Annotated in this window: 102 protein-coding genes (1 of these 102 running past the window's edge); 45 read left to right on the forward strand and 57 right to left on the reverse strand. The window is 73.6% G+C overall.

Going from position 1 to position 111,380, the window contains the following annotated elements; genetic code table 11:
• Positions 1 to 212: 212 nt before the first annotated feature.
• Positions 213 to 1,664: an aldehyde dehydrogenase gene (locus ACZ7MY_RS10465; protein ID WP_499600944.1), complete on the reverse strand. Its 1,452-nt coding sequence runs from the start codon at positions 1,662 to 1,664 to the stop codon at positions 213 to 215.
• Between the two features lie 74 nt (positions 1,665 to 1,738).
• Positions 1,739 to 2,590, reverse strand: coding sequence for an oxidoreductase (locus ACZ7MY_RS10470; RefSeq protein ID WP_499600945.1), 852 nt, complete (start codon positions 2,588 to 2,590; stop codon positions 1,739 to 1,741).
• Between the two features lie 173 nt (positions 2,591 to 2,763).
• Here ACZ7MY_RS10470 and ACZ7MY_RS10475 point away from each other — a divergent pair, with 173 nt between their 5' ends.
• Positions 2,764 to 3,309, forward strand: a complete 546-nt coding sequence (locus ACZ7MY_RS10475) for a TetR/AcrR family transcriptional regulator (RefSeq protein ID WP_499600946.1) — start codon at positions 2,764 to 2,766, stop codon at positions 3,307 to 3,309.
• A 37-nt stretch (positions 3,310 to 3,346) separates the two neighbouring features.
• Here the strand turns inward: ACZ7MY_RS10475 and ACZ7MY_RS10480 are convergent, their stop codons facing one another.
• The 5 genes from ACZ7MY_RS10480 to ACZ7MY_RS10500 form a co-directional block, all read right to left on the reverse strand.
• Complete coding sequence (locus ACZ7MY_RS10480; protein ID WP_499600947.1) at positions 3,347 to 6,229, reverse strand: SpoIIE family protein phosphatase; 2,883 nt, start codon at positions 6,227 to 6,229, stop codon at positions 3,347 to 3,349.
• Between the two features lie 47 nt (positions 6,230 to 6,276).
• Positions 6,277 to 6,564, reverse strand: a complete 288-nt coding sequence (locus tag ACZ7MY_RS10485) for a hypothetical protein (RefSeq protein WP_499600948.1) — start codon at positions 6,562 to 6,564, stop codon at positions 6,277 to 6,279.
• 180 nt (positions 6,565 to 6,744) lie between these two features.
• The gene (locus ACZ7MY_RS10490) at positions 6,745 to 7,398 is read right to left on the reverse strand and encodes an FMN-dependent NADH-azoreductase (protein WP_499600949.1); all 654 of its coding nucleotides are present in this window, start codon (positions 7,396 to 7,398) and stop codon (positions 6,745 to 6,747) included.
• A gap of 527 nt (positions 7,399 to 7,925) precedes the next feature.
• Entirely contained in the window at positions 7,926 to 8,144 is a 219-nt protein-coding gene (locus tag ACZ7MY_RS10495; protein ID WP_499600950.1) for a hypothetical protein, read from the reverse strand.
• 164 nt (positions 8,145 to 8,308) lie between these two features.
• The gene (locus ACZ7MY_RS10500) at positions 8,309 to 8,671 is read right to left on the reverse strand and encodes a hypothetical protein (protein WP_499600951.1); all 363 of its coding nucleotides are present in this window, start codon (positions 8,669 to 8,671) and stop codon (positions 8,309 to 8,311) included.
• A 383-nt stretch (positions 8,672 to 9,054) separates the two neighbouring features.
• On the opposite strand from ACZ7MY_RS10500, the gene ACZ7MY_RS10505 reads away from it, so the two are divergent.
• Positions 9,055 to 9,534 carry a MarR family winged helix-turn-helix transcriptional regulator gene (locus tag ACZ7MY_RS10505; protein WP_499600952.1) on the forward strand — a complete coding sequence of 160 codons (480 nt, stop codon included), beginning with the start codon at positions 9,055 to 9,057 and terminating at the stop codon, positions 9,532 to 9,534.
• 237 nt (positions 9,535 to 9,771) lie between these two features.
• Here the strand turns inward: ACZ7MY_RS10505 and ACZ7MY_RS10510 are convergent, their stop codons facing one another.
• Together ACZ7MY_RS10510 and ACZ7MY_RS10515 are read right to left on the reverse strand one after the other, a co-directional pair.
• Entirely contained in the window at positions 9,772 to 10,407 is a 636-nt protein-coding gene (locus ACZ7MY_RS10510) for a DUF1345 domain-containing protein (protein WP_499600953.1), read from the reverse strand.
• Positions 10,408 to 10,563: 156 nt separating this feature from the next.
• Positions 10,564 to 11,037, reverse strand: a complete 474-nt coding sequence (locus ACZ7MY_RS10515; protein ID WP_499600954.1) for a carboxymuconolactone decarboxylase family protein — start codon at positions 11,035 to 11,037, stop codon at positions 10,564 to 10,566.
• Between the two features lie 111 nt (positions 11,038 to 11,148).
• On the opposite strand from ACZ7MY_RS10515, the gene ACZ7MY_RS10520 reads away from it, so the two are divergent.
• On the forward strand, positions 11,149 to 11,883 hold the full coding sequence (locus ACZ7MY_RS10520; RefSeq protein WP_499600955.1) for a class I SAM-dependent methyltransferase: 735 nt from the start codon (positions 11,149 to 11,151) through the stop codon (positions 11,881 to 11,883).
• A 113-nt stretch (positions 11,884 to 11,996) separates the two neighbouring features.
• On the opposite strand, the gene ACZ7MY_RS10525 is transcribed toward ACZ7MY_RS10520, so the two are convergent.
• Positions 11,997 to 14,297 (reverse strand): esterase-like activity of phytase family protein, encoded by a 2,301-nt coding sequence (locus tag ACZ7MY_RS10525; protein WP_499600956.1) that lies wholly within the window; start codon positions 14,295 to 14,297, stop codon positions 11,997 to 11,999.
• A 520-nt stretch (positions 14,298 to 14,817) separates the two neighbouring features.
• Here ACZ7MY_RS10525 and ACZ7MY_RS10530 point away from each other — a divergent pair.
• From ACZ7MY_RS10530 to fxsT, 4 genes are all read left to right on the forward strand, one after another.
• On the forward strand, positions 14,818 to 14,988 hold the full coding sequence (locus ACZ7MY_RS10530; RefSeq protein ID WP_499600957.1) for a hypothetical protein: 171 nt from the start codon (positions 14,818 to 14,820) through the stop codon (positions 14,986 to 14,988).
• 35 nt (positions 14,989 to 15,023) lie between these two features.
• Positions 15,024 to 16,172 carry an FxsB family cyclophane-forming radical SAM/SPASM peptide maturase gene (locus ACZ7MY_RS10535; protein ID WP_499600958.1) on the forward strand — a complete coding sequence of 383 codons (1,149 nt, stop codon included), beginning with the start codon at positions 15,024 to 15,026 and terminating at the stop codon, positions 16,170 to 16,172.
• 370 nt (positions 16,173 to 16,542) lie between these two features.
• Positions 16,543 to 17,724: an FxsC protein gene (gene fsxC, locus ACZ7MY_RS10540; RefSeq protein WP_499600959.1), complete on the forward strand. Its 1,182-nt coding sequence runs from the start codon at positions 16,543 to 16,545 to the stop codon at positions 17,722 to 17,724.
• Complete coding sequence (fxsT, locus tag ACZ7MY_RS10545; RefSeq protein WP_499600960.1) at positions 17,721 to 21,680, forward strand: FxSxx-COOH system tetratricopeptide repeat protein; 3,960 nt, start codon at positions 17,721 to 17,723, stop codon at positions 21,678 to 21,680. The genes fsxC and fxsT overlap by 4 nt, the downstream gene beginning before the upstream one ends.
• 72 nt (positions 21,681 to 21,752) lie before the next feature.
• On the opposite strand, the gene ACZ7MY_RS10550 is transcribed toward fxsT, so the two are convergent.
• The 5 genes from ACZ7MY_RS10550 to ACZ7MY_RS10570 form a co-directional block, all read right to left on the reverse strand.
• On the reverse strand, positions 21,753 to 22,979 hold the full coding sequence (locus tag ACZ7MY_RS10550; protein WP_499600961.1) for a toll/interleukin-1 receptor domain-containing protein: 1,227 nt from the start codon (positions 22,977 to 22,979) through the stop codon (positions 21,753 to 21,755).
• On the reverse strand, positions 22,976 to 25,816 hold the full coding sequence (locus ACZ7MY_RS10555) for a hypothetical protein (protein WP_499600962.1): 2,841 nt from the start codon (positions 25,814 to 25,816) through the stop codon (positions 22,976 to 22,978). Before ACZ7MY_RS10555 ends, ACZ7MY_RS10550 begins: the two co-directional genes overlap by 4 nt.
• Positions 25,810 to 26,829, reverse strand: a complete 1,020-nt coding sequence (locus ACZ7MY_RS10560) for a hypothetical protein (protein WP_499600963.1) — start codon at positions 26,827 to 26,829, stop codon at positions 25,810 to 25,812. The genes ACZ7MY_RS10555 and ACZ7MY_RS10560 overlap by 7 nt, the downstream gene beginning before the upstream one ends.
• Complete coding sequence (locus ACZ7MY_RS10565) at positions 26,826 to 27,731, reverse strand: AAA family ATPase (RefSeq protein WP_499600964.1); 906 nt, start codon at positions 27,729 to 27,731, stop codon at positions 26,826 to 26,828. The genes ACZ7MY_RS10560 and ACZ7MY_RS10565 overlap by 4 nt, the downstream gene beginning before the upstream one ends.
• Positions 27,732 to 27,799: 68 nt before the next feature.
• Positions 27,800 to 30,067 carry a large ATP-binding protein gene (locus ACZ7MY_RS10570; protein ID WP_499600965.1) on the reverse strand — a complete coding sequence of 756 codons (2,268 nt, stop codon included), beginning with the start codon at positions 30,065 to 30,067 and terminating at the stop codon, positions 27,800 to 27,802.
• Positions 30,068 to 30,235: 168 nt separating this feature from the next.
• Here ACZ7MY_RS10570 and ACZ7MY_RS10575 point away from each other — a divergent pair, with 168 nt between their 5' ends.
• Positions 30,236 to 31,366: a hypothetical protein gene (locus ACZ7MY_RS10575; RefSeq protein WP_499600966.1), complete on the forward strand. Its 1,131-nt coding sequence runs from the start codon at positions 30,236 to 30,238 to the stop codon at positions 31,364 to 31,366.
• Here ACZ7MY_RS10575 and ACZ7MY_RS10580 read toward each other — a convergent pair.
• The 4 genes from ACZ7MY_RS10580 to ACZ7MY_RS10595 all read right to left on the reverse strand — a co-directional run bounded on the left by ACZ7MY_RS10580 (position 31,359) and on the right by ACZ7MY_RS10595 (position 34,990).
• Positions 31,359 to 32,240: an AAC(3) family N-acetyltransferase gene (locus tag ACZ7MY_RS10580; RefSeq protein ID WP_499600967.1), complete on the reverse strand. Its 882-nt coding sequence runs from the start codon at positions 32,238 to 32,240 to the stop codon at positions 31,359 to 31,361. The genes ACZ7MY_RS10575 and ACZ7MY_RS10580 overlap by 8 nt on opposite strands.
• Before the next feature lie 162 nt (positions 32,241 to 32,402).
• Positions 32,403 to 33,020 carry a superoxide dismutase gene (locus tag ACZ7MY_RS10585; RefSeq protein ID WP_499600968.1) on the reverse strand — a complete coding sequence of 206 codons (618 nt, stop codon included), beginning with the start codon at positions 33,018 to 33,020 and terminating at the stop codon, positions 32,403 to 32,405.
• Positions 33,021 to 33,248: 228 nt separating this feature from the next.
• Positions 33,249 to 34,193 (reverse strand): nickel/cobalt transporter, encoded by a 945-nt coding sequence (locus ACZ7MY_RS10590; RefSeq protein WP_499600970.1) that lies wholly within the window; start codon positions 34,191 to 34,193, stop codon positions 33,249 to 33,251.
• Positions 34,190 to 34,990, reverse strand: a complete 801-nt coding sequence (locus ACZ7MY_RS10595) for a hypothetical protein (protein ID WP_499600971.1) — start codon at positions 34,988 to 34,990, stop codon at positions 34,190 to 34,192. The genes ACZ7MY_RS10590 and ACZ7MY_RS10595 overlap by 4 nt, the downstream gene beginning before the upstream one ends.
• Positions 34,991 to 35,689: 699 nt before the next feature.
• On the opposite strand from ACZ7MY_RS10595, the gene ACZ7MY_RS10600 reads away from it, so the two are divergent.
• On the forward strand, positions 35,690 to 36,700 hold the full coding sequence (locus ACZ7MY_RS10600) for a hypothetical protein (RefSeq protein WP_499600972.1): 1,011 nt from the start codon (positions 35,690 to 35,692) through the stop codon (positions 36,698 to 36,700).
• Positions 36,687 to 36,893, forward strand: coding sequence for a hypothetical protein (locus ACZ7MY_RS10605; protein ID WP_499600973.1), 207 nt, complete (start codon positions 36,687 to 36,689; stop codon positions 36,891 to 36,893). Before ACZ7MY_RS10600 ends, ACZ7MY_RS10605 begins: the two co-directional genes overlap by 14 nt.
• Before the next feature lie 61 nt (positions 36,894 to 36,954).
• Here the strand turns inward: ACZ7MY_RS10605 and ACZ7MY_RS10610 are convergent, their stop codons facing one another.
• From ACZ7MY_RS10610 to ACZ7MY_RS10620, 3 genes are all read right to left on the reverse strand, one after another.
• Complete coding sequence (locus tag ACZ7MY_RS10610) at positions 36,955 to 37,860, reverse strand: metal ABC transporter permease (RefSeq protein WP_499600974.1); 906 nt, start codon at positions 37,858 to 37,860, stop codon at positions 36,955 to 36,957.
• A complete protein-coding gene (locus ACZ7MY_RS10615; RefSeq protein ID WP_499601312.1) occupies positions 37,857 to 38,687 on the reverse strand; it encodes a metal ABC transporter ATP-binding protein in 831 nt (276 codons plus the stop codon). Before ACZ7MY_RS10615 ends, ACZ7MY_RS10610 begins: the two co-directional genes overlap by 4 nt.
• 71 nt (positions 38,688 to 38,758) lie before the next feature.
• Positions 38,759 to 39,688, reverse strand: coding sequence for a metal ABC transporter solute-binding protein, Zn/Mn family (locus tag ACZ7MY_RS10620; RefSeq protein WP_499600975.1), 930 nt, complete (start codon positions 39,686 to 39,688; stop codon positions 38,759 to 38,761).
• Positions 39,689 to 39,926: 238 nt separating this feature from the next.
• Between ACZ7MY_RS10620 and rpmF (ACZ7MY_RS10625) the strand changes: the two genes are divergently transcribed.
• On the forward strand, positions 39,927 to 40,097 hold the full coding sequence (rpmF, locus tag ACZ7MY_RS10625) for a 50S ribosomal protein L32 (protein ID WP_499600976.1): 171 nt from the start codon (positions 39,927 to 39,929) through the stop codon (positions 40,095 to 40,097).
• A 5-nt stretch (positions 40,098 to 40,102) separates the two neighbouring features.
• On the forward strand, positions 40,103 to 41,290 hold the full coding sequence (locus ACZ7MY_RS10630) for a GTP-binding protein (protein WP_499600977.1): 1,188 nt from the start codon (positions 40,103 to 40,105) through the stop codon (positions 41,288 to 41,290).
• A 122-nt stretch (positions 41,291 to 41,412) separates the two neighbouring features.
• On the opposite strand, the gene ACZ7MY_RS10635 is transcribed toward ACZ7MY_RS10630, so the two are convergent.
• The gene (locus tag ACZ7MY_RS10635; RefSeq protein WP_499600978.1) at positions 41,413 to 41,841 is read right to left on the reverse strand and encodes a Fur family transcriptional regulator; all 429 of its coding nucleotides are present in this window, start codon (positions 41,839 to 41,841) and stop codon (positions 41,413 to 41,415) included.
• Between the two features lie 388 nt (positions 41,842 to 42,229).
• On the opposite strand from ACZ7MY_RS10635, the gene ACZ7MY_RS10640 reads away from it, so the two are divergent.
• Both ACZ7MY_RS10640 and ACZ7MY_RS10645 read left to right on the forward strand, forming a co-directional pair.
• On the forward strand, positions 42,230 to 42,532 hold the full coding sequence (locus ACZ7MY_RS10640; RefSeq protein ID WP_499600979.1) for a hypothetical protein: 303 nt from the start codon (positions 42,230 to 42,232) through the stop codon (positions 42,530 to 42,532).
• Positions 42,533 to 42,622: 90 nt separating this feature from the next.
• On the forward strand, positions 42,623 to 42,958 hold the full coding sequence (locus ACZ7MY_RS10645; protein WP_499601313.1) for an SCO5389 family protein: 336 nt from the start codon (positions 42,623 to 42,625) through the stop codon (positions 42,956 to 42,958).
• Positions 42,959 to 43,070: 112 nt separating this feature from the next.
• On the opposite strand, the gene ACZ7MY_RS10650 is transcribed toward ACZ7MY_RS10645, so the two are convergent.
• On the reverse strand, positions 43,071 to 43,313 hold the full coding sequence (locus ACZ7MY_RS10650; RefSeq protein WP_499600980.1) for a hypothetical protein: 243 nt from the start codon (positions 43,311 to 43,313) through the stop codon (positions 43,071 to 43,073).
• Between the two features lie 97 nt (positions 43,314 to 43,410).
• Entirely contained in the window at positions 43,411 to 43,950 is a 540-nt protein-coding gene (locus tag ACZ7MY_RS10655; RefSeq protein ID WP_499600981.1) for a universal stress protein, read from the reverse strand.
• Positions 43,951 to 44,105: 155 nt separating this feature from the next.
• On the opposite strand from ACZ7MY_RS10655, the gene ACZ7MY_RS10660 reads away from it, so the two are divergent.
• Positions 44,106 to 44,984, forward strand: coding sequence for a LysR family transcriptional regulator (locus ACZ7MY_RS10660; RefSeq protein ID WP_499600982.1), 879 nt, complete (start codon positions 44,106 to 44,108; stop codon positions 44,982 to 44,984).
• 30 nt (positions 44,985 to 45,014) lie between these two features.
• Here the strand turns inward: ACZ7MY_RS10660 and ssuE are convergent, their stop codons facing one another.
• Positions 45,015 to 45,572, reverse strand: coding sequence for an NADPH-dependent FMN reductase (ssuE, locus tag ACZ7MY_RS10665; protein ID WP_499600983.1), 558 nt, complete (start codon positions 45,570 to 45,572; stop codon positions 45,015 to 45,017).
• Positions 45,573 to 45,628: 56 nt separating this feature from the next.
• Positions 45,629 to 45,763 (reverse strand): hypothetical protein, encoded by a 135-nt coding sequence (locus ACZ7MY_RS10670; protein ID WP_499600984.1) that lies wholly within the window; start codon positions 45,761 to 45,763, stop codon positions 45,629 to 45,631.
• Positions 45,764 to 46,416: 653 nt separating this feature from the next.
• On the opposite strand from ACZ7MY_RS10670, the gene ACZ7MY_RS10675 reads away from it, so the two are divergent.
• Complete coding sequence (locus ACZ7MY_RS10675) at positions 46,417 to 46,923, forward strand: cupin domain-containing protein (protein ID WP_499600985.1); 507 nt, start codon at positions 46,417 to 46,419, stop codon at positions 46,921 to 46,923.
• 74 nt (positions 46,924 to 46,997) lie between these two features.
• Here ACZ7MY_RS10675 and rpmF (ACZ7MY_RS10680) read toward each other — a convergent pair whose 3' ends face one another.
• The 4 genes from rpmF (ACZ7MY_RS10680) to rpmG form a co-directional block, all read right to left on the reverse strand.
• Positions 46,998 to 47,168 carry a 50S ribosomal protein L32 gene (gene rpmF / locus ACZ7MY_RS10680; RefSeq protein ID WP_499600986.1) on the reverse strand — a complete coding sequence of 57 codons (171 nt, stop codon included), beginning with the start codon at positions 47,166 to 47,168 and terminating at the stop codon, positions 46,998 to 47,000.
• A gap of 43 nt (positions 47,169 to 47,211) precedes the next feature.
• On the reverse strand, positions 47,212 to 47,466 hold the full coding sequence (gene rpsR, locus ACZ7MY_RS10685; protein WP_499600987.1) for a 30S ribosomal protein S18: 255 nt from the start codon (positions 47,464 to 47,466) through the stop codon (positions 47,212 to 47,214).
• Positions 47,467 to 47,501: 35 nt separating this feature from the next.
• The gene (locus tag ACZ7MY_RS10690; protein WP_499600988.1) at positions 47,502 to 48,677 is read right to left on the reverse strand and encodes a CobW family GTP-binding protein; all 1,176 of its coding nucleotides are present in this window, start codon (positions 48,675 to 48,677) and stop codon (positions 47,502 to 47,504) included.
• Positions 48,678 to 48,750: 73 nt separating this feature from the next.
• Positions 48,751 to 48,915 (reverse strand): 50S ribosomal protein L33, encoded by a 165-nt coding sequence (gene rpmG / locus ACZ7MY_RS10695; RefSeq protein WP_499600989.1) that lies wholly within the window; start codon positions 48,913 to 48,915, stop codon positions 48,751 to 48,753.
• Positions 48,916 to 48,999: 84 nt separating this feature from the next.
• On the opposite strand from rpmG, the gene rpmB reads away from it, so the two are divergent.
• From rpmB to ACZ7MY_RS10710, 3 genes are all read left to right on the forward strand, one after another.
• Complete coding sequence (rpmB, locus tag ACZ7MY_RS10700; RefSeq protein ID WP_499600991.1) at positions 49,000 to 49,236, forward strand: 50S ribosomal protein L28; 237 nt, start codon at positions 49,000 to 49,002, stop codon at positions 49,234 to 49,236.
• Positions 49,236 to 49,541: a 30S ribosomal protein S14 gene (gene rpsN, locus ACZ7MY_RS10705; protein WP_499600992.1), complete on the forward strand. Its 306-nt coding sequence runs from the start codon at positions 49,236 to 49,238 to the stop codon at positions 49,539 to 49,541. Before rpmB ends, rpsN begins: the two co-directional genes overlap by 1 nt.
• 64 nt (positions 49,542 to 49,605) lie before the next feature.
• Complete coding sequence (locus tag ACZ7MY_RS10710) at positions 49,606 to 49,872, forward strand: type B 50S ribosomal protein L31 (protein WP_499600993.1); 267 nt, start codon at positions 49,606 to 49,608, stop codon at positions 49,870 to 49,872.
• A 200-nt stretch (positions 49,873 to 50,072) separates the two neighbouring features.
• Here the strand turns inward: ACZ7MY_RS10710 and ACZ7MY_RS10715 are convergent, their stop codons facing one another.
• Both ACZ7MY_RS10715 and ACZ7MY_RS10720 read right to left on the reverse strand, forming a co-directional pair.
• Positions 50,073 to 50,753 (reverse strand): NADPH-dependent F420 reductase, encoded by a 681-nt coding sequence (locus ACZ7MY_RS10715; RefSeq protein ID WP_499600994.1) that lies wholly within the window; start codon positions 50,751 to 50,753, stop codon positions 50,073 to 50,075.
• Between the two features lie 70 nt (positions 50,754 to 50,823).
• Positions 50,824 to 50,955: a hypothetical protein gene (locus tag ACZ7MY_RS10720; RefSeq protein WP_499600995.1), complete on the reverse strand. Its 132-nt coding sequence runs from the start codon at positions 50,953 to 50,955 to the stop codon at positions 50,824 to 50,826.
• Positions 50,956 to 51,389: 434 nt separating this feature from the next.
• Between ACZ7MY_RS10720 and ACZ7MY_RS10725 the strand changes: the two genes are divergently transcribed.
• From ACZ7MY_RS10725 to ACZ7MY_RS10745, 5 genes are all read left to right on the forward strand, one after another.
• Entirely contained in the window at positions 51,390 to 52,817 is a 1,428-nt protein-coding gene (locus ACZ7MY_RS10725; RefSeq protein ID WP_499600996.1) for a hypothetical protein, read from the forward strand.
• Between the two features lie 85 nt (positions 52,818 to 52,902).
• The gene (locus tag ACZ7MY_RS10730) at positions 52,903 to 54,156 is read left to right on the forward strand and encodes an AAA family ATPase (protein WP_499601314.1); all 1,254 of its coding nucleotides are present in this window, start codon (positions 52,903 to 52,905) and stop codon (positions 54,154 to 54,156) included.
• Positions 54,153 to 55,412 (forward strand): vWA domain-containing protein, encoded by a 1,260-nt coding sequence (locus ACZ7MY_RS10735; RefSeq protein ID WP_499600997.1) that lies wholly within the window; start codon positions 54,153 to 54,155, stop codon positions 55,410 to 55,412. The genes ACZ7MY_RS10730 and ACZ7MY_RS10735 overlap by 4 nt, the downstream gene beginning before the upstream one ends.
• Positions 55,413 to 55,532: 120 nt before the next feature.
• On the forward strand, positions 55,533 to 56,945 hold the full coding sequence (locus ACZ7MY_RS10740) for an APC family permease (protein WP_499600998.1): 1,413 nt from the start codon (positions 55,533 to 55,535) through the stop codon (positions 56,943 to 56,945).
• Entirely contained in the window at positions 56,942 to 57,964 is a 1,023-nt protein-coding gene (locus ACZ7MY_RS10745) for an acetamidase/formamidase family protein (RefSeq protein ID WP_499601000.1), read from the forward strand. The genes ACZ7MY_RS10740 and ACZ7MY_RS10745 overlap by 4 nt, the downstream gene beginning before the upstream one ends.
• Positions 57,965 to 58,084: 120 nt before the next feature.
• Here the strand turns inward: ACZ7MY_RS10745 and ACZ7MY_RS10750 are convergent, their stop codons facing one another.
• Complete coding sequence (locus ACZ7MY_RS10750; protein WP_499601001.1) at positions 58,085 to 58,558, reverse strand: carboxymuconolactone decarboxylase family protein; 474 nt, start codon at positions 58,556 to 58,558, stop codon at positions 58,085 to 58,087.
• Positions 58,559 to 58,785: 227 nt separating this feature from the next.
• Here ACZ7MY_RS10750 and ACZ7MY_RS10755 point away from each other — a divergent pair, with 227 nt between their 5' ends.
• A complete protein-coding gene (locus ACZ7MY_RS10755) occupies positions 58,786 to 59,394 on the forward strand; it encodes a flavin reductase family protein (protein ID WP_499601002.1) in 609 nt (202 codons plus the stop codon).
• A 40-nt stretch (positions 59,395 to 59,434) separates the two neighbouring features.
• Positions 59,435 to 60,622, forward strand: a complete 1,188-nt coding sequence (locus ACZ7MY_RS10760; protein ID WP_499601003.1) for a barstar family protein — start codon at positions 59,435 to 59,437, stop codon at positions 60,620 to 60,622.
• On the opposite strand, the gene ACZ7MY_RS10765 is transcribed toward ACZ7MY_RS10760, so the two are convergent.
• Positions 60,623 to 61,651, reverse strand: coding sequence for a LacI family DNA-binding transcriptional regulator (locus ACZ7MY_RS10765; RefSeq protein ID WP_499601004.1), 1,029 nt, complete (start codon positions 61,649 to 61,651; stop codon positions 60,623 to 60,625).
• A 211-nt stretch (positions 61,652 to 61,862) separates the two neighbouring features.
• Between ACZ7MY_RS10765 and ACZ7MY_RS10770 the strand changes: the two genes are divergently transcribed.
• The 4 genes from ACZ7MY_RS10770 to ACZ7MY_RS10785 are packed head-to-tail and all read left to right on the forward strand — an operon-like array spanning position 61,863 to position 66,970.
• Positions 61,863 to 63,167, forward strand: coding sequence for an ABC transporter substrate-binding protein (locus ACZ7MY_RS10770; RefSeq protein WP_499601005.1), 1,305 nt, complete (start codon positions 61,863 to 61,865; stop codon positions 63,165 to 63,167).
• Positions 63,168 to 63,172: 5 nt separating this feature from the next.
• A complete protein-coding gene (locus ACZ7MY_RS10775) occupies positions 63,173 to 64,153 on the forward strand; it encodes a carbohydrate ABC transporter permease (RefSeq protein ID WP_499601006.1) in 981 nt (326 codons plus the stop codon).
• 16 nt (positions 64,154 to 64,169) lie between these two features.
• The gene (locus ACZ7MY_RS10780) at positions 64,170 to 64,991 is read left to right on the forward strand and encodes a carbohydrate ABC transporter permease (RefSeq protein WP_499601007.1); all 822 of its coding nucleotides are present in this window, start codon (positions 64,170 to 64,172) and stop codon (positions 64,989 to 64,991) included.
• A gap of 38 nt (positions 64,992 to 65,029) precedes the next feature.
• Positions 65,030 to 66,970 (forward strand): glycoside hydrolase family 127 protein, encoded by a 1,941-nt coding sequence (locus ACZ7MY_RS10785; RefSeq protein ID WP_499601008.1) that lies wholly within the window; start codon positions 65,030 to 65,032, stop codon positions 66,968 to 66,970.
• 78 nt (positions 66,971 to 67,048) lie between these two features.
• Here ACZ7MY_RS10785 and ACZ7MY_RS10790 read toward each other — a convergent pair whose 3' ends face one another.
• Positions 67,049 to 68,269, reverse strand: coding sequence for a threonine synthase (locus ACZ7MY_RS10790; protein WP_499601009.1), 1,221 nt, complete (start codon positions 68,267 to 68,269; stop codon positions 67,049 to 67,051).
• A gap of 66 nt (positions 68,270 to 68,335) precedes the next feature.
• Between ACZ7MY_RS10790 and ACZ7MY_RS10795 the strand changes: the two genes are divergently transcribed.
• Positions 68,336 to 69,259, forward strand: a complete 924-nt coding sequence (locus tag ACZ7MY_RS10795; RefSeq protein ID WP_499601010.1) for an alpha/beta fold hydrolase — start codon at positions 68,336 to 68,338, stop codon at positions 69,257 to 69,259.
• 42 nt (positions 69,260 to 69,301) lie between these two features.
• Complete coding sequence (locus ACZ7MY_RS10800; RefSeq protein ID WP_499601011.1) at positions 69,302 to 69,823, forward strand: GNAT family N-acetyltransferase; 522 nt, start codon at positions 69,302 to 69,304, stop codon at positions 69,821 to 69,823.
• Between the two features lie 3 nt (positions 69,824 to 69,826).
• On the opposite strand, the gene ACZ7MY_RS10805 is transcribed toward ACZ7MY_RS10800, so the two are convergent.
• A complete protein-coding gene (locus ACZ7MY_RS10805) occupies positions 69,827 to 70,441 on the reverse strand; it encodes a TetR/AcrR family transcriptional regulator (protein ID WP_499601012.1) in 615 nt (204 codons plus the stop codon).
• A 113-nt stretch (positions 70,442 to 70,554) separates the two neighbouring features.
• Between ACZ7MY_RS10805 and ACZ7MY_RS10810 the strand changes: the two genes are divergently transcribed.
• The gene (locus ACZ7MY_RS10810; protein WP_499601013.1) at positions 70,555 to 71,580 is read left to right on the forward strand and encodes a hypothetical protein; all 1,026 of its coding nucleotides are present in this window, start codon (positions 70,555 to 70,557) and stop codon (positions 71,578 to 71,580) included.
• 15 nt (positions 71,581 to 71,595) lie between these two features.
• Here the strand turns inward: ACZ7MY_RS10810 and ACZ7MY_RS10815 are convergent, their stop codons facing one another.
• Complete coding sequence (locus tag ACZ7MY_RS10815) at positions 71,596 to 71,805, reverse strand: hypothetical protein (protein WP_499601014.1); 210 nt, start codon at positions 71,803 to 71,805, stop codon at positions 71,596 to 71,598.
• 278 nt (positions 71,806 to 72,083) lie between these two features.
• Positions 72,084 to 72,965 carry a LysR family transcriptional regulator gene (locus ACZ7MY_RS10820; RefSeq protein WP_499601015.1) on the reverse strand — a complete coding sequence of 294 codons (882 nt, stop codon included), beginning with the start codon at positions 72,963 to 72,965 and terminating at the stop codon, positions 72,084 to 72,086.
• 70 nt (positions 72,966 to 73,035) lie between these two features.
• Here ACZ7MY_RS10820 and ACZ7MY_RS10825 point away from each other — a divergent pair, with 70 nt between their 5' ends.
• On the forward strand, positions 73,036 to 73,986 hold the full coding sequence (locus tag ACZ7MY_RS10825; protein ID WP_499601016.1) for an EamA family transporter: 951 nt from the start codon (positions 73,036 to 73,038) through the stop codon (positions 73,984 to 73,986).
• Positions 73,987 to 74,417: 431 nt separating this feature from the next.
• Positions 74,418 to 76,316 carry an FHA domain-containing protein gene (locus ACZ7MY_RS10830; RefSeq protein ID WP_499601017.1) on the forward strand — a complete coding sequence of 633 codons (1,899 nt, stop codon included), beginning with the start codon at positions 74,418 to 74,420 and terminating at the stop codon, positions 76,314 to 76,316.
• A 10-nt stretch (positions 76,317 to 76,326) separates the two neighbouring features.
• Here the strand turns inward: ACZ7MY_RS10830 and ACZ7MY_RS10835 are convergent, their stop codons facing one another.
• Positions 76,327 to 76,674 (reverse strand): ArsR/SmtB family transcription factor, encoded by a 348-nt coding sequence (locus ACZ7MY_RS10835; protein WP_499601018.1) that lies wholly within the window; start codon positions 76,672 to 76,674, stop codon positions 76,327 to 76,329.
• An 83-nt stretch (positions 76,675 to 76,757) separates the two neighbouring features.
• On the opposite strand from ACZ7MY_RS10835, the gene ACZ7MY_RS10840 reads away from it, so the two are divergent.
• Entirely contained in the window at positions 76,758 to 78,074 is a 1,317-nt protein-coding gene (locus ACZ7MY_RS10840) for an MFS transporter (RefSeq protein ID WP_499601019.1), read from the forward strand.
• 95 nt (positions 78,075 to 78,169) lie between these two features.
• Here the strand turns inward: ACZ7MY_RS10840 and ACZ7MY_RS10845 are convergent, their stop codons facing one another.
• The 4 genes from ACZ7MY_RS10845 to ACZ7MY_RS10860 form a co-directional block, all read right to left on the reverse strand.
• The gene (locus tag ACZ7MY_RS10845; protein ID WP_499601020.1) at positions 78,170 to 78,592 is read right to left on the reverse strand and encodes an ester cyclase; all 423 of its coding nucleotides are present in this window, start codon (positions 78,590 to 78,592) and stop codon (positions 78,170 to 78,172) included.
• 49 nt (positions 78,593 to 78,641) lie between these two features.
• Positions 78,642 to 79,844: a cytochrome P450 gene (locus ACZ7MY_RS10850; RefSeq protein ID WP_499601021.1), complete on the reverse strand. Its 1,203-nt coding sequence runs from the start codon at positions 79,842 to 79,844 to the stop codon at positions 78,642 to 78,644.
• A gap of 298 nt (positions 79,845 to 80,142) precedes the next feature.
• Entirely contained in the window at positions 80,143 to 81,321 is a 1,179-nt protein-coding gene (locus tag ACZ7MY_RS10855; protein WP_499601022.1) for a GDSL-type esterase/lipase family protein, read from the reverse strand.
• 47 nt (positions 81,322 to 81,368) lie between these two features.
• Positions 81,369 to 81,941: a TetR/AcrR family transcriptional regulator gene (locus ACZ7MY_RS10860; RefSeq protein WP_499601023.1), complete on the reverse strand. Its 573-nt coding sequence runs from the start codon at positions 81,939 to 81,941 to the stop codon at positions 81,369 to 81,371.
• A gap of 395 nt (positions 81,942 to 82,336) precedes the next feature.
• Here ACZ7MY_RS10860 and ACZ7MY_RS10865 point away from each other — a divergent pair, with 395 nt between their 5' ends.
• The 3 genes from ACZ7MY_RS10865 to ACZ7MY_RS10875 all read left to right on the forward strand — a co-directional run bounded on the left by ACZ7MY_RS10865 (position 82,337) and on the right by ACZ7MY_RS10875 (position 83,834).
• Positions 82,337 to 83,104 carry a hypothetical protein gene (locus ACZ7MY_RS10865; RefSeq protein WP_499601315.1) on the forward strand — a complete coding sequence of 256 codons (768 nt, stop codon included), beginning with the start codon at positions 82,337 to 82,339 and terminating at the stop codon, positions 83,102 to 83,104.
• Between the two features lie 164 nt (positions 83,105 to 83,268).
• Complete coding sequence (locus ACZ7MY_RS10870; protein ID WP_499601024.1) at positions 83,269 to 83,448, forward strand: hypothetical protein; 180 nt, start codon at positions 83,269 to 83,271, stop codon at positions 83,446 to 83,448.
• 44 nt (positions 83,449 to 83,492) lie between these two features.
• Positions 83,493 to 83,834, forward strand: coding sequence for a hypothetical protein (locus ACZ7MY_RS10875; RefSeq protein WP_499601025.1), 342 nt, complete (start codon positions 83,493 to 83,495; stop codon positions 83,832 to 83,834).
• Here the strand turns inward: ACZ7MY_RS10875 and ACZ7MY_RS10880 are convergent.
• The 6 genes from ACZ7MY_RS10880 to ACZ7MY_RS10905 form a co-directional block, all read right to left on the reverse strand.
• The gene (locus tag ACZ7MY_RS10880) at positions 83,828 to 84,844 is read right to left on the reverse strand and encodes a LacI family DNA-binding transcriptional regulator (RefSeq protein WP_499601026.1); all 1,017 of its coding nucleotides are present in this window, start codon (positions 84,842 to 84,844) and stop codon (positions 83,828 to 83,830) included. The two genes, ACZ7MY_RS10875 and ACZ7MY_RS10880, sit on opposite strands and share 7 nt — an antisense overlap.
• Before the next feature lie 64 nt (positions 84,845 to 84,908).
• Positions 84,909 to 85,937, reverse strand: a complete 1,029-nt coding sequence (locus ACZ7MY_RS10885) for an ABC transporter permease (RefSeq protein ID WP_499601027.1) — start codon at positions 85,935 to 85,937, stop codon at positions 84,909 to 84,911.
• Complete coding sequence (locus tag ACZ7MY_RS10890) at positions 85,934 to 86,902, reverse strand: ABC transporter permease (protein WP_499601028.1); 969 nt, start codon at positions 86,900 to 86,902, stop codon at positions 85,934 to 85,936. The genes ACZ7MY_RS10885 and ACZ7MY_RS10890 overlap by 4 nt, the downstream gene beginning before the upstream one ends.
• Positions 86,895 to 88,511, reverse strand: coding sequence for a sugar ABC transporter ATP-binding protein (locus ACZ7MY_RS10895; RefSeq protein WP_499601029.1), 1,617 nt, complete (start codon positions 88,509 to 88,511; stop codon positions 86,895 to 86,897). Before ACZ7MY_RS10895 ends, ACZ7MY_RS10890 begins: the two co-directional genes overlap by 8 nt.
• Before the next feature lie 131 nt (positions 88,512 to 88,642).
• Positions 88,643 to 89,734 carry an ABC transporter substrate-binding protein gene (locus ACZ7MY_RS10900; RefSeq protein WP_499601030.1) on the reverse strand — a complete coding sequence of 364 codons (1,092 nt, stop codon included), beginning with the start codon at positions 89,732 to 89,734 and terminating at the stop codon, positions 88,643 to 88,645.
• Between the two features lie 138 nt (positions 89,735 to 89,872).
• Positions 89,873 to 93,187: a LamG-like jellyroll fold domain-containing protein gene (locus ACZ7MY_RS10905; RefSeq protein ID WP_499601031.1), complete on the reverse strand. Its 3,315-nt coding sequence runs from the start codon at positions 93,185 to 93,187 to the stop codon at positions 89,873 to 89,875.
• A gap of 752 nt (positions 93,188 to 93,939) precedes the next feature.
• On the opposite strand from ACZ7MY_RS10905, the gene ACZ7MY_RS10910 reads away from it, so the two are divergent.
• Entirely contained in the window at positions 93,940 to 95,370 is a 1,431-nt protein-coding gene (locus tag ACZ7MY_RS10910) for a cytochrome ubiquinol oxidase subunit I (RefSeq protein WP_499601032.1), read from the forward strand.
• Positions 95,370 to 96,392, forward strand: a complete 1,023-nt coding sequence (locus ACZ7MY_RS10915) for a cytochrome d ubiquinol oxidase subunit II (protein WP_499601033.1) — start codon at positions 95,370 to 95,372, stop codon at positions 96,390 to 96,392. The genes ACZ7MY_RS10910 and ACZ7MY_RS10915 overlap by 1 nt, the downstream gene beginning before the upstream one ends.
• Before the next feature lie 109 nt (positions 96,393 to 96,501).
• Here ACZ7MY_RS10915 and ACZ7MY_RS10920 read toward each other — a convergent pair whose 3' ends face one another.
• From ACZ7MY_RS10920 to ACZ7MY_RS10930, 3 genes are all read right to left on the reverse strand, one after another.
• Positions 96,502 to 101,046 (reverse strand): S8 family serine peptidase, encoded by a 4,545-nt coding sequence (locus ACZ7MY_RS10920; protein ID WP_499601034.1) that lies wholly within the window; start codon positions 101,044 to 101,046, stop codon positions 96,502 to 96,504.
• A gap of 329 nt (positions 101,047 to 101,375) precedes the next feature.
• Positions 101,376 to 101,840 carry a hypothetical protein gene (locus ACZ7MY_RS10925; protein WP_499601035.1) on the reverse strand — a complete coding sequence of 155 codons (465 nt, stop codon included), beginning with the start codon at positions 101,838 to 101,840 and terminating at the stop codon, positions 101,376 to 101,378.
• 99 nt (positions 101,841 to 101,939) lie between these two features.
• Positions 101,940 to 102,962 (reverse strand): LuxR C-terminal-related transcriptional regulator, encoded by a 1,023-nt coding sequence (locus tag ACZ7MY_RS10930; RefSeq protein ID WP_499601037.1) that lies wholly within the window; start codon positions 102,960 to 102,962, stop codon positions 101,940 to 101,942.
• A gap of 293 nt (positions 102,963 to 103,255) precedes the next feature.
• Between ACZ7MY_RS10930 and ACZ7MY_RS10935 the strand changes: the two genes are divergently transcribed.
• Positions 103,256 to 104,062: a LysR family transcriptional regulator gene (locus ACZ7MY_RS10935; RefSeq protein ID WP_499601038.1), complete on the forward strand. Its 807-nt coding sequence runs from the start codon at positions 103,256 to 103,258 to the stop codon at positions 104,060 to 104,062.
• Positions 104,063 to 104,210: 148 nt separating this feature from the next.
• The gene (wrbA, locus tag ACZ7MY_RS10940; RefSeq protein ID WP_354794843.1) at positions 104,211 to 104,822 is read left to right on the forward strand and encodes an NAD(P)H:quinone oxidoreductase; all 612 of its coding nucleotides are present in this window, start codon (positions 104,211 to 104,213) and stop codon (positions 104,820 to 104,822) included.
• A gap of 116 nt (positions 104,823 to 104,938) precedes the next feature.
• Here wrbA and ACZ7MY_RS10945 read toward each other — a convergent pair whose 3' ends face one another.
• From ACZ7MY_RS10945 to ACZ7MY_RS10960, 4 genes are all read right to left on the reverse strand, one after another.
• Positions 104,939 to 105,244: a hypothetical protein gene (locus ACZ7MY_RS10945; protein WP_499601039.1), complete on the reverse strand. Its 306-nt coding sequence runs from the start codon at positions 105,242 to 105,244 to the stop codon at positions 104,939 to 104,941.
• A gap of 237 nt (positions 105,245 to 105,481) precedes the next feature.
• A complete protein-coding gene (locus tag ACZ7MY_RS10950) occupies positions 105,482 to 108,964 on the reverse strand; it encodes a phosphodiester glycosidase family protein (protein ID WP_499601040.1) in 3,483 nt (1,160 codons plus the stop codon).
• 560 nt (positions 108,965 to 109,524) lie between these two features.
• A complete protein-coding gene (locus tag ACZ7MY_RS10955) occupies positions 109,525 to 109,857 on the reverse strand; it encodes a GNAT family N-acetyltransferase (protein ID WP_499601041.1) in 333 nt (110 codons plus the stop codon).
• Between the two features lie 173 nt (positions 109,858 to 110,030).
• A complete protein-coding gene (locus tag ACZ7MY_RS10960; RefSeq protein ID WP_499601042.1) occupies positions 110,031 to 110,297 on the reverse strand; it encodes a hypothetical protein in 267 nt (88 codons plus the stop codon).
• Between the two features lie 269 nt (positions 110,298 to 110,566).
• On the opposite strand from ACZ7MY_RS10960, the gene ACZ7MY_RS10965 reads away from it, so the two are divergent.
• Both ACZ7MY_RS10965 and ACZ7MY_RS10970 read left to right on the forward strand, forming a co-directional pair.
• Positions 110,567 to 111,061, forward strand: coding sequence for a VOC family protein (locus ACZ7MY_RS10965; protein ID WP_499601043.1), 495 nt, complete (start codon positions 110,567 to 110,569; stop codon positions 111,059 to 111,061).
• Between the two features lie 119 nt (positions 111,062 to 111,180).
• Positions 111,181 to 111,380, forward strand: partial view of a dihydrolipoyl dehydrogenase family protein gene (locus ACZ7MY_RS10970; protein WP_499601044.1) — the 5' portion only. Its footprint extends 1,285 nt past the window's final position; 200 of the gene's 1,485 nt are visible here — the first part of the coding sequence; the start codon lies at positions 111,181 to 111,183; its stop codon lies off the right edge, out of view.

Genomic DNA, 111,380 nt, shown 5'->3' on the forward strand with positions numbered 1-111,380 from the left:
GGGTGGTGGCGAAGCGGTTGACCAGTACGTATCTGCCCGGTCGCCGCAGCCGTGACTGGATCAAGGTCAAGAACCTGCACGCCGACGGCTCCTGACGCAGACGGCCCTGACACCGACCGGACCCGGACCGCACCCGTCGAGCGGACCCCGCCCCAACACGTGGCCGCCGGGCCCGGGGCGCCACGCACCGTCCGGGCCCGGCGGCCGCACGGTCACCGCCTGCGGGTGACCGTCTTGTGCTCGACGTAGCCGGTCAGGCCGACCGCGCCGTACTCGCGGCCGACGCCGCTCGCCTTGTAGCCGCCGAACGGGCCGTCGAAGCTCATCGGGGAGCCGTTGAGGGTGACGGTCCCGGTGCGCAGCCGGCGTGCGACGGCCAGCGCGCGCTCGGGGTTCGCGCTCCATACGCCCCCGGACAGGCCGTAGTCGGAGTCGTTGGCGATCCGCACCGCCTCGTCCTCGTCGTCGTAGGCGATCACGACCAGCACGGGGCCGAAGATCTCCTCCTGGGCGATGCGCATGCCGTTGTCGACGTCCGCGAACACGGTGGGCGTGACGTAGTGGCCCTTCTCCAGACCGGCCGGCACCTTGGGACCGCCGGTGACCAGGCGGGCGCCCTCCTCGATGCCCAGCTTGATGTAGTCGATCACGCGCTGCTGCTGGTCGCGGCGGATCATGGGCCCGATGAAGGTGTCCGGCTCCGAGGGGTCGCCGACCTTCAGCGACTCCACCATCTCCTTGAGGGCCGTGACGACCTCCTCGTAGCGGCTGCGCGGAGCCAGGATCCGGGTCTGCAGGATGCAGGCCTCGCCGTTGTTCGCCAGCGAACCGAAGCGCAGCCCCTGCATCACGGCGGGCAGGTCGGCGTCCTCCAGGACGACGGCCGCCGACTTGCCGCCCAGTTCGAGGCTGACCCGCTTGAGCTGCTCGCCGGCGATCGAGGCGATGCGCCGCCCGGCGCGGGTCGACCCCGTGAAGGCGATCTTGTCGACGTCCGGGTGGGAGACGAGGTGCTCGCTGGTCTCCCGGTCCGCGGGGAGCACGCTGAGCACGCCGTCCGGGAGCCCCGCCTCGTGGAAGAGGTCCGCCAGCAGCATCATGCTCAGCGAGTTCTCCGGGGAGACCTTCAGCACCACGGTGTTGCCCGCCAGCAGGGCCGGGGTCAGCTTGGCCGTGGCCGCGGAGAAGGGCGAGTTCCAGGGGATGACCGCGGCGACCACGCCGACGGGCTCGCGCCTGACGACGGTGTCGAAGTCCACCGAGGGGTCGGAGGGGGCGAGGACCTCCTCCCAGCCGAGCTCCGCGGCGGCCTTGAGGTAGGCCTCGACCTGACGGGTCAGGAACGGCTGGCCGGCCTTGGTGAACCAGCCCGCCGAACCGTTCTCGGTGGAGATGGCCGCCGCGATCTCGTCGGCACGGGCCTCGCGCAGCGCGTTGACCCGGCGGATCACCTCCTGCCGCTCCTTGGGGTCGGTGCGCGGCCACGGTCCGTGGTCGAAGGCCTCGCGCGCCGCGGCGACGGCCGCGTCCACGTCCGCGTCGGCCGCCTGGGCCACCCGGCCGAGGAGCGACTGGTCGTGCGGGGAACGGATGTCGAGGAGGAGGTCCGGGTCACTGGGGGTCACCCAGGAGCCGCCGATGTAGAGCATGTCGCGAACGTTCATCAGTCACGTCTTCCGGTACGAGGGGCGAGGGGCGAGGGGGCGGGACGGAGGGGAGGGCGGGCAGGGTCGCGGGGTCACGCGGACAGGGGTGCGGCGGGGTGGTCCGTGGAGCGGCTGACGTGCGCCCACGTCCTGGCCTCCGTGAGCCGCGCCTCCTCCGCGCCCAGCGCGATCTCCAGGGCGTCGCTGCCGAGCAGCAGGCGGCGCGGGGGCTCCTCGGCGCCGACGACGTCGACGATCGCCCGGGCCATGTGGGCCGGGTCGCCCGGCTCGTGGCCGCTGTAGGCCGTGAAGCGCTCCTGCCACCGGCCGACGGTCTGCTCGTAGTCGGCGCCGATCGGGCCCGAGGTCAGCGCGGCGCCCGCGGCCCAGCCGGTGCGGATGCCGCCCGGCTCCACGATGGTCACCTTGATGCCGAGCGGGGCCACCTCGTTCGCCAGCACCTCGGAGAAGCCCGCGACCGCGAACTTGGCGGTCTGGTAGGCGCTGAGGCCCGGCGTGCCGCCGACGCGGCCGCCGATGGAGGAGATCTGCACGAAGTGTCCCGAACGCCGGCCGCGCAGTACGGGCAGTGCCGCCCGCGTCACGTTGACGACGCCGAAGAGGTTCGCCTCGACCTGCGCCCGGAACTCGTCCTCCGGGAAGTCCTCCACCGTGCCGTTGGTGGCGTAGCCCGCGTTGTTGACCACGACGTCGAGGCCGCCGAAGCGCTCGACCGCCGCCGCGACCACGTCCCGTGCCTGCGAGGGCGAGGTGATGTCCAGGGCGAGGCTCTGGAGCCGCCCGGGGTGTGCCTCCGCCAGGTCCGCCAGCGCCTCCGGCCTGCGCGAGGTCACCGCGACCCGGTCGCCCGCCTCCAGGGCCGCGACGGCGAGGGCCCTGCCGAGGCCCTGCGAACCACCGGTGATCAGCCAGGTACGTGCCATGGAAGGTTCCTCCTGTCCTGTGACGAGCGCTCCCGGGCCGATGGGTGGCGCCGGGATCACTGTGGAAGCTCGTCGACTAACTGCAACATCAATGTAGCACTACCAATTCCGGATGCAGCGGTCGTGAGGGTGATGTACGTCTAACTGCGACTCGCTGTTACGATGGCGCCATCATGAGAGCCGATGCCGCACGAAACCTCGCCGTGGTCCTGCGCACCGGGGCCCGGCTGCTGGCCGAGGACCCGGGCACCTCGATGTCCGCCATCGCCACCGCGGCGGGGGTGGACCGGACGACCGTCCACCGCCGCTTCGCCACGCGCGAGGCCCTGCTCAATGCCGTCTTCCACGCGAAGCTCGACTCCGCGGAGCGCGTCCTCGACGAGGCGCGGCTCACCGAGGCGCCCGTGCCCGTCGCCCTGCACCGCTACGTGGAGGGGATCGTCCCCGTCAGCCGCGAGTGGCCCGTCGACACACGCCGCATGATGCGGCAGGACCCCGACGCCGACCGCCGGCGCGCGGAGCAGAGTGCGCGACTGGACGACTTCCTGCGGCGCGCCGCGGACGAGGGCCATCTGCGGACCGAGGCCTCCCCGGAGTGGGTGAGGGCGGTCCTCGACCAGCTGGTCGACTCCGTCGCCCACCGCTTCCCCGAGGTGGAACCCCCACGGGCGGCTGACCTCGTGGTGGACGCCTTCCTCAACGGCTTCGGGCGGTCCTGACCCCGTCGCCCCTCGGGGGAGCCGGCCGTCCGGCCGGTCACCGCAGGGGCGGTACCGCGTCGATGTCGAACGGTTCCGGCGACGGCGCGGTGGCCTCGGGGTCCGGGAGCTGCTGCGCCGTCCAGATGCACTTGCCGTTCGGGGTGTAGCGGGTGCCCCACCGCTGGGACAGCGACGCGACGAGCTGCAGCCCCCGCCCGCCCTCGTCCGTCTCGGACGCGTGGCGGATGCGGGGCATCGTCAGGCTGTCGTCGGAGACCTCGCAGACCAGGTCGATGTCCCGCAGCAGCCGCAGTGTCATCGGGCCCCTGCCGTGGCGCACGACGTTCCCCACCAGCTCGCTGGCGAGCAGCTCCGTCGTCGGCGTCAGCTCCTCCAGGCCCCAGGTGGCCAGTTGCTCCCGTACGAGCCGGCGGGCCGTCCCCGCCGCCCGCGGGTCCTCGGGGAGCGGCCAGCAGGCGATCCGCTCGGTGGCGAGCGCGTGGACGCGGGCCACCAGGAGCGCGATGTCGTCGCTGGTGGTCCGCCCGATGGGGAGCAGTCCCGAGATGAGGGTGTCGCAGAGCGCGCCCAGGTCGGTGGCGTCGGCGGCGGTCAGCAGCCGCGCGAGGTCGCCCAGGCCCTCGTCGATCTCGCGCTCGGAGGACTCGACCAGCCCGTCGGTGAAGAGCACGAGCAGGCTCTCCTCCGGGACCTGCAGCTCGACGCTCTCGAACGGCTGCTCCGCGGCGCCCAGGGGCGGGTTCGGCGCGGCCTTGGGGAAGCGCACGGTCCCGTCGGGATGGACGACCGCGGGCGGGGGGTGCCCGGCGCGGGTGACGGAACACGTGCCGGTGGTCGAGTCGTAGAGGACGTACAGGCAGGTGGCGTAGGAGTCCGCGCCGAGCCCGCCGACGATGTCGTTGAGGTGTCCCATGATCTCGTCGGGGGGCAGTTCGAGCCCCGCCAGCGTGTGGACCGCCGTGCGCAGGCGTCCCATGGTGACCGCCTCGGACAGGCCGTGGCCCATCACGTCGCCGATGACGAAGGCGACCCGGCCCGCGGACAGCGGGATCACGTCGTACCAGTCGCCCCCGACGTCCGCGCCCTGCTCGGTCGGCAGGTAGCGGGCGGCGAGGGTGCACGACGGCAGCCCGGGCAGTTGCTGGGGGAGCAGGGCGCTCTGCAGTTCCCGGGACCGGGTGTGCTCGGCGTCGTACAGCCGCGCGCGTTCCAGGGCGTGGGCGACCAGGGCGCTGATGGCGCTCAGCAGGGTGCGCTCCTCGTCCGTCAGGCGCCGCGGCCGGTCGAAGGCGAGCACGCAGACGCCGAAGGTGAGCCCGGAGGCGGACAGCGGCAGGAAGGCCCACGACCCCTTCCCGGTCAGGTGCGGACGGTCCGCCATCGCCGGGTACCGCGCCGCGTACTCCTCCGCCGAGGAGACGAACACCGGGCCGCTGGTCGAGATGGCGTCCCACACCGGGTCCTTGGCGCCCCGGGGGCGGCCGTGCAGGTTGTCGAGGAAGGACTGCGGGTAGCCGACCGACCCGACGTTGTAGGCCCTGCCGTCCTCCAGGGCCTGCACCAGCAGCCCGGTGGCGCCGAACGGCGGCAGGACGCGCTGCGCGACGGCGTCCACCACGTCGCGCGAGGTCGTCGCCTTGGCGAGGGCCGCGGTGAGCTCCGCGATCCTGGTCGCGCGTTCACCGGCGGCGCGCTCGGCGGCGGCGCGTTCGGCCTCGTGCCTGCGCCGCTCGGTGACGTCGGTGAAGTAGAGCGTCACCCCGTCCGGCAGCGGCACCAGCCGGACCTGGTAGCAGGAGCCCGTGTCCGGCATCCGGACGTCGAAGCTGGTGGGCACCGCCTTGGCCGCTGCCTCGCGGCAGCGGGACTCCAGCCCGGAGATCTGCCGGAGCGACGGCAGCGTCCAGAGCACCCGGCCGAACAACTCCTCCTCGGAGGAGCCGAGCACGTCCTCCGCCTCCAGGTTGACGAAGGTGATGCGCCAGTCCTCGTCCGCGGAGAGGAAGCCGTCGCTCATGTACCGCAGGGCGCGGCTCAGCGCGTCGCGCGCGGACCGCGACTCGTTGCTCTCCCACGCCGTGCCGATCATCCGGTACGGCTCGCCGCGGTCGTCCAGGACGACCTTGGCGCGGGTCTCCGTCCAGCCGTAGCTGCCGTCGGGGCGGCGCACCCGGTACTCGGCCTCGAACACCCCGCGGTCCCGGATCGCCTTCTCCGCGGCGGCGAGCGTCCACCGCAGGTCGTCGGGGTGGACGACCTTCATCCAGCTCTCGACCCGGGGCACGAAGTCGGCGGGAGCGGTGCCGTAGACGGCCATCGCCGCGTCGTCCCAGGCGAGTTCGCCGGTGCGGATGTTCCAGTCCCACGTGCCCACCTCGACGGCCTTCAGGGCCTGCCGCAGCCGGCTGCCGCTGGGCTCCTCGTGCGTGGGGCGGGTCGGGGGCGGGGCCTGGTCCACCCGCTCCTGCGCCCAGGCGGTCACCGCCTCGAGGAACCGCCACTGCTCCTCCGTGGGCTGCCCGCCCGTACCGGTCACGACGGTCAGCGACCCCACGGAACTCACGCCGTCCGACAGTGCCACGGACGCCAGCCCCGTGCCGGGCCAGCCCTTCCCCGCCGCCGCCCCGGGGCGGACGGCGCCGGCCGACCCGTCGGCGGCCCACACGCGGCCGCGCCGGCGCACCGCGCGAGCGGGGACCGCCGGGCTCTCCTGGTCGATGATCTCCCAGGGACGCACGGCCCCCGGTGACAGGCCGACCGTGGACACCAGACGCAGCGCCGACATCGGCCCGCACAGGTGGACCGTGCCGCCCAGCCCGTCCAGCTCGGCGACCGCGTGCTGCAGCGCCAGCCGGAGCACCTCGCCCTCGGCGATGCCCTTCTCCACAGCGGCGAGCAGCGCCAATCGGTCGTTCACCATGTAAATGTACATTTCGGGAGGAAAGTAAGCAGGCGAGGGGGGCCTTACCCGACGCCCGGGGCCCGCCCGGGTTCCGGGGCGCCGCCGGACCTGGGGCCGACGCCCGGTTCCTCCTGGCGGTGCAGGAGGAAGAGCGCGTTCAGCACGTCGTCCGACATGCCGGCCAGGACGGCCTCCGGCGTGGTGGCCATCGCGTGGGCGAGGTCGTCCACCAGGTGGGCCAGACCGTCGATGCCGGACTCCTGCCCGCGCGGGGCGGGGGCCGGGCCGGGGTCCGCGGGGCGGTGGCGGTCACCGGCGTCGCGATGGGTGGTGGTCGTCTGGTTGCTCATGCGCATCTTCCGAACGGGCGGGGGCCGCCGCGGCGGGAGGCCGTGCGAGGGGTGCCTGACATGGCCAAGGCTGCGTCAACGCGGCCGGGCCGGCCACGGAACGCTGTTCCTGTGTCCACCGGTACCAGGCCGGGCGAGGGGTCGTGTCCCGCCCGTCCCCGGGCGGGACACGGCCGGGCGTCAGGCGGCCCCGACGCGCCGCGCGACCTCCTTGCCCTTGGTGGCCGCGTCCTCCAGCGCCCGGGCCCACGAGGCCTCGGCCAGCGGGACGAGCTCGGCCATGGCCGGGTTCGAGGCCGCCGCGGTCAGTTCGGGGACGATGAAGTCCAGCTCGAAGCCCATGTACTCGCCGAGGATGGCCCGCAGGTAGTTCTGGACGTACTCGGAGGACTCCCGCGGGGTCCCCGGCGCGTAGGAGCCGCCGCGGCTCGCGACGACGGTGACCGGCAGGCCCTTCACGCTGGAGGTGTCACCGGTCGTGCGGCCGACCAGGAGCACGTGGTCGATCCAGCTCTTGAGGGTCGAGGGGATCGTGAAGTTGTACATCGGGGCGCCGAGGAGCACGGCGTCCGCCCGCTCCAGTTCCTCGATCAGGGTCAGCCGTCCCGCGAAGGCGGCCTCCTGCTCGGCGGTGCGGGACGCGGCGTCGACGAAAGCCGCGGAGAAGCCGTGCACGTCGAGGTGGGGGAGCGGGTCCGCGGCGAGGTCGCGGTGGAGCACGGTGCCGTCCGGGTGCTGCTCCCGCCATGCGTCGCGGAAGTTCAGCGCGACGGTGCGGGAGCGGGAGTCGGAGCCCGGGTGGAGGGAGGAGTCGAGGTGCAGCAGGGTGGCCATGTGAAGTTCCAGTCGCGTCAGGCGTGTTCGGGTCCCGTGGGGTGGCTCCCCGGCGTCGTGTCGCCGGGGAGCCCCGTGGCCCGCGTCGCCGGGGGGTGGCGAGGTGCGGGTCCCACGGATCCACCGTGGGGCACCGGGGTGCCGCCCGACAAAGAGAGGATTAGTCACTAACTTTTAGTAAGTCGGTGGCGCGTGCGATGGCGAACTTCGCTGCTGGCGGCGGGAGTCGGGCGATCCGGTGCAGCGCCGGGGCATGCGGAAAGCCCCCGGTCCGCAGGGGCCGGGGGCGGCGCGGGCGCGGGGTTCGAAGCCGGGGCGCCTGCCCGGGAGTACGTGGGTCGTGCGGTGCGTGGGACCTGCCGGGGTCGTCCGGGGAGCCCGCCGGCGGTCCGTCAGGGAGCGCCGGACGTACGGCCGACTCCGCTCCGTGGCGGGGGAGTTCGTCGTCCCGTCCTGCGTCGGCCCGGTGCGGTCACGGGCCGGTGGTTCGTCGCGCCGGGGCCGGACGGAACGGCGCCGGCGGTGCGTCAGCCGCGGAGGGCCGTGGTGCCGGGCCCGGATGCGCCGAGCGGGCGGCGGTGGGCGCCCGTGCCCGGGGTGCCGACGGCGGTGAGGCGTTCGCCGGCGGGCCGGCCGCGGTGCCGTCCGGTGCCGGACGCGGCGGCCGGGGCCGGCAGGCGCCGCATCGCCACGAAGGCGTTGGTGAGCAGGCCGCCGGACCTCGTCGTCGGGGTGGTCTCGAGCATGGTGTTCTCCGGGTCTTGTCGAAGGGGGCGGGGGCCGGCCGGTGCCGGGCCGTGCGAGGACGGGCGGCTCGGCACCGGCGTGGCTCCCTGCCCTGGCGGCCGGGGCGTCGTCCGGTCGCGGGGGTGTGCGCGCTCCGGCGGGGCGTGCCGGATCCGGTCGGGCCTCAGCGGACGGGTCCGTGACCGTAGGACAGCCACACGGTCACCCAGTGGCCGTGGCTCCAGCGGGCCAGACGGTGGCCGTCGAAGCGGTAGAGCTTGCCGTCGTACCCGTGCCAGTACTGCACGGCGTGGTGGCCGTAGTCGTAGTGGTGACGGGTGATCTCGTCGTTCCAGCGCCGGTCGGCGGTGCCGCTGCGGTCGCCGTACCCGCCGCCCCACGCCGCGCCGGTGATGGTCGCGGTCTGCCGCTCCTGACCCGTGGGCCGGGGGGCGGCGGAGGCGGAGCCCGTGGCGCCGAGCAGGGCGGTGCCGGCGAGCGCCACCGAGGCGGTGGAGGTGGCGATGATGCGCGTCCACTTGTTCATGACTGTTCTCTCCTTGCTGTGCCCCGGTGTGCGGGGCGTCGGACGACGGTCCGGCCGGTGGGCCGGTCCCCGTCGTGCGGGGGCGATTCCGCGGGGCCGCCGGGGCGGGGCTCCTGGTTCGCAGGCGCTGGATCCGTGGGACCGGCGTCGCTCTGAATCGCTGATGGATGGAACCTAACAGATGATTGATGGGCGTCAATCGTTTGTATGGTGTGACCATCACCTCGCGCAAGGAATCGGGAGAAGTGGAATAACCCGGCACCAAGATCCCTCGCCCGGATCGGTGCATCCCTTCCAAAAGTGGTGCGAACGGCCGCCGTAATCGTTGACGGTCATGGATTACCGGCCGATCACGATGGTTGGTGGCGCGCTATGATGGAGACATGGCAGTGGACGAGATCGCGGTTGAGGGTGCTGCCGGCGGCGACCCGCTGGAGCAGCTCGGTTTCCTGCTGGCCCGGCACGGCGCCATCGCCGACAGCCGCGTCCGGCGCGCTTTCGGCTCCTGCGGCCTCGCGCCGCGCGCGGGAGCCACGCTGATGCTGCTCGGCGGGTGCGGATCCATGGGGCAGCAGGGTCTTGTCGCGGCGCTCGAGGTGGATCCGAGCATCATGGTCGCGATCCTCAACGACCTCGAGTCCGCACAGCTCGTCGAGCGTCGTCGTGACCCGGCCGACCGGCGCCGGCACATCGTCGCCATCACGGACCGGGGGCGCGGCGTCCTGGCGGAGGCCAGGGCCGCGGTGGACGAGGTCGAGCGGGGCCTGTTCGGTGACCTGTCCCCGGAGGAGATCGTGGTGCTCCGCGGACTCCTCGCCCGGGTGCGCACCTCGCCGGCCGACGACTTCTGCTCCGAGAACTGACTGCGGGCCCGCCGTCCGGCTCCCACCCGGCGCCCGCGCGCAGGGGAACGTTGGTGCCGGTCATGGTGGTGGTCCTTCGGGAGCGAGTGCGGAGGGTTTCCGGTGGTGTCCGGTGGGCCGCCCCGGGTGGAGTGACCCGATGCCTCCGGTAGGCCGGGCGCGGCGCCCGGCGTCATGTCGCTGCAATTCGGGACGTGACAGGAATGCGGGGCTCGGGACAGGGGCGTTCGGCTGTGGTCAGCCGGTGACCATCCCGGCGACCAGGTTGATGGTGGTGGCCAGGATGCCGGTGCCGAAGACGTACGACAGCAGCGAGTGCCGCAGCACCGTCGCACGGATCGCCGGGCTGGAGACATCCGTGTCGGAGACCTGGTAGGTCATGCCCAGGTTGTAGCTGAAGTAGAGGAAGTCCCGGTACGTCGGCGGATGCGGGGAGTTGAAGTCGATCCCGCCCGCCGCGGCCGTGTAGTAGAGGTATCCGTAGCGCGCGGCGTACATCAGGTGGAGCGCCGCCCACGCCATGAACACCCCGGCCAGCGCTGTCGCCGCCGCGGCGTGGCCGCGGTCCGTGCCGCCGCGCAGGAGCAGGACGACGATGGCGAGCAGCCCGCACAGGGCCACGCCGACGACCACGAGTTCCTCGACGACGGGCCGGAAGTCCTCCCGGCGGGCGTTGCGGTGGGTGGCGGTGGCGTCCATCGGCCACAGGACGAGCCAGCCCGTCACGACGAAGAGCGCCTCCGTCGCGGCGATCCCGGCGAGGACGCCCAGCGCCCCGTCCTCCAGGACGCCGACGGCCGCCCCGACGGCCGCCCCGACGACGACCGCGCCGGCCAGCCGGGGGACCGCGGAGAGCGGCGAACTGGTCCTCATGACGCATCACGCTACAACCCGGCGTCCCCGGCCCGGGGCAGCGGCACTTGGGGTGTCCGGAGGGCCGGCGGCGGCCCGGCGCGCGCCGGCCCCGCGCCGCGGACGGCGTGGGGCCGGTGTTCCCCGCCCGCGGAACGGGGTGCTCCGGGTGCTCCCTCAGCCGAACTGGCCGGGCTGGTAGTCGCCGGCGGGCTGACGGTTGATGACGTTGACGCGGTTGTAGGCGTTGATGACGGCGATGAGGCCGATCAGGGCGACGAGCTGGTCCTCGTCGTAGTGCTTGGCGGCGTTCGCCCACACCTCGTCCGTGACACCGCCGGCGGCGTCGGCGATGCGGGTCCCCTGCTCGGTGAGTTCCAGGGCGGCGCGCTCGGCCTCGCTGAAGACGGTGGCCTCGCGCCAGGCCGCGACCAGGTTCAGGCGCACCGCGGTCTCGCCCGCGGCGGCGGCCTCCTTGGTGTGCATGTCGGCGCAGAACGCGCAGCCGTTGATCTGGCTGGCGCGGATCTTCACCAGCTCCCGGGTCGCGGCGGGCAGCCCCGCTTCCGCCGACACCCTGCCGGCCGCGTTGATGTGCTTGAAGAACCTGAGCGCGAGGGCGTTGCCGAACAGGTTCACACGGGCTTCCATGGTGGGCTCCTCCTGCGTGGTGACGGTTACGCAGCCATGACGGACGAGCCGGGGGAAACGTGACGCGCACCCTGATGTGACGTGGGTCTCCTCTGGGGTAGCGTCCCCCGCATGCCCGACGAGGAGTTCCGGCACCCGCGGCTCGCGGCGTTGTACGACGCCCTCGACGACCCCGGCCGGGGCGACCTCGACGCGTACCTCGCACTGGCGCGGGAGCGCGACGTGCGCCGGGTGCTGGACATCGGTTGCGGCACGGGGGTGTTCGCACTGCGACTGGCCGGTCTGGGCATCGAGGTCGTCGCCGTCGACCCGGCCGGGGCGGCCCTCGACGTCGCCCGGGCCAAGCCGGGGAGCGCGCGGGTCCGGTGGATCCACGGCGACGCCACGGCGCTTCCGCCGCTGCGGGTGGACCTGGCGACGATGACGGCCAACGTCGCCCAGGCGATCGCCTGCCCCCTTGCCTGGCGGCGGACCCTGCGGGGGGCGTACGAGGCGCTGCGGCCGGGCGGGCGCCTGGTGTTCGAGACGCGGGACCCGGCGGCCCGCGCGTGGGAGGAGTGGAACCGCGCCGCGTCGCACCGGGTCGTGGACGTGCCGGGCACGGGGCCGGTGGAGCACTGGGTCGAGCTGCTCGACGTCAGCGGGCCGCTGGTGACGTTCCGGTGGACGTACGTCCTGGGCGCCGGCCGTGAGGTGCTGACCTCGACATCGACCCTGCGCTTCCGCGGGCGGGAGGAGGTCGAGGCGGCGCTCGCCGCGCAGGGGTACGTCCTCGACGGCGTACGGGACGCCCCGGACCGGCCGGGCCGGGAGTTCGTCTTCCTCGCGCGCCGTCCGGAAGCCTGACCGCGGGCCGGCCCGCGCGCCGCCGGACCGTACGCCGCGGACCCGCATGCCGCTGACGCGTTCGGCCGCCGGTGGACCGGCGGCCGAACGCGTCAGGTCGGGCGGGATGGCGATCAGCGCTTGCCGAAGACCTTCTTGCCGGAGCCGAGGTCCAGGAAGACCGTCTCGCCGGTGGCGTCGGCCAGGGCGTCGTTGTCGGTCACGGCGTAGACGTGGCCGTCACCGCCCACCGTGAGGCCCTCGAGCTTCTCCTGGGTCCAGCCGTTGGTCGCCCGCAGTTCGGGCAGCACGTCGACGGCCAGCTTCTTGGGCAGCACCTGGAGCGGGCCCGAGGCGGCGGCGGACTTCGGCATGTCGACGGTGTACACGCGCTTGATCTTCGCGGCGGGGCCGTTCAGCTTGTCCCGCTCGATCAGGGCGAGCTTGTCGCCGACCGCGGTGATCTCGGACAGGCCGATCCAGTCGCCGGGGGTGTCCGTGGTGCCGATCCGGTAGCCGAACCAGCTCCAGGTGCCCGACGCGACGTCGTAGCGGCCGATCCGGACGATCCCGGCCGGGTCGCCCTTGACCTCACGCTGCAGGGTGGCCCAGACCACCTCGCGGCCGCCCCGGTCGGTGGTGGCGGTGACGCCCTCGAAGCCCTGCTTCGCCAGGCCCGCGGCGACGTCCGCCGGGAGCGTGACGACCTGCCGGGTCACGCCGTCGCGGTCGAGGCGGACCAGCTTGTTGCCGTCGCCGGTCGCACCCTCGACGGCGAGCCAGAAGCCGCCCTGCGGACGGGCGAAGACGCCCTCGGCGTCGTAGCCGACCGGCTTGCCGTCGGCGTCCTTGACCGTGAGGGTCCGGGTGATGACCGCCGGCTTCCGCGAGGTGTCGATGGTCATGATCTTGGTGACGGAGTACGCCGCGTCGGTGACCGTGTACAGCTCGTGCGGCCGGCCGGGCACGGCGGACAGCGCGCCGAGCGCGCCCCAGCCGATCGGCGCGCCGGTGGAGTCGGAGGCCGAGACCACGCCCGGGAACGAGGGGGTGCCCTTGCCCAGCTGGAACAGGCTCACCGAGGCCCGCACGTTGACCGAGGCGTCGTCCTCCTCGCTGGAGACCGCGAGCATGTCGCGCGACGGGATCGGCAGCAGCCCCTCGGGGCCGTTGGTGGTGGCCAGCATCTGGCGGAAGACCGGTGCGGTCGGGCGGCTGACGTCGTAGACGGCGACGAAGTTGCTGCGCTCGCTGCCGACGAAGGCGTACCGCACGCCGTGGAAGGTGGCGACGACCACGCCCTCCGGCTCGGTGCCCTTCTTGCCCGCGCGGTCCTCGTTGTGCAGGCCGTAGCGGACGGCGAGGCGCTCGAAGCTGTTGCCCGCGTCCCAGGCGACCTTGCCGGTGCGGCTGTCGAAGACGGTCCAGCCGCGCGTGCCGCCCTTCCAGTCGCCCTCGTTGGCCGTCGCGAAGTAGCGGTCGTCGATCCAGTTGACGGCGTCGGGCTCGCGCCGGACGTCGGTGATCGAGCCGGTCTGGTCGATGACACCGTCCTTGACGGTGTCGATGCCGCGGACGGTGGCCGTGCCGGCGCTGAAGGCCTTGGTGATGCGGCCCGTCGGCAGGTCCATCAGGACGATGCCGTTGTTCTCCTGCAGCGTCAGGACCAGCTGGTTGCGGTCGTTGACGGCGACGTACTCCGGCTCCGGGTCGGTGGGCTCCACGATCCCGGCGGCGGTCAGCACGGGCAGCGCGCTGCCGTCGGGGCGGGTCAGCGGCACCGCCCGGGTGCTCCAGTGCTGCGGCGAGGTGCCCTTGAGGTCGACGATCTGCACGAAGCCGGCCGGGGCCTGGGGCAGGTCGCCCTCCTCGCCGCCGGGCGGGGTCGCCTCCTCGTCGCGCTCGTTCTCGATCGCGATCGCGGCGTACCGCTTGTCCTTGGTGACGGTGATGGAGTCCGGCTGGCCGCCCAGGTCGAAGCTGGTGACCCGCTTGCGGTCGCGCAGCGATATGACGTCCAGACGCCCCGAGGGCGTGGTGTAGCCGCTGCTGGTGTTCACCACGACCAGCACGTACTGGCCGACCACGGCCACGGAGGTCGGCTCGTCCTCGGCGTCGCCGAGCGAGGCCAGCGACAGCGTGCCCAGCCCGCGGGGGCTGTTCGGCCTGGTGATGTCGAGGAAGCCGATCCGCCGTGCCAGGGCGTCGGTGTAGACCAGGGTGCGGCCGTCCTCGCTGACCGCCGAGATCTCGGCGACGGTCGCGGTGGCCGGGTCCTCGCCCGCGGGGCGGTTCTGGAAGACCGGGTAGGTCGCGGTGCGCTGGAAGGTCGGCGTCACGTGCGGGTGGTGGGCACTCGCCGGGCTCGCGGCCACCAGCGTGCCGGCAGCGACAGCCGCGGTCGTGAGCGCGGCGTAGGTTCTCTTGGGGAGCATCGTCTCTCCGTTGCGCTAATGGTCGGAAAGGCGATCATCTCGCCACCGGACCAGCACAATCGGGCGTCCAGGTGAACAACCGGCGAAGATCGTCCGCACGGGGTGACCGGAACGCCCCGGTCCGTACGGGTGCGGGTCGTGGGCCCGGACCGCCGGCGGATCAGGCGCTCGTGACGGCCCGTCAACCGCGTCCTCGGGGCGCCCCGCGGTGGGAACGGCGACGGGTGCGGCCGCGGTGGCACGCGGTGACAGGCGGCCGGTGAACGGGAACGGCCGGAAATCCGCCGTGCGGCGGCGCTCCGCTGCGGGCGCGCCGCCCGATGCCGAGGGGGATCGTGTGAAGGTGTCCGGGAGGCGGTCTGGCCTGGTCCGTGGCGCTGTGCTTCCCTGGAAGGAACACTTCAGCAGGAGCACGGGGGAGCCGGCGGTGACACCCGAGGGCTCCAGCCACGTCCGATTCCGCACGCGTCGGCAGGATCGAGCCACCGTGGGCGGCAAGGGGTACCGGGGGCATTGGTCGATGGAAACGGCACCACGTGACGCGCACGGCGATGTCATGAACCTGCGCATCGAGGCGGAGCGGCTGCGCGCGCTCCCACCGTGCGCACTGGTGAAGTCGCTGCTCCGCGTCATGGAGGACCGGTCGGAGCAGGCTCCCGACCCGCACACCGGATTCGATTCCTCGTTGTGACCCCGGAGGGGTGAGGGCCCGGCGGGAGGTCGGTGATGGAGGCGACGCGGCCCATCCACGAGTTCGTGGTGAAGGTGCACGGCCGGTGCAACCTGGCTTGTTCGTACTGCTACGTCTACGAACTCCGCGACAGCAGTTGGCAGCACAAACCCGCCGTGCTGTCGCATGCCCTCGCCGAGCGCCTGGCGACCCGGATCGCCGAGCACGCGGAGCGGCACCGGCTGCCGTCCGTCAGGGTCGTCCTGCACGGTGGCGAGCCCCTGCTGGCGGGGCGGCGCAGGGTCGAGCACCTGCTGCAGTCGGTGCAGGGGGCGGCGCACGGAATCACGTCCGTGGAATTTGCCGCACAGACCAACGGGACGCTGCTGAACCCTGGTTGGATGGACCTGTTCCGCCGCCACGGTGTGCGCGTGGGGGTGAGCCTCGACGGAGGCAGGGACGCCAGTGACCGCCACCGCCGCACACATGGTGGCCGCAGCAGCCACGCTGCTGCCGAGAGGGGGATCGGGCTCTTGCGGCGCGCGGAGAACGCCGGCTTATACGGCGGCCTGCTGTGCACGGTCGACCTCGCCAACGATCCCCTCGTCGTCTACGAAGCCCTGCTGAGCCACCGGCCCCCGCTCATCGACCTGCTCCTCCCGCACGCGACCTGGGAGTTCCCGCCCCCGGGCCACGACCCCGCGACGGCCCCCTACGGCCGCTGGCTGCGCGCGGTGTTCGACCGCTGGTACGCGGCACCGGTCCGCGAGACCCGGATCCGGATGTTCGAGACGATCATGGACCTGGTGCTCGGCGGGAGGGCCACCGCCGAGGCCGTGGGACTCGACCGCCCGCCGTTCGTGGTCGTGGACACCGACGGCTCGATCGAGCAGCCGGACTCGCTGAAGGCGGCGTACGAGGGCGCCACCGCCCTCGGCCTGGACATCGGCGCGGACGACTTCGACACCGCCGCGGCCCACCCCCTGCTGCGCGACCAGGGCCGAGGGCCGGCCTCCCTGTCCGCCGAGTGCCGGGCCTGCGACGTCGTGCGGCTGTGCGGGGGAGGGTTACGGGCGCACCGCTACCGCCCGTCCGGCGGATTCGCCAATCCGAGCGTCTACTGCGCCGATCTCAAACTGCTGACCGAACACATCAGGGACCGGGTCACCGCCGACGTCCGCGCTCTGATCGGAGGGGCGTCATGACGGCCCGCACGCCGTCCGCCCGCACGGCCGGACGGTCCACGGCGGGTACCCGTCCGGCGGAACCTCCGGCGCGCCTCGACGGTGCTCGCGTACCCCGCCGTCCCCGCGGCCGGCCGGGCCGCCCACCGGGTCCGCTCCCCTTGTCCCCGCAACGTACGGGCGCGCCGAGCAGGCACCCGTACGGGCGGTGCGGAAAGCCTGATACGGAAGGGGTGACGGTCCGGATGCGCGCCCGTCTGTGGTGCTCGGATGTGGTATTTATCCGCTATTGCTCGCATAGTGATGCCTACGGTGAGCCGTCGGCGCCTATCGAGTCGTCCCCGCTGCCGCGCTCTTTGCGGGGCGTCCCGACCTGCACGACGGAGTCACCATGAGCCGGTTCTACCTGAGCCACATCCGCGGGGTCGACGAGGAGTGGACGGCGACCCTGTTCCGGGACCTCGCGGGCGCGGTCGCCGCGCGTACGGGCGGCTCGCCCGAGTCCGTCGGGGTGTCCGGCACGCCCCGCTCGCCCGAGGCCACCGTGGAGCGCATGCGCGGCGCGACCACCATGGTGGCCCTCTACGCACCGGGGTATTTCGGCCACTCCTACTGCGCCACCGAGTGGTCCTACTTCGAACACCGCGCCGAAGTGCTGTGGTCCCGGACGGGACGCAGCGCCGACGCCATCATCCCGGTCGTCTGGGCGCCGGCCACGGAGCCGCTGCCCGCCGTCGTACGCCGTAAGGGGCCGCTGACCGCCGACTCGCCCGCGTACGCCCGTGACGGGCTGCTCCACCTGCTGCGGCTCAAGGCCCGCTACGCCGAGGACTACCGGCTCGTTGTGGCCGCCCTCGCGGACCGGGTGGCGGCGGCCCTCGGGCAGCACCTCCCGGACGCCGCCGGGTTCGACGCGAGCGGCAGGCGTCAGGCCACGCCCTCCCTCCCGCCGCCCTCGGGACAGCAGACGGTGAGCTTCGTCGTGGCCGCCGCCGCGGCCGACGACCTGCCGGGGGAGCGGACCGCCCGCGAGTACTACGGCAGCACGCCGGTCGACTGGTCCCCGTACGCTCCCGGACGGCCCGGGGAACTGGCCTCCCTGCTCTGCGACACGGCGGCGGAACTCGACCTCGCCCCCGACGTCCTGGCGCTCGAGGAGAGCACCGTGGAGCAGGTCGGCTCCGGCCCGCGCCCGGAGGAACTGGTCGTCCTCCTGGTCGACGCGTGGGCGGCCAAGGCCGACCGTCAGCAGCGCCTGCTGACCGACCTCGACGCGGCCGTGCCCGAGGGCACCGCGGTGCTGGAACCGCGCAACCAGGACGACACCCAGTCGTGGCAGTACGCGGAGGACCTGGACGCCGCCCTCGACGAGGTGCTGCCCACGCTGCGCGGCCACGCCTCGGAACTGGAGCGCTGGGGCCTGCGCGACGAGGAGAAGTTCACCGCCGCGCTCCGCAAGGCCCTGGTCCGCGCCCAGAACGACGCCATGAAGTCCGCACAGGTCGCTCAGCGCCTGCCCACACCCACCGGTGGCCTCGACTCGTTCCCCCTGCTTGGAAGGTCTTCCTCATGACGCACGACTCGGGCGGTCCCGGCGCCCAGGGGCCCGGCACCGTAGTGACGTTCTACTCGTTCAAGGGCGGCACGGGCCGCACGATGGCCATGGCGAACGTCGCCTGGATCCTCGCCACGAACGGCAAACGGGTCCTGGTCATGGACTGGGACCTGGAGGCGCCCGGTCTGCACCGCTACTTCGCGCCCTTCCTGCGGGACCCCGAACTGAGCTCCACACCCGGTGTGATCGACCTCGTGCGCGAGTTCGAGCGGATGAGCCCGCACCTGACGGACGGCCTGCGCACGTACGCCCGCGTCGACCGCCACGCGCACTCCCTGGAGTGCTCCTTCCCCGGCGGCGGCTTCATCGAGTTCGTCTCCTCGGGCCGCCGCACCCCCGAGTACTCGGAGAACGTCAACACCTACGACTGGCGCGGCTTCTACGAGAACCGCAACGGCAAGGCGTTCCTGCACGCCCTGCGCGAGGACATGCAGGCGGGCTACGACTACGCGCTGATCGACAGCCGCACGGGCTTCAGCGACACCTCGGGCATCACCACGCTCCTGCTGCCCGACGTGCTGGTGAACTGCTTCACCTTCAACGTCCAGTCGGTGGACGGCGGCGCCAACGTCGCCCGCGACGTCCGCAGGTTCGCCCCCCACGTGACGATCCTGCCGGTCCCGATGCGCGTCGACCCCGCCGAGCAGGACCGGCTCGACACCGCCCGGCAGCACGCGCGCAGCCGTTTCCAGGAGTTCCTGGACGAGTCCGCGCACCCGGACCCGGACCGCTACTGGGGCGACATCGAGATCCCCTACCGCCCCTACTACGCCTACGAAGAGGTCCTGGCGACCCTGAAGGACCCGATCCGCAACCAGGGCACGCTGCTCGCCGCCTACGAACGCCTCACCGCGGTGATCACCCGCGGCGAGGTCACGGCGATCGGGCACATGGCGGAGGAGCAGCGGGCGTCGCTGGTCAAGCGGTTCGACCGGGTCCCCGTGGCCGGCGCCGTCACGCCGCGGGTACGCATCGACCACGCCCTGCGCGACCGGCTGTGGGCCGAGTGGATCGCGGACCAGCTCAAGGCGGCGGGCGTCACCGTGACGCTGCGCCCCAGCAGTGCCACGGCGATGGCGCCGGTCCCGGCGACCGCCGCGGACACCGTGCTGGCGCTGCTGTCACCGGACTTCGTGAACACCAACGTCGCCGAGGAACTGGTCACCGTGGTCGAGGCCGCCGACCGCCGCGGGGACGGCCCGCGGATCCTCGGCCTGCGGACCCGCGAGTTCCAGACCCCCACGGCGCTGGCGAGCCTCCCCGGGTTCTCCCTGGTGGGGATGACGGCTGCGACGGCGCTGGAGCGGGTGACGGCGCTCATCGGGGTGCCGGCCCTCAACGAGCCGGTGACCGGCCGCACCCGGTACCCGGGCGAGGCCCCCTCCTCCTTCGAGGCCCCGCCCCGCAACAACCTGTTCACCGGTCGCGACCAGGAACTCGACAGGTTCTGGGACGACCTCGGCCAGGACTCGCTGGACGACGTCCACACCCCCGCGGACCGCCTCTTCCTCTACGGGCTCGGCGGCATGGGCAAGACGCAGATCGCCCTGGAGTACGTCCACCGCTTCGGCGCCCAGTACGACCTGGTGCACTGGGTCCCGGCGGAACAGACGGACCTGGTACCGCAGAGCCTGGCGAACCTCGGCGTACGGCTGGGCGTCCAGGGCGAGACCGCGGAGGACCTGGCGCTGGCGACCCTCGTCGAGCTGCAGAGCGGCCGGCGGGGCAAGTGGCTGCTGGTCTACGACAACGCGGCGAACGACGAGGTGGGCCGCCAGGGCGGCCGCCGGCTGGAGGACTACCTGCCCTCGACCGGGCCGGGCCACATCATCATCACCGCACGGGAGTCCGACAGCGGCCCCGCCACCGTCGAGGTCGGCGTCTTCCGGCGGGCGGAGAGCGTCGCGCTGCTGCGGCGCCGGGTGGAGAACCTGTCCCGTCAGGACGCGGACCGGATCGCCGAGGAACTCGGCGACCTGCCGATGGCCGTGGAACTCGCCGCGGCGTGGCTCCGGGAGACCGGCATGCCGGTGGACACCTACCTGGACCTGGTGCGCAGCCGGGTCGGCGAGGTGCTGAGTGCCGGTCCCGCCGGGGAGTTCGAGCAGCAGACCCAACTGCCCGCCGTCTGGCGGCTGTCGGTCGAACGACTGCGGGCCGAGCGGCCCGCGGCGGTCCGCCTGCTGGAACTGTGCTCGTTCTTCTCGCCCGAGCCGATCGCCGACTCCCTGCTCTACAGCGACGGCATGCGCAACGAACTGGCGCGCTCCGACGCCGCGTTGCGCGACCCGATGATCATGGGCTACCTCATCCGCGACCTGAGCCGGTACGCCCTCGCCCGGCTGGAGGGGCGCTCCCTGCAGGTGCACCGGCTCCTTCAGGCCCTGGTGCGCGAATGGATGGCGGTGGACCCCGAGGCCCTGGTGCGCACCCGCAGCCAGGCCCACCTCGTGCTGGCCAGTGCCCTCCCCTCGCCCTCCCAGGGCGAGGACAGCCCCGCCTCGCGCCAGCGCTTCGCGGAACTGCGCCCGCACCTCGAACCCTCCGGGGCCGTCGAGAGCACCGACCCGCAGGTCGGCGAGTGGGTCGTCAGCCAGGTCCGCAACCTGTGGCTGGTCAAGGACCACCTGGCGGCGATCGGCCTGGGGCGCCGCGCCCTGGACGCGTGGACCGAGAACCGCGGTCCCGACCACCCGCTCACCCTCCGTCTGGCGGCGCAGCTGGCCAACCCGCTGCGCTCGATGGGCCGTTACGCCGAGGCGTACGAACTGGACTCGGACACCCTGCGCCGGCAGCGCGAGCACCCCGAGCTGGGCCTCGCCCACCCCCACACCCTGATCACCGCGCGCAACGTCGGCGCCGACCTCAACGGCCTCGGCCGCTACGCCGAGGCCTGCGAGTCCGACGCGGACACCCTGGACCGCTACCGCCGCTCGGTGGGGAACGACCACCCGGACACCCTCCGCGCCATCAACAACTACGGTGTGTCGCTCAACCTCATCGGACGCCCCCGCGAGGCACTGGTGCTCGCCGAGGAAGCGTACGTGACGGCGCGTCAGGCCCTCGGGGTCAGGAGCCCCGCCTGCTCGCGCTACGCGCTCGGTGCCGCCCTGGACCGCCGCGAGATGGGCGACTACCAGGGCTCCCTCGAACTGCTGCTGGAGACGCGGCAGCACTACGTCGTCCTGTCCGGCGAGCACTCGCCCGACGTGATGCGCACGGACGCCTCGCTCTCCGTCACCCGCCGCAGGCTCGGTGAGTTCCGGGCGGCGGAGGCGCTGTCCCGTACGACGTACGACCAGTACCGGCGCCGGTACGGCGACCGGCACCCCGAGACGCTGGCCTGCGCCGCGAACCTCAGCTGCGACCTGCTCGCGCTGGCCGGCACGCAGAGCGACCCCTCCTTCGACGAGGGCCGGGAGATCGCCGAGCGGAACCACGCGAACTACCAGTCGACGCTGGGCGCCGAGCACCCGTTCACGCTCGCCTCGGCGACCAACCTGATCATCGCCCGCCGGCTGGACGGCGAACCGCTGGCCGCCCTCGACCTGGGCCGCCCGACGCTTGCCGCGCTCGAACGCCGGGTGGGCGCCGGGCATCCGGCGGCGGTCGCCTGCCGGGCGGACGTGGCGGGCGTCCTCGCCCAGTTGGAGCGGTACGACGAGGCGCTGGCGGAGGACGAGCACGCGCACCGGGAGTTCCTCGCCCTCTTCGGCGAACGGCATCCCCGGGTCCTCTGCGGCGAGTACAACATCGCGCTCGACCGGCTGCGCATCGGCGAGGCCGGGGCGGAGGACCGGCTGCGGGACATCACGCGCCGTTCCGCCGCGCGGTTCGGGGACACGCATCCGACGACCGTCGCCATGAAGGAACGGCGGCGGATCGACTTCGAACTGGAGATGCCGCCCATCTGACCCCGCCGGACCGCCGGACCGCCGGACCGCCGGCACGCCGGGCCGCCCCCGATCGCCGGGGGCGGCCCGGCGTCAGTTGCGGCCCGCGTACCGGCGCACGAAGGTGCGGATCGTGCGGTTCATCTCGTCCTCGTGCGGGCGGGGCAGCCCCTGCAGCCGGGGCAGCGGATCGGGCACGGTGCCGACGAGGTCGCCTTCGACCACGAAGAGGAACAGGACACCCGCCGGGAACTCCTCGCCGAGCCGCGCCATCAGGTCGGGGTCCGGCGGATGCGGCACGATCACCACCACCGGGCCGAAGTCGTGCTCGTGCTGGAGCAGGGTCTCCAGGTCGTGGACGTCCACCTCGGCCAGGTGGTCGCGGACACCGTCGACGAGGCTCTCCGCGACGCCGGACCCCGCGTCGATGGGCACCACGAAGTGGTCCCAGGCCACGGGCTGCCCGCTGGCGCGGTGGACGAAGCGCCGCGCGGTCTCGGTGGAGTGCGCGGGCAGCACCGCGGCGCGCGGCGCGGCCGGGGCCGTGAGCACCTCGTTGATGCGCCGGGAGTCGGAGGCCGGGACCCGGGCGTGGGTGACGCTGAGTTCGATCACCTCGCGCGATCCGGAACTCGCCTGCAGCGGCAGGAGTTCGGTGAGGGCCGCGCGCAGCGGGTCGTCCTGGGGTTCGCTGCGGCGCTCGGTGAGCAGTCCCTCCGCCACGCGGTGGTGCATCAGGGGCAGCAGGATCTCCCGCGACACGCCGAGCCTGTCCCCGGCACGACTGAGCACCGGCCCGTCGACCTCGCGCAGGTGCTGCACGACCCGCTGGTGCACCCGGTCCTCGTTCACCTGGGCCTTCATCAGCTCCAGTTGCGGTGTGATGTCCCGGACGACCTCGACCAGGTCGCCGTCGGCGGGCCAGTCGATGTTCTGCCGCCGGGTGGGGCTCAGCGAACCCAGCCGGCTGGCCTCCAGGCTCTCCCGGTCGATCTCCGGGAGCAGCACGAGGATGATGGGGAAGCCGTCGTGGCGGTTGCGCAGTTCGGCCATCGCCAGTTCGTTCTGGACGTGGGGTGACTCGACGGCGTGCGGGGACGCGAGCAGCACCATGCCGTGGGCGTTGCCCATGCCGTCGGATATCGCCTCCATCCAGTCCTGGCCCGGCACCAGCGTCTCCCGGTCGATCACGATCGGCTCGCAGCCGGCGGCCTCGAGCAGGCCGATCACGGATCTCCTGGCGGGCCAGCACGTGCAGGCGCAGCCGGGGCGTTCGCTGCGGCTGAGGAAGACCAGCGGGCGTGACGTCGTCCCGATCATGCGCCCGGCCGCCATCCGGGGTCGGTGTTCTCCCACAGGATCAGCCAGTGGGTCTCGCCCGCGGCCACGGTGACCGGGTACCCGCCGGCCGACGGACGGACGGTGACCGGCCACCGCCCTCCGGCGGTTCCGGAGGTGCCCTCGTGTGCGGTGTCCGGCGACGGGTCCGGCGTGCCGAGCGTGCCGATCCCGACCAGCTCCGGTCCGTCGGGGGGCGCCGGTACGGTGACGCCGATCGCCGCGTCGGTGGCGTTGCCCACGCACAGGACGGCCTCGCTGCCGTGCCGCCGCCACAGCGCCGTCACGCCCGGCACCGGCTCGGGCAGCGCGGCGTCGACGGTGCCGTGGACCAGGGCCTGCTGGCGGGCCCTGACGGACAGCAGGACGCGCAGCGCCTCCGCCCTGGACCCCGTGGCCGTGAGTAGAGCGACGGGGACCTCGTGGCAGCCCGGGAGGGCCAGCAGGACGCCCGGGTCGGCGGCCGGCCGTTCGGGGAGTGCCCAGGCCGTTCCGGGGGCGGCCGTCCAGGACCCGGGCAGCGGGAGCGGCGCCGGACCCACCGTCAGATGCACGACGGCCCGTCCGGGCGCATCCTGCGGTACGTCGCCGTCCGAGGGCCCGGGGCCGACGGCCCCGATCAGCGCCGCGCCGGGATAGGCGTCCGTCAGATGCCGCAGGTCGTCGGGCAGACCGGCGGGCCAGGCCGGCAGGTCCTCCAGCAGCAGCGCGTCGACGCGGGCGTCGAGGAGGCGCCGCGCGTCGTCCAGCACGTCGGCGGAAGCCGCCCCCGGAGCCGGCGCGCCGAGGCCGGCGACGACACGCAGCCCGGCCTCCGCGGCCCGCTCCACGGCGAGTTCCGTGCCCCGGGGATCGGCCAGGACCGGTCCGGAGAGGCGGATGTGGCCGATGCCGTTGCGACGGGCCGCACGCAGCAGCTCCCCGGGCGGCGGGTCCGTCCCGGCGACGGGGAGCGCGACGCCGACCGACTCCCGCAGCCAGGACGGCCCCGGCGCCCGCGGGGCGGACGCGGCGGCGGAGTGGGGCAGTACGAGGTGGACCCGGCCGTCCTCGGACCGTATCTCGACCGGTCCGCCGGTTCCGGTGAGCATCAGGCGGCCCCGGCCGGCGGTGAACACCTCGCGCACCTGGAACGGCAACCGGGCACCGGGGAGCGGCGCGGCGCCGGGGTCCTCCGCGGTGCCGGGCGCGGGTCGGCGCAGCCGCAGCAGGTGCCGTCCGCCGTCCGCGGCGACCACCGCGGCGTCGTGGGCGGAGACGGCCAGCGCGGTGGCCGGCCGGGGCAGCCTGCCGAGCGGCACCGGGCCGGGCGCGTCGTCCTCCGGGCTCCGGGCCAGCCACACCCGGCCGTCGCCCGTGGCCCAGACGACGTCCCCGCTCAGCGGGTCGCCCGCGAGCGCGGTCACCGGAGACCCGCCGGTGGCGAAGGGCCGGGCGACCATGCCGTTCCCGGCCGCGGCGTGACGGACCACGACCCGGCCCTCGGCGTCCGCGACCGCGACCAGGGCCGCCGAGACCGACGTCCACAGATGGGTGACGTCCGCCGGGTGATCGAGGGTCAGCACCACGCGCCGCGGGTCGCCGTCGGCCAGCAGGTGCACCTTGCGGCCCGCCGCCACGCAGAGGACGGCCGGGCCGCTGCCGGGCCCGCCGGGGGCCGCCCAGCCCAGTGCGGTCGGCGCGGGGGACCACGGATGGGCCGTCACCTCGCCCGAGGCGTCGAGGGCCGCCCCGACGACCTGGAGCCCGGAACCGCCGGCCGCCGCCGCCCTCGGCGGCCCCGCGTCGGCGACCGCCAGCAGGTCGGGCGGCACCGGGAGGTCCGCGACCAGCACCCGTCCCGACGCGTCGACCCGGATCTCGGTGCGGCCCCCCGCGCTGACCGCGAGCGCCCCGTGCTCCCCGGCCCAGACGCAGCGCACCACGTCGCCCAGTTCCGCCCGGGCACCGTCCAGGCTGCCGTCGAGCCGGGCCGCGGCCACCACGTCCAGGGCGGCGGCGGCCCGCCTGCGGTCGTGCAGGTCCAGGTCGTGCCAGGCCGCCCCGGGGAGGGCGGCCCGCAGCCGCAGCCTGACCCGGGCGGCCCCGCTCACCTGGCACACCTGGGCGTCGCGTTCCGGCGGCCTGGTCAGCACGATGCCGCCCGGCTCGGCGCGGACCCCGATGTCGACGTCCCCGTGCACCATCCTGCGGACCGTCGTCACCTCCTCGGGGAGCAGTCCCGCCGCGGCCGGCGTCAGTTCCAGGCCGAGGCGTTCGGCGGCGGCGATGCGCAGCCGCCGCGCCGGCGCGGAGTCCCGTACGGCGTCGGGCAGCCGCGGCAGGTGACGGATCGCCCACCGGCCGGCCTCAAGGGCCTCGGGGCCACCGGCGAGCACCCGGTCGAGGAAAGGCTCCAGCTCCCGCCGGATGTCGCCCTCGGCGGGCGCCGCCTGCGCCGTGCCCGTCCACAGGAGGGTCTCGAAGGTGCGCACGGCCAAGGGCGCTTCGTGGTGGGCGCGTTCGGTGAAGCTGCGGACCGAGGCCATCAGGGCGCGGTCGCGCGTGGCGAGTTCCCGGCGCAGCACGGCGGCCACCGCGGGATCGAGCACCATGGTGAGGCCGCCCGCGGCCTCCACCAGGGGCGAGAACCACAGCTGGGCCTCCAGCCCGGCGCTGCTGCGCGGTACGAACCGCAGGCGCGCGGCACGCACGAAGTACGGTTCGGCCTGCGCCGCCAGGCTCAGCGACTGCGCCAGCCGGACGACGTCCGGCTCCTCCTGGCGCTGTTCGTGGACCAGCCTGGCCGCGGAACTCCGTCCGGCGGCCGCCGTCACCACGCGGGCCCCCGGCGGCGCAGCCGTCTGATCTGCGAGCGCGCCGACCACACCGAGGTGCGGCGGTCCAGCGGGACGAGCGCCACCATGCGGCGGACCGCGGGCGGGTAGACGTCAGGACTGAACGGGGTCAGACAGGTAACCGGGTGGCCGGCGTGCCGCAGCCGGCGGAGGAAGGCCAGCCAGTCGGCCGGAGAGGCCTGGTGGCGCGTCGCCACCGGAGGCCGCAGGTGGCCGAGGTCGGAGACGAGCAGCACGGGAGTCCCGGGCGCCGGGCGCACGGCCGGGTCCCACGCGCTGCCGGCGCCCTGCGGCAGCCGGAAGTCGAGGACCCGCAACTGGTCGGGGGCGAGCACCTGCCGGGCCAGCCGGGCCACCCACTGGTGGTCGTGGCGGAACGGCCGCATGGAGGGACTGCGGTCCAGCAGCACGTGCAGACCCGCCCGCGTGGTCGGACGGCGGCGGTACGGCAGGCGCAGGCCGCCGGTGGGCAGCCGGCCGCCCAGCCGCCGTACCAGCAGGTCGATCAGCCGGCGGTGGTCCAGCTCCCTGCCGAGCGCCTCGGTGGCCGCCACCGTGAGCATGATCGCCTGCTGGGTGCGCGGGTTCCACGGCGGTGCGAGCGGCCGCTCGGTGACCTCCGCGCGGTCGGCGAAGAGCGGCGTTTCCGGCCCCGCCGTCCCACCGTCCGTCTGTCCGGCCGCGGGCGGGGTCTCCCGGGGCGCGAAGGTGATCAGCGACCGCCCCGCGGGGGCGGTGCCTGCCGGGGCCCCGGCCGGCGGCTCCGCCACGACGGCCTCGTCGCGGGGTGACGTCCGGCCGGCGGGAGGGACCCGTGGCGCGGGCCCGGGGTCCGGCCGGGGCGGCGCCGCCGGGCCGTCCGGCTCCGGGGGCCGGGGCGCGGGCCCGGGCAGACCCATGGCCCGGACCAGGGACAGGACACCGGCGGGGTCGTGGATGCCGAGGGCGGCGGCCGCACGCACGACGTCTCCGGCGTGCACGGGACCGCGGCTCACGCGAAGGCCGTCGGCTCGTAGGTGTCCTTGACCATGGCGAACCGCGCGACGTTGCGCCACAGTTCGGAATCGGCCGTGAGCCCCATCTCGTGGCAGGCGCGCAGCGTGTCCAGGTACTCCGCGGTGCTCGCCGCCGTCAGGTGACCGGTGCCCGCGCCCTGTTCGACGAAGAGGTCGGCCACCTCGGCGCCGAGTTCCGGATCGAAGTCCGCGCCCATGTGCAGCCGCGCGACCTCCAGCAGGTGGTCGCGCCCGGGGACCCGCAGCCGCAACGGGATGCAGCGGCGGCGGAACGCGGCCGACAACTCGCGTTCCTCGTTGGTGGTGATGACGACCAGCGGCGGGCCGATCTCGGGGCGCACCGTGACCAGGCCGCGGTCCGGGCCCTCGAAGCGCAGGTTGTCCAGCGGGTCCAGCAGGGCGTTGGGGAGGTCGGGGTCCGCCTTGTCGATCTCGTCGATGAGCACCACGGCGGGGCGGTCGCGCAGTCCGGCCGGGGCCGCCTCGTCCAGCGCGGGGTCCAGCGCCTTCCACAGCGGGCCGGGCCGGTGGTACGGCTGGTCGCCGGGCGCGCCGAGCCTGCCCCGTGAGGCGTCGTTGAGCTGGCGGAACGCCTCCTCGCGCCAGAGCAGGTCCGGTGCCTCGGTGCGGGCGGTGACGACCTCGGAGTAGAAGCGGTAGCGCATGACGCGGGCCACGTTGGGCGCGAGCGTGGACTTGCCGGAACCGGGCGGGCCCAGCACCAGCAGGGGACGGCGCGTCACCAGGGCGACGTTGACGGCGAGCACCGTGTCCTCGTCGAACAGGTACACCCGGTCGTCCCGGCGTCCCGGGGACCCACCGGCGCCGGTCTCCTCGGCGGCGCCGGGCGCCTGCGGGTCGAAGACCTTGGTGTACCGCATGTGCCCCCCGAGAACGTCATGCCACCACGCGCCGTGGCGCCACTGTAACGGACCGCGTCGCAGTCGATCTACAGGCCGGGAAGGCCCTCCGGGGGCCCCGGCGGCGCGTGCACGCGCACGTCGGCCCGCCCCACGCGCGGGGCGCGGACGGTTTCGCCGCCGCCCGGCGCGCCGGCCGTCACCAGGTCGATCCTCCGCAGCCACGCCGCGTCCCGGAGGGGGCGGAGGTCGAGGGACGGGTGCCAGGGCGCGATCGTCAGGAACATCACCGGGGAGCCGCCGAGTGAGCTCAGGTCGTGCAGCCGGGGGCAGTCGGACAGCCGCAGCGAGCGGAGCGAGGCGCAGCCGCTCAGGTCGGGCACCGCGGTCATCTCCGGGTGGTCCGAGATCACCAGGCTGCGCAGTCCGGGGATGCCCGCGAGCGCGGCCCCCAGATCCCCGAGCGGCCCCCGGCACCAGACCTCCGGCGCGTCCTCCCCCCGCTCGGCCAGGCCGGCGAGTTCGCCGGCGGAGCGGACGACGAGCGGACCCGCGGACGGTCTCCCCGGTGCCGCCCCGGCCGTCAGCCGCCGGCCGGTGGCACCGTGCTCCAGCAGCCCGGGGACCTCGGGCAGCGACTTGCGGGCCGCGCTCAACTCGGCCACCAGCCGGGCGAGTCCCGAGGACCCCGTCCGTTCCACGTGACCGGCGAGGACGGCGTCGCCGGCCGGCCCGGGGTGGGCCGCCAGGTGCTCCGCCGCCAGGTACTGCCGTACGGAGTCGCCGGCGAAGGCGATCGTCGCCGCAGCCGGCGAGAACAGGATGCCCGCCTCGTCGGCCAGTTGCGACAGCAGCCGGTCGGGGGGAACCGTGCCCGTGAGGCCGGGCGTGCCCAGCCCGTACAGCGCGTCGAGCGCGGTGGCGGCCGGGAGCGGGGCGTCCCCGGCGCCGAGCGTCGCGGCCGCCAGGCCGCCGGCCGCTGCCCGCAGGACGCTGTCGCGCACCCGGGTACGTGTGTGGGCGGCCTCCCGGTCGGGGCGCCAGACGGCGGCCACCGCGGCACGCAGCAGGTCCATGCGGTCCGGTCCGCGCTCACCCGCGGCGCGTGCCGCGTGGCGGACGGCCACCGCGGCGGACGGCCAGCGCACGGCGTCCGCGAGCAGCGGGTCGTCGGCCACCGACGCGAGCGCGGGACCGCCGCCGGGGGTGACCGCCAGGGGGTCGCCCCCGGCGAGGAGGGCCTCGCGTTCCGCGCGGTCGAGGGGTTCGAGGAGCACCGGGGTGAAGACGCCGTCGATCCGGTGCCAGGGCACCGAACTGCCGTTGGCCTCCACCAGGATCACCGCGTCGGGGTAGCGCTCGGCCGTGCGCAGCAGCCACTCCCAGGCCGCGGGGCGCATGTGGACCGGGGCCCGGTCCAGGCCGTGGACGGCCAGCAGCGCCCGCCCGGCGCGCAGTTGGCGGGCGCTCCAGCCCGCGGGCTCCCGCGCGGCCAGCGAGGGGGCGGCCGCCTGGACGATCCCGTCGGGGGAGGGCAGCCCGCCGGCGTCCGCCCGCAGGGTGAACGCCACCTGGCACCCCCAGGGCGCACCGCCCGGGCCGGCCGCCACGCGGTCCGCCAGGTGCCCGAGCACCGCGCTGCGCCCGGAACCCGCCGGCCCGATCAGCAGCAACCGCCGCCCGGCGGCCGCCGGTTCCCCGGACGGGGTGTGCCGCCGGGACGGACCGTCCTGCCAGCTCAGCCGCCGGCCCAGCGGGTGCCCGCCGTTGGCGCCGGACGCGGTGCCCGTCAGCAGGCCCCGGTACAGGCCGGTGAAGCGGGCGTCGTCCGAGGCGAGGGCCGGGGGGAGTTCGGCGGGGATGTCCTCGGGGGCGGGACCGCTCCCGCCGGGGGTGCCCGTGGTGAGCCACCGCGTCAGGTTGCCGAGCACCTCGTCGAGGGCGGCCCGGTGGCGCGCCGCCTGCATCGTCATCAAGGCGAGTCCGTGGGTCCGGTACTCCGGCGGCTGTCCCGCCGTGAAGGTGTCGGCCTCGGCGACCACCGCCGGCATCCGCTGGGGCACGGGTTCCCAGAGCAGGGGCAGCACGATGCCGCTCTCCGGTGCCCCGCGGGCGCGTTCCAGGCTCGTGCGGTGGGCCAGCATCGCCCAGTCCGCGTCGGCAGGTCCCTCGCTGAAGTAGGCGGGCGAGCACAGGACGAGGACGCGGTCCGCCGTGGCCACCCCGGGGGAGCCGGGGCCGCGTGCGCCGTCCGCGGCCGTCCTGACGAAGCGGACCGGGGAACTGCCCAGCCGCCGGTCCAGGTCGTCCAGGAAACGCGCCACCCAGGCCTCGTCCCTGCCATGCAGGTAACTCACGGCGTAGGTGTACGTATTCTTCATCCCCCACCCGTCCGAACCGGTACGAACGGGCGCGGTCACGGACGCCCGCACTGCGTCATCATGGAAGAATCCGCTGACGTCTCGTCATGACCCGTTCCGCAGCAGATGTATGACTGGCTATCACTTTATATGTACGACTCATTGATGGGTGGGGTCGACCCCGCGGCGCTTTCCCGTCCCGGCCCGCGGGCGCAACCGGCCCCGGACCCCGGGCCGGCCCCCGCCCCGGCCCAGGGGCTGGGCAAACGGCAGGAGAACCTGCTCACCGGGGTCCTGCGCGGGATCCCGCTGATGGGACAGGACACCATGGTCCCGTTCGCCGAGGCCGACGTCCGTTCCTGCCTGGCGCAGTTCCGGCCCTCCGAGCACGGCGCCGCCGCCGGCCTGGTCAACCGCGTGCGCCCGTCCCTCCTCGACGCCGTCGTCGGCCGTACGGCCCGCCTCCAGGGCTACGTCCGCGGGCTGCCGGAGGGGGGTGTCGAGCCGCTCCTGGACGTGGTGAGCAAGGCGGTCTACGGGCCGCTGGCGCTGCGGGTCGTCTTCGGGGCCTCCGTACGCATGCCGCTGCGCGCGATGAGCTACGTACTGCCCGCCGTGCTCATGGCCCAACGGATCCGGGCGGTCACCGGCCGGCTGCCCTACCTGCAGGTGCTCTACGTCGGTGAACTGGGCGCGCGGATCAACGCCCTGCCCGCGCCGGTCGTCGCGGAGGAGGGCCGGCTCCTGGTCGAGCACCTGGGCCGCGTCCTCGGCCGGGGGCCGATGGCGGGCCACTACGGGCTGTTCACCGACCTCCCCCTGCCCGCGGACGAGGACCCGATCGGTGACCTCCTCACCCGGCTCCGGGAGGAGCCCCGAGCGGAGATCGCCCGGCGGCTCCACGGGAAGGGCGGCAGCCTCTCCGACCGGCAGACCCTCGAGTACGCCGCGGCCCACGTGCTGCTGCACGACCTCGGCCGGCTGCCGCTGCGAAGAGTCGGCGGCAGCACGCCCCCCGACGCCGGGGCCGCCGGCGTCATCGACCTCGGCGGCGTCCAGGAACGCCACTTCCACCGGGTCCGCGCGGTCTTCGCCCAGGCCCTCGGCCATGCCGCGCCGGGGCCCCTCGTCCTCACCCGCCACTCCGTCCCGCCCTACACGATGTCGCGCGTCGGCGACGTCGGCCTGCGCGAGTTCCTGGACGGCGTGCCGTACGACGAGGCCGCGCTCCCCGCGGCCGTACGGCACGACCTGCAACTGCTGCGCGCCGGGCGGGTGCTCGACCACCTCAGGTGACCCCGCCCCCCTCGTGCCCGCTGTCCCCGGTGCCCGTCCGGCGCGGCCGGTTCGCGGGCATCCAGCGCGCGGCGAAGTCCACGGCGTCCCGCAGGTCCAGCAGACGGCACCGGAGCCCGCTCACCGTGCCGGTGCGGGTAGTGCCCCCGGCCTCGTACGCGGCACCCAGAAGGGTGAAGTCCGAGTCGTCCAGGGCCACGTCCTCGTAGCTCCACCAGGAACGCCGCCCGCCCCTCCGGACGACGCAGCGGTAGGTGCGCCGGGGCGGGTCGGGCACCCGGTACTCGGCGAGGTGGAACGCGCTGCACACGTCGAACCCGACGCCGAGCAGCAGGACCCTCGCGCGGGCCCGGTAGAGCGCGGCCAGCGGGGACCGCTCGCCCAGATGGCAGTCGGCGCGGTGCCCCGCCGTGACGGCGCCTCCGGCCGGGCCGTACGCGACGAAGGAGGTCTGCGGATGGGCGCTGCGCACCGCGCCCTCCCGGACGCGCAGGGCCTCGGAGAGCACCCCCATCCCGGGCGCGGGCGTCGACGCCGGGTCGAAGGGCGGCATCGCGCCCCGCACGGCGGCGGCTTCCCGCGGGGTCAGCCCGGCCACCCGGGCCCGGTGGGCGGCGGAGGAGTCGGAGTTCTCGGGCGTGAAACTGGGCGCCACCAGCGTGCCCCGCGGCCCGAGGACACGCAGCAGCGCGTCGAGCATGGTGCGTGCGCGGGTGCCGCCCGCGCCGCGCAGCGAGGCGTGCACGAGGACGACGCCGCCCGGTTCGAGGCCGAGCGCCGTCAGGGACCGGGCCAGGGCCCGTGCCGTGGGGCGCGCCGGGGGTTCCGCCGGGGATTCGGCCGAGGCCGCCGCGTCGTCGGAGCCGGCCGTCATCCCGTACCCCCCTGGTCCCCGTTCGGCACGATCCCCGGTCAGTGTCCCGCCGGGACCCGCCCGCCGGGTAGGGGGCCTGCCCGGGCCGCGGGGCACGCGGGGCGTCCCGCACGGCCGGCCCCGCCCGTGGTGCGAGCGGGGGCCGGGTGCGGGCCGTGCGCGTCAGGCGCCGGACGCGGCCTTCGCCGCCTCGAAGCGGGCGACGACGTCGTTCCAGTTGACGAGGTCCCAGAGCTTGGTGACGTAGTCGGGGCGGACGTTCTTGTACTGGAGGTAGTAGGCGTGCTCCCAGGCGTCGAAGACCAGGAGCGGGGTGGTGCCCTGGCCGACGTTGCCGTGGTGGTCGTAGACCTGCTCGACGATCAGGCGCTTGCCGAGCGGTTCCCAGGCCAGGACGCCCCAGCCGGAGCCCTGGACGGAGGCGGTGGCGACGGTGAGCTGCTTCTTGAAGGCCTCGAAGCCGCCGAGGTGCTCGTCGATGGCGTCGGCCAGGGCCCCGTCGGGGCGGTCGCCGCCGTCGGGCGAGAGGTTCTGCCAGAAGATCGAGTGCAGGACGTGGCCGGAGAGGTTGAAGGCGAAGGTCTTCTCCAGGCCGACCAGACCCGTGGGGGTGATGGCGTCCTTGTCGCGGGCCTCGGCGATCTGCTCGAGGGTGTCGTTGGCGCCCTTGACGTAGGCCGCGTGGTGCTTGGCGTGGTGGAGTTCGAGGATCTCCCCGGTGATCGCCGGCTCCAGCGCGGCGTAGTCGTAAGGCATCTCCGGAAGCGCGTACGTGCCCATCAGGCACAGCCCCTTTCGAGCGGTGTGATCGGGTGAGCCGCCGTCAGCCTACGCCTGTTATTGCATATGAGTTGCAATAGCTATGATGGTGCAGCAACATGGACGCGGGCGGGGTCGGCCCGTCAGCCTTCGGAGTCGTCGCACCCGCGGTCCCGGGTGCGGTCCTTCCCGCGGGGTGATCGTCTTTCCGGCCGGCGACCCGCCGGTACCGGCCGGCCCCGTCCGTGGCTACGGCACCTTTGTGGTGCTCGAGGTCGGCACCAGATCGTCGGCACCGTCGTCCTGCAGCGTGGACGCCGCACTGAAGATGTAGAAGCACCCCGCCGTCAGCACCGCGGCACCGGCCAGGAGGGGCGTCCACTTCCGCAGCTTCGCGGTCGCCGTCCGGCCGCGGAACTGCCGTTCCACGAGCGAGAAGCCGCGGATGGTGGCGACACCGACGCCGGTGAGCGTCAGCGCCATGCCGATCCCGAACGTGATCACGATGGCCAGGGCTCCGAGGGCACGCCCCGTCAGCAGGCCGCTGACGAAGATCAGGAACGCCGACGGCGACGGCAGCAGGCCGCCGGAGAGGGCCAGCGCCGCCAGTCCCTTGCGGGACCAGGGGTTGGTCAACTGCTGCACGTGGTGGTGGGCGTGGGCGCCGTCGTCCTGTACCACCGTGCCGTGGTCGTGGCCGTGGCCGTGGTGTGCGTGCGAGTGGCCGTGTTCCTCGGCATGCCCGTGGGAGTGGCCGTGCGGGTGGGGATGAGCGTGCCCATGGTCGTGCCCGTGCCCGTGTCCGTGCCCGTGGTCATGGGAGTGGCCGCGGCCGCGCAGGTGGCGGTAGATCAGCCCCACGCCCACGATCGCGACGACCGTTCCCGCCGCGACCTGCATCCACGCGGTGGCGGTCTTGGTGCTGACCGCCGTGCTGCTGACTCCCACCCACAGGAGCGCGAGGACCAGCACCGAGAAGGTGTGCATCGTCGCGACGATGACGCCGAGACGTGCCGCGTCCTTGTAGTGCCCCCGTGTCCCGACCAGATAGGCGGCCGTGATGCTCTTGCCGTGGCCGGGGGCCACCGCGTGAGCGGCACCGACGCCGAGTGCGACGACCAGGACGACCCAGAAGAGGGACCCGCCGTCGAAGAGGGCGAGCAGGTGGTTGTCGAGACTTCCTATCCCTGTCATGCGTTGCTCCTGGAAGGGGCGCCGGTGTCGGCCGACGGCGCGTCCCGCTCGTGTGGCGTGGCCTGGGCGTGGTGAACCGAGGCGGGGGTGGCGCCGGCGGCATGTGCGGTTCTGCGGCGGCGCGACTGCCGGATGACGAACCCGCCGATGGCGAGGGCGGCGGCCAAGGTGCCGGCGGAGAAGACCGCGACCGTTCTGCGGACCCCTCCGCCGGAAGTCGTGAACCGCACGTGCGTCGTCGGCCGGGCGGAGGTGAACAGCGTCTGCTGAGGCTCGGCGGGGCCGGCGGAGGTGAGCATGGTCCGGTACGCCGGGTGGAGGTCCGTGAGCGCGCTGATGGTGACGTCCACGTCGACCACGGGCGCCGGGCAGTCGAAGGCGACCTGCGCTCCCTGGGCGAGGAAGTCCTTCATGGCCCCGACGACCGACGCCTGGCAGGGGCGGCCTGCCTGGGCGACCGCGAGGTGCTCGAGCAGGTAGTCGCGGACGACCGGCGAGCTCTGCAGCCTCTGCGCGAAGGAAAGGCTCGACGTACCTCCTCCGCCTTCCTGGCCCTTGAACACCCCGAGCGACTGGCCGAGCGCCACCCAGTCGAGCTTGTCCGTGTTCCACGCGATCACAAGGCGGGAGCCCTGGACGCCGGCCGTGGCCGTCGACGGCGGCCCGAACGGATGCGCGGAGGCGGACGGTGCCGGACCGGCGATGACGGAGCAGATCGCAAGTGCGGCCCCCACCAGCGCGGTGCGCAGCGCCGGGCGGGCCGTAGCCCTCGGGCGGCCGAGGCGGAGAAGGGACAAGGCTGCGCGTCTTTCAGTATGGCCCGCATCGGGCTGGGTTCCGGCGCGCGGTGGGGCGACGCCAGAACCGCACTCTCCACAACCAGCCGGACGTTCTCCCGACGATCACGTGGAGGTGAGATGAACGTGCGTGGCCGCGTTTCACACGGACCCCACACAGGCAGCCTGCGGCCCCACTGGGGAGAGCCGCCCCCGTGGCGGACTCCGGCCGGCCCCTCGATGACGGGGGCACGTTCCCGCGAGGCCTGCCGAAGCCGGCCACGCCGATGCAACCACGTTCACCCGGGCCGTCTTCGCTGCGCAGACCGCAGCAGACCTGGCCGTTGTTTCCCCCTGCCCGGCCTGACTTCCCCACGTGAGAATTTCGGTTTTCAATAATGTGTCGGGTCCAACCTCATATTCAGCTCAGGTGACTTGCTGTTTTCGATCAGAACAGGAGAGTGTTTGATCAAAGCGTTCAACCGTAGCCCCTCTGACCAAGGGGAAGAGATTCGGTTGACCCTTGAACGGTATTGCTGTCCGGGCTTCTCGTACGCCCTGACGCAGTGCCGATCCAGCGCGACGGGGGTAGCGCCACAGATGTGTCGCTCCTCCGTGGCGAGACGAAACACATCGGGGAGCAAGAAGTGAGTATCAGCAAGCGAGGCGCGGCTCCGGACAGCGATCGCCCGCCTGCCGAGGCAGGGCACCGCGCGGACCGTGCCCGACGCGGTCGTCCTGGTTCAGCCTGCCGACGCGACACGGCATGACCCCGGTCAGGACCCCGCCCGTATCGCGACGCTGAGGCGCGACGCGGAAGCGGCCCTGGAGTCGGTACTCGCTGAGGACCAAGGACCGTACTTCCGCGGTACGGCCGTGTCCCTGACGGAGATGGCCGCAGCCACGGCCACGCTTCGATCGCTGCCGAACCTGAAGCGAATCCAGCTGTCCCCGTCAGCCGCCCGAGCGATGAAGGACGTCGCGGTGCTGCGCGGCAGCGTTCCGGACCAGCCGGACCGGAACTCGATCATCGACGGCTACCTGGCGACCATCGCTCAGGTCCGGCTCACGGGGGCTCCTGCGGTCCTTGAGCACATGAGGCAGCCCGCCGCGTCTTCTCCGCCGGGTGACCAGGTCCGCCATCTCCTCGCCCTGTCCCTGGCAGCCGGCGACCCACCACCTGTGCGGGACGTGCTCGGTTCTGCCGACGCCGTGCTGCGCCTAGCCGGGGATCCGATGGACCGCATCACCATCGTCACTGCTGCGTCCATGGCTCTGGCGCGCGCAGGGAACCCATGCGCCGCGGTCGATCGCCACGCTGGGCGTCTGAAGACTGCCCTGGGTGACGTCGTGTCGCAGCCTTCTCGCGACAGTGACGCGGTGCGCGCCTTGCTGACTCTGCTGTGGAGCACCACGGAAGGGTGTGCGGATTTCCAGCAGACGACCCGGCCCGAGGCATCGGTCTTTCTGGCAGGCACTGCCCAGCACGCGACGCCCAGCCCGACATCGCGAGCCGTCCAGGCATGGACCGTGGCGGAACTGCGGTGCGTCACGGACCAGACGGGACGCCCGCCCCGGAGGATCACTCTGCGGTCCCTCGCGGATGCCGCCCCCGGAGAGGGCCTCGGCCTGGGCGCCTTCGCCGCCCTGCGCGTCGAGGAGTTGACCGCATCACCATGCTCACCAGGCCTGAACACCAAGCTGAGAGGACAAGCGGATGGCGACTCATGATCAGGAGAACGAGGTGCACGCGAGCCGCACGTGGCGTCGGCTGCTGGGAGGCGCTCTTCTGCTCGCCGCGGTCATCACGGTGATCTACGGCTTCGGAACCGCCCAATCCGACGGTTCGATCGGCACTGTCCTGCTTGCCGTGGCCCTTGCGGGCCTCGGCATCCACTTCGTTCGTAGCCGAGGCGGGAACTGACCTGTCGGCGCACATCGAAGTGGCGCCCGCGGACGGTTCGTCCGCGGGCGCCGCGCTCGTTCTACGTCCGACCCGGGAGCACCGCTGCGCCGGCGACTCCCGTCACGTCGGCGGTCGTCCGTATGCGTCGGGTGCGACGTGGGCCGACCAGCCGGCACGCGACGTACACGAGGAACGAGATCGTCGTCACGTAGGGGCTGATGGGGATGCTGCTGCCGAGGGCGAGGAGGATGCCGCCCTCTATGGCGACGACGGCGAACAGCACGCTGAGCAGGGGCAGGAGCACCGGAGAGGCTGTCACCCGACTCGCTGCCGCGGCGGGGGTGACGACCAGGCTGAGGACCAGGAGTGCTCCGACGACCTGTACCGACAGGGCGATCGCGATGCCCAGGATGAGCATGAAGGCCACGGACAGCCCCCTGACCGGCAGGCCGCGTGCCCGGGCGACCTGCGCGTCGGCGCTGGCGAAGGTCAGCGGACGCCAGATGGCCGCGAGGGCGATCAGCACGAGCACGGAAACGGTGAGCATCCATCCGGTCCGCGGGTCGTCGACGGCCACGATCTGACCGGTCAGCAGGCCGAACTTGTTGGCCGAACGTCCCTTGTAGAGCGCGAGGAACAAGACGCCGAGGCCGAGCCCGAACGGCATCAGGATGCCGATGACCGAGTTCCGGTCCCGGGCGCGGGTGCCCAGTACGCCGATCACCGAGGCGGCGATGAGCGATCCGGCGATGGAGCCCGCCACCACGTTCACCCCGAGCAGCAGGGCCGCCGAGGCGCCCGCGAAGGACAGTTCGCTGATCCCGTGCACGGCGAAGGGCAGGTCGCGGAGCACCACGAAGACCCCGGTGAGCCCGCCGACCAGCCCCAGGACGCCGCCCACGATGAGGGAGTTGCGCACCAGGCCGAGCAGGGCGCCGTAGTCCTGGAAGTCGAACAGATGCTGCCACGTTCCGGTCGCTGTCATGGGCGTGCTCCGTCGGTCTCGTGTGCGTCCTCGGCGTCCGCTTCCGGGTGTTCCGGGTGGTGCACGGCCTGCTGGTCGTGGGCTCCGACGACGACGATCCTGCCCCGTACGCGCAGGACGTCGACCCGGGAGCCGTACAGCGCCGACAGGGATCGCGACGTCAGCACCTCCTCCGGCGTACCGGTGCGGTGTCCCTGCGGGGCGAGGTAGAGGATCCGGTCGACGAGGTCGAGGACGGGGTTGACCTCGTGGGTCACGAACACCACGGCGGTCCCGTGGTCCCGGCGCCTGCGGTCGATGAGTTCGGTCACCGCGCGCTGGTGGTGGAGGTCCAGGGAGAGCGTGGGCTCGTCGCACAGCAGCACGCGCGGGTCGGTGGCCAGTGCCTGGCCGATGCGGACGCGCTGCCGCTCGCCGCCCGAGAGGGTGCCGAGCGGCGCGTTCGCGTACGCCGACGCTCCGACGGACTCCAGTACGGCGTCGATGCGCCGCCGTGTGGCGGCGTCGCGCCGGCGCAGTCCGAACCGGTGCCCGTCCAGGCCGTAGCCGACGAGATCGCGGGCGCGCACCATCTCGTGCGCGGGGGCGGTGCCCTGCTGCGGTACGTAGCCGATGTGCCGCGCGGCGCGCCGGGGATCGTCGCCGAGCACGCGCAGGGTGCCGTGGGAGAGCGGCCGGAGGCCCAGGAGGGCCTGGACCAAGCTGGTCTTGCCGGAGCCGTTCGGTCCCAGCACCGCCCAGAACTGCCCGGGCGCCACGTCGAGGTCGAGTCCCTCCCAGAGGGTGCGGTCCGCGCGCCGGAGACCGCCCTTCCTGATCCGGATCAGCGGCGCCGGCTCGGCGTTGGCGCCGGTGTCTCCCGTGCGGGGTCCGGGTACCTGCGCTGAGGGCTGCCGCGTCACTTGTTCAGGGCGTCGGCGAGTGCGTCGACGTTGTCGTTCATCCACGTCAGGTAGTCCTTGCCGGCGGGCAGGGTCTCGGTGACGGGCACGACGGGCACGCCGGCCGCCTCGGCGGCCGACTTGACCTTCTCCGTCTGGGCGCCGGAGGTCTGCTCGTTGTGGACGAGGGCCTCGACCTTCTTGCCGGAGAAGAGGTCCAGCGTGGTCTTGAGGACCTTGGCGGACACGTCGTCGCCCTCCTCGACGGCCTCGCTGAACTCCTCGGGTGTCCGGTTGACCAGTCCGGACGCCTCGAGCAGGTACACGGGCACCGGCTCGGTGATCGCCACTCCGTCGCCGTCGTGCGCGGACTTGAGGGCGGCCTCCTTGTCCTCCAGCGCGGTGAGGCTCTTCTTGAAGGCGGCCGCGTTCTCGGTGAAGGTGCCGGCGTTGGCGGGGTCCGCCTTGCCCAGGGCGTCGGCGATGCGGTCGGCGACCTTGCTCACCGAGGGGAAGTCGTACCAGACGTGCTCGTTGAGTTCCTCGCCCGCCGGAGCGGTCCGGCCCGAGACCTCGACGGCGTTGACGACGTCCGCGGAGGCGTTGCCGCTCCCCAGCATCCGGTCGATGAAGTCGTCGTAGCCGCCGCCGTTCTCCACCACGACCTTCGCCTTGGACAGGGCGAGTTGGTTGCGGGTGCCGGCCTCGTAGGAGTGCGGGTCCTGGTCGGGGTCGCTGATGATCGACGTGACGTCGACCCGGTCGCCGCCTATGCGCTCGACGATGTCGCCGTAGACGTTGGTGGAGGCGACGACGGTCACCTTGGGCGCGGAACCGCTGCTCTTGGCGCTCGCGGTGTCGTCGGAGGAACCCCCGCAGCCGGTCAGCAGGCTGAGCGACGCGGCACCGGCCAGCAGCACGGCAAGGCGGGAAGTGGACTGGGACATCAAGGAAGCCTCCAGGGCCTGCGAAGGGGAGTCGTTGGAGCGGGCTCACGGCCACGCCCATCGGAGCTTAGATGAAAATGAATACCACTATCGACTCGGCCGGGGCAAAATCTCTCGGGGGCTGCCGAGTCGCGGCCGGGGCCGCCGTCCCGTGCCCGGGAGTGGCGGAGGGGGGGTTTTTGGAATGGAAACCATTGTCATATAGCGTGACGCCGACCCCATCGAGGAGTGATCTGCCGTGGCCGTACCGAAGCGCAAGATGTCCCGCAGCAACACCCGTCATCGCCGGGCCCGGTGGAAGGCCTCCCCGGCCGCGTTGGTCCCCGTCGCCGTGGACGGTTCGGTGCACCGGGTCCCTCGCAGGCTCGCCAAGGCCTACGAGCGCGGTCTGCTCCGCCCGGAAGGCTGACGGGCGTGGCACACGATCGACTGCCCGTGACCGTGTTGTCGGGCTTCCTCGGCGCGGGTAAGACCACACTGCTCAACCATGTGCTGCGCAACCGCGAGGGCCTTCGTGTCGCGGTGATCGTCAACGACATGAGCGAGATCAACATCGATGCCGCACTGGTGCGCGGCGGCCAGGCGGCCCTGTCCCGCACGGAGGAGCGCCTGGTCGAGATGACCAACGGCTGCATCTGCTGCACCCTGCGGGACGACCTGCTGGAAGAAGTGGCCCGGCTGGCCGGGGAGGATCGCTTCGATTACCTGCTCATCGAGTCCAGCGGCATCTCCGAGCCGATGCCGGTGGCCGCGACCTTCGCCTTCCCGCGCGACGACGGGACGACGCTCGGCGAGCTGGCCCGGCTGGACACCATGGTCACCGTCGTCGACGCCGCGAACTTCCTGACCGAGCTCACGGGTGGGGACGGTCTCGCCGAGCGGGGACTCGACCAGTACGAGGACGACGAGCGTACGGTCAGCGACCTGCTCATGGACCAGATCGAGTTCGCGGACGTCATCGTGCTCAACAAGCTGGACCTCGTGGACGAGGAGTCCGCCGACCGGCTTCGGGCCACGCTCACGCGCCTCAACCCGGTCGCGCGCATCGTGCCGGCCCGGCACGGTCGGGTCGATGTGCGTGAGGTGCTCGGCACCGGGCGGTTCGACCTGGAACGGGCTCAGCAGGCGCCCGGGTGGGTCATGGAGCTCAACGGGGACCATGTGCCGGAGACCGAGGAGTACGGCATCTCCAGCACCGTCTTCCGCTCCGACCGCCCCTTCCATCCCGGTCGCCTGTGGGACTTCGTCAGCGAAGGCCTCGACAGCGGCGCGTTCGGGCAGGTCCTGCGTTCCAAGGGCTTCTTCCGCCTGGTCAGCAGACCGCAGGTGACGGGGCTGTGGTCACAGGCCGGTTCCGTGGCGCGGTTCGAGCCGTCCGGCGCTCCGGAGGGTGACTCGGCCCACGCCCAGGAGCTGGTGTTCATCGGAGTGGGCCTGCGTCCGGGAGCCCTGCATGCGGCGCTGTCGGCCTGTCTCGTGGCCGGCGAGGACGACGTCGTGGCGACCGACCCGTTCCCCGAGTGGTTCGTCCACGAGGTGGGCGACGCCTGTGAGCACGAGCACGAGCACGAGCACGAAGCCCGGTTGACGCAGCACCCCTAGAAGGCCGCCGGCAACGGCGGGAACGCCCCGGGCGCTCGCGGATCCGGACGACCACGTGGGCGCCGGCCGCGGGCCCCCGTCGCCGGACCCGCGGGCGTGGCCGTACCGGATGGAGCAGACGTTCATGCCCGTGCGCGGCACTGCGGGCACAGGCCGGTGAGTTCGACGGTGTGCTCGACTTCGGCGAAGCCCGAGAACGTGGCGACGGTCTTGGCCCACGCCTCCACCGCTGAGGCTTCGACCGCCGTACTGAGTCCGCAGCGACGGCACAGGATGTAGTGCCGGTGTTCGGCGGAGGGCCGGTAGCGAAAGAGCCGCTCGCCGTTGGTGTCCCGGACGATGTCGGCGCGACCGCTCTCGGCGAGGACCCTGAGGGTCCGGTAGACGGTGCTCAGCCCCACCGGGCTGCCCAGGTGGACCAGGCGGGTGTACAGGGCCTGGGCGCTGACGAAGCCGTTGCTGTCGATCAGTGCGTCCAGGACCCATTTCCGTTGAGGGGTGCGCCGGCCGCCCGGCACGGCCACCTCCCCGTCGTGAGGGGTGGTTGTCACGCCGGCCTCCGGGTCGGGGCGTCGGCGCATCGGCGGTACGTGACGGCGTGGGTGTGCTGGTCGCCGAGTGTCACAGCGGAATGGCGTCGTCGAGGAACGGCCGACGGCGGATACGTGGAGTCGCGGCAGCGATCACGATGAAGGTCTCTCTGGACGGTCGCAGGGCTGGTGGCGGCGGAGTGTCGGGTTCCTCCAGAGTAGATGATAACGAATTTCAAAACCACCTACTTCCGCGACGCGTGCGGCAGTTGTGGGCGCCCGGCGGTGCGGGTGCCGACGGGCAATGGGTATGTATCCGGCGCTACGCTGCTTATCGGTCGACGATGCTTCAGCGGTGACACGTGACCGGCGTCCCGTGAGCGTGCGAGGCGCCACGAAAGGAGTCCCGATGCAGAGCACGGACCAGCACCGTCCGCACGATCAGCACCAGCACACCCATGGCGAAGGCTGCGGCCATGTCGCCGTACCGCACGGTGACCACACCGACTACGCCCACGACGGTCACCTCCATCGCGGCCACGGCGACCACATCGACGAATGCGACGCGGCGGCGCACGTGGCCCACGAGGGGCACAGCCACCAGCACGCTGAGGGATGCGGTCATGTCGCCGTGCCGCACGGCAACCACATCGACTACGTCCACGACGGGCACCGTCACGCGGCCCACGAGGGCCACTGGGACGACCACTGACGCGGCTTCCCCGGCCGGCGGGCGCAGCCGCCCGACGCGTGGCCGGCGTTCCCGGGCTCACGGGGCGACTGCGCCGGCCACGCGGGAACGCTGCAGGACTTCGTCGACACCGTCCGCACCTCAGTGCCCTACGCCTACGACCTGATCGCCGCACTCGTGGACCAGTTGCGGGCCGGCGGCGCGGCCTTCGCTGACAACCGGACCCCTCCGCCGTCGGAGAGGGAACGTGGCCAGTTGCTGCGGGCCCTGGCGAGCGACGCGATCCGCGGAAGCCTGGAGCGGCACTTCGGGGTGACGCTGGCCTTCCAGAACTGCCACCGGGTCGCCGTCTTCCGGCCCGAGGACCAGGGCGGCGAGATCCACGCCCGCTTCACCTCGGTGCGGTCCCAGGTGCTCAACCAATCGCCGGAGTTCCGCGACTGCTGACCCCGGCCGGGGACGTGCGTGGGGGCCCGCAGAACTGCGGGCCCCCACGCACGTGCCGGCGCGGCGGCGGGATCCGCCGATCGGGGGGTCGGCGCCGGAGGGGGCCGCGCCCTCAGCGCTCCGCGGACGGGCAGCGGACGGCCGGTGCGGCCGAGGCGTACCGGGCGGCGCGGGGCGGGGGAGTCTCCTGGGCGTACGGGACGGCAGGGCCGGACCGCTGCCGGGGGAGCTGGCAGCCCCGGCACAGGGCCAGGCCGCCGGGGGCGGCGACGAGCGTTCCCCAGCCGCGGCAGGTCCGGCACTCGCGTGCCCTGCGGGGATCGGAGTGCGGAGCGGGGCCGGTCCCTCGGGTCATACGGGGGTTCCCTCCTCGGGTGCGGATGGGGGTGCGGATGGGGGTGCGGGTGCGGGTGCGGGTGCCGTACGGGTACGAGGGCCGCCGGAGTCCGGGCTCAGCGCCGGGCCTGACGGGCCCTCAGGCGGGCGTCGCGCCTGCGGCCGCGGTGCAGCAGGCGCGCCTCGCGCGGCAGCAGCCGCGGCCCGGCGACGATCAGGACGTCGCACACCGCGTGCGCGAGGACGGCCCGCTGCACGGGCCTGCGGTGCAGACCCGTCGGCGTCCGCGAGGGCCGCGCCGCGCCGACGAGCAGCAGGTCGCGGGCGCCCGACGCGACGGCGCACAACACCGCCCCCGGGCGGCCCATGACCACCCACCGCTCGATCCGTACCCCCTGCGCCGTGCCGCCCAGCGCCTCCTCCAAGGCCCTTTCCAGACGCCACGCCGCCGCCTCGGCCCAGAGGTCCGCCCACGAGGACTCGGGCCGCAGGCGGTAGAGGACCTCGCCCTCCGGCGGCTCCCACGCCATGACGGCGAGGAGGGGGCAGCCCGTGGCACGGGCCTCGCGGAGGCCGCGGCGCAGTGCCGCGAGGCTGGCCAGGGACCCGCTCGCGCCGACGACGACCCGGCCGCCGCGTCCCGCCCGGCCGGTCACGCGCCGGCCCCCGGGGCGGCGGCCGGACAGGAGCCCGGAGTCGCGTTCGGCATGGTGACGTCGCCTCTCTCGGTCGTGCGGGAGCCCTGCCAGCGTGGCCGCGCGTCATAGGATGAGGCAAATCGATGGCATTCATCCCGTGATGCGAGGTCCCGATGAACGTGACCCTGCGGCAACTGAGCGTGTTCGTCGCGATCGCGGACCACGGGGGGTTCGGCACGGCTGCCGCCGCGCTCGGCATGAGCCAGTCCTCGGTGTCCCACTCGCTCGCGTCGCTGGAGCGCGCCGTGCAGGGTGAACTGGTGCGGCGCGCCGCCCCCGTCGGGCCCACGCCCCTGGGCGACGTCCTGCTGCCGCACGCCCGGGCCACGCTCGCCGCGGCACGGGCGTTCGCCGCGGCGGCGGCCGCCCGGCACCACGCCGGAGCCGCGGGCACGATCACCCTGGCCGTGCCGCCGACCGCCGCGCACGGCCTGCTGCCCCGGCTGCTGAACCTGTGGCGCGAGCACGCCCCGCACGTCGAGGTCAGGATCTTCGAGGGCTTCGCCGAGGAGATCACGCAGTGGCTGGAGGGCGGCACGGTCGACGCGGCGGTCCTCATCGACCCCGACCCGGTGCCCCGCGGGGCCGCCCCGGTCGGGACCGACGTGCTGGAAGCCGTCATGCGCGGAGACCACCCGCTGGCCGGTGAGGACTCCATCGAACTGGCCGACCTGCTGGACGACCCGCTGCTCGCCACCACCTCCGGCGCCGAGGACCAGCTGCGGGAACTCCACGCGCTGGCCGGGGTCCCGTACCGCCCCACCCAGCACATCCGCGAACTCGGCACCCTGCTCTGCATGGTCGAGGCCGGCCTCGGCGTCGCAGTCGTCCCCTCCCTGGCCGGGAGCATGCTGCCCGGGGGCCTCACCCTCGTCCCCGTACTGCCGCGGGTGGAGAGGCGGTTGTTCCTCACCGGCCCGGCCACGCGTCCCTGGCACCCGCACGTGACCGCGATCCGCGACCTGTGCGAGGAGGCCGGCCCCGCGAGGTGACCCCGCGCGCGGCGTACGGCGGGCAGGGGCTCACCCCGTGGGCGCGAGCACGGTCGTACGGCCTCCCAACGCCGCGGAGAAGCGGTCGGTGACCTGCGTCAGGGCCTCGGCGGTGGCGGGCGCGACGGTGAGTGTGCCGTCGTCGGCGACGGTGAGGTCCCTGTCGAGCGTGAACCACCCCGGCACGATGTGGGTGGCGCCCATCGCACTCAGCACCGGGCGCAGCGCGTAGTCGATGGCCAGGACGTGGGCCGTGGTGCCACCGGTGGCCAGCGGCAGCACGGTCTTGTCGGCCAGGGCGAACTGGGGCAGCAGGTCGAGCAGCGACTTCAGCAGGCCCGAGTAGGCGGCCTTGTAGACGGGCGTGCCGATCACCACCCCGTCGGCCCGCTGGAACAAGGCCGCGGCCCCGGTGACGGCCGGGTGGTGGAGGTCGGCGCCGAGCAGGGCGTCGGCGGGCAGCGTACGCACGTCCAGGGGGACCACCTCGTGGCCCTGGAGCCGCAGCCGGTCGTCCAGGTGGCGCAGCAGCCGTGCGGTGCGGGAGGTGGCGGAGGGGCTTCCGGAGACGGACAGGATGACGGCCATGGGGACCTTCCGGGTTCGGGCGGGCGGAACGGGGGCGCGCGGGGACCTCGGCCCGGTCACGGGGCGCTGGATTCAGCCGCGACGACGGGCGTCGGCCCGTCGCGCGGCGTCTCGAGTGAGGTGACGACCTCGGCTGCCACCGGGCGGTGCCGCAGGTCGTGGTGGGCGCCACGGACGACCGAAAGCTGCATGCCATGCTGGGACTTGACGGCGTGCGGGTCGTGTCCCGGCGGGGGAGGAGCGCGGGGGCGACTCCGGCTTCGTACGCGGGGGCTCACCGCGACGCGGGCGGCAGGCGTACGGCTCGACGGCGCGGTCAGGCGCTCGTGGGCCCTGTGCGGCGGGCGGTCAGCGACAGAGGGCGCTGGAGGTGCGCCGCAGGTCCACGTAGCGGCACACCACGCCGGGGTGCGTCATGAGCATGTTGTTCATCGTGGCGAGGGCCGGGAGCGGCTGTCAATGGACACCCATGGGTGTCTCATGGACCGGAACGTGGTCCTGGCGGGACGTCAGGATCCGGCCGGTGCAGGATGCGAGGGCCACGGGCGGCCCCGCCGCCGGCTGCGGCGGCCGCGCGGCCGTGTCCACCGACGCCGGGAAGCGGGGCAGGAGCGGTCCGCACGGCGGCGACGGCCCCGCAGATCAGGGGGCGGGCAGGCCCCCGGCGGAGCCCGCGTGGCGTACTCCGCCCCGCGGGGACGCGGAGGGCCGCCTCGTGCCCGAACCCGCCCGCGTGGCCCGGGAGTTGCGGCACCGTTACCCCGCCTCGCAGTGGCGTCGTCGCAGGTGAAGGGCGATGGGCGCTTCTTGACATCCCTTTCGGGGCCGCTCTAGCGTCCCGGCCATGAGCGAGCCCCAGTCGACTCCAGGTGAAGGTTTCCACCCCCACCTCCACGACGCGCCCGGGCACGCGGCGGCGTCCCTGGGCACGCGGCTGCACCACGTCCGTGCGGACGCCCTGGACGGGGAGACGGCCCAGACCGGCGGGATGCGCCGGTTCGCCGCCGTGAGCGGACGGACCGTGGGCTCCGAGAAGCTGTGGATGGGGCAGACCCACGTCGCCCCGGCGACCGCGTCCTCCGACCACCACCACGGCGCGTCCGAGACCGCGATCTACGTGGTGAGCGGGCACCCCGAGTTCGTGTTCCTGGACGGCTCGGGCGACGGGCCCGACGAGGTGCGCCTGCGCACCTCACCCGGTGACTACGTCTTCGTCCCGCCGTACGTCCCGCACCGCGAGGAGAACCCGGACCCCGCGGAGGAGGCCGTGGTCGTCATCGCCCGCAGCACGCAGGAGGCCATCGTGGTCAACCTCCCCGGCCTGTACGCCCTTCCGGCCGGGGAGGCCTGAGCGGCCGACCCGCTGCCCCGGCCGCCGACGCCGTCCCCGCCGCGCGTACGTCCCGGTCGGCCGGGCGGGTCCCGTCAGTCCTGTCCGGGCAGCAGGCCGCGACGGAGGGCGCGGACGAGGTGGACCGGCACCAACTTCTCCTGCCCGTCGACGGTGACCTTGACCAGATGGGGGGCCTCCGCCTTCCACCGGGCGCGGCGGTGGCGGGTGTTGCTGCGGGACGTCTTGCGCTTGGGCACGGCCATGGGTTCTCCTCTGCGGGTTCTGTGGTTCTGCCGGTGAGGGCGGTCAGCGGGAGGCGTACGGCAGCAGGGCCATCTCGCGGGCGTTCTTCACGGCCCGGGCGAGGGCCCGCTGCTGGCGGGCGGTGACGCGGGTGACCCGCCGGCTGCGGATCTTGCCCCGGTCGGAGATGAACCTCCGCAGCAGGTCGGTGTCCTTGTAGTCGACGTACTCGATCCCCGCGGCGATGAGCGGGTTCGGCCGGGCCCTGCGGGTCTCCTTGGCCTTGCCCCTGGCCGTGCCGGTGCGGTTGGTCGTCATGGTGCTGTCTCCGGTGGGTCGTCGCGGTGTGCGGTTCAGGCCGCGTGGTCGAGGAAGCCGTCGAAGGCGTGGGGGAGGCGGCGCCAGCCGTCGGGTCCTGCCGCGTACTCGGCGTCCGTGAGCAGGCAGCCGTCGAGGGTGGCCACGAGCCCTTCGCGGTCGAGGTCGGGCGAGGTGAAGGTGAGGTGCTGGCCGCGGTCGCCGTGCTCGGGGTGCCAGTCCAGGGCGGCGGCCACCCGCCGTTCGGGCGGCACCATCTCCCACGCCGCGTCCGGGAGGGCGGCGAGCCACGGTCCGACGTCCTCGATGCACAGCGCGCCCCCGGCGGCCTCCCAGGAGAGCAGGGTGTCGGGGTGGTCGGCCAGCCAGAAGCGGCCGCGGCTGCGGGCGGCGGCGCAGCTGAGGTCCTCCAGCGCCGCGTGCAGCCGCCCGGGGTGGAAGGGCCGCGCCGAGCGCCACACCAGGGTGGCGACGCCATGGGCGTCCGCCTCCTGGGGCAGCAGGGCGCAGGCCGGGTGCTGCCGTGCGGCGGCCGCGGTCACGTCGAAGCCGGCCTGAGCGGCCGCGGCCAGCCGGCCCGTGCCGATGGTGACCTGACGGGCCGTCGGGTGCAGCTGGGTGAGCAGTTCGACGTCGCCGGGTCCGGTGTCCTCGCCCGGTGCCAGCGCGAGGACGCCGGCGTACTCCAGCTGCCGGGCCAGGGTGTCGGCGACGGTGCGGTGGTCGCCGGGAGCGACGGAGAGGGCGTGCTCCGAGAGGTCGTCGCCGCAGCTGAGGTGGTCGAGCAGGAGCGCGGGGTCGACGCAGGTGACGACTCCGGCGGCCGTCAGCAGGCTGCCCGAGACGCTGCCGTCGGGCAGCGGGGTGCCCACGAGGACCTCGGCCATCGCCTGCGGTTCCACGGAGTCCCACAGCTCGACGACGGCGAGGCGGCAGGACGGGTCCGCGGCCAGTCGCAGTAGTTCGGGCAGGAGGTTCGCGCGGAGCGCGCAGCAGGCGCAGTCGTTCACGAGCGTGGTGTCGGTGCGGGAGACGACGCCGCCCCGGTCGCTGAGGACGCGCCGGACGGGTCCGCCGACGGCGGGCCGCAGGTCGTGGTGGAGGGCGAGGGCCCCGGCGGTGGAGTGCAGGAGTTCGCGCACCGCGGCGCGGCGTGCCTCGGCGTGCAGACCGCCGACGAGGACGACGGGCAGCTTGGGGCTGCTGTCCACGGGAGGTGCCTTTCGTGTCGGGGATCGAGCGGGTCAGTGGGAGGGCGGGAGGGCGGGCCGGTGAGGGGCCCGGTCAGCGTTCCTCGCGGAACTCGACGTGGCGCCGGACCACGGGGTCGTACTTGCGCAGGACCAGGCGGTCGGGGTCGTTCCGGCGGTTCTTGCGGGTCACGTAGGTGTGACCGGTGCCGGCGGTGGAGCGGAGCTTGATGACGGGGCGTAGTTCGGTGCGAGCCATGGCGGGTACTATACAGAACTGGTTTTCATTTCCAATAAGCTCGGGGTCCTCGACCGGCACCCCCGGAGAACAGAAGGGACCGTCATGCCTGCACACTGCCAACTCACTGGCCGCAAGCCCGGCTTCGGCAACTCCGTCTCGCACTCCCACCGGCGCACCAAGCGCCGCTTCGACCCGAACGTCCAGCACAAGCGGTACTGGCTGCCCAGTGAGGGCCGTACCGTGCGGCTCACGCTGAGCGCCAAGGGCATCAGGACGGTGGACCGCATCGGCGTCGAGAAGGCCGTCGCCGTCATCCGCGCCCGCGGAGGGAAGGTCTGATGGCCAGGGTGGGGAAGATCGCGAAGAACGAGCGGCGCAAGCTCGTCGTGGCCCGGTTCGCCGCGCGCCGCGCCGAACTGAAGGACGTCCTGCGCCGCCCCGACGCCACGCCGCAGGAGAAGGCCGACGCGCGGCGGGAACTGGATCGGCAGCCCCGCGACGCGAGCGCCACCCGGGTGCGCAACCGGGACTCCCTCGACGGACGGGCCCGCGGTCACCTGCGGAGGTTCGGCCTCTCCCGGATCAACCTGCGCGCCCAGGCCCACGCGGGCCATCTGCCCGGAGTGCGCAAGGCCTCCTGGTGACGCCGCGGCCCGGCACACGCCACCCCCGGCCCCCGCGGGCCGTACGACACAGCACGGAGGAACCATGAGACCAGGCATCCACCCGGACTACCGTCCCGTTGTCTTCCGCGACCGCGCGGCGGACTTCGCCTTCCTCACCCGCTCCACGATGACCAGCGAGAAGACCGTCGTCTGGGAGGACGGCAACACCTACCCGGTGGTCGACGTGGAGATCTCCTCCGCGAGCCACCCGTTCTACACCGGCACCGCCCGCGTGGTGGACACCGCCGGCCGCGTCGAGAGGTTCCGGCGCCGCTACGGGAACCGCGACGCCGCCCTCGGCGGGAACTGACGCAGCCCGTACCGCACGGCGGCGCCCCGCACCGGGAAGCCGGTACGGGGCGCCGTCGTGCGCTCGAACGCGGCACGCGCGCACGAGCCGTCGGCCCACGGCTCCTGGGCCTCAGGGCACGCGGACCGCGCGCCGCGCGGGCCGGCGGGCCCAGGACGTCGGTCAGCGGATCGGCCGGCGGATGCCGCGGGGTGGGTCCTTCAGCGGGTGGCGGCGGCGAGCGCGGCCCGGATCACGTCGGCGGGAACGGGGGTCGCCGGGGCCTTGTTGAATTCGACCTCACCGCCCCCGTAGGGCAGACCGTAGACGGGGGTACCGGGCTGGGAACGCCAGCTGTCGGCGAGGGTGCCGTAGCCGACCGCGTCGTAGCCGAGCACGTCGAGGAGTTCCGTGGCGTGCGCGACGGCGACCGGGTCGTCGCCGGCGATCGGGAGGGAGGTCCGGTCGGGTGAGCCCTTGGGGCGGGCGAGGTCGGCGAGGTGGCGGAAGAAGATGTTGTTGAACGCCTTGACCACGTGGGCGTCGGGCAGGTGGGCCTGGAGCAGCCCGCTGTCCGTGGTGGACCCGTCGTCGATCGCGGCGATCCGGCCGTCGCGCTGGGGGTAGTAGTTGCCGGTGTCGACGACCGTCTTCCCGGCCAGCGGGGCCGCGGGGACCCGGTCGTACGCCTTGAGCGGGATCGTCACCACGACCCAGTCGCCCGCGGCGGCCGCCTCTGCGGGGGTCGCCGCGCGTGCCCGGGGGCCCAGCTCGGCCACCAGGTCTTCGAGGGTCTCCGGTCCGCGCGAGTTGCTGAGCACCACGTCCAGGCCCGCGGTCACCGCGAGCCGTGCGAGGGTGCCGCCGATGTGTCCGCTGCCGATCAGTCCGAGAGTAGCCATGTAGGGGAAACCCCGTGCCGCGCGATTCTGTTTCCGGAGGGCCGCCGAACGCGGGCGAGGCGGCCGGCGGTCAGTCGCCGAGGAGCAGGGTGAACACCTGCTCCAGGCTTCGGGCCAGTGCGGGCTCGTCGGTGTCGACGAGCGCGGTGCTGCCGATCATCCTGCGCATCAGCCAGAAGCCGGCGACGACGGAGAGGGCCATGGCCGCGCGGTCGGTGGACTACATCAGCGGCGCCACGATCCGCGTGGACGGCGGCACCATCCGTTCCGTGACGTGACCCGGGGCGGCCGGCTCCCGGCTCCTGGGATCCGGCCGGAGGGCGTCCGCCGTACCCGGCGCCCCAAGGCGGAGGTCTCGTGGGCGGGTTGCCCGCGATCCGGGGCGACGCGGGCAACCCCGGTGCCGCCGGCCGGGTCGCCGAACCGCCGCCGTCTCCGCCGTGCGGCACGGCCGGCGACCTGGTGTTGGGTGCGGGGGCCGGACCCGGACGTGGTGCCGCCCCCGCGCGGGGCCGCCGGATGCCCGCCCGCCCGCGGTGGGGCCTGACAGATCGTGACCGGGAACGCTATGCTCCCCGCGATGACGAACAACTTCCCTCTCCGATTGGGGGTCCCGTCCGCGCAAGGTGAGTGCTGATGCCCACTCACATCGCGAACGAGGATTCCCGGCTTTCCCTCTGGCTGCGCGTGCGCGAGTTCGCCGTGCCGCCCTCCATGGTCGAGAACGCGACCGCCCGCCGCCGGACCGGTGACTGGGCGGGAGCCTGTGCCGCCGCCGGCGTCGACGTCGACCTCAACCTCCGTTCCCTCGCCCGCACCCACGGCCGGGAGCTCGCGGCCCGGGTCCGGGCCGACCTCCGCCACCTCGCTCCCGACCTGCTGCGCTGGCACATGCCGCGGGTCGCCCCCGACGGCCTGCTGCGTCCCGGCCTGACCATCACCCTGGCCCGGTACGGGGTCCCGGGGGCGGAGTGCGGCGGACAGGTGCACCTCGTGGTGAGGACCCCGCCCGCCTGGGCGGACGGCGGGCAGCGGTTCAGCCTCGCGCTGTGGGACCCGGCCCGCCCCGATGCGGGCGCCCTCCACCACCCGCACCACCGGCCCCACCGGCGGTTCCGTCTCGACCTGCACCGTCACCTGTGGGACGCGCGCAGAACCGGTGAACTGCCGCTGCGCGCCGGGACCGGCCGCCGCCGCGCCGGCCCGACCGGCCTCCCGGACCCGGAGCCCCCCGGGCCACTGCCGCCGCACCAGCGCTGCGCGGTCGACCGGTGGGAGGACGAGGCGCGCAGGGTGCTGCGTGCCGAGGGCCGGACCACCGGCGCCGTCCGCGTGCGCCTCGGCTCCCGCCACCGGCTGCTCGTGGACGTCAGCCGTGACGGTGACGGCACGGGCGCGCCCACCGCGCGGATCACGGAGGCGACCGCGGACGCCGGGGGCAGCCGGCTGCTGCCGGTGCTGCCGGACGCGGCGACCTGGGTGCCGCCGGACGTCGAACTCCTCGAGGCCGGCCTCCTGGGCGCTGACGGACTGCACCCGCTGGTCGCCGCCGCGCTCGTGCCGGGCCACCGGCCGTCGCGTCCGCAGGGTCCTTCCGGCCCTCCGGGTGCTTCCGCGCGGGTCGTGGAGTGCCGGGGCGAAGCCCATCGGATCGGCCTCGTCGACGGTGTCCTGGCCGCGCTGGACCACGACCCGGACGAGATCCGCCGCGAGGCACTGCTGGTCGCGCTGACCGGCACCCCGCTGCCCTGCCTGCAGGCGATCGACCGGGCGCACCGGCGCCCGGAACCCCTCGCCGACGTACGGGCACGCCTGGACCACGGCGACATCGCCGGCGCGCTGACCGTCGTCGAGGGCCTGCTCGGCCCCGGTGCCGTGCTCCGCGACGGTCCACTGCGCGACGAGCTGGAGGCGGCCGCCCAACGGCGCATCGCCTACGGCCTGTTCAGGGCGGGCCTCGCAGGGCCCGCCCCTGGGCGGGTGCCGCCGCGCGACCGCTTCCCGGAGCCCGCGCCCCGATCCCGCCCGGGCCGGCCGAACCCCCGGCACCGCACCTCCCGCTGACCCCGGGCGTGCGCGGCGTACCCGCGCACGCCCCCGCATCCCTTTCTCCGGCTCCACGAACCCCCCGAGGTGATCACCCATGCCCATGCCCACGCACGCCCCGTCCGCCCCGCCCTCCGCGCCTTCCGCCCAGCCCCGGCTCGACGTCGCGGACGCCCTGCTGGCCCTGCTGCGCGACACCACCACAGAACCGCGCCCCGACACCCAGCTGGAGGCCCTCACCCTGGCCGTCGCCGCCGACCTGCCGGTGCTGCTGTGGGGCGAGCCGGGGATCGGCAAGACCGCGGCCCTCACCCAGCTCGCCGACGCCCTGGACCTTCCGCTCACCACGGTGATCGCCAGCGTCCACGAGCCGTCCGACTTCTCCGGGCTCCCCGTCGTCGGGGACGACCCGGCCGAGCAGGGCGTCCCGATGGCCCCGCCGGACTGGGCGGTCCGCCTGGTGCGGGCCGGCCGGGGCCTGCTCTTCCTCGACGAGCTGTCCACCGCGCCGCCCGCCGTGCAGGCGGCCCTGCTCCGTCTCGTGCTGGAGCGGCGGGTCGGCGCGCTGCGGCTGCCGCCCGGGGTCCGGATCGTGGCCGCCGCCAACCCCCGCTCCTCGGCGGCCGACGGCTGGGAGCTGAGCGCGCCGCTGGCCAACCGGTTCGTGCACCTCCAGTGGACCCACGACCACGACGTGGTGGTCCGAGGCCTCGGCGGGACCTGGCCCCGGGCCACGCTGCCGCGGCTGGACCCCGGCGGGCTGCCCGAGGCCGTGGACTTCGCCCGGCGCGCGGTGTGCGGGCTGCTCGCCGCCCGCCCCGGTCTCGTGCACCGGCTCCCCACCGGCGAGACCCGCCGCGGTGGCGCGTGGCCGTCCCCGCGCAGCTGGGACATGACGCTGTCGCTGATCGCCTTCGCGACCGCGGCCGGGGTCTCCCGGGAGGTGCTCTCCCTGCTCGTCCGGGGCACCGTGGGGGACGGCCCCGGGCTGGAACTGCTGGCGAGCATGGACCGGATGGACCTGCCCGACCCGGAGGACGTGCTCGCCGACCCGGCCGGTGCCGTCCTGCCCGAGCGCGGGGACCTGCGCCACGCGGTACTGGACGGTGTGGTGGACGCCGTCCGCAAGCGGCCGGAGAAGTCCCGCTGGGACGCCGCCTGGGCGCTGCTGGCCCGGGCCCTGGAGACCGGGGCCCCGGACCTCGTGGTCGTCCCAGCGACCACGCTCGCCTCGCTGCGCCGCGAGGACTGGGACGTCCCCGCGACCGTCGAGCGGCTCGCCGGAGTGGTGTCGCTGTCCCGGCGCGCCGACCGGGCGGCCGACCGGGCCGGGCTCGTCGCGAAGGCCGGCCGGTGAGTGTGGTGGCGCCGGCGGCGCTGGACGTCGAGAAGCTCCTCGCGGCCCGGCTGTACGCCGCCCGCGTCCGCCCCTACCTCGCGACGGCGCTGTTCGCGCTGCACGTCGTGGAGTCCCGGCGGGTGCCGACGATGGCCGTCGACCCGTACTGGCGGTGCTACGTCTCGCCGGCGTTCGTGGACCGCACACCGGTCGAGGACCTGGCCGGGGTGTGGGTGCACGAGGTGTCCCACCTGCTGCGCGACCACCACGGGCGCGGCGACCGGGTGGCACGGGAGCAGGGGCTGGAGGGCCCGGGCGAGCGGCTGCGGATGAACATCGCCGCGGACTGCGAGGTCAACGACGACGCCTTCGGGGAGGGTCTGGAGACGCCGCGGGGAGCGGTCCTCCCGCGTTCGCTGGGCCTCCCCGAGGCGAAGCTCATGGAGGAGTACCTCCCGCTGTTCGGCATCGGCCCGCTCACGCAGGACTTCGTCTGGCTGGACTGCGGCAGCGGCGCGGACGGCCTGGAACGCGCGTGGGACCTCGGCCCGGAGGGCGCCCACGGCCTGAGCGAACAGGAACGCGACGCCGTCCGCTTCCGCGTGGCTCAGGGCATCAACGGCCGCCCCGGCGACGCCCCGAAGAACTGGCGGCGGTGGGCGGAGGAGGCCTTCCACCCGCCGCAGCAGTGGCGGGAACTGCTGGGAGCGGCGGTGCGTGCGGCGGCCTCCGGTTCCGGCGGGGGCCAGGACTACAGCTACGGCCGGCCCTCGCGCCGGTCGGCCGGCGTGCCTGGCGTCGTCCTGCCGGGCCTGCGGCGCCGGCCGCCCCGGGTCTGCGTGGTCATCGACACGTCCGGCTCGGTCAGTGACGCCGAACTGGGCACCGCGCTGCTCGAAGTGGCCGCGATCGCCCGCGCCGTGGGCGGCCGCCGCGACATGGTCACCGTCGTGCCGTGCGACGCCGCGGCACGCATCGCCCACACGCTGTGCAGTGCCGAGGACATCCCGCTGCTCGGTGGCGGCGGCACGGACCTGCGCAGTGGCTTCGCACGCGCCCTGCGTACCCGGCCCGGCCCGGACGTCGTCGTGGTGCTGACGGACGGTCAGACGCCCTGGCCCGCGTCGCGTCCGGCCTGCCGCACCGTCGTGGGCCTGTTCCCCCGCGAGGGCGCGCGCCGCTCCTGGCGCGAGGACGACCCCGAGTACGTGCCGGACACGCCGCCAGAGTGGGCACGCACGGTCGTCCTCGGGGCTTCCGGCACCGCCGGGTGAGGGATCCGGGGAGGCGCCGACGTCCCGTCAGAATCCCCGTGCACAAGCGTTCCCCTGGGTCGGCCGCGGACCCTAAGATCACCCCGCCAGTCAGGGGACCGCGGCCGCCGGGGAGGCGACGTGAGCGACAGCGCACCTCAAGGGCAAGACCTCGAGAAGTACGGCTACACCCAGCAGTTGGCGCGGTCACTGGGCTTCCGGGACCTGGTGGTCTACGGCCTGGTCTTCATGGTGCCGATCGCGCCGTTCGGCATCTTCGGCGGCGTCTTCCAGGGCTCGGGCGGCATGGTCGCCCTCGCCTACGCCATCGGCATGCTGGCGATGATGTTCACCGCGCACTCCTACGCCCAGATGTCCCGGGCCTTCCCGATGGCCGGGTCGGTCTACTCCTACGCCGGCCGGGGCATCGGCGCGCCGGTCGGCTTCCTGTCCGGCTGGATGATCCTGCTCGACTACGTCCTCGTGCCGGCGCTGCTCTACCTGATCGCCGCCGTCGCGATGAACTCGCTCGTCGCCTCGGTGCCGGTCTGGCTCTGGCTGATCGGCTTCGTGGTGCTCAACACCGCCGTGAACTACCTCGGCATCGAGATGACCGCCAGGATCAACAAGATCATGCTCGCGGCCGAACTGGTCGTCCTGGTGATCTTCCTGGCCGTGGGCGTCACCGCGCTCGTCCAGGGCAAGGGCAACGGCTCCGGCTTCCACGCCTTCTACGACTCCGGCACCTTCTCCTGGTCGCTGGTCTTCGGAGCGGTGTCGATCGCCGTCCTCAGCTTCCTCGGCTTCGACGGCATCTCCACGCTCGCCGAGGAGAACCGCGACTCGGCCCGGGCCATCGGCCGCGCGATGGTCGCCGCCCTGCTGCTCGCCGGAACCCTGTTCATCGTGCAGACCTGGGTCGCGGCGATGCTCGTGCCCGACCCGCAGGCGCTGATCGACGCGGGGGACCCCGACGGCACCGCCTTCTACGACGCCGCGCGCGCCGCCGGCGGAGCCTGGCTCGGCACCCTCAGCGCCCTGGCCACCGCCATCGCCTGGGGCTTCGCCAACTCGCTGGTCGCCCAGGCCGCCACCTCCCGGCTGCTGTTCGCGATGGCCCGGGACCGGCAGCTCCCCGGCTTCCTCGCCAAGGTCGACCCCCGCCGCCGGGTGCCCGTCAACGCGACCTTCCTCGTGGCGGTCGTCTCGCTCGTCCTCGGCCTCTACATGAACTCCCGCTCGGACGGCATCACGTTGCTCAGCTCGCTGGTCAACTTCGGTGCGATGACGGCCTTCCTCGTCCTGCACGTCTCGGTCGTCGTCCACTACGTCGTCCGCCAGGGCAGCCGCGACTGGTGGCGCCACCTGATCGCACCGCTGATCGGCTTCGCGATCCTCACCTACGTGGTGATCAACGCCAAGGTCACCGCCCAGCGGCTCGGCTTCGCCTGGCTGGCCATCGGCGCCCTCCTGCTGCTGGGCCTGCTGGTCGCCGGCCGGCGCACCGAGATACCCGACGAGCCCACCACCGCCGAGGAGGCAGGACAGCCGTGAACGATCTCGACGTCGTACGGCTCCACCCCACCCCCGAGCAGTACGCCTACGCCTTCGGAGGCTCCCGCGAGCCCCTGCTGCGGGTACGCCCGGGCACGGTCGTGGAGCTCTTCACCGAGGACTGCTTCGGGGGCCTGGTCCGCAGTCCGGAGGACCTCCCGAGCAAGGTGTGCGAGTTCCCCTACCTCAACCCCGTCACCGGGCCGATCCACGTAGAGGGTGCCGAGCCGGGCGACACCCTGGCCGTCCACTTCGTCGACATCGCGCCCGCCCGGGACTGGGCGGTCTCCACCACGTTCCCGCACTTCGGCGCGCTGACCACCACACACTCCACGGCGCTGCTCCACGATCCGCTGCAGGAGGTAGTGTGGCGGTACGGGATCGACCGCGAGCGCAACAGCTGCCGGTTCCAGGCCCGCTTCTCCGACCACACGGTCGAGCTGCCGCTGGACCCGATGCACGGCACCGTGGGGGTCGCCCCCGCCGCCGGCGAGGTCGTCATGAGCATCACGCCGGGCGCGCACGGCGGGAACATGGACACCCCGGAACTGCGCGCCGGAAGCACCCTCTACCTGGGCGTCAACGTCCCCGGGGCGCAACTGGCGATCGGTGACGGGCACTGCCGGCAGGGCGAGGGCGAGGTGTGCGGCACGGCGGTCGAGTCCGCGATGCACACCGTGGTGGTCATCGACCTGCTCAAGGGCGGTGCCCCCGCCTGGCCGCGCCTGGAGGACGACCGCTTCCTGATGTCGACCGGGTCGGTACGGCCGCTCGAGGACGCCTACCGGATCAGCCAGCACGACATGGTCGGCTGGACGTCCGCCCTCACCGGTCTGCACCGGCTCGACGCCTACCAGTTGGTCAGCCAGGCCGGGCTGGCGCCCATCGGCAACGTGGTCGACACCAACTACACCGTGGTCGCCAAGCTGCCCAAGACCGTGCTGGGCGGCGCGACGGCCTACGACGGCCTGCACCGGTCGTTGCGCGAGAAGGGCCTCGATTACCTCCGCACGCGTTGAACCGCCGCCGGCGCCGCCTCGGGGACGGCCGGAGGACGCCGTCCGCACCCGCCCCGGGGTCGGGGTCGGGACGGGTGCGGACGGCCCGGCCTGGGCGGCGCCGGCGGCGGGAACCGCAGGTCAGCCGAACATGCCGAGCTGGTAGCCGCCCGCCGGCTGCTGGTTGGTCACGTTGATCCGGTTGTACGCGTTGATCAGGGCGATCAGCGAGATCAGCGCGACGAGCTGGTCCTCGTCGAAGTGCTTGGCGGCGTTCGCCCACACCTCGTCCGTGACACCGCCGGCGGCGTCGGCGATCCGGGTGGCCTCCTCCGTCAGCTGCAGGGCGGCGCGCTCGGCGTCGTCGAAGACGGTGGCCTCGCGCCAGGTCGCGATCAGGTTCAGGCGCACCGAGGTCTCGCCGGCCGCGGCGGCCTCCTTGGTGTGCATGTCGGTGCAGAAGCCGCAGCCGTTGATCTGGCTGGCGCGGATCTTCACCAGCTCCTGGGTCGTCGCCGGCAGCGTGGACTCCGCCACTACCTTGCTCGCCGAGTTCAGGTGCCTCATGACCTTGCCGGCGAGGGCGTGGCCGAAGTAGTTCACGCGGGCTTCCATGGTGGGCTCCTCTGTGGTGTGGAGTGCGGTTCGCAGAGATGACCGGGCCGCGCCGCGAAACGTGACAGCGCGACGGTCACGACGTTCCCGGGAACGCCGGTGGCGCCGTTCCGGCCCGGGTGCGGGCCGGGCGAGCGCCGAATGGGCGTCGCCGGATCGGCGGTCCGACACGCCGGGGAGCCGGCGGGCGGCCGGTGCGGCGAGGGGCCGCCGGGGATACTGCGGCCATGCGCGTCGACTTCGATCCCGAGGCCATGGGCGGCTCCGCCTTCTACCGCTTCCTGACCTCCGTGGTCGTGCCCCGGCCGATCGCGTGGATCTCCACCGTCACCCCGGACGGCCGGTACGAGAACCTCGCGCCGCACTCCTTCTTCAGCATCGCGAGCACCGATCCGCCGATCGTGCAGTTCACCTCGATCGGCCGCAAGGACTCGCTGCGCAACGTCGAGGACACCGGCGAGTTCGTGGTGAACTTCGCCTCCGAGGCCCTGATGCCGCTGGTCAACGTCACGGCCACCGACTTCCCGCGGCACGTCAGCGAGTTCGACCACGCGGGCATCGAGCGCGAACCGAGCCTGAGGGTGCGTCCGCCCAGGGTGGTGGCCTCGCCGGTCGCCTTGGAGTGCCGCTCGCACACCTCCTTGCGGGTGGGCAACTCCACCCTGGTCTTCGGGCGGGTGGTGCACGCCGTCGCCGACCGGGCGGTCCTCGCGGACGGCCGTCCGAGTGCCCGGTTGCTGCGGCCCCTCACCAAGCTCGGCGCCGACGAGTGGGGCACGCTCGGCGAGATCCGGCACCTGAACCGCATCCCGTACGAGGAGCCCGACCCCCTATGATCGTCGCCGGCCGTCGCGGCCGGGGGAGGGGGAGCGGCACGTGGACGGCCACGGTTCGGTGGACGAGGTGGTCTGGGGGCGTGAGCTGCCCCTGCGCTTCGCGATCGTCGACGAGGAGTGGGACGGGGAGCAGACGGTGTGGGCGCGATGCGTCGACGCCGAAGGACTGTTCACGGACCGGGCCGCGTTCCGGGAGCGGCTGACCCTCCTCGGCTGCGCGCCGACGGGCCGGCTCCTCAGGGCCGCCGAGCGGTCCGCCGGGAACGTACCCGTCCCCTTCGGCGAGTTGTCCTTCGTCGTGGAGGACCTGGACAGCGAGGATCCGTACACCCACGACTACTTCACGCTGGAGGACGTCGTCCTCGTCGGCAGCGGGCCGGCCGCGGAGGACCCCGCGCGGCTCGACCTCGTCGTCGAGTGCGTGGTCACCGACGGTCGCCACCACCGCCACAAGGCGTCCTCGAAAGCCGACGTCACCCTCCTGAACGGCACCAGTGGCGGCCCGATCGGGCACTGCCGGCGCGTGGACGGCCTGTACGGTCACCGCCCGGCGCCCGCCCGCCGGCCCGTACGCCTCATCGGCTGCGAGCCCTCGCCGAACCTGCTGCGCCGGCTGGTCGTGCCCCGCCACGGCGGCGACAACCTGTGGCTCTGGCTCCTCGACCGTACGGGCCGGCCCACCGCGGTCCAGGAGCACATCGCGGTGGAGGTCGACGAGTGCCGCCCCTCGACGCTGGGCGGTGCGCTGATCGACGTGACGCTGAGGGGCGGGCTGATGCGCCACATGCCCTTCCCGTCCGAGGCCCGGCCCGTGTGGGAGGCCTGGCACGAGGGCCCGCCGCGGGAACGCAACGCATGGGCGCGGTTCCCGACCGAGGGGCGCCGGGAGTGGCTGCTGTTCACCGAGACGTGCGGGGGCCCCGAAGAGCCCGGCACGGTGTGCGAGATGGACGGGCGGTACGTCACCGACGTCCCGGGCCTGCACTGCGCGCTCGGCGAGGCGATCGGCGGCCCCGGCCGCCAATGGTTCCAGTGCTGGAACGCGCTGCGCGGCTGCCAGTGCCGCGGGGAGGCGCCGCGCGTGCCCTTCACGCTCGTCTGGCACGACGCCGACGTGGCCCGGCACGCCCTGGCCGGCGTCAGCGTGGACAGCGACGGCGAGCTGGGCTACTTCGACGCGGTGGTGCCCTTCCTGGAGCGTATGGGCGTCACCGTGCGCTTGCGCTGACTACGCCAGCGGCGCCGTCGAACCGCGGATCACCAGGCGACAGGGCTGCGGTTCGGTGCCGGAGCGGCGCTGCCCTGCGATGGCCGCGGACAGGGCGCGGGCAGCCACCCGGCCGAGGTGTTCCAACTGCATGTCGACGCTGGTCAGCGGGGGGCGGGAGGCGGTGGTGATGACCTTCCAGTCGTCGAAGCCCATGACCGCGACGTCCTCCGGCACGGTGCGCCCCCGCTCCCGGAGGATGTCGATGGCGCCGCGGGCGATCTGGTCGTTGCCGCACATGATGGCGTCGACCTCCGGGTGCTGGTCGAGGAGCATGACGGTCGCCGCGCGGCCCCACCCCTCGGACCACTCGCCGAAGCGGGCCTCGCCCACTGGCGCGACGCCCGCCTCGGCGAGCACCTCCAGCGCGCCACGCACGCGGTCGCGGCCGGCGGCGTAGGTCGGGTCGCCCGAGATGTGGGCGATGCGGCCGCGGCCGCAGGCCAGCAGGTGGCGGGCCGCCGTGCGTCCGGCGTCGACGTTGTCGGGGACGATGGACAGGTCGTCCGGGTCTTCGGACGGCGCGTAGGCGTACACCACCGGCACGGGCAGCCCACGCCCCAGTGAGGGGCGCGGGTCGGTGCGGCTGCCGACCACGATCAGCCCGTCGACGCGCCGGTCCAGCAGGGCTCGTACGTGGTGCCGTTCGCGGATCGCGTCGCCGCGCGCGTCGCACAGCAGGACGGCGAGCTCGCCCGCACCGAAAGCGTCTTCGGCGCCCATCAGGATCGGGATGCTGAAGCGTCCCTCGAGGTCGCCGGTGAGCAGCCCGACGGTGCGGGTCGGCCCGGCCTGCAGGCTGCGGGCCACGGGGTTGGGCCGGAAGGACAACTGCTCGGCGGCCTCGATGACGCGCTGCCGGGTCTCGTCGCGCACCTGGCTGCGGCCGTTGAGCGCCTTGGAGGCCGTTGCGGGGGAGACCCCGGCCAGCCGCGCCACGTCGTTGAGAGTCGCGGGTCGGCCTGCGGCGTGTTCGGCCGGCTGGACCATGGCTGCATCCCTCCTCGTGTTCGTCGCGGGCCCGCGGAGCTGCGCCCCGTGGGTGGGGAAAGGCTACTCGAAAGTCTTTTTCCGCGATGCGTGCAGGGTGGTTGACGCCTACGGGTGCCGCTTCTACTTTAACGGAAAACGTTTTCGGTGAGTTTAGGCGGCCGCTGCCGCCTCCCTCGACATGCCAGGCCCACCGAGCAAGGAGCGAGACATGAACACCACCGACGTACGGGGACGAAGGCGCCTGCGGGTCCTGGCCGCAACCGTGGGGCTGCTCACCGTCACGACCGCGCTCGCGGCCTGCGGTTCCGGCGGGGACGGCTCGACCGCGGACAAGGGCGGGGTCATGGGCCCCGACGACGGCGCGAACCTGACGATGTGGACCCGCGCCGCCACGCAGCAGCAGAGCCAGGCCCTGGTCAAGGCGTACAACAAGTCCCACAAGAACAAGGTGCAGTTGACGGTCATCCCCACCGACGACTACCAGGCGAAGGTCGGCGCCGCGGCCGGCTCCAAGTCACTGCCCGACATCCTCGCCTCCGACGTCGTGTTCGTGCCCAACTACACCGCCAGCGGCCTGTACGCCGACATCACCGACCGCGTCGACGCCCTGCCGTACGGCAAGGAGCTGGCGCCCGCCCACATGGCCGCGGGCACCCTCGACGGCCGCAAGTACACCGTGCCCCACACCATCGACTCCTCCGTGCTCTTCTACAACAAGACGCTCTACAAGAAGGCGGGACTCGACCCGGAGAAGCCCCCCACCACGCTGAAGGAGTGGGACGAGCAGGCCCGCGCCGTCGACAAGCTGGGCGGCGACGTCAACGGCACCTTCTTCGGCGGCAACTGCGGCGGCTGCGGGGTTTTCACCTGGTGGCCGTCGATGTGGGCCGCGGGACAGGAGGTCATGAACGAGGACGGCACCGCCGCCACCCTGGACTCGCCGGTGGCGAAGGAGGTGTACGCGACGTACCGCGGCTGGGCCCAGGACGACATCACCGCCCCCGGCGCGGCCGAGGAGACCGGCGCCACCTGGACCGGCCTGTTCCCCAAGGGCACCATCGGCGTGATGCCGATGCCGTCCACCACCCTCGGCCTGATGCCCAAGGACCTGGACTTCGGCGTCGCCGCCATCCCCGGCCCGGACGGCGGCCAGTCGACCTTCGTCGGCGGTGACTCCCTCGGCATCTCCGCCAACAGCAAGAAGGCCGGCCAGGCATGGAACTTCCTCGCCTGGTCCCTCGGCGACGAGGCCCAGGTCGAGGTGCTCGCCGCCCACAAGGACATCGTCGCCCGCACCGACCTGGCCGAGAACAAGTACGCCAAGGCCGACCCCCGCCAGGTGCTGATCAACACCCTGGTCGCCAAGGGCAGGACGCCCATCTCCCAGAAGTTCGGCCAGACCTTCAACGACCCCAACGGGCCGTGGCTGGCCCTGATGCGGGACGCCGTGTTCGGTGACCCCGCCAAGGTCGACGCGGACAACAAGGCCATCACCGAGTCCCTGAAGGACTGACCGTCATGCTGCTCGCGCGATCGCGCGGCTCCGGCTCCCCGGCACCCGACGGGAAGCCGCCTTCCCGGTCCCCGTCGGGTGCCGGGAAGGACCGCCCCGCCCACCGCGTCCCCTGGTGGCGGACCCGCCCGGCGCAGGGCATCGGCTACGCGGCGCCGACCGCCGCGTTCGTCGCGGTCTTCTTCGTGGTGCCGCTGTTCCTGGTCGGCCGGATGTCCCTCAGCGACTGGCCGCTGCTCGCCGGGAACCAGGGCTTCAACGCGCCGGACAACTTCACCGAGGCCGCCACCGACGACCTGCTGTGGCCCTCCGTCCGCTTCACCCTCACCTACACCGCCCTCGTCACGGTGCTGCTGCTCGGACTCGCCCTCCTCCTCGCCCTGCTGGTCCAGGAGAGCCGCCCCGGGACGGGCCTGTTCCGTACGGTCTTCTTCCTGCCCAGCGCGCTCGGACTGGCCTCCGCGTCACTGCTGTTCCTCGGCATGTACAGCCCCAACGTCGGCCCGATCAGCCCCCTGCTGGAGCGGCTCGGCCTGGTCGACGGGCCGGTCTCCTTCCTCGGCACCCCGACCGCCGCCCTGTGGTCCACCGTCGCCCTCATCGTCTGGAAGTACGCCGGCTTCTACATGCTGATCCTGCTCGTCGGCCTCCAGCGCATCCCGCAGGACGTCTACGAGGCGGCCCGCATGGACGGCGCCGGACGCTGGCAGACCTTCCGCAGCATCACCCTCCCGCTCCTGCGGCCCTCCCTCGCCCTGACGCTGCTCCTGTCGGTCACCGGCTCGCTGCTCGCCTTCGACCAGTTCTTCATCCTCACCAAGGGCGGACCCGACAACAGCACCATGACCGTGGTCTCCCTGATCTACCGGGAGGCGTTCCAGCGACTCGACCTCGGGGCCGCGGCCGCGCTGTCCGTCGTCGTGCTCGCCGTGCTGCTGATCCTCAACGTCGCCCAGTTCCGCGGACTGCGCGGCACGGACACCTAGCGGACAGGTACCCGCCATGAAACCCCACGGCCTCGGCCGCACCCCCCACCACGTCCTCGTCGGAGGGCTGGCGGCGCTCTTCCTCTTCCCGCTGGCCTGGAGCGCCTGGGCGTCCGTCAGCGGACAGCCCGGCACCGCGCAGCAGTCCGGCTACGGGCTCGGCAACTACCGCTCGCTCCTGCACTACGACGCAGGGCTGGCCCAGTACCTCTGGAACTCCACGGTCGTCTCGCTGCTGACCGTCGCCCTCACGCTGCTCGTCTCCCTCATGGGCGGGTACGCCTTCGCGCGCTTCACCTTCCCCGGGAAGAACGCCCTGTTCCTGCTCACCCTGGCCATCCTGATGGTCCCCTACGCCACGCTGCTGATCCCGCTGTACGTGCTGCTGGGCGACCTGGGCCTGCAGAACTCGCTGTTCGGGCTCAGCCTGGTGCTGACGATGTACCAGCTCCCCTTCGCGACCTTCATGATGCGGATCTCCTTCGAGTCGGTCCCGCACGAACTCGAGGAGTCCGCGCTCGTCGACGGCTGCGGCACGGCCCAGGCCCTGGTCCGCATCCTCCTGCCCGCGGTGTGGCCCGGCCTGGTGACCGTGGGGCTGTTCGCCTTCCTCGCCGCGTGGAACGACTTCATCGCCCCGCTGATCCTGATCTCCGACAGCGCCAAGGCACCACTGCCGCTGGCCGTCGCCAACCTGCGGCAGCGCTCCATGGGCGCCATCGACTACGGGACCACCGAGGCCGGGGTCGTCGTCCTGGCCCTGCCCTGCCTCGTGCTCTTCCTCCTCCTGCAGCGGCACTACATCCGCGGCTTCATGTCCGGCGCGCTCAAAGGCTGACCCCCCTCCGCCCCGGCACCACGACCGAAAGAGAGACCATGACACAGCCGATCCCGGCTCCCGTGCTGCCCACCCGCGGCAGCCGACGTCCTCTCGGCCTCGGCGAAGTCCGCATCACCGGCGGCTTCTGGGCCCGACGCCAGCAGGTCAACGCCTCCGCCACCCTCGACCACTGCCGGCAGTGGATGGAACGCGTCGGCTGGATCGACAACTTCCGGATCGCCGCCGCCGGCGGCCCCCTCGGCGAACGCCGCCGAGGACGGGAGTTCTCCGACTCCGAGGTCTACAAGCTGCTCGAGGCGATGGTGTGGGAGGCGGCCCGCACGCCGGGCAGCGCCCTCGACGCCGCCGTCGACGAACTCACCGACAGCGTTGTCGCCGCCCAGGAGGCCGACGGCTACCTCAACACCGCGTTCGGCCACCCCGGTCGCCCGCCCCGCTACAGCGACCTCGAATGGGGCCACGAGCTCTACTGCGCGGGCCACCTCATCCAGGCCGGGGTGGCCCAGTTGCGCACCCGCGGCGACGGCGCGCTCGCCAAGGCGGCGATCCGCGCCGCCGACCACATCTGCCACGTCTTCGGGCCCGGGGGCGCGAGCCCCGGCCTGTGCGGGCACGCCGAGGTCGAGACCGCGCTGGCCGAACTCCACCGCGCCACCGGCGACCGCCGCTACCTCGACCAGGCCGCCCTCTTCCTCGACCGCCGTGGCCACGGCAGCCTCGACGGGGGCGAGTTCGGCTCCGAGTACTTCCAGGACGACGTCCCGGTGCGGCAGGCGCACACCCTGCGCGGGCACGCCGTGAGGGCCCTGTACCTGGCGTCCGGAGCCGTCGACGTGGCCGTCGAGACCGGTGACGACGAGCTGCTCGCCGCCGTCGTCCGGCAGTGGGAGCACGCCACGGCCCGCCGGACCTACCTCACCGGCGGGATGGGCTCCCACCACAGCGACGAGGGGTTCGGCGAGGACTTCGTCCTGCCCCCGGACCGCGCCTACTCCGAGACCTGCGCCTCCGTCGCGTCGCTCATGCTCAGCTGGCGCCTCCTGCTGGCGACCGGCGACCCCCGCTACGCCGACCTCGCCGAGCGCACGCTCTACAACGTCATCGCCACCTCGCCCGCGGACGACGGCCGCGCCTTCTTCTACGCCAACACCCTCCACCAGCGCGTCCGCGCGACCGTCCCCCCGCACGACAGCGACCGGCCGCGCTCCGCGTCGGGCCTGCGCGCCCCGTGGTTCGCCGTCTCCTGCTGCCTGCCGAACGTGGCGCGCACCCTGGCCGCCCTCGCCGGTTACGTCGCCACCGCCGACGCCGACGGGCTGCAGCTGCACCAGTACGCCGACGCCGACATCGCCACCCGCACCGCCGGCGGGGAAGGCCTCGCACTGCGCGTGCGGACCGGCTACCCGGCGGACGGCACCGTCACCGTCACCGTCGACGAGGCGCCCAGCGGCCCCTGGGCCCTGTCCCTGCGCGTCCCCGGCTGGGCCGGGCGGGCGGTGCTCGTCACGCCCGGCGGGGAGCGCCTGCCCGTACGCCCCGGCACGGCCGTCGTCCCCGGCACGCTCCGCCCCGGTGACGAGGTCCGGCTCGAACTCCCCGTGGCCCCACGGTGGGTGCACCCCGACCCGCGGGTGGACGCGATCCGCGGTGCCGTCGCCCTGGAGCGTGGCCCGGTGGTCTACTGCGTCGAATCCCCGGACCTGCCCGGCGGCCACGACGTCGACGCGGTCACCGTGGACCCCTCCGTGCCACCGCGCGACGGGGAGGGCGACCGGGTGGTCGTCGCCGGCGGACTGAACGGCGCCCGCCCGGCCGGATGGTGGCCCTACGCGTACGAGCCGCCCCCGGCCCCGGACGGCGAGCGCACCGAGCTGACGCTGGTGCCGTACCTCACCTGGGCGAGCCGCGGCCCCTCCACCATGCGCGTCTGGATGCCCACCGCCGCCGGGGAGCGGGGCCCGGCGACAGAGGACTGACGCACCGTCACGGGTGCCTCGTCCGGGGGCGGTCGCCGCCGTACGCCGCCGGGCCGGGCGCCCGGCGGCGGCACGGGCTCAGGGGATGCGGTCGGTCAGCTCCAGGAGCGGCGGGTCGACCCGGAACGTCTCCGGGTACTTGGCCGCCGCCCCGGTGTTCAGCACCACGACCTCCTCGTCCCCGGACAGCCAGCCCTGCTCGCGCAGGACCCGTACGGCCGACAGCGTCGCCGCGCCCTCCGGGCACAGCAGCGCCCCGTCGGCGGCCGCGCACCGGTCGCGGTCGGCGAGCAGCTCCTCGTCGTCGACGGCGACGGCCCGGCCGTCCGTCTCGTACAGCGCGTCCAGGACGAGGAAGTCGCCCAGCGCCTTGGGCACGGTGATGCCGAACGCGACCGTGCGCGCGTCCTGCCACGGCTCACTGGTGCGCTCGCCCTTCTCGAAGGCGCGCACGATGGGGGCGCAGCCGGACGCCTGCACGCTCACCAGCCGGGGCATCGGCCCCCGCAGCCACCCCAGGGCGCGCAGTTCGAGCAGCGCCTTGTGGATGCCGATGAGACCGACGCCGCCGCCGGTGGGGTAGACGATGACGTCCGGGGCCCGCCAGCCGAGCTGCTCGGCGATCTCCAGCCCCATCGTCTTCTTGCCCTCGATGCGGTACGGCTCCTTCAGCGTCGCCGCGTCCATCCAGACGCCGGGCCCGGCGGCGATCTTCTCCGCCACCAGCCGGCCAGCGTCGCCGATCAGGCCGTTCACCAGGTACAGCGCGGCCCCGGCGGCGGCGCACTCGGCCCGGGTGATCGACGGCGCGTCCGCCGGCATCGCGATGAGCGCGTCCAGGCCCGCCCGCGCGGCGTACGTCGCCCACGCCGCCCCCGCGTTGCCGTTGGTGGGCATGGCGATCCCGCGCGCCCCCAGTTCGAGCGCCCTGGCCACGCCGACGGCCGCGCCCCGCGCCTTGAAGCTGCCGGTGGGTATCAGCCCCTCGTCCTTCATCACCAGCCCCGGCACGCCGATCGCGGCGCCGTACCGCGGCAGGGGCACCAGCGGCGTCATGCCCTCGCCCAGGGTGACGACGTGTGCCGGATCCCGTACGGGCAGCAGTTCGTGGTAGCGCCACAGGGTCTGCGGGCGGTCCGCCAGGTCCGCGGGCGTGAGCGTGTCCCGGACCCGGTCCAGGTCGTAGCGGGCGAGCAGCGGCGATCCGCAGGCACACAGGTTCTGCACCAGGTCGGCGTCGTGGCGGCGGTCGCACCGCGCGCACTCCAGATGCGTCAGCGCACTGAATGGCAAGGTCATGATTCCCTTCATACCTCGCCGGGGGCCTAGGGTGGAAAGGTGTCGCAGGGGCGGCGCACGATTGCCATGGGTGGCGAACGAACCATGGACGACGCGACGGCCGGTCCCCCGCCGGCGGAACGCCGCGAGGGCGAGGTGGTCACCAACGACGGAGTGCGCCTGCGCTACACGGAGGCGGGCGCCGGGGAACCGCTCGTCCTCGTTCCCGGATTCGCGCAGAGCGCCGCCGAGTTCGGCCCGCAGATCGACGGCCTGAGCAGCCGCCGCCGTGTGATCGCGCCGGACCACCGCGGGCACGGCCGGTCCGGGAGGCCCGGCCACGGCTACCGGATCGCCCGGCTGGCGATGGACCTCCACAACCTCCTGGAGGCCCTGGCCCTGCGGGACGTGAGCCTGCTCGCCCACTCCATGGGCTGCCCGGTCGTGTGGTCCTACTGGGACCTCTTCGGCGGCGAGCGGATCGCCCGCCTCGTCCTGGTCGACCAGCCGCCCGTGATCTCCTCGGCCCTCGGCGGCGGGGACGAGGGGCATCCCTCCGCGGTGTTCACCCCGGAGATGTCCCGGGACATCGCCACCGGGCTGCGGGGGACGCCCGAGAGCGCCGCCGCGACCTCCCGCACCATCGTCGGCATGCTGCACGGCCCGTCCCTGCCGGACGCGGAGGTGGAGTGGCTGGTGGCGCAGAACCGCCTCTTCCCGCCCCGCCACGCCGCCACGCTGCACCTGGACCACTGGGGCGGCGACTGGCGTGACGTCCTGCCGCGGATCGACGTCCCCACCCTCGTCATCGGGGGCGAGCTGAGCTTCTTCCCGCCCGGCACGACCGAGTGGGTCGCCTCCCTCATCCCCGGCGCGCGGGCCCGCGTCTTCTCGGCGGCCGAGGGCGGCAGCCACCTGATGTTCCGGGAGAACGCGGCCCTGTTCAACCGTGTCGTGGCCGGCTTCCTCGACGAGCCCGGGCCGCGGCCCGGCCCGGTGCCACCCGGATAACCCGGTGCGGGCCGGGCGTCCCCCCTGGTATCCCTGCGTGTCATGGACGATCTTGTGACTGCGCGGCTGGTGCTGCATCCGATGACCGCCGCCGAGGCCGGGCGACTGCTGGCGGGCGAGCCGGGCGACGGCGCCCGCTGGGCACCCGGGTACCCGGCCGAAGGGGACGTGTTCGCCGCCAGGCGCCTCCTGGACACCTGCGCGGGCGCCGGCGATCCCCGCCCGTTCGGCAACTACGAGATCCGGCTCCGTGACGACGGCCGCGCGATCGGCGGCATCGGCTTCCACGGCCCCCCGGACGAGCACGGCGACGTCGCCATCGGCTACGGCCTCGTCCCGTCGGCTCGGGGCAGCGGGTACGCCTCCGAAGCCCTGCGCGGTCTGCTGCTGTTCGCGCGGGCGCGTGGCGTCACCCGGGTGAAGGGCGGCGCCGACCTGGACAACACCGCGTCCCACCACGTCATGACGGCCGCCGGTATGCGGCCGACGGGACAGGACGAACGCCTCAGGTACTTCGCCGTCACATGGGCCGCCACGACGCGGGACGCCGCCCCGCGCGCCTGAGCGTCAGCGGTCCGGGGCGGGGGCGGGGCCGCGCCGGCGTACCAGGGGCAGGTACACCTCGTCGACGATCTCGACGAGGACGTCGTCCGGCGCCGTGGGCACTGCGCGCACGACGAACTCGTTGCGGAGCAGGACGACCGCCACGGTGGCGACCCTGGGGTGGAGCGCCTCGGGCGCGGCCTCGCCCCGGGCGACCGCGCGGCCCAGGACGGTCAGCCACGGGGCGGCGACGGCGTCGCCGGACTGGTCCTGCAACTGCCCCAGGAGTTCCGTGGTGCCGCCGGCCGCGGCGAGCAGTTCGCGCAGGACCGCGCCGAGCGGCGAACTCCAGTGGCGGTTCGCCCCGCGCAGCAACTCCAGTACGTCCTCGCGCAGATCGCCCGTGTCGGGGAGGGGGACGGACGTCGTCATGCGCCGGTAGGCGGCGATCCCCAGGGCGAGTCGGTGGGGCCAGCGGCGGTAGAGCGCGTTCTTGTTGGTCCCGGCCCGGGCGGCGACCCTGTCCATCGTCAGCCCGGCGTACCCGGACTCCGTGAGCTCGTCCACGGCGGCGGCGAGGATCGCCTCCTCCAGCGCGGCTCCGCGCCGGCGTGTCTGGCCCGTGGGGTCCGCTGGCACGGCCTCTCCCCTCATCGGTACGGCACGTACCTTCCCATTCTCGTTGCCGGCCCGGCAGTGCGACAACTAAGGTACGACCCGTACCGTAAATCCCTGAGGTGAGAGGGCGACGCATGCGCGCCAAGGGCATCAGTTACGACACCGGGTTCGTCTTCGGCGGACAGATCGGGCACAAGGACTTCGACCCGGACGTGATGAGGCGCGACCTGCGCGTCATCCGGGACGAACTGCACTGCGAAGCGGTCCGCGTCATGGGCGGTGATCCGGACCGGATGGAACTCACCGCCGGGTACGCCGCGGAACTCGGGCTCGAGGTCTGGTTCTCGCCGTACCCGCTCGAACTGTCCGAGGACGAGATGCTGTCGCTGTTCGCCGACTGCGCCGAGCGCGCGGAACGGCTCCGGCGCCGGGGCGCCGAGGTCGTGTTCGTGACCGGCGCCGAACTCAGCCTGATGAACAAGGGGTTCCTGCCCGGCGACAGCACCGGGGAACGAGTGGCCCTGCTGGCCCGACCGGACCGTGCGCGCGTGCACATCGCCCTGGCCGGCGAGCGGGTGGATGCCTTCCTCGGCAAGGCCGTGGCCCTGGTCCGGGAGCGCTTCGCCGGCAAGGTCACCTACGCCGCCGTGCCGCTGGAGCGCGTCGACTGGGCCCCGTTCGACTTCGTGTCCCTGGACCTCTACCGGTCGGCCGCGATCGCCGACCACTTCGCCGACGGCGTCCGCGACCTCGTCGCCCAGGGGAAGCCGGTCGCCGTCACCGAGTTCGGCGCGGCGACCTACGAGGGCGCCGGTGACGCCGGCGCGCGCGGGCTGGAGGTCGTCGAGTACGACCCGCGGACCCGGGCGCCCCTGCGGCTGAACGGCGTCCACGCCCGCGACGAGGCGGGCCAGGCGGCGTACCTGCGTGAGCTGCTGGAGGCGTTCGACGCCGGCGGGGTCGACACCACCTTCGTGTTCACCTTCGCGCTCCGCGATTATCCGCACCGCCCCGGCGGCGATCCCCGCGAGGACCTGGACCTGGCGAGCTACGGCCTCGTCAAGGTCCTCGAGGACCGCACGGGGACCACGTACCCGGGGATGCCGTGGGAGCCCAAGGAGGCCTTCACCGCCGTCGCCGAGTACCACCGCGGGCACTGAGGCGGCGCGTGCCGCTCAGTCCTGCGGCCGGCGGTTCCGCAGCCGCGAGAGCTCCGACGACCACCGGCCCCGGCGGCCGGCGGCGGGCACCTCGGAGTCGGAGGGATCCGGGGCGGGCACGGGCAGCCGGACCGATTCGCTGTACGCCTTCCACGCCTGGTACCAGTTGGGCGCCAGGACGGCGGCGAGCATGATGAGCGGGACGAGGACGGCGGATATCAACACGGCTGCTCCCTCCCGTGCGGTCGTCGCGCCGGCGGGGGCGCGGACAACGGCCGGTGGACGCTGGTCCGCCGGCCGGACCGGATGAAACGGGCTCCGTCCGATATCGTCCTCCCGGCCGCGTCGAACGCAAATCGAGTGAACGCCCCCCGCCCGTCGCGCTCCTGGTCACGCCGTCGTCGCGACCCCGCGACGAGGGCCGCGGCACCGCCGCCCCGCTGCTCCGAACGGATGACGCCGCGGGACCCCTGGCCAGAGGTCTTGGGGGTGCCGCGGTGGCGTCAGCCGGCAGCGCCGTAGAGCTCCATGGCCAGCGCGACGGCCGCGTGCGTGGCGGGGTGCGGGTCGTGCCGGCGCCAGATGAGACGCACGGGCACCGGGGCGGCGTCGCGCAGCGGGCGGTACACGATGCCGTCGCGGCGGTACTGCGCGGAGGTGGACTCCGGCGTGACGCCGACGCGGCGGCCGGTGGCGATCGCGGCGAGCCAGTCGTCGATGTCGTGGGTGTACTCGACGGCCGGCCTCTCGTCCTCCGGCCACAGCTGCGGACTGGTCGTGCCGGTGCGCCGGTCGACGACCAGCGTGCGGCCGGCGATCTCGGCCAGCCGGACGCTGCGGCGCCGCGCCCAGGGGTCGTCCGCGGCGAGGGCCACGCAGCGGGGTTCGTGGCCGGCCAGGGCGTGCGACCAGCGGTCCAGGTCGACCGGGGCGCGGACGACCGCGAGGTCGCACAGACCCTCGGCGAGCCCCGCGGTGGGGGTGTTGTGCCGGATCAGCTGGAGTTCCACGTCCGGGTGCCGGTCGCGCCAGACGCGCTGGAACTCGGTGGTGCGGCGGCCGAAGGCGGACCAGGCGTGGCCGACGCGCAGGCGGGTGTGACCGGTGGCGGCCTCCCTGACCAGCTCGTCGGCGCCGGACAGCAGGACCCGGGCGCGGGCGAGGACCTGCACGCCCGCGGTGGTGGGCGCGACCGTACGGCTGGTGCGGTGCAGCAGCCGGGTGCCGAGCACGCGCTCCAGGGCCAGCAGGTTCCGTGACACCGCCGCCTGGGAGATCCCGAGGTCGATGGCGGCGTCCGTGAAGCTTCCCGCGTCGACGATCGCGACCAGGCAGCGCAGGTGCCGCAGCTCGAGCCCGGCGGCTCCGCCACGATGCTCGTCCATGCGTCCAGCGTATCGATGGTGCGGCACATGCATTTCGCGTACGGCCGCCCGGGGCGGGACAGTGGCCCGCATGACGACGGAGACCTCCGGCGACCTCGCGGCGGACGCGGCCGGAACGGCGCGGGCCGGGACACCCGGCCGGCGTGCGGGACGCCTCGGCGGGGTGGCGCTGATGCTGGGCAGCGGGCTGTCCAACCAGGCCGGCGCGTCCGTCGCCGCCCTGGCATTCCCGGTGATCGGGCCGTTGGGCGTCGTGGCGGTCCGCCAGTGGGTGGCCGCGGCGGTGCTGTGCGGGGCGGGACGGCCCCGGATGCGGTCCTTCACCGCCGCGCAGTGGCGGCCGGTCCTGGCCCTGGCGGTGGTCTTCGCGGCGATGAACCTCTCCCTCTACACCGCCGTCGACCGCATCGGTCTGGGCCTCGCCGTCACGCTGGAGTTCCTGGGGCCGCTGTCCGTGGCCCTGATCGGCTCCCGCCGCCGCACCGACGTGCTCTGCGCGCTGGCCGTCGCCGCGGCGGTGGTCGTCCTGACCCGCCCCGAACCCTCCACCGACTACCCGGGCATCGGCCTCGCGCTGGTCGCCGCGGCGTGCTGGGCCTGCTACATCGCCCTCAACCGCGTCGTCGGCCGACGGCTCCCGGGACTGCAGGGCCCGGCCGCGGCCGCCGCCGTCTCCGGCGCGGCGTACGTGCCCGCCGGCGCGCTGGCCCTGTGGTGGCATCCCCCCACCCCCACCGCCCTGGTCTGCGCCGTGACCGCCGGGATCCTCTCCTCCGCCGTACCCTTCCTGTCCGACCTGCTGACGCTCCGCCGCGTGCCGCCGCACTTCTTCGGCGTCTTCATGAGCGTGAACCCGGTCTTCGCCGCGCTCGTCGGCCTGGTCGTCCTCGACCAGCACCTCGACGCGGCCGCGTGGGCGGCCACGTTCGTGATCGTCGCCGCGAACGCGGTCGCGGTCGGCACGGATGCGAGGCAGGCTCCGGGAAACGAGCCCGCTCGGATCAGCCGGGCCAACGCATAGAACGTGCGGATGCGTTGTCAGCGAACTGTGGCCCATCGGCGCGGGCGCGCCAGTTGCCGCGAGTGCAGCCGGGCTGCGGCGGGGCCAGGGGCCGTTTCGTGGACAGGTGGCACGAAGGTGTGTCCGCGTTGTTCGTAGTGGCATCGGCGTGCGTGTGCCTGGTGCTGGTGGCGCCAGTGGGTCTGACGCCCGCGCTGTGGCCAGTACCCCTGTTCCCGCAGCTTTCACTGCCCCGGCGGCGGGTTCCCGCGGTGCGTCAATCCGACGGATGACGGAGGCGGCCGGGCCGTCCGGTCGTAGCCCGGCGACCCGGCGGAGGGTGGTTCCGCGTCGTCTTGCCCCGGGGGTGTTTCCCGCGGTGGGCGGGGTGGGCAGCCAGGGACTGTGCGTGCGTACCCCGGGGTTCGTTGACACGTGGAGATGAGGGACCAATGCCTCCTGAGATAGTCGGTCGTCGAGGCTCGCTGGCAGGGGAGAGGTTCGGGATCGGCGACAAGCCCGTCACGTTCGGGCGCAAGGCCGGGAACACGGTGGTGATCGCCAGCGTCAGCGTCTCCCGCCTGCACGCGGAGGTGCGCCGCGAGGGGCACGGCTTCGTGCTCTACGACCGGGGGAGCAGCAACGGGACGCGGGTCAACGGGGAGCACGTGACCTCGCACGTGCTGCAGCCCGGCGACGAGATCGTCATCGGGGACGAGACCTTCGGCTTCGAGGCCGCCGACGCGATGGAGACCATCCTCGACCTCTCGCTGCTGGAGGCGCTGATGCCGCCGGCGGAGCCGGAGGAGCCCGGGCCGGTGCTGAAGGTGACCGTGGCGGGCGGCGGTCCGGTGGGGCTGGCGTTCGCCCTCCTGCTGGAGAACCTGATGGGCCGGCGGGTCTCCCTCACCGTCTACGACGGCCGCTGGACCCAGGAGGGGGACCGCGTCGTCTGGAAGGACGAGGGCCAGGGCAACGTCCGCCGGCAGCAGGTCGTGACGGTGCAGAGCCGGCAGTACCTCAACCTCCCCCAGGAGGTGCAGGACCGGCTCTTCGCGGAGGGCACGTACACCGAGATGTGGCCCGCGGGCCCGGACTCGATCCGCGGTTTCAACCCGCGCAACATACGCATCGCCTACGTCGAGGACACGCTGCTGGACCTGGCGAACGCCAAGCGCGACCGCATCCGCCTGGTCCCCGCCCGGTTCGACGCGGCCGAGCAGCAGGAGACGGTCGCCGGGGACCACGTGCTGGCGATCTGCGAGGGCGGCCGGTCGCGTACGCGCGAGCACTTCGCCGCACGGTTCGGGACCGCCGACACCTCCATCTACTCGCTCGACGGCGAGCACCTCCAGGACGTGGTGCTGGGCCTGCGCGTGCGGTCCAAACTCCCCGACCCCACGACCGTGCTGCTGACCGTCGCGCAGAACCGGTTCCTCCTCAACTCGCTGCGCGGCGAGGGCTTCCTGAACATGCGGCTGACCGACGCCGAGGCGCGGGAGGTCGTCGGGATCGACCCCGTGCGGCAGGTCTTCGAGCAGTGCATCGCCTCCCGCCCCTGCGTGATGAGCCGCGACGGCCACGGGGACTTCCACTGCTCCACCCACAGCACGTTCTTCCTGCCCGCCCTGATCAGGGGGTCGGCGCTCTGGCAGCGCGTCAAGGAGGGGCTGACGCTCTTCGACGTCGACGAGGAGGACCTGAGCGCGATCACCGCCTTCCGGCTGGACATGGTGCAGCGCCCCCGTTTCACGGCCCGCCTGCACCCGGCGACCGCGGCCGGCCCGGGGACGTACGGGTTCCTGCTCGGGGACGCCGCCAACGCCATCCACTTCTGGCCCGGCCGGGGCCTGAACAGCGGTCTCGCCTCGGCGATCTCGCTCGCCCGCACGCTCAGCGGCACCTGGCGCGGCAGGGCGCTGCGCGACGCGGACTTCGTACGCCACGAGGCGGCGATGTCAATGCTGCAGTACCGGCACAAGAGCCGCGCCTGGAACGCGATGATCACCACCGACGAGAACGGCGTGGGCCAGGCGATCAAGGACAAGATCGCGCGGAGCATCGAGGAGTCCGCCGCGGGCGAGCCGGACCGGGAGGCGGACGTCGACGCGCTGATGGAGCAGCTCCGCGCCATCCGGGAACGGCTGGCCCCGCGCATCCCCGGGATGCCCGACGACGCCGTCCTGCGGGAGCGGCTGGAGGAGCTCGGGAGCGAGACGCTGCGCGCCCTGCGGGACAGCGGCCCGTGGGACACGGTCACCGTCGGCGGCGAGGAGGTCGACATCGACATCTTCTACCGGGACGCGGGGAACGCGGAGGCGGCCTCGCGCCCGTCGCCGGTGGCCGGCTGAGCGGCCTCTGTCAGAGGTCGACCGGGCCGGGTGGTGCGGCGCCCGGCTCGTCGAGGACGGCGCCGATCAGCCCGGGGAAGCGGCTCTCCAGGTCCTCGCGGCGCAGGCTGACCAGGCGCTGCCGACCGTGCGGGTCGTTGCGGATGACCCCGGCCTCGCGGAGCGTCTTGAGGTGGTGGGAGAGGGTGGACTTGGGGATCTCGCCCTTGACGGGCTGGCAGGCCGAACCCTCCAGGGGCCGGTCGGCCAGGCGGCGCACGAGGTCCAGCCGCGAGGGGTCGCTCAGCGCGAAGAGCACGTCGGTCAGCACCAGGTCCACGGTGTCGGGGTGCGGCAGCTCCCGCGGGGCTCCAGTCATGGTTCGATAATAGTTGAACAATCGCCGGGTGTGTGCGTACCCTCGCATGGTTCGATATTTTTGGAACCATTCGGAGTACCGCCATGCCCACCCAGCGCCCCGCGCGGCGGATGCCACGTCCGGCCGGCTTCTGGTCGCTCGCCGTGACCCTGCTCGCCTTCCTGGCCGCATCCAGCGCGCCGTCCCCGCTCTACGTGGTCTACCAGCACCAATGGGGCTTCTCGTCGATCGTGCTCACCACGGTCTTCGCGGTCTACGTGCTCGCGCTGCTGGTGGCGCTGCTGACCGTCGGAGGACTCTCCGACCACGTCGGCCGGCGCCCGGTGCTCCTCGCGGCGCTGGTCGTGGAGGCGGCGGCCATGGTCGTCTTCCTCGCCGCGGACGGCGTCGGCGCGCTGTTCCTGGCCCGCATCCTCCAGGGCGTGGCGACGGGCGCGGCGGCCGGCGCCATCAGCGCGGGGCTCATCGACCTGCAGCCGTCGCCCACCTCGCCCCTCGGCTCCCTGCTGAACACCGCGGCCCCGGCCACCGGACTCGCCGCCGGCGCGCTCGGCGCGGGCCTGCTGGTGCAGTACGCACCGGCCCCCACCCACCTGGTCTTCGCCGTGCTGGCCGCGGTGTTCGTGGTGCTGGCGGCGCTCGTGCTGTTCCTGCCCGATCCCGTCTCGCCGCGCCCGGGGGCCTGGGCCTCGCTGCGGCCCAGGGCGGCCGTGCCCGCGCAGGCCCGCCGGACCTTCCTGGCGGCGACCCCCTGCCTCGTCGCCACCTGGGCGATGGGCGGGCTGTACCTCGCCCTCGGCCCCTCCCTGACCGCCGGAGTGCTGCACCTCGGCAGCCACCTGGTCGGCGGCCTGGTCGTGACCACCCTCTTCGGGGTGGCGGCCGTCGCCTCGCTGGTCGTCCGGGACGTCACGCCGCGGCGGATGATGGCCGGCGGCTCGGCGGTGCTCGCCGTGGGCACCGGGCTCACCCTGCTGGCGCTCGCCGGACCCTCGACGGCACTGTTCTTCGCCGGGACCGGGATCGCCGGCTTCGGCTTCGGGGCCGCCTTCCTCGGCGCCTTCCGCTCCCTGGCGGCACTGGCCCGGCCCACGGAGCGGGCGGAACTGTTCGCGTCCGTCTACGTCGTGAGCTACCTCGCCCTGAGCGTCCCCGCCGTGCTGGCCGGGCTCGCCGTGCCCTCCTTCGGCCTGCACGACACGGCGACCGTCTACGGCGCCGCGGTGGTCGTGCTCGCACTGCTGGCGGCCGTCTCGGGCGCCGTCGTGCGCAGGCCCGCGGTCGTGGCGCCGTCCGCGTCCGAGTCCGAGCCCGAGTCCGAGCCCGTGTCCGCCGCCGGCCGGCCCGCCGTGGCGGCCGCGGCTTCCGCGGCGGACCGTGGGCCCGGGTCCGGCATCTGACCCCCGCGCCGGGCGGATCGGGTACGCCCCGGTCCGTCCCGGTCGGGGCCGGATAGGCACCCCCGACACCTGACGGCGGTACGACGGTGAGTGTCTCAGTGCTCCGAGGCGCCCGTGAGCCGCTGGTAGAGCTCCCAGGTCGAGCGTTCCACCCAGTTGTGCCGCAGCCCGCCGTCCTCGCGCACCGCCCAGACGGACGTGCCGGAGAAGGAGACCGGCCGTCCGTCGGGCTCGGTGCCCAGGAAGCCGTTGTTCCTACCGTGCACGATCCAGCGCGACGCCACCCGGCTCCCGTCCTCGTTCTGGAAGGTCTCGACGACCTCGATCCTCAGGTCGTCGACCTGGCCCAGGAAGGCGCTGAACCACGCCTTGAAGTCCTCCCGGCCCTCGACCGAACCGCCGGGCTGGGTGAGGACGAAGTCCTCGGTCACGAAGTCGTCGATCCGGTCGGCGTCGTGGCCGTTCCAGACCTCCTCCCAGAACGCCTCGACGATCTCCACGGAACTCCTGTGCGCCACGGTTCCCACCTCTCCTCCTCCCGGCCGCGGCCGGGGGAGCCGCTCGGGTCTACAGGCGGACCGGCAGCTCCGTCCTTCCGTTGAAGACGAAGGTCGGCAGGGGCCTCAGCTCCTCCAGCGGCACCGCGGGGCGCAGGCCCGGGAAGCGCTCGAACAGGGCCGGGAGGGCGGCTGCGGCCTCCAGTCGTCCGAGGGGTTCGCCGACGCAGCGGTGCACGCCGTGACCGAAGGCGAGGTGGTCCTTGTCGCGCCGGTGGACGTCGTAGGCGTCCGCGTCCTCCGGGTGCCTGCGCGGGTCGCGGCCGCCGGCGCCGAAGCCCATGACGATCGCCTCGCCGCGGCGGATCAGCACTCCCTCGCCGAGGTCGATGTCCTCCACGGCGTACCGCAGCGGCATGTGCTGCACCGGGGAGTCGGCACGCAGGGTCTCCTCGACGACCGCCGGCCACGGCACGGCGCCGGTGAGGACGTCCCTCAGCTGCTCCGGGTGGCGCAACAGGCCGATGACCGCGTTGGTGATGAGGTCCGTGGCCGAGGGGACGCCTCCGGCGACGGTGACGGCGAGGGCCAGGAGCCGTTCCTCGTCGGACATGTCCGGGGCCCGGGCCAGCGTCGTCGCCATGTCGTCGCCGGGCGTGCGCGTCCTCTCGGCGAGCAGCGCTGCCCAGAAGGCCATGGCCTCGTCCGTCGCGGCTGCCGCGGCCACGGGATCGGGAGGCGGCTCCAGCAGGGCGCCCATCGCCCGCACTGCCCGTTCCCAGCGGTCCTCGGGTACGCCGAACAGGTCGCACAGCGTCTCGCTCGCGACGACCCGGGCGTACCGGGCGCGGATGTCGACGGTGTCCCCGGACCCGGGCGTCCCGAGCGCCTCCAGGTAGGCGGCCGTCCTGTGCCGGAGGTTCGCGCCCAGCACGGCCGTCCGTCCGGGGGTGAACGCGCGCTCCATGACGGCGCGCAGCCTGCGGTGGTCGGAACCGTAGGCGTTGAGCACGGTCGGTGAGGCGAGGAAGGGCGCCAGCGGCCAGTTCTCGGGCACGTCGCCGAGTGCGGGCCAGTGCTGCTGGGCGTCGCGGGACACCCGGTGGTCGGCGGTCAGCCGCCGCAGCACGTCGTGCCGGGTCACCGACCAGGCGGCGACGCCCCCGGGCAGTTCGACGGGGGTGGCCGGGCCCGCAGCCAGCAGGCGTGCGGTGTCCTCGTGCAGACGGTGGCCGGCCGGGTCGAGCCGGAACCGCTCGGGGGGCTTGTGCATGGGGAGTCCTTCCTCCGGCATGGCGCCGTCGCCGCCCGGGAGTCCGCCGGAGTGCCGGCGGCGGCCGGCGTGGCGGCCCGAAGGCCGTTCACGCCGCGTCCCGCACGGCGTCCGTGCGCACGCCTCCACCCTTCCGGTGTTCGCCGTGTTCCGCGCGGCGTGCCGTGCGGCCCGCCGGGCTCCGGCGGGGCGCACCGGGGCTTGCGCTGCCCAGGGTGGATCGCGCAGCAAGGTGCGGCAAATCGATGGACCGCATCCCGTGATGCGAGGCGTCGATGGCACCGGGCAGGGGAAGCCGTCAGCGGCCGCCCGAGGCGAAGGCGCCGCCGTCGGCGAACACCAGACGGGCGAAGTTCTCGCCGATGCGCCGGTGACCGGCGGGGTCGGGGTGGACCTCGTCGGGCAGCGGCAGTTCGGCGTAGTCGGCCGTGCCGTACAGCTCGCGGCCGTCGAGGTGGTGCAGATGGGGGTCGTCGGCCGCCCGGAGGGCGACGATCCGGGCCAGCTCGTCGCGGATGACGTTGAGGGTCAGGCGTCCCGCGGCGCGTTCCGCCGGGTCGCCGGTGGCCCGGAACCGCAGCCTGCCGCCGTCGAAGTCCGGCGCCAGCGGGCCCGGGGTGTCCTCCTGGACCGGACAGAGGATGGGGGAGACGACCAGCAGCGGCGCCGTCGGGTGCCCCTCGCGGACGATGTCGAGGAAGCCGTGGACCGCCGGGGTGAAGGCCCGCAGGCGCATCGCGTCGGTGTTGACGATGTTGATGCCGATCTTGAGGCTGATCAGGTCGGCCGGGGTGTCGCGGATCGCCCGGGCGGTGAACGGATCCAGCAGCGCGCTGCCGCTGAAACCCAGGTTGACCAGGTCCACGCCGCCCGCGGTGGCGGCCAGGGCGGGCCATACGGCCGACGGGTGCGCGGCGTTGGAGCCGTGGCTGATGGAACTGCCGTGGTGCAGCCAGACCTTGCGGTCCCGCGGTGCCGGCGGCTCGACGGGTGCGTCGGTGCGCAGGGCGATCAGCTCGGTGATCTCGTTGTGGGGCAGCCAGATCTCGATGTCCTTGTCGCCCGGGGGGAGTTCGCCGAACCGGGCGGTGCCGTGCGGTCCCTCGTGCAGCTCGGACGCCTGGCTGACCATGTCGGTGACCTCGCGGACGTTGCCGCCGGCCACGGTGGCCTGGGCGGCGAGACGGCCGTCGGCCAGCAGGTCGTACACGCCGTCCGGCGGTGGCGGGAAGCCCCGGTAGACGCGCTTGGTGGGCAGCGTGTCCAGTTCGACGGTGGTGGCCCGGGTGCGGAAGGCCAGCCGGACGCCGGAGGGCTGCGCCTCCGCGGTGGCCAGTTGCTCGTCCGGGATCTGCCGGCGCGCCGCGGCGGGCAGACGGTGCGGGAGCAGTCCGTGGCGGGTGCGTTCCACGTCGAGGGCGCCGCGCAGCAGCTCCTCGGTGACGGGAGTGGTGATCAGATTTGTGTGCGTGTTCATGGTCCGATACCTGTTCGTGCGGGTGGTGCCGGGGGCGGGGCGCGCCTTCAGGACGCCGCCGGCCGCTCGCGCAGCAGGGCGTCGAGCGAGTCCAGCGCCCACGCCCAGGACTCCTCGGCGGCGACCGGCGTGTGGTCGAAGCCCCCTGCCAGTTCGAGGCTGACGTAACCGTGGAAGACGCTGCCGAGGAGACGGACGGCGTGCGTCTGGTCCGGCTCGGGCAGGTCGTAGCCGCGCAGGATGGCCCGCGTCATCTGGGCGTGGCGGACGCCGGCGCTCGCGGCCGCCGTCTCCGGGTCGAGCCTCAGCTGGGCGGCCGCGTAGCGGCCCGGGTGCTCGCGGGCGTAGGCGCGGTACACGTTCGCGAAGGACACCAGCGCGTCCTTGCCCGCGCGTCCGGCGAGGGCCTCGGCGGCCCGGTCGGCGAGTTCCTCCAGGGCCAGCAGGGCGATCCGGGTCTTGAGGTCCTGCGAGTTCCTGACGTGCGAGTACAGACTGGCGACCTTGACGCCGAACCGCTCGGCGAGCGCCGAGACGGTGACCTGGGCGAAGCCGACCTCGTCGGCGAGTTCCGCCCCGGCCCTGGTCAGGCGTTCGGCGGTGAGTCCTACGCGTGGCACGGCGGGCCTCCCTTCTTCCGTAGGGGATTATGCACATACCTAAAGCCATTAGGCAAATGCCTAGTGGCCAAAATCGTTGGTGCGGGGCGCAACCTGACGAACGGCTCACCCAGAGTGCGTGTCGCGTGACCACGTGTCACGGTCTTCTTGTGCGTTTCGGGGCCGAGGCCCCGAGGCCGAACGCCCCTAGCGCGGCTCCCGTTGCACGGGCCCTGACCTCGTACCCACCCCCACGCACGAACCACAAGCACGCACCACGTTCTGCTGAAACGCGAAGGGTCACGACGCGACCGTCGCCGTGTCGTGCCGCAGTGCCGTGCGCCGCGCCGGGAACCGGCCGGGGCGGCACATCTGACCCTTCGGCCAACCGGAAGGAATGGGTTGTGAAGGTTCGTATGGGCTTGAGCCGGGGAAGGACGCTCGTCGCCGTTGCGCTGGCCACGATCGTCACCTCGGCCCTGACGGGGTCGGGGTTCGCCGTCGCGGACGGCCACTCCGGGGACTCCATAAGCTCCGACCACTGGGGTGTCATCACCCGGAACACCATCGGCTCTCCTGTCGCGGTCCTCCGGGACGGCCCGTTCGGCTCGTTCGGCGTCACGGGCGCGCCCTCCAGGCCGCCCTACGGCAACGGCAGCCTCGGCATCGAGGTGGCCGACGACTCCACCTCGCTCGCTCCTCCGAGCGAGAAGGTCGACTTCGGCAACGAGCTCGACTTCTACGGCAGCCGCGTACGGGACCTGACCAGGCTCGGGTTCCACGTCTTCCAGACCGGAGAGAACGTCGGCTACGGGGGCACCCGCAACTTGCCGAACATCAGGATCGAGATCAACCCGCGGCTCACCGCCGGCGACACCTACTCCACGATGGTGTGGGTCCCGCCCGCCGTCGCCCCGGTGAATCAGTGGAGCGCGTTCCTCGACGCCACCACCGTGTCCGGTGAGTGGTTCCTCTCGGGCAACGAACTGGCCCCCCTGTGCACCCAGTCCAGCCCGTGCAACCTCACGACGCTGCGGAACGCCCTTCCGCAGGCGACCGTCTACAGCATCGCCGTCGGCAAGGGCCGCGACTACAACTGGGTCGGCGCGGTCGACGGCCTGCGGATCAACCGCTACGTCTACGACTTCGAGGCCGACGGCGTACGGGCCCGCCGGGTCGGCTGAGGGCTGCGATCCTGCGTCGGCCGGAAGCCCGGGCCGCCACCGGGGCACGTCGACCGGTGGCGGCCCCGGAAGGGCGGGCCGCCGCGGGCGGACGTAGATTGTCGAAAAAGGGGCGGCCCGGCGCGTCGGCCCCGACGCCCTCTGAACGGAGTTCGGTGGTGAGCGTGGAGTACACCAGGGACCACTTCGTCGAGATGCTGCGCAAGGCGGGCTTCGCCGAGGTCGCCGACGAGGCCGAACGGGTGCTGCCCGACCCGGTCGAGGACCGCAGGATCGCGGCGTTCCTCGCGCCGCACGGCATCACCCTCAACGAACTCGTCAGCCGGATGGGCGGCACGCTCTAGCCTCGCCGCCGGACCGGGGGTACGGCGTCCGGCTGCAACTGCTGGTGGACGGCGACGACCTCGTCCACGACCTGCTCGGACCCGGCGGACGCGGCCCGTTGGCGGCGTGGGCGCTGCCGCCGGACCGTCCCGGCCCACTGGCCGCGACCATGGAGGGCCGCCGTGTCGAGTGCGGCGAACCCGAGTGCACCGGCGGTTGCTGCGGCTGCCTCTCGGTCCGCGTGCGTCGCAGCGGCGGCGTCGTGGAGTGGGCCGACCGGCAGGGGCCGTTCACCCGGCCGCCGCCGGAACTCCACTTCGACGCGCGGCAGTACGACACCGAACTGGCCCGGGCCCGCGCGGACCGCTGGTGGGAGCGGACCGCGCGGACCCCGGCCGGTCAGTGACCGCGGCCCAGGGTGGACTCGCGGACGACCAGGTCGAAGCCGGGCCGAACCCGGCGCGGCGGGGCGTCCGGCGCCCCGGTCAGGCGCTGCACGAGGCAGTCGACGGCCTGGCGGGCGATCGCCTTCTTGTCGGGGGAGATCGTGGTCAGGGTGATGGCGCCGAAGCGCCCCTCCTCGATGTCGTCGAAGCCGACCAGCGCCACGTCCTCCGGTACGCGCAGCCCCCGGGAGGTCAGCACCCGCAGGGCGCCGATGGCCTGGAGGTCGTTGTAGGCGAAGACCGCATCCGGCCGGGCCCCGCGGTCCAGCAGGTCGGCCATCGCCTGGGCGCCGTCGGCCCGCCCGTACCCGGAGGCCGTGGCGACCAGGTCGTCGCCGTGCGGCAGCCCGCAGGCGGCCAGTTCCTCGCGCCAGCCGCGCAGTCTCAGGTGCGCGGGCTGCCGGGCGACCTCGCTGCGGGCGCCGATGAAGGCGATCCGCCGCCGTCCGGTCCCCGCCAGGTGCCGCACCGCGCTGCGCGCGGCGGCCACGTTGTCGATCACGATGTGGTCGTACGGGGCGTCGTACTCGCGCTCCCCGAGGAGCACCAGGGGCGAGTCGTCGGTGCGGGCGAGCAGGTCCGGCGTCTCCAGCTCGATCGGCGAGAGGATCAGGCCGTCGATCACATGGGTGCGGAAACCCTGCGTCACCAGGATCTCCTTGCGCCGTTCGCCGGCGGTGTGGTCGAGCAGCACCGTGAAGTCGTGGCGCGCGGCGGCGTCGATGACGGCGCCGGCCAGCTCGGCGAAGTACGGGTTGCCGAGTTCCGGCAGCGCCAGCGCGATGATGCCGGTGCGGCCCTTGCGCAGGTGCCGGGCGGTGAGGTTGGGCCGGTAGCCCAGTTCGTCGATCGCCTGCTGGACCCGCGCGCGCATCGCGGGTGTGACGTGCGGGTGGCCGTTCACGACGTTCGAGACGGTCTTGATGGACACTCCCGCGCGCTGCGCGACGTCCTTGAGGCTGACGCCCACGGCGCTCCCTTCCGGATTGGGCCGGTGCCGGAGGGCCGCGCGCGGCCCACCGGCACCGGCACGGTCATGTGGTGTGCGGTCCCCGCGCGAGGTACCGCTGGGCCACGACCACCACGATAAGGAAGCCGCCGCTGACCACCGATTGGTACGAGGAATTGAGGGAGCCGATCTGGTTGATGAGGTTCTGGATCACCGCCAGCACCAGGACGCCCCACAGGGTGCCGCTGACCGAGCCCGCACCGCCGACCAGCAGCGTGCCGCCGATGACGACCGCGGCGATGGCGTCCAGTTCCATGCCGACGCCGATGATGGTCACGCCCGAGGAGAGCCGGGCCGCGTTCAGGGCGCCGGCGAAGCCGGCGAGCAGCCCGCTGACCGCGTAGACCAGCACCCGGGTCCTGGCCACCGGCAGCCCCATCAGCGTGGCCGCGTCCGGGCTGCCGCCCACGGCGAACAGCGACTGCCCGAACGACGTGCGCTGGAGCACCAGCCCGCCGGCGGCGAACAGCACGAGCGCGATCAGGACCGGGTGGCCGAACCCGAGGACCGTGCCCTGCCCGAGCCCGGCGAAGGCCGAACCGTGCGGCACCAGATAGGTGTCGGCGCCCTCGTCGGTCAGGGCCAGCACCAGTCCCCGGGCGGCCAGCAGCCCCGCGAGGGTGACGATGAACGGGGCCATCCCGGCCCGCGCGATGAGCAGGCCGTGCACGGTGCCGAGCAGGCCGCACACCGCGAGCGGCAGCAGCAGCGCCGGCAGCGTCCCGTACTGCGCGGCCCAGGCCGCGAGGACACCGCCCAGCGCGAAGACCGAGCCGACCGACAGGTCGATCCCGCCGGTGATGACGACGAACGTCATGCCGAGCGCCACGATCGCCAGGAACGAGGCCTGCACGGTGACGTTCCGCGCGTTGTCGAGGGTTCCGAAGGACGGGAAGACGAAGGAGGAGACCAGCACGAGCATCAGCAGGACGGCGAACACGCCCTGCCGCTGCACCAGTACGGCAAGCCGCCGCCGGTCCCCGGCGCGTGCCGCCGCCACCGCGGGCGGCTCCGGCGTGGCCCCGGCGGAGCGGGGCGTGGTGAGTGACTTCATCGGGATCGGCGCTCCCGGGCGACGTAGACGGCGACGAGGATGATGACGGCCTGGGCCAGCTGCGCGGTGGAGTCGGGGAGGTCGTGCTTGACCAGGGTGGCCCGCAGCAACTGCATCAGCAGCGCCCCGCAGACCGTCCCCAGGACGCGCACCGACCCGCCGGTGAGCGGGGTCCCGCCCACCACCACCGCGGTGATCGCGGACAGCTCCATCAAGGTGCCCAGGGTGGACGGGTCACTGGCCGTCAGGCGGGCGGTGGCCAGCACCCCGGCCAGGGCGGCCAGCACCCCGCACACCACGTAGACGCCGACCAGCACCCGCTTCACCGGCAGGCCCGCCAGCCCGGCCGCGGCGCGGTTGCCGCCGATCGCCACCAACCGGCGTCCGAAGGTGGTGCGGTGCACGACCGCGGCGACCAGCAGGGCGAGCACACCGGCGATCAGCACGACCACCGGGACGCCCAGGACGTCGTCGGTGCCCAGCCCCAGCAGGCCCGGGTTGGCGATCTGCTTGAGCTGCCCGTCGGCGAGGACCAGGGCGAGGCCCCGGCCGCCCACGAACAGCGCGAGGGTGGCCACGATGGGCTGCAGCCCCACCACCGCCACCAGGGTGCCGTTGACGGCGCCCACCACCACCCCGGCGGCCAGCGCCGTCAGCAGCGCGGGCAGCAGCCCGTAGCCCAGGTACAGCGGCAGCAGGGCCGCGGCGAGGGCCATGACCGACCCCACCGACAGGTCCACCCCCTCGGTGCCGATCACCAGCGCCATGCCCAGCGCCACGATCACCACGGGGGCCACCTGCACGAGCTGGGTGCGCAGGTTGGCCGCGGTCAGGAAGTGGTCGGTGAAGACGGCGTTGAACAGGACCAGCACGGCCACCGCCGCGTACACCCCGTACGCCTGGAACCAGGCGGGGGCGGGGAGCCGGACGGGGCCGCGCCGCACGGCCGGGGAGAGCTCAGCCATCGTGCCGCACCTCCTCCGCGTCCGCGTCGCCCTCCGGCGCGGGCGCGTGGGCCGCGAGGACCTCCAGCAGTTCCCCCTCGCCGACCCGTTCGCCCGTCAGTTCGCCGGCCACCGCGCCACCGCGCAGCACCACCAGGCGGTCGGCGCCCTCGACGAGTTCCTCGATGTCCGAGGAGATCAGCAGCACCGCGAGTCCCTCCTGGGCCAGTTCGTCCACCAGCGCCTGCACCTCCGCCTTGGCGCCCACGTCGATGCCGCGGGTCGGCTCGTCGAGGAGCAGCACCTTCGGCTCCAGGCACAGCCAGCGGGCCAGCAGCACCTTCTGCTGGTTGCCGCCGGAGAGCTCACCGACCTTCTGCTCGGGCCCCGAGGCCTTGATCCGCAGGCGTTTCATGAAGACGTCGACGACGCGGTCCTGGCGGGCCCGCGAGACGACGCCGCCCCGCGACAGCCGCGGCATGGCGGCCAGCACGATGTTCTCCCGCACCGACAGGCCCGGGACGATGCCCTCCGCCTTGCGGTCCTCGGGCAGCAGGCTGACGCCGGCGCGGATCGCGGCGGCGGGGGAGGGGCGGCCCAGCCGCCGCCCGGCGACCGTCACCGACCCCGAGTCCAGCGGCAGCGCCCCGGCCAGGGCCTTGGCGGTCTCGCTGCGCCCGGAGCCCAGCAGCCCCGCCAGCCCCAGCACCTCTCCGGGGCGCAGCTCCAGGCAGACGCCGTCCAGGACGTGACGCCTGCTCAGCCCGGAGGCGGTGAGCACCGCCTCGCGGTCGGGGTGGTGGTCCTCGCCGAAGCCGGTCCGCCCGTGCCGGCGCACCTCGGAGACCTCGCGGCCCAGCATCATGGCGACCAGCTGCATCCGGTCCAGGTCCGCCAGGTCGCCGGTGTGCACCAGGCGCCCGTCGCGCAGCACCGTGACCCGGTCGCAGATCCGGTACAGCTCCTCCAGCCGGTGGCTGACGTACAGGACGGAGATGCCCCGGTCGTGGAGGTCGCCGATGACCCGGAAGAGCGTCTCGACCTCGCGCGGCTCCAGCGCGGACGTCGGCTCGTCCATCACCACGACCTTGGCGCGCACCGACACCGCGCGGGCCAGCGCCACCATCTGCCGGGTGCCCACGCCGAGGCTGCCGAGCGGGTGGCGGACGTCGGCGGTGACACCGAAGCCCGCCAGCAGTGCCGCCGCCTCCCGGTGCATCCGCGGGAAGTCGATCAGGCCGAGGCGGTTCTTGGGCTCGCGGCCCAGGAAGATGTTCCGCGCCACGCTCATCAGCGGGACGAGGTTGACCTCCTGGTAGATCGTGGTGACACCGGCGTGCTGGGCGTCGGACGGCCGCGTGAAGGCGACGGCGGCGCCGTCGAGCCGTACCTCGCCGGTGTCCGGGCGGTGCACACCGGTGAGGACCTTGATGAGGGTGGACTTGCCGGCGCCGTTCTCCCCGACGAGGGCGTGGATCTCGCCCCGGCGCAGGGTGAAGGAGACGTCGTCGAGCGCCACCACGCCGGGGAAGCGCTTGCCGATGCCGACGGCCTCCAGCACCGCGGGCGCGGTGGGGCCGTCGTCCGGACCGGGCGGCGGTGCGGCGGGTGCCGCGTCGGGGGGTGCCATGGCGGGCCTTCCGTGGGGTCGCGGTGTCGGGGAGCGGGTGGCCGGGAGCCGGTGGGCTGTTGGGCCGGGGGCCTGGAGGCGCGGGCCTGCCGCCCGGCCGGGGAGGAGGACCGGGCGGCAGGCGCGGGGGCTCAGTAGGCCCCGGACAGCGAGTTTTTGGCGTTGGACGCGTCGTACTCGCGGTCGGAGATGATCACGTCCTCGGGGATGGCCTCGCCGGCGAAGAACTTCTGCGCGGTGGCGAAGGCGAGCGGCCCGAAGCGCGGGTTGGACTCGATGACGCCGTTGTACTGGCCGTTCGCCAGGGCCTGCACGGCGTTGCGCGTGCCGTCGATGGACACGATCTTGACGTCCTTGCCGGGCTTCTTCCCGGCCGCCTTGAGCGCGGTGACCGCGCCGAGGCCCATCTCGTCGTTCTCCGCGTAGACCGCGGTGATCCCGGGGTTCGCCTGGATCAGCTGCTCCATCACCTGCTGGCCCTTGTCGCGGGCGAACTCGCCGGTCTGCTGGGCGACGATCTCCAGGCCGGGGGCCTGCGCCTTGAGCTGGTCGACGAAGCCCTTGGTGCGGTCGGTGGTGACGTTGTTCCCGGAGGCTCCGAGCAGGATCGCGACCTTGCCCTTGCCGCCCGTGACCTCGATCATCCGGTCCGCGGCGCGCTTGCCCTGCTCGACGAAGTCCGAGCCGAGGAAGGCCACGTAGTCCTTGCACGCGGTGGCGTTGATCTTGCGGTCGATGGTGATGACGGGCACATGCTTGGCCGCCGCCGCGCGGAGCGCGGGCTCCAGGCCGTCGGAGTTGAGCGGCGCGACGATCAGCAACTGGGCGCCCTGGGCGAGCATGTCCTGGATGTCGCTGATCTGCTTGGGCAGTTGCGACTGCGCGTTGGTCGTGAGCAGCTTCTTGACCCCGAGCTTCGCCGCCTCCTCCTTGATCGACTGGGTCTCGGCGATGCGGAAGGGGTTCGCCTCCTTCTCCGACTGCGAGAAGCCGACGACGGCGTCCTTGAGGTCGATCTTGCTCGCCCCGTACGTCTGCAGGGTGCAGCCGCTGCCGGCGGCGTCGGTCGCCGCGGTCGGGGACTGCACGACCTGGGCGCCTTCGGAGGAGGAGGCGGAGGCGCTGCCGGAGCCCTCCTCCTTGGCGCAGGAGGTGGCGGTCAGGGCGGCCGCGGCGGTGAGGCACACGACGGCAAGGAAGCGGGTGGAACGGGAGGTGCTCATGGACGTTCAACTCCTCGAAGAGCGGTGTGCGACCTGATCGGGGGTGGTGCGGTGGTGCCGCCGTCGCCCCGGGGGACGGCCCGGGAGGCGGCCCGCCCCGCCCCGTGACGGGGCGGGCCGCTCATGGTCGGTGCTCTGTCAGCGCCCGGCCGGCGGGGCGGGTTCGCCCGCCGCCAGCGACGCCACCTCGGCGGCGCTCAGCGCGCGGTCGTAGGCGTGTACGTCGGAGATCGCGCCGCTCCAGTGGTCGACGGGGTTGCCGCCGTACTTGCCGCGGCCGATCACCAGGTGGCCCGAGGGGCCTTCGGCGTTGCAGCCGCGGACCGAGCCGGCCTCGCCGCCGTCCACGTAGATCCGCAGCCGGCCCTCGCGGTGGCTGTAGCTGCCCACCAGGTGGTACCAGCGGCCGGCCTCCGGCTCGCCGATGGTGCCGGCCAGGGCCCGGCTCCCGGCGAAGCTGAAGGCGAACCGCCGGTCGGCCTGCGAGTACTGCAGGTAGAAGGCGCTGTTGGTGTCGCCGTCGACGGACACCGCGGTGCTGAAGTGCCCCTTGTCGTCCAGCCGGACCCAGGCGGCCACCGAGTAGTCGTGGGTGTCGGTGTCCAGGACGGCGGCGCCGGTGTCGACGGAGCCGGTGCGTCCGTCGAACTGCAGGGCGGCGCCGTTCGGGCCGGTCGTCCAGCTCGTGCCGCCGGTCAGGGTGCCGTCGTGGTCCCCGGCGACGTCCTCGGCGACGGTGCCGGAGCCCTCGTGCAGTGGCCACCAGCCGACGCCGTTCGGTCCGGGGGTGCCGGGCGGCAGGTCGGCCCCGCCCGCCGCTGCTCCGGCCGCGATGACCTGGCGGTTGACCTCCCGTACCTGCTCCGGGATCACCTTGACCACATCGCGGTCGTAGGTGAGCAGGCCGTTGAGCTCGCCCTCGACGTCGGTGATCTGGGTGTAGACCGAGCCCGACAGGCCGCAGGCCGCCGGACGCAGCAGCTTGCGCGTGTTCTCCACGTAGGCCGCGGTCAGTTCCTCCTTGCTGTGGGCCGCGTCCCCGTAGTCCTGGCCGCCCGCGGTGCCCAGGATGTGGCCGGGGACGAGGTAGGAGTAGCCGCCGTGCTCGCCGTCGACGGCGGCGCGGGTGCCGTCCGGGGCCGGACTGGCCGGGCCGTGGTAGTCGTGGAAGTCGATCAGGTCGCCGCGGCCCGAATCTCCCTTGGAGGCGCAGCAGTTGACGCCGGAGTGGGCGTCCACCAGGCGTGCGGGGTCCTGCTCCCTCACGGCGTCGGCGAGTTCACCGGTGGCCTCCTTGCTCCACTCGCCCCAGCCCTCGTTCATCAGCGTCCACACCAGCACCGACGGGGTGCTGATGTGCTGGTCGACGATCTGGTGGACCTGGTCGACGAAGGTCTGCGTCTCCGGGGTGCCGGCGGCGGCCGTACCGCGGCTCGGCATGTCCTGCCACACCATCAGCCCCAGCTTGTCCGCCCAGTAGTACCAGCGGGCGGGCTCGACCTTGATGTGCTTGCGGACCGCGTTGAAGCCGAGCTTCTTGTGCTGCACGAGGTCGTACTTCAGGGCCTCGTCGGTCGGCGCGGTGTAGAGGCCGTCGGGCCAGAAGCCCTGGTCGAGGGTGGCGAGCACGAACACCGGCTTGCCGTTGAGCTTGATCCGCTCGGTGCCGCCGGCCGGTGACACCTCGATCGACCGCATCCCGAAGTAGGAGCCGACGCGGTCCCTGCCGCCGCGGCCGTCGGTGAGGGTGACCTCGAGGTCGTAGAGGTACGGGTCGTCCGGGCTCCACAGGTGGGCGCGGGGTACGGGCAGCCGCAGCGCGGTGCCGGCGGCACCGGTGACCGCGCCGGCCTTGCGCCCGTCACGGGAGTACGCGGTGGCGGTGACCCTCGCGCCCGGCGAGGTGCCCGCGCCCGGCCGTACGGTGACGGAGAGCGAGGAGTCCGCGACGTCCGGGGTCAGCACCAGGGAGTCGACCGATGCCTGGGGGACCGGCTCCATCCAGACGGTCTGCCAGATGCCCGAACTCGGCGTGTACCAGATGCCGCTGGGGTTGCGGGACTGCTTGCCGAGCGCGTAGCGGTCGTCGGTGGTGTCGCGGACCTTCACCAGCAGGGTCTGCGGGCCGCGCCCGGCCAGGGCGTCGGTGACGTCGGCGCTGAACGCCTGGTAGCCGCCGGTGTGGTGGGCCACCTCGCGGCCGTTGACGTACACCCAGGCCTCGTAGTCCACGGCGCCGAAGTTGAGCTTCAGCCGGTTGCCGGAACGGACCCGCCAGTCGTCGGGGACGGTGAAGGTGCGCTGGTAGAGCGACCAGTCGTGGTGCCGGGCGACACCCGACAGACCCGACTCCATCGGGTACGGGACGACGATGCTGCCGCTCAGCCTGCCCTGCGGGAGGGCGGTGTCCTGCGCGGTCGGCTGGAACTGCCAGGTCCCGTTGAGGTTCTTCCACTTCTCGCGGGTCAGCTGCGGCCGCGGGTAGTCCGGCAGCGGGTGGGACGGGGAGACGTCCTCGGCCCATCTGGTCCGGAAGTACCAGGTCGAGTCGTTGCGCGCGACGACCGAGAAGGGGCCGAGGTCGCCGCCGGCGGTGGTGATGCCGCCCCGGCCGTCGTAGCTGATCCGTACGTCGGCGTTGAGCGAGACCGGGGAGTCGGCCTCGGCCGGCTTCAGGACCAGCCGGGAGGGGTGCTTCGGGTCGCGGGAGACGGTGGCCGACCAGCGCGTGCCGCCGGACAGCAGGGCCAGGTGCGAGGCCGCGTCCTCGGGTAGGGCGGTGACGGGGGAGTCCAGCTCGACGGTGGCGGTGCGGCCGGTGGTGCCCACCGACGCCTCGGCGTCCGCCGGGGCGAAGCCGGCCGGCAGGTGCAGTGCGGAGTCCGGTACGGGGCGGCGGTCGAAGCCCGGCCCGGCCCACTCGGTGTGCAGGTAGGCACCGCCGTTGCCCTGGTTGTAGTCGTAGGACAGCTCGTGCAGGCCGGCGGTCAGGGTGATCGGCTGCGAGGTGGTCTGGACGTCCCAGTCGGTGGTCCAGTGGTCGATCACGCTCGCGCCGTCCAGGGACATGCGGAAGCCGTTGTCGCCCTTGATGTAGAAGGTGTACGTGCCGTCGGCGGGCACCTCCAGGCGGCCCGTCCAGCGCACCGCGACGTTGTCGGTGGTGCCGGCGTAGGCGCGCAGGGTGGGCAGCAGGTCGTCGACGTGGAGCGAGGTGTCGATCCGGGTGCCGGTGTACCGGGCGAAGTCCAGGGCGGTGCCGCTGGACATCCGGTAGTAGTCGCCGCGCAGTCCCGCGTCGGCGGGGGCGGCGGTGCGGCCGGCGGGGACGTCGGCCGTGGCGGAGGGCCTGGCGGACGCCGTGACCGGCGTCAGCAGGGCCGCCCCGAGGAGGAGCGCCACCAGGGCGGTGAAGCGAGCAAAGCGGTTGGTACGTCGTCGGCCAGGACTCATGGTGCACCTTCCGTGGGAGTCTTCGACGCCTTGACGGGAAAGTTGCGGGTCAGGAGTGTGCGGTGCCTGGAACCAAGAGCGCTGCGCGCCGGGAACGTGGTCTTACAACGTTGGAAATTATCGGCGCGGAGAGCATGAAAGCAGGGCCCCGCTGCCGTGTCCAGACCTCGCGTCGAAGCCCGTCGACGGGCCGTCAGGTGATGTGCAAACGGCGTGCGAAGGCCTTCGCGCTCTTGCGGGAGCTGAACGGAAGGGGGTCGCGGGGGCCGGGCGGCAGGAATGAAGTGCCCCTGACAAGGGCGTCGTTGGGGGTGGGTGTGCTGCCGTCGTGCGGAACCGGAACGTGTTCAACGTTGGAAACCGGCCGGGTACCTGATCGCGGGCGGACGCCGGGCGGTACGCGCGCCGCGAAGAGTTCGCCGGCTTCCCGTGGGCGAGTCGGCCGGTTCCACCGCCCTTGGACGCCTCGGGGGCGACCGCACCCGCACCCGTACGGTGCGGGGGAGCTGCGCCCGCCCGCGCGCACCCGCTGACCGCCGGGCGCTCCGCCCCGGACCGGCCGGCCCGGCGCCACGGGCCGGCGACCACCGAACGGGTCATCGGCCTCCGCCCGCAGGCCGCATTACCGCCCATACCGACCCTCGTGACCTAAGGTGATCGTCCTGTCGCGAAAGGGTCGTGGTCGATGTGATGACGGTGGCGAACGCGAGCGGTCCGGGCCGCAGGCCCCCCGCCGGCCGGCGGTGCGGACGGTGACCGGCGCCTGGGACCTGCTGGCGCAGGTTCCCGGGGCGGCGGGTGATCCGGCGCAGCTGCTGCCGGCCCGTCAGCAGATGGCCTTCACCCTGGGCTTCCACATCATCCTGGTGCCGTTCGGCGTCGCCCTCACCACGCTGATGCTGATCGCGAACCACCGCGGTCTGCGCCGCGGGGACGCCGACGCGATGCGGCTCGCGCGGCGCTGGTCGAAGGTGGCGGCGGTGCTCTTCGCCGTGGGCGCGATCACCGGCACCGTCCTCTCCTTCGAGCTCGGCATCCTCTGGCCCGGGCTGATGCGCGACTACGGCCCGGCGTTCGGCTTCCCGTTCGCCATCGAGGGGCTGTTCTTCTTCCTGGAGGCGATCTTCGTATCCCTCTACATCTACGGCTGGGACCGGCTCTCGCCGTGGGCGCACTTCTGGACGGGCGTACCGGTGGCGCTGTCGAGCATCGGGGGCGCCGCCGCGGTCATCGCCGCCAACAGCTGGATGAACCAGCCCGGCGGCTTCACGTCGCGCGACGGGAGGATCGTGGCCGTCCGGCCGGCGGAGGTCTTCTTCAACGGGGCCTTCGGGTGGGAGTTCCTGCACATGCTGCTCGCCGCCTACATCGTCGCGGGGTTCGCGGTGGCGAGCGTCTACGCGGCCGGCATGCTGCGCGGCCGCACCTCCCGTTACCACCGCACCGGGTTCCTCATCGGGTTCGTCACCGCCGCCGTCGCGCTCCCGCTGCAGGCCCTGGTGGGGGACACCATCGCCCGGTACGTCTACCAGGCCGAGCCCGCCAAGTTCGCCGCGGTCGAGCTGCTGCCCGAGACCGGCACGCACGTCCCCGAGACGCTCGGCGGGGTGCTGGTCGACGGGAAGGTCCGGTACGGGATCCCCGTGCCGGACATGGCCTCCCTGCTGGCCGGTTTCCGTCCCTCCACCGAGATCAAGGGGCTCGACGCGATCCCCGCGGACGTGCGCCCCTCGGACCGGCTCGTCAGCACCGTCCACCTCGCCTTCGACGTCATGGTGGGACTCACCTTCGCCCTGCTGGCCCTCGCGCTGTGGTTCGCCTGGCTCTGGTGGCGGCGGCGTCCGCTGGAACGGCAGCGCTGGTTCCTGCGCTGCTGCGCCGTCAGCGGCCTGGCCGCCGTGGCCTGCCTGGAGAGCGGATGGATCGTCACGGAGGTGGGCCGGCAACCCTGGACCGTCGTCGGCCACCTCCTCACCCGGGACGCGGTGACCACCCAGGGCAACCTGTGGCCGTTCTTCGGGTCGGTCGTCGTCATCTACGCGGCCGTGGGCACCGGCGCGGTGACGGTCCTGCTGTCGATGAAGCGCCGCTGGCAGGCCGAGGGCGACGACAGCGTCGACGTCCCCTACGGCCCCCGCACCGGCCCGGAACCCGTCGGCACCCGCGCCGGGACGGAGCGGTGATGCCGGACGCCGTCGCCGCCTTCCTCTTCCTCGGCGTCATCGCCTACTGCCTCTTCGGCGGCGCGGACTTCGGCGCCGGCTTCTGGGACCTCACGGCGGGCGGTGCCGAGCGGGGCAGACGCCCCCGGCACCTGATCGACACCACCGTCGGCCCCGTCTGGGAGGCCAACCACACCTGGCTCGTCTACTGCCTGGTCTTCCTGTGGTCGGGGTTCCCCGTCGCGTTCACCGCCATCACCACGACCCTCTACTTCCCGCTGGGCATCGCCGTCCTCGGCATCGTGCTGCGCGGCGCCGGCTTCGCCTTCCGCAAGGTCTCGCTGCGCACCCCGGAACAGCGCCTGTACGGCGTGGTGTTCGCCGCGTCGTCCGTCCTGACGCCGTACTGCTTCGGGTCGATCGCCGGAGGCATCGCCTCCGGGCGTGTGCCCACGGCGGGCAACGGGGACGCGGTCACCAGCTGGCTGAACCCCACCTCGGTGCTCGGCGGCGTGCTGGCCGTGCTCGTCTGCGCCTACCTGGCCGCCACCTACCTGTACGTGGCCGCCCGTCAGCAGCGCGACGACGGCCTGCAGCGGCACTTCCGCGGCCGGGCCCTGCTCGCCGCCCTGGTGACCGGAGCCGTCAGCATCGCCGGTGTCTTCGTCCTGCGTCACGACTCCCCGCACCTGTTCCGCCGGCTGAGCGACGGCGCCCTGCCCCTGGTGCTGCTGGCCGCGCTCTGCGGGGTCGCGACCGTGGTCATGGTGTGGCGGGAGCGGACGAGGTTCCTGCGCGGGATCGCCGCGTCGGCGGTCGCACTGGTGGTGCTCGGCTGGGGCGTCGCCCAGTTCCCGTACCTGCTCGGCACCCATCTGGAGATCGACGCGGCGGCGGCCCCGCAGGCCACGCTGGCCGTGACGATCGGCGTCGCCGTGGTGGCCGGGCTCCTGATCTTCCCCTCCATCGCGCTCCTCTTCCGGCTGGCGAACCGGGGGAGTCTGCGGCCCGGGGAGCGGGAACCGGCCGGGCCGGGAGCCTGAGGGCACGTGCGTCACGACGCCCGTGGGCGGACGGATGCGGCCCGGCCGGCGCGCCCCTGGGGAGGGACGCGCCGACCGGGCCGGACGGTAGGCCGGTGACCTCGGACGGTCAGCCGGTGACCGCGAGCGCGGTCTCGCCGGAACGACCCGCCCCGGTACCGGTCACCCGTACCGTCAGCGTCCCGCCGTGACCGTGCGGGACCGGGACGAACGCGTGGGCGAAGCCCTGCGCCGTCGCGCGGCCGGAACCGACGACCCGGCCGTCGAGCCGCACCGTGAAGCTCTCACGGGGCGACAGGCCCGCCGCGGTCACGGACGCGGTGGAACCCGCGGCCGCCTCCCCGGGCATGGCGTCCACGACGAACGGCGGCCGGGTACCGGAGCCGCGCACCGGCTGCAGGTCGTCCGCGTCCACCGGCGGCACGATGATCCTGCGCACCGCGAGGGCCTGGAAGATCGGACCCTGGACCTCGTAGTACGCGGTCGCCCACAGCGGCCGTCCGGCGGGCACCGTGACGGTCCGGGAGACCGGTGCGCCCTCCTGCGCGCTGCGCGTGACGGGGATGCGCTCGTCGAGGAGGAGCGAGGAGCCCGCGTAGATCTCCGGACCCTCGCCGACCGTCAGGGCGAAGCCCCCGCTGTACGCCGCGGGGCGGTTGGTCACCGTCATCCTCAGCGGCGCGGGACCGCCGTGGTGCTGCGCCGAGGTGCCGCGCTGGAAGGTCGCGTAGAACGGTTCCACCATCGCGGGCCGGCCGGTGAGCCCGGCGCGGTCCTTGTTCCGGTACGTGGCCACGGTCGTCCCGTCGATCACGAGGTCGAGGCGGTCCACCCCGGTCGTGTCGTAGGAGCGGGTGAACGTGTCCTCCGGATCGGCCTGCAGCGTGGCGAGGACCACGTCACCACTGGTCAGCTTGTAGCGCAGCGTCGGGAAGACCGGAACGTCCGAGTTGTTGGTGTAACTCACCTGTGCCGTGTGGGCGGTGCCGCGGACCTCGGTGATCGAGGCGCCGCTCGCCTTGACGGCGGTGGGCGTCCAGGACAGCGTCGTGCTCTGCCCGGGGCGGCCGTGGCCGGCGACCACGGCGAGCGTGGCGGTGAGCTTCTCCGGCCTGGTCTCCACCGGCTCGGACTTCCAGGCGTACCAGCCCAGGTCGCCCGCGTCGACGGCGAGGGTCCGGCTCAGGTACGTGCCGGACTTGCCGCGGACGGTGACACGCACCGTGCCCTTGCCGCGGATCGCGGTGGTCATCGCGGCCAGCGGGTTGCCGTCGAAGGCGTGGGCGTCGGAGTGCTCGGCGTCACCGAGGACCAGCTTGGCGACGGTGAAGGAACCGCCCGCGCTCCGGTTGCCGTACCTGACCTCCAGGGTCTGCCTCCCGGTGGCGATGTCGGACGGCAGGGTGACCAGACGGCCCACACCTCCGTCGTCGGTGGTGCGTCCGCTCGCCAGGACCCGGCCGGAACCCTTCACCCTGATCTGGAAGTCGACGGCGGGGTTCAGACCGGTCGCCACGACGACGGCGGACTGGCCCGGCACGGCGTAGGCAGGCTGCACGGCGACCGTGGGCCGGGAGCCCGGGGTGCCGCTGGGCGGACCACCCCGCGGATCACCGGTGACGGTCAGGTAGGTGGTCCGTCCGGTGTCGCCGTACGTGACGCGGCCGAGGTAGACCGCTCCGGCCCGCAGGCCCTTCCACGACAGCGTGACCGGGGTGGTGCCGCCCGCCCGCAGGGCCGCCGTGGCGGGCTGCGCCGTCAGCGATCCCTCGGCGCCCTTGTCGCCCAGGGCGAAGCTGGTCACGGTGAAGTCGAGCGGTCCGGACCCGGCGAAGAAGTCCACCTCGACCTCGTACAGACCGGGCTCGGGGTCCTCCAGGTCCAGTTGCTCGTCGGCGGAATCGGTGGCCGCCCGGTCGACCAGCGCGGTGTCCCCGTACTTGTTGAGCTTGTACACCGACAGGTCGAGGTCGGCCGCGTCGTCGGCGGCGTCGAGGGCGAAGCGGGCGTGCTCCGTCCCTGCCGGCACCTCCACGACATGGGTCCGCGCGGGGCCACCGACGGTGCCCGAGCCCTGGACCCGCAGGCCCCGGGAGAGCCCGGTGAGGTCCAGCGGGACGTCGCGGTCCTCACCGCCCTTGAGGGTCACGGTGGTCCGGCCTGTGCTGCCCGACGCGGCGGCCGCCGTGGGCGCCACCAGGGTCACGGGACGCACGGCGAGCGCGCTGCGCACGCTCTGCTCGCCGCCGCGCCAGGTCAGGTACCCCGTCGCGTACTCGCCCAGCGGGGCGGTGGTGCGGGTGAACGTCACCTTGAACGTACGGGACTGCCCCGCCTCGGTGAAGGTCAGCGACCGCGGTTCGACGACCGTGTCCACGCCGGGGATCGACACCGGGTCGGCGGTGAAGGTGCCGGGCCCGGTGGAGGTGACGGTGCGGGTCACGGTCTGCCGGCCGGCCAGCGAACCCACGCCGATCGACGCCAGGTTGAGGTCGGACGGCGCGGGAGCCGTGGGGTCGCCCTTCACGGCGGCCACGTACCGGGCCCAGTCGTCGGGGCCGTTCAGGTAGAGCAGCCCGGGGTGCAGGTAACGGGTCGCGTCCACCTGGCCGTTGCCCTGCGCGAAGACGTCCGCCGACGCCTCGCCCGCCGCCGTCACGGTGGGCCGGGTGGTGGTCATCAGCGCGGACTTGATCTCGGCCGGGGTGGCCTGCGGGTGCAGGCCCAGGTAGAGCGCGCCGAGACCGGCCACGTGCGGGGAGGCCATCGACGTGCCGGACATGAAGGCGAAGCTCGGCCGCCCGCCGGCCGCGTTGGCGCCGTCGGCGAGGACGGACACGCCCGGCGCGGCGAGGTCGGGCTTGATCAGGTCGCCGCCGTCGGCCTGGACCGGGCCGCGCGAGGAGAACCCGGCGATCTGCGGGACCGCCGCCGACGCCAGCCGGTGCGGGTTGCCGTCCACCAGGGTCGCCTTCGGCGCCTCGGTGCCGGCGTACGAGACCAGCGTGTCGTAGCCGTCCGCGTCGACCGCGACGGCGGGGACGGTGTGGGCGTCGAGGTCCGTGGAGTCCGGTGAGGGGTTCACCAGGACCATGCCGATGCCGCCCGCGCGCTTGACCTCCGCCGACTTGGCCGCCCGGTCGTACGTGCCGCGCTCGCACAGCACGATCGCGCCCTTGACCTTGGCGCCGTCCAGGCTGTCGGGACCGCACAGTTGCGGCCGGACGGAGATGTCGGTGCCGGCGCCCGACGCGGCCACCAGCGGGCCGGACACCTTGCGGCCGTCCGCCGGGAGCGAGACGGACGCGCCGAGCACGTTCCCGCCGTCGCCGAGTTCCACGGTGGCCTCGCGGGTCGGCATGGTGCTCGCCGCCGCGGTGGTGATCCACGGCGAGGCGTTGTCGACCGTGCTGTCGCCGGGGCCGGAGTTGCCGCCCGCCGTGGCGACGAAGATGCCGCTCGCGGCGGCGTTGCGGAACGCCTCGTCCACGACCGAGTCGGTGGTGCGGGCACCGTCGGCCGAACCGATCGAGTAGTTGATGACGTCGACGTTGTCGGCCACCGCCGCGTCGATCGCCGCCAGCAGGTCGCCGGTGGCGCAGCCGTCGTCCGTGGTGTCCTTCGCGTCGGGACCGCTCCAGCAGGCCTTGTAGGCCGCGACCTTGGCCGCCGGCGCCACACCGGAGATCTTGCCCATCGGCACGCCGCCGAGGTCGGCGTCGACGTCGCCCGCGCCCGCCGCCGTACTGGCGGTGTGCGAGCCGTGCGCCTCGCCGTCGCGCGGCGAGAGGTACTCGCCGACCGAGGGGCCGCCGATGTGACCGGTGCCGAAGTTGTCGACGAAGTAGCGCGCGGAGACCAGCTTGGTGGAGCAGTCCGCGGCCGTGAACTGGACGCCCGCGGTGCAGGCGCCGGTGAAGGTCCCGCCGTCCGACTTGCGGTAGGTGACGACGGAGCCGTCCAGGTACGGTTCCTGCCCCGCCTTCGTACCGAGCGGGGCACCGGCGAACGAGGGGTTCTCCGGGGCGATGCCGGTGTCGACGACGCCGACGACCACGCCCTTGCCGGCGCCGGCGGCGCCGCCGTTGGCGGCCCAGACCCCGTTCGTGCCGCTGAGCCCCAGGTAGTCCGTGGAGTTGACCGCGGCCAGCGGCTTGCGCAGGTCGTCCTTGACGACCGACACCACCGTGGGATCGGTCCGCAGTTCCTCGACCTGCCGCGGCTGGAGCTCGGCGGTGAAGCCGTTGAGCGCCGCCGAGTAGGACGAGATCACGCGGGTGCCCACGGTGCGGGCGGCGTCGTCCTGACGCCCGCGCAGGTAGGTGCGGTAGGCCTTCACCGAGGCCGAGCCGGCCTTCAGGCCCTCGCCGTCGCGGGGTGCCGTGCGGGCCTTGCCGGCCACACCGCCGGTGTACGTCGCCGCGGCCGGCTCGCGCAGGGTGACGATGTACCGCCCGGCGGACGGCTGTTCGCCGGACCCCGGACCGTCCGCCGCGAACGGCGCCGGGACGGCGGGTGGCGTGGGGACCGGTGCCGCGAACGCCGGTGCCGGGCCGGCTGCGCTGAGGACCGTCAGGCTGACGCCTGCGACGAGGGCGGCAAGGGACCGCGGTATCGCCGACCGGCGCGCAGGAGGATGGGCAGGTGGTGCCACCAAAGCTCCTTCGTCAGGGGGGTGGCCGGGTTCCCGGCCGAGTGACGCGCCGTTCGGGCGCACACTAGTTCTAGCCGGGGTGATCCTTTGGTGACCAACGTCCGGCGCTGCCGAAACCGGCCAGTGACCAGAAGGGGCCACCACTTCGCGGCGCGTCGCCGCGCGACCCCGGCGGGGATTGCGGCCGGCCGCGGATCACGGACCGGGCCGTGCGGGTCGTACGGAGCGAGGCGCCCGCCTCGAATTCGCCGTCCAGCCGCCCTGGTCGGTGGCCGCACCGGAGGGAAGCTTTGTGCGCGGCACGCCGATGCGGCCGCGGCCCCCGCGGCTTACCATCGCCTCGTCCAGGGCTCGTTCGGGGCGGGCAGGAAGAACGGCGGGCGGTCCAGGGCGCACAGTTCGGTCTGCGGCCCCGGATCACGGACCTGGCCGCAGCGGGTCGTACCTGTCGAGGACGCCGTCCCGTCGCCCGGTGGGTGCGCCGCACCGGAGGGAGGCCCTGGGCGCGGAACGCCGGCGCGGCCCCGGCCCCCTGCCGGGTCGCCCGGAGGGGGCGCCTCGTGGTGGTGCCGCGCCGTGTACTGCACGAGCGGGGCGCCGCCGAGCTCGACGGCATCATGCCCGGCACGCTGTCTGCGCCGGGGCGGTTCGGTGTACCGGGTGCGGCCGCGCACGCGGTCGGGGTGGATGCCGGGGAGCGGTCGGATCCAGTTGCGGCGGGCCGCGGCGGCGCCGGCGCCGAAGCGGTTGGTGGCTCCGATTCCGAGTTGGCGGGCGATCGCCTCGTCCTTCACGCCGGCGGCCGCGAGCGCGGGCAGGTGCCGTTCCTCGTGGGGCGCCGCGCGCGGTCGCCCGCCGGCCGGCCGGGGTCGGGGTGCGGTGCTCGGGGGCGGTCAGATCCAGTTGCGGCGGGCCGCGGCGACGCCGGCGCCGAACCGGTTGGTCGCTCCGAGCTCGGTGAACAGGTCCTGGATCCTGCGGCGGAGCGTCCGCGGCGAGATGCCGAGCTGGCGGGCGATCGCCTCGTCCTTCACGCCGGCCGCGAAGAGCGCGAGCAGGTTCCGTTCCTCGTCGGTCGGCCGCTGCGACCGGTCCGTCCCGTCCTCCGGCGCCTCGGGCACCGCCGCGGGCGGGCCGCCCGCCGTGGGTTCCCCCGTCAACGGGGAGGCGACGGCCCAGTAGTTCTCGAAGAACTCGCCCAAGGCCGCGAGCAGGGGCGGGGATTCGGTGTACAGGTACTCCGCGGACCCGACCGACAGGCTCAGCGACACCATCGCGGCGGAACGGTCGGCCATCGCGAGCTTGAGCGGCAGCGCGGGCACGACCCTGGCCTCCTCGCCGCGCGACACGAGGCTGCCCAGCTGCTGCCACCCGCCGTCGGCCTCGAAGCTGGCGGCGGCGTAGACGGCGCGCACCCGCACCCCGCGGCGCACCGCCGCCTCGTCCAGGGGCTCGTTCGGGGCGAGCAGGAAGGGCGGGCGGTCGAGGGCGCACAGTTCGGTGCGCGCGGTCTGCTTGAGCCGGTAGTAGCGGTCCCCGACGGCTTCGAGGCCACTGATCACGCCGGTTCCGGGACCGCCGTCGCCGGCCTTCCTCGCCGCGTCGAACAGCGCCCCCAGCGGGCCGGCCGCCTCGCGCACGGCGGCCAGCTGGCGCTCCCGCGACTCGACCAGCGCGCGCAGGGCGTGCCGGGGGTCCACCGTGAAGAACTCCCCCGAGGAGCGACGGCTCATCAGGCCCGCGTGGTGCAGCCGTTCGAGGACGGCCAGCCCCTCGTCCGCCGTCACGCCGAGGGCCGCCACCACGTCGTCGACGGTCGTGCTGTCGCGGGACAGCAGGAGGCGGTAGGCCCGCTCCGCCACCGTGTCCACCCCGACCCACGCGAGCGGTGCGTCGTTCTCCACCAGAGCATCCATTCCTGCAGTCCACCCCCGCCCGACGAGATGGAACCAAGAACGGCCGACAACTTCAAACGGCGCCGGCGGCCGCCGCCCGGCGGGTGCGGGGCCATGGAGGGGGCGACCGCGTACGCCACGGCCGCGCCGCCGACCAGCGGCCCGCCGACGGGACGTGGACGCCGGTACCGGTGCGGGCGTAGATCCGGACGACGGCGTCGTCCGTGCACAGGGCTCACCGCTCTCCGCGACGGCTTCCAAGGGCGGTGCGCGGGCGCCATGACGCTTCTGACATGCGGCGATACTCTGGGGGTATGGATCGACTGGAGACGCGTGAGCTCGAGTACTTCGTGACGGTGGCCGAGGAGCTGCACTTCAGTCGTGCGGCGGACCGGCTGGGCATCGCGCAGCCGCCGCTGTCGCGGGCGATCGCCCGCCTGGAGCGGCGCATGGGCGTCGTGCTGCTGGAGAGGACCAGTCGCCGTGTCGGGCTCACGCCCGCCGGCGAGGTCTTCCTCGAGGACTGCCGGCGGCTGCTGCGCGAGCTGGACGGGGCGGTGGACCGTGCCCGGCGGGCGGCCGGCCCCGCGCGGCTCGTCCTGGCGGTCCGGCCTGGTACGGGCTCGGGCCTGCTGGCGGAACTGATCCGGTCCTACGACGGCGCGGCCCCCGAACTCGTCTTCACCTACGACCGGGTGGGCGCCCTGCGTGACGGCACGGCCGATCTGGCGCTGCTGTGCGTCGGCACCGACGACCTGACCGGCCTGGGCGCGGTCGAGGTGGCCGAGGAGCTTCCCGTCGCGCTGCTGCCCCGGGACCACCGGCTCGCCGGTCGCCCGGAGGTGACCACCGCCGACCTGCGCGAGGACCCCGCCTACCGGGAGGCGTGCCCGCCGGCCGGCCTCGACGAGATCGTCGACCGGGTGGCGCTCGGCCGGCTCGTCACGGTCGTGGGCTCGACCGCGGCGGACCGGCTGACCCGGGACGTCGTCGCGGTGGCGGTGGCGGACCTGCCCCCGACGGCGCTGGCCCTGGCCTGGGCGGGGCGCGAACCGGGCCCGGAGGCGGCCGCGTTCGCGCGTAACGCACGACGCGTGGCCGGTGACCTCCGGGCGGGGTGACATTCGTCGCACGGGTGCCGGTGGACAGAGGTGCCTTCATGTTGTTTATTCTTCAACCAGTGAAGCGCGGCCCGCCCCCACGGGCCGCGGTGTCCCTGGACCGCGCGACCCCGAACAGCGGGGGAGGTCCTCCCTGAAAGGAACCACCTTGTCGATCAAGCTCGCGATCGTGTACTACTCCTCCACCGGCACCATCACCGAGATCGCGAAGGAGATGGCCGAGACCGCGGAGAAGGCGGGCGCCGAGGTCCGCCTGCTCAAGGCCGCGGAGCTCGCCCCGCAGGCGGCGATCGACTCCAACCCCGCCTGGGCCGCCAACCACGCCGCCACCGCCGACGTCCCCGTGGCCACCCCGGCCGACGTCGAGTGGGCCGACGCCGTGATCTTCGGCACCCCGACCCGCTTCGGCAACATGTCATCGCAGCTCAAGCAGTTCATCGACACCCTCGGTGGCCTGTGGGCGCAGGGCAAGCTGGCCGACAAGGTCTACAGCGGCTTCGTCTCCACCGCCACCTCCCACGGTGGCCAGGAGTCGACCCTCCTCGCCCTGTACAACTCCATCCACCACTTCGGCGGCATCGTCGTGACCCCCGGTTACACCGACCCCGCCAAGTTCGTCGACGGCAACCCCTACGGCACCTCCCACGTGGACGCCCAGGGCGCCAACCCGGTGAACGACACCACCCGCACCGCCGCCCGCATCCAGACCGAGCGCGTCATCAAGCTCACCGCCGCGCTGAACCGCGGTCTGCAGGGCTGATCCCACGCCGACGGCGCACCCGCTCGGACCCTCGGGTCGCGGGTGCGCCGTTCGCCCACTCGGCGGCGCCTCCCCCTGTCGTGCCGGAGGCGCCGCCGTGTCGTACCCGCCGCGGTTCAGACGCCCGGGCGGGCGAGGTGGACCCACCCCAGCGGGTTCCACCGCAGGCGGCGCACCTCGACGCCGTCGATCTCGGCGTCTTCATCGCGCGCGCCGCGAGCGCGGGGGAGCGAGGCCCGTTCCATCGCGATCGCCACCGCGTCCTCGGCGTCGCCGGCCTCGCCGACGACGAAGAACTGCCGTCCCACGGAGCCGCGGGCGGTGCGGAAGCGCAGGCCCACGAACCACCGGTCGCGGCCCGTGCGGCCGGCGTCCTCGCGGACCTCGGTGGTCATGGGGTGGCGGTCTCCGGTGGCGGTCATGGTGGCCTTCCCTGCTCCTCGGTCCGGTGCGGCTTCGACGTGACTTCACCGTGACATGCCGGTCATACGGCGAAAAGGGGAGAAAAGCGTCCCCCCATCCCGGGAATAGCCCGCCCGGCGGGAACGGGAACGGGAACGGGAACGGGAACGGGACCGGACGCGGCACGGCCCTCCCGGGCGCTGCCCCGTGCGGGGTGCGCCCGGAAGGGCCGGGGCCGGGTGCCGTAGGGCCGGTGCTCAGCCGCGGCGTACCTCGATCGTGCGCTCGGCGGTCACGCCGTTGACGGTCACGCGGAGCACCGCGGTGCCGGTGCGCAGCGCCTTGAGCGCCCCGGTGGCGGGGTCGTACGCGACGACGGGCGCCTTGTCGTGCTGCCCGTGGCCGTGCCCGTGGTCGTCGCCGCCGGCACCGGCCACGTCGACCCGGCTGCCGGACCAGGTGGCGCCGACCGGCCAGGCCACCGGGACGGTACGGGTGCCGTCCTGGGTGACCGTCGCCGAGGCGTGGCCCAGGCCGCCGAGGGTCAGGGTGGCCGGGGCGACCATGTCCACCGCGTCGGTGCGGGCGTGCACCTCGGCGCGCAGCCAGGTCCCGGAGTCGCCGGAGGGGACGTCGAACGGGTCGGCGACCCGGCCGTGGCGCGGGTCGATGCCCAGCATCGTCCAGCCGGTGAAGCCGCCGTTGTCGGGCGTGCTCGCCGGGTTCTTGCCGGAGTTGCCGTTCACCAGGTACGGGACGCCGTCGACCTGCGCCGCGGAGAAGGCGCCGACATGACCGGCGACGAACGCCGCGGACTTGTGGCCCTCGGCGCGGAAGTCGGCGAGCCACTGCTCGACCAGGGCGGCCTCCTTGCGGTCGCCGAGCTGGCTGGCCTTGTCCGGCAGCGGGTCCTCGGTCGGGTGGTGCTCGAAGACCACGACACCGCTGACGGAACGGTCGGCGGCCGCGTCGCGCAACTGGTCGTGCAGCATCTGGAGCTGGGCGAAGCCGCCGCCGCGCAGGGTGCCGCTGGAGGAGTCCAGGGTGATGAAGCGGGTGCCCTCGACGTCGAAGACCGACGTCGTGTCACCGAAGGCCGCCGTGAAGTTGGAGGTGTTCCCGGGGCCCATCACCTCGTGGTTGCCCGGCACGTAGTGCCACGGGACGGTGCCCTTGGTGCGGGCGTCGAACTCGTCGAGCAGCGTGCGGGCGAGCGCGAAGTCGGCCGGGGAGCCCTCGTCGACGAGGTCGCCGTTGATGACCAGCAGGTCGGGCTCGGCCTTCGCGATCTCCTCCAGGGTCCGGCGGGCCGCGGCGACCAGCGGGCTGCCGGGGTCACGGGCGACGAACTGCGCGTCGGACATGACGGCGACCCGCAGCGGACGGCCGTCGACGGTGCCGTTGGTCACGACCACCGGGTCCTCGACCCGGGGCCGCACGGGCAGCTCGACGTCGGGCGCGACCTTGACCCGCAGGTCGCTGACGGTGACCGCGCCCTTGTAGGAACGGGCGGCGCTGGTCTCCAGCAGCCGCACCCGCTGGAACGTGAGCGGGTAGGGCGTGCCCACGGGCACCGGGAACTCGACCTTGCGCCAGCCGGTCCAGGTGATGGTGGGGCCGTCCAGGTTCGCCGTCACGCCGGCGCCCGTGCGGTACTGCAGCCGCGGCCACTCGCCGTTGCCGTCACCGTTGATCCACATGGTCACGGCCTGCGGCTGGCCGGGCAGCTGGATCTGCTGCGGCGGCACGGCGTACTGGCCTCGGGTGGCGGTGGACTGGGTGAAGTCGTACGTCAGCTTGAGGCCGGGGGCGCCGTCGTGGCCCTCGGCCGGGGCGACGGAGCCGCCGGGGGCCCGGTCGTTCGCCGAGGTCCAGGAGGCCGCGTCCGACAGGTCCGCGAAGGACTTCTCGGCCAGGCCCACGGTGACCGCGACGTCGGTGGTCATCTTCCCGACCGTCAGGTGCAGGGTGGCGGACGCGCCGTCGGTCAGACCGCGCACGGTGAACGTCGCGTCGTCCGCGGGCGACACCGAGACGACCCCCTCGCCGCCGGTGACCTCGACGTCGGACGCGTCGATCGGGGCGGAGTCGCCGAGCGCGTCGTAACCGGTCACGGTCAGGTGGGCGGTGTCGTCCAGCCCGTCCAGGGCCACCAGGCTGCTGCCTGGGGCGATGCGGACGGCGGGGGCGAGCACGGTCAGCTCCGCGGAACCCGTGGCCCGGTGGCCGGAGGAGGCCTCCACCCGGCCGGTGCCGGAGCGCTTGCCGGTGACGACGGCGGAGCCGTCCCGGCCGGCGCGGACGTCCAGCCGTCCGTCGCCGTGCCACCGCACCCGTCCGGCGGGCACCGGCGCGTACGTCTCGTCGTGGGCGAGCGCCCGCACGGTGCGGTGCAGGCCCGGGAAGACCTTGTCCGAACCGTCGGCGGTGAGCGCGGGCAGCACACGGAAACCGTGGACCTTGCCGGAGCCGGGCGCCGCGAACAGCCCGAGGCCGTTGGCGACCTGGCGCTCCGACCCGTCCGACGGGCTGCTGACCAGGCCCGTGGTGCTCTCGCCCGGCAGCCGGGCGGCCATGGTGGTGGAACCCCCGCCGTCCATGTTCAGGGCGTTGCGCGCGCCGAGGCCCTTCATGAAGGCGCCGAGTTCGTTGAGGTCCATGCCGCGGCTGTCGGTCTGCTTGCCGTCGATGGCGACCAGGTACATGGTGCGGCCGTCGGCGGAGAAGCCGACGCTCGTGCGGGACGTGGCCGTGACGGTGTCGCCGTCGGTGAAGTGCTTGACGGTGCCGTCCGCGACGAGGACCTGGCCGCCGCCCACGGCGACCGCCACGTCGCCGAAGTCGGCGCGCGGCTTGTAGGCGACGGTGACGGCGTCGCCCGGCGCGAGTCCGGCGAGGGCGTCGGCACCGGCCTCACGGCCCAGCAGCACGCTGGTGCCGGCGGGGACCGGGCCGGAGCTGACGGAGGAGTGCACCTCGGTGACCTTGCCGTCGCGCAGCAGCACTTCGGTGACCCGGTCGGCGCCGCTGACCGGCTTGGTGCGCGGGGAGACGCCCCACTGGTCGGTGAAGAGCCCGATGCCGCCGGCTGCCAGGACGGGGGAGTTGACCCCGGACAGCTTCAGGTGCCGGGTGCCGCCGATCGTGACGTCGCCCTCCAGGAACACCTGGGCGAGCCGGCCGAGGCCGTCCGTGCCGATGGCGACCGTCTGGTCGCGGCCCTCGGTGGGCGAGTTGACCAGGCCGTCCGCGCGGGACACCGCGGCGCCGATCGGGGCCTCGGTGTCGTTCATGTCGAAGTAGTCGCCGTTGACGGCGGCCACGGCTCCTGTGCGTGCGGCCTGCTCGGTCACCCGGGACTTCCCGGTGACCGTGCCGGAGGATATGTAGTCGACGCTCAGCCGGTCCTCGGCGAGGTCCGCGACGAGCACCTGCCCCCGGACCCAGCCGCCGGCCTCGAAGCGGTCGAAGCGGGTGAGGTTCAGCCCGGGTGCGACCGGGGTGCGGGTCTCGCGGGTGACGATCGACTCGCCCGGGGTGCTCGGGATGAGCCCACGGCCGGAGCCGCCCGGCTTGGTCGTGCCCGCGGACGCGGACGCGAGCTGTTCGGGCGAGAACGCCTGGGCGGTCGTCATCATCCCGGCGCCGATGCTGAGCGCGGTGGCCAGGGCGAGCGCCGCGGCACCCCGGCGGACCGCGGAACGCGGACCCGGGGCGGCGGGCTGGAGGGGGAACGGCACGTGCTGACTTCTTTCCCTGTTGGGGTGGTGGTCGCCGTTCAGTTGATGTGCCGTCGGTGTCGCATCGCCGTGAAACGGGTGTTGATCCGGAATGCGCAATGTGAACATCCGTCACCACCACCCCGCTGAGCAGCGACGACGCCCGCGACGGCTGGTCGTACCGCGTTGTGCGGCCGGCCCGGTCCCGGCCCTCGTGGTGAGGGCGGTGCGGGTCGTGCGGCCGGTCGCCCCGGACCGCGTGCCGCCGGGGGCCGAGGTTCGCTGCCGGGGCCGGGGCCGGGGCCGGAGCCGGGTCGGGCCGGGGCGGCGTCGGCCACGTGGCCGTGACGGCCGGGGACCTCGGCACGGGCCATGACGGCCGCGTGGTCGCTCCAGGGCCGCCGCTCTTCGCGACGGCCGGAGTGTGGGCGGCGGCGCATGGGCCGCGGCCGAGCCGCCGACCGGGGCGCACTCGGCGGCACCCGGCGTGGGCGGAACCGGAGGAACTGCGCGATGGGAAGCGCGCCTTGGGGCGGGCGCCGTACGGGCGGCGGTCCCGGCTGCTCGTCGCGCCCGCCGGGTCAGCCCGCGGGGGTGAGGTACGTCCAGTTCTCGACGAGCCGGAAGCCCAGGGACTCGTACAGGGGGCGGGACATGGGGGAGTTCTGCGTGAACGCGTGGCGGGCGCCCGCGGCGACGGCGTCCCGGAGGCGGGCCGTGACGAGTGCGCGGTAGTGGCCGTTGCCCCGGTGCCGGGGCGGTACGGAGCCGTTGAACAGGCCCACGTGGTCGCCGACCATGACGTTGAACCCGGTCGCGACGGCCTCGCCGTCCACGTCGAGGGTGAAGGCGGTCATGTCGGGCGCGTCGAGCAGCGCGGGCAGGGCGAACGCGTCCGCGATCTCCCCGGGCATGCCGAAGCCCGCCGCGAGGGCGGCGGAGTACCGTGCGGCCTCCGCTCCGGTGAGCTTGGCGACGGTGCCGCCCGTGGAGGCCGCCGCGGGCGGTTCCGGCAGCGAGGCGGCGTCCCACGCCAGCAGCGGCAGTGTGGTGGTGGCGGTGAGGCCGTAGCGGGCCGCCAGCGCCGTCAGCTCAGGACCGGCCTCGCCGCGGGCCTGGAGTTGCTCCAGGGCAGGCCGGCCGCCGACAGCTCCTCGGCGAGCTCCGCCGTCGCCCGCGGGTCCTGTCCGTGACCGGCGTACACCGCGTTGAGCACGGCGACGGGCAGGCCCGTGCACACCAGACGCCCGCCGTGCGGGCCCTGCCGCGTGAACGCGCCGGGCAGGAGGTCCGTCAGCCGCTCCATGGCCCCGTAGAGGGCGTCCACCGCGGCATTGCTGATCGTTTCGGTCACGTTGCGGAGGATACCCGGGACGTCCGCCGGCCCACGCCGCCGCCCACGCCTCGGACCTGCGCTTTCGCGGTGGACGTCACAGCCGGTGCGGTCGTCCCGGTCTTCCTCACGGGTGCCGGCGAGGGCGTGCGGGCGCCGCGGCAAAGGGAAGGAGCAGGGTAATTGACGAGTCAATCATATGCTGATGATCTTCGCGCAGGGGTCCGTGGTGGAGGGCTGCGGTGGAGCGTCATGCATCACCGTCTTGACAGGTTACGGAGCCCTGGGCCATGCTCGTCACCAGTCAAAGCGGTGACGATTTGTGGAACTGGGAGAACGTGATGGAACTGAAGCTCGAGGTTGTGGTGCTGCCCGTGTCCGACGTGGACCGGGCGAAGGACTTCTACGCGGCGCTGGGCTTCCGGCTGGACGTCGACTACGTCGGTGACGACGGCTTCCGCGTCGTCCACTTCACGCCGGACGGCTCCGGGGCCTCGATCCTGTTCGGCGACGGCGTCACCACCGCCGCCCCGGGCTCCGTGCAGGGCCTCCACCTGATCGTCGAGGACATCGTGGCGGCCCGCGCCGAGCTGGCGGCCCGCGGCGTCGACATCAGCGAGGTCTTCCACGACGCGGGCGGCGTCTTCCACCACGCCGGTGAGACCGCCCGGGTCGCCGGGCCGCACCCCGCGCGCGCCAGCTACGGCTCCTTCGCGACCTTCGCCGACCCGGACGGCAACGGCTGGGCGCTCCAGGAGGTCACGGACCGCCTGCCGGGACGCTGACCACGCCCTCCCCTCCCTCGACCGACCCTCCCCCCGAGCCCCCGCGGTGCCGCGGATCCCCCCTCCGCGGCACCGCGGGCCCCTGAACGAACTCCCTCCGTCCCCTTTGGAAGCAGGCTATGAAGACCGACGAAACGACGGGTCAAGCAACGAGCGGTACGTCCCGTGCCTACGACGTCGTCGTCATCGGCGGCGGACCCGTCGGCGAGAACGTCGCCGACCGGACCAGCGCCGCCGGACTGGCCACTGTGCTGGTGGAGGGCGAACTGCTGGGCGGCGAGTGCTCGTTCTGGGCGTGCGAACCCAGCAAGGCGCTGCT

It is taken from the genome of Streptomyces sp. NPDC111520 (genome assembly GCF_055635295.1).

Excerpts from the sequence above, each read along its gene's own strand:
- ACZ7MY_RS10670 (WP_499600984.1), bottom strand. The coding sequence starts at position 45,763 with ATGCAGCTTTCGGTCGTCCGTGGCGCCCACCACGACCTGCGGCACCGC.
- ACZ7MY_RS10490 (WP_499600949.1), bottom strand. The coding sequence starts at position 7,398 with ATGGCCACCCTGCTGCACCTCGACTCCTCCCTCCACCCGGGCTCCGAC.
- ACZ7MY_RS10945 (WP_499601039.1), bottom strand. The coding sequence starts at position 105,244 with ATGACCGCCACCGGAGACCGCCACCCCATGACCACCGAGGTCCGCGAG.
- ACZ7MY_RS10930 (WP_499601037.1), bottom strand. The coding sequence starts at position 102,962 with ATGGATGCTCTGGTGGAGAACGACGCACCGCTCGCGTGGGTCGGGGTG.
- ACZ7MY_RS10650 (WP_499600980.1), bottom strand. The coding sequence starts at position 43,313 with ATGACCCGAGGGACCGGCCCCGCTCCGCACTCCGATCCCCGCAGGGCA.
- ACZ7MY_RS10780 (WP_499601007.1), top strand. The coding sequence starts at position 64,170 with ATGAAACCCCACGGCCTCGGCCGCACCCCCCACCACGTCCTCGTCGGA.
- ACZ7MY_RS10965 (WP_499601043.1), top strand. The coding sequence starts at position 110,567 with ATGCTCGTCACCAGTCAAAGCGGTGACGATTTGTGGAACTGGGAGAAC.
- ACZ7MY_RS10720 (WP_499600995.1), bottom strand. The coding sequence starts at position 50,955 with ATGGCCCTCTCCGTCGTCGCCGGCTTCTGGCTGATGCGCAGGATGATC.
- rpsR (WP_499600987.1), bottom strand. The coding sequence starts at position 47,466 with ATGACGACCAACCGCACCGGCACGGCCAGGGGCAAGGCCAAGGAGACC.
- ACZ7MY_RS10640 (WP_499600979.1), top strand. The coding sequence starts at position 42,230 with ATGCAGAGCACGGACCAGCACCGTCCGCACGATCAGCACCAGCACACC.
- ACZ7MY_RS10575 (WP_499600966.1), top strand. The coding sequence starts at position 30,236 with ATGGGTGGGGTCGACCCCGCGGCGCTTTCCCGTCCCGGCCCGCGGGCG.
- ACZ7MY_RS10470 (WP_499600945.1), bottom strand. The coding sequence starts at position 2,590 with ATGGCACGTACCTGGCTGATCACCGGTGGTTCGCAGGGCCTCGGCAGG.
- ACZ7MY_RS10765 (WP_499601004.1), bottom strand. The coding sequence starts at position 61,651 with ATGGTCCAGCCGGCCGAACACGCCGCAGGCCGACCCGCGACTCTCAAC.
- rpmF (WP_499600986.1), bottom strand. The coding sequence starts at position 47,168 with ATGGCCGTGCCCAAGCGCAAGACGTCCCGCAGCAACACCCGCCACCGC.
- ACZ7MY_RS10610 (WP_499600974.1), bottom strand. The coding sequence starts at position 37,860 with ATGACAGCGACCGGAACGTGGCAGCATCTGTTCGACTTCCAGGACTAC.
- ACZ7MY_RS10465 (WP_499600944.1), bottom strand. The coding sequence starts at position 1,664 with ATGAACGTTCGCGACATGCTCTACATCGGCGGCTCCTGGGTGACCCCC.
- ACZ7MY_RS10550 (WP_499600961.1), bottom strand. The coding sequence starts at position 22,979 with ATGATCGGGACGACGTCACGCCCGCTGGTCTTCCTCAGCCGCAGCGAA.
- ACZ7MY_RS10840 (WP_499601019.1), top strand. The coding sequence starts at position 76,758 with ATGCCCACCCAGCGCCCCGCGCGGCGGATGCCACGTCCGGCCGGCTTC.
- ACZ7MY_RS10525 (WP_499600956.1), bottom strand. The coding sequence starts at position 14,297 with ATGCTCCCCAAGAGAACCTACGCCGCGCTCACGACCGCGGCTGTCGCT.
- ACZ7MY_RS10810 (WP_499601013.1), top strand. The coding sequence starts at position 70,555 with ATGCGCGCCAAGGGCATCAGTTACGACACCGGGTTCGTCTTCGGCGGA.
- ACZ7MY_RS10710 (WP_499600993.1), top strand. The coding sequence starts at position 49,606 with ATGAGACCAGGCATCCACCCGGACTACCGTCCCGTTGTCTTCCGCGAC.
- ACZ7MY_RS10605 (WP_499600973.1), top strand. The coding sequence starts at position 36,687 with ATGGCGACTCATGATCAGGAGAACGAGGTGCACGCGAGCCGCACGTGG.
- ssuE (WP_499600983.1), bottom strand. The coding sequence starts at position 45,572 with ATGGCCGTCATCCTGTCCGTCTCCGGAAGCCCCTCCGCCACCTCCCGC.
- ACZ7MY_RS10750 (WP_499601001.1), bottom strand. The coding sequence starts at position 58,558 with ATGGAAGCCCGCGTGAACTACTTCGGCCACGCCCTCGCCGGCAAGGTC.
- ACZ7MY_RS10795 (WP_499601010.1), top strand. The coding sequence starts at position 68,336 with ATGGGTGGCGAACGAACCATGGACGACGCGACGGCCGGTCCCCCGCCG.
- ACZ7MY_RS10725 (WP_499600996.1), top strand. The coding sequence starts at position 51,390 with ATGCCCACTCACATCGCGAACGAGGATTCCCGGCTTTCCCTCTGGCTG.
- ACZ7MY_RS10520 (WP_499600955.1), top strand. The coding sequence starts at position 11,149 with ATGCCCGACGAGGAGTTCCGGCACCCGCGGCTCGCGGCGTTGTACGAC.
- ACZ7MY_RS10770 (WP_499601005.1), top strand. The coding sequence starts at position 61,863 with ATGAACACCACCGACGTACGGGGACGAAGGCGCCTGCGGGTCCTGGCC.
- ACZ7MY_RS10835 (WP_499601018.1), bottom strand. The coding sequence starts at position 76,674 with ATGACTGGAGCCCCGCGGGAGCTGCCGCACCCCGACACCGTGGACCTG.
- ACZ7MY_RS10825 (WP_499601016.1), top strand. The coding sequence starts at position 73,036 with ATGACGACGGAGACCTCCGGCGACCTCGCGGCGGACGCGGCCGGAACG.
- ACZ7MY_RS10495 (WP_499600950.1), bottom strand. The coding sequence starts at position 8,144 with ATGCTCGAGACCACCCCGACGACGAGGTCCGGCGGCCTGCTCACCAAC.
- ACZ7MY_RS10585 (WP_499600968.1), bottom strand. The coding sequence starts at position 33,020 with ATGGGCACGTACGCGCTTCCGGAGATGCCTTACGACTACGCCGCGCTG.
- ACZ7MY_RS10895 (WP_499601029.1), bottom strand. The coding sequence starts at position 88,511 with ATGGCACCCCCCGACGCGGCACCCGCCGCACCGCCGCCCGGTCCGGAC.
- fxsT (WP_499600960.1), top strand. The coding sequence starts at position 17,721 with ATGACGCACGACTCGGGCGGTCCCGGCGCCCAGGGGCCCGGCACCGTA.
- ACZ7MY_RS10530 (WP_499600957.1), top strand. The coding sequence starts at position 14,818 with ATGGAAACGGCACCACGTGACGCGCACGGCGATGTCATGAACCTGCGC.
- ACZ7MY_RS10905 (WP_499601031.1), bottom strand. The coding sequence starts at position 93,187 with ATGAGTCCTGGCCGACGACGTACCAACCGCTTTGCTCGCTTCACCGCC.
- ACZ7MY_RS10590 (WP_499600970.1), bottom strand. The coding sequence starts at position 34,193 with ATGACAGGGATAGGAAGTCTCGACAACCACCTGCTCGCCCTCTTCGAC.
- rpmB (WP_499600991.1), top strand. The coding sequence starts at position 49,000 with ATGCCTGCACACTGCCAACTCACTGGCCGCAAGCCCGGCTTCGGCAAC.
- ACZ7MY_RS10535 (WP_499600958.1), top strand. The coding sequence starts at position 15,024 with ATGGAGGCGACGCGGCCCATCCACGAGTTCGTGGTGAAGGTGCACGGC.
- ACZ7MY_RS10915 (WP_499601033.1), top strand. The coding sequence starts at position 95,370 with ATGCCGGACGCCGTCGCCGCCTTCCTCTTCCTCGGCGTCATCGCCTAC.
- rpsN (WP_499600992.1), top strand. The coding sequence starts at position 49,236 with ATGGCCAGGGTGGGGAAGATCGCGAAGAACGAGCGGCGCAAGCTCGTC.
- ACZ7MY_RS10800 (WP_499601011.1), top strand. The coding sequence starts at position 69,302 with ATGGACGATCTTGTGACTGCGCGGCTGGTGCTGCATCCGATGACCGCC.
- ACZ7MY_RS10500 (WP_499600951.1), bottom strand. The coding sequence starts at position 8,671 with ATGAACAAGTGGACGCGCATCATCGCCACCTCCACCGCCTCGGTGGCG.
- ACZ7MY_RS10515 (WP_499600954.1), bottom strand. The coding sequence starts at position 11,037 with ATGGAAGCCCGTGTGAACCTGTTCGGCAACGCCCTCGCGCTCAGGTTC.
- ACZ7MY_RS10900 (WP_499601030.1), bottom strand. The coding sequence starts at position 89,734 with ATGAGCACCTCCCGTTCCACCCGCTTCCTTGCCGTCGTGTGCCTCACC.
- ACZ7MY_RS10855 (WP_499601022.1), bottom strand. The coding sequence starts at position 81,321 with ATGAACACGCACACAAATCTGATCACCACTCCCGTCACCGAGGAGCTG.
- ACZ7MY_RS10505 (WP_499600952.1), top strand. The coding sequence starts at position 9,055 with ATGGCAGTGGACGAGATCGCGGTTGAGGGTGCTGCCGGCGGCGACCCG.
- ACZ7MY_RS10475 (WP_499600946.1), top strand. The coding sequence starts at position 2,764 with ATGAGAGCCGATGCCGCACGAAACCTCGCCGTGGTCCTGCGCACCGGG.
- ACZ7MY_RS10935 (WP_499601038.1), top strand. The coding sequence starts at position 103,256 with ATGGATCGACTGGAGACGCGTGAGCTCGAGTACTTCGTGACGGTGGCC.
- ACZ7MY_RS10510 (WP_499600953.1), bottom strand. The coding sequence starts at position 10,407 with ATGAGGACCAGTTCGCCGCTCTCCGCGGTCCCCCGGCTGGCCGGCGCG.
- rpmG (WP_499600989.1), bottom strand. The coding sequence starts at position 48,915 with ATGGCTCGCACCGAACTACGCCCCGTCATCAAGCTCCGCTCCACCGCC.
- ACZ7MY_RS10820 (WP_499601015.1), bottom strand. The coding sequence starts at position 72,965 with ATGGACGAGCATCGTGGCGGAGCCGCCGGGCTCGAGCTGCGGCACCTG.
- ACZ7MY_RS10865 (WP_499601315.1), top strand. The coding sequence starts at position 82,337 with ATGGGCTTGAGCCGGGGAAGGACGCTCGTCGCCGTTGCGCTGGCCACG.
- ACZ7MY_RS10620 (WP_499600975.1), bottom strand. The coding sequence starts at position 39,688 with ATGTCCCAGTCCACTTCCCGCCTTGCCGTGCTGCTGGCCGGTGCCGCG.
- ACZ7MY_RS10675 (WP_499600985.1), top strand. The coding sequence starts at position 46,417 with ATGAGCGAGCCCCAGTCGACTCCAGGTGAAGGTTTCCACCCCCACCTC.
- ACZ7MY_RS10715 (WP_499600994.1), bottom strand. The coding sequence starts at position 50,753 with ATGGCTACTCTCGGACTGATCGGCAGCGGACACATCGGCGGCACCCTC.
- ACZ7MY_RS10660 (WP_499600982.1), top strand. The coding sequence starts at position 44,106 with ATGAACGTGACCCTGCGGCAACTGAGCGTGTTCGTCGCGATCGCGGAC.
- ACZ7MY_RS10775 (WP_499601006.1), top strand. The coding sequence starts at position 63,173 with ATGCTGCTCGCGCGATCGCGCGGCTCCGGCTCCCCGGCACCCGACGGG.
- ACZ7MY_RS10790 (WP_499601009.1), bottom strand. The coding sequence starts at position 68,269 with ATGACCTTGCCATTCAGTGCGCTGACGCATCTGGAGTGCGCGCGGTGC.
- ACZ7MY_RS10885 (WP_499601027.1), bottom strand. The coding sequence starts at position 85,937 with ATGAAGTCACTCACCACGCCCCGCTCCGCCGGGGCCACGCCGGAGCCG.
- ACZ7MY_RS10955 (WP_499601041.1), bottom strand. The coding sequence starts at position 109,857 with ATGCCCGGGGAGATCGCGGACGCGTTCGCCCTGCCCGCGCTGCTCGAC.
- ACZ7MY_RS10485 (WP_499600948.1), bottom strand. The coding sequence starts at position 6,564 with ATGAGCAACCAGACGACCACCACCCATCGCGACGCCGGTGACCGCCAC.
- ACZ7MY_RS10850 (WP_499601021.1), bottom strand. The coding sequence starts at position 79,844 with ATGCACAAGCCCCCCGAGCGGTTCCGGCTCGACCCGGCCGGCCACCGT.
- ACZ7MY_RS10755 (WP_499601002.1), top strand. The coding sequence starts at position 58,786 with ATGCGCGTCGACTTCGATCCCGAGGCCATGGGCGGCTCCGCCTTCTAC.
- ACZ7MY_RS10830 (WP_499601017.1), top strand. The coding sequence starts at position 74,418 with ATGCCTCCTGAGATAGTCGGTCGTCGAGGCTCGCTGGCAGGGGAGAGG.
- ACZ7MY_RS10730 (WP_499601314.1), top strand. The coding sequence starts at position 52,903 with ATGCCCACGCACGCCCCGTCCGCCCCGCCCTCCGCGCCTTCCGCCCAG.
- ACZ7MY_RS10785 (WP_499601008.1), top strand. The coding sequence starts at position 65,030 with ATGACACAGCCGATCCCGGCTCCCGTGCTGCCCACCCGCGGCAGCCGA.
- ACZ7MY_RS10890 (WP_499601028.1), bottom strand. The coding sequence starts at position 86,902 with ATGGCTGAGCTCTCCCCGGCCGTGCGGCGCGGCCCCGTCCGGCTCCCC.
- ACZ7MY_RS10580 (WP_499600967.1), bottom strand. The coding sequence starts at position 32,240 with ATGACGGCCGGCTCCGACGACGCGGCGGCCTCGGCCGAATCCCCGGCG.
- ACZ7MY_RS10565 (WP_499600964.1), bottom strand. The coding sequence starts at position 27,731 with ATGCGGTACACCAAGGTCTTCGACCCGCAGGCGCCCGGCGCCGCCGAG.
- fsxC (WP_499600959.1), top strand. The coding sequence starts at position 16,543 with ATGAGCCGGTTCTACCTGAGCCACATCCGCGGGGTCGACGAGGAGTGG.